Raw genomic sequence first — 115343 nt, 5'->3', positions numbered from 1 at the left:
ATATTACTCGTTACACCATGAACGATTGGTGGTGTGCCCGTTAAAATAGTTTCATATAAAGGTCTCGATAAAGACGGTACTTCAGAACGGACCTCGAAACGCGAAGCTATATTACGTTCTACTAAATGTTGCATAAATCCCATGTGTGTACATGCCGTATCAAATCGAAGTGCATCGATGACAATAAGAGCGACTTTTTTATTTGGCATGAATTAATACCTGCTCTTGATACATTTGTGGAATTTGCTTTGTTGTTTCTTCCCACTGCTTTTGATCATTAACTGGTTGTGCGTTTTTATACATTTCTGCTGGCAGTAATAAATTCTTTACTTCCTGAGAAAGCTTCACATTTTCACGAATTGGTCGTGCGTAACCTTTTGCTAAATTTTCTTGTCCAGCATCCGATAAAATATATTCGCGAGTTAACATGGCAGCATAAGGGTTTTTCGCATACTTATTTATTACTGTGGCATAGCCTGATGTTACAGAGCCTTCTGATGGAATTACTACATCAAAGCGCTGTTCATCAATTTGATGACGATAGCCTAATGCATTAAAGTCCCATAAGATTGCCACATCGATTTCCCCTTTTTCTAAATTAGCGACGGACGGATCTCCCTGTAAACGTCCTTGTTGCGCTAATTCCGTAAAGAAATCAATGCCCGGTTGAATATTCGATTCATCACCACCGAAAGCCATTGCCGCGGCTAATATCGCAAATTGTGCTTGGTTTGCTGTTAAAGCATCCCCTATGCTGACATGATAATCTCCATTTTTAAGATCCGCCCAAGAGGTTGGTGCATTTTTCACATTGTTTGTATCTGTTAAAAATGAAATTGTACCTGTATAGCCAACAATCCAATGGCCTTCATCATCTTTGGCCCAGTCCGGAATATCATCCCAATAAGAGGTTTTGTATGGTAATGTTAGGCCTTTATCCTTGGCAATTGGTCCAAAGGCAATTCCTACATCCCCAATATCAGCAGTAGCATCATCTTTTTCAGCTTCAAATTTCGCTAGTTCCTCTGCACTCGACATATCCGTATCCTGATGCTTGATGGCATATTCAGTATCAAGCTCTTGCCAAGTCTCTACCCAGTTTGCCCATGTATCTGGCATACCGACTGAATTAACCGTTCCTTCTTGTTTCGCTTTTTCAGTAATTTCATCAAGTGATGCATCACTATTGACCCCATTTGAATTAGAAGAACTGTCCGAGCAAGCTGCCAACATTGAAATTGCTAATGCACCGATTAAGCCTTTCTTCCATAACTTTTGAATTGCCATGAGTTGGACCCTCCATTTGTTTATGTTTATTTTTATTTGCTTACAACAGTAATCTTATAAAACAAACATTAAGCAAGTATGGATGGCTTAAAAATATTTCGTAAACATTATTGAGAATTTATAAATATATGTGAAGTTTTTTTAAGTATTAGAGGAATTGTAAAGATGATTGTATTTTTTGAGTTGAAAAGAGGAATCCAGCTGTGTATGCACACGTTTGTTTCGTTTATCAGACGTGCACATACCCCAGATAAATCAAGTTAGTCCTAGAAAATCTGCATATGTATGCGGTTCATTTTCCTTTAAAATCGTTAAAAATGTAAAAGCAAGCTGAACAACCGACCACCATTTCATGTTATAGGCTATTTCAAAACGGCTTGGCTCTAATGAAAAAACGTCCTGAAAGATGTGAAGTGGCTCAATTTGTTCATCTTTTAAAATAGATAAAAAACCTAAAAACAAAGTATGATCTTTCACTTCAATTACTTTACCATCAACAAGAGCATCTATGTTTTCTGGCTGATGGAATTTACATTGAGTCGCAACATACCGTTCTAAATCTAGAGCACGTTGCCGTTCTTCACGTTCCTTTTTTTTCGCAATAAAATCAATGATATTATTCACGAACATCGCCTCTTTTTTTCTTTTATTGTATCATTCTTTCATATAATTTTACCCGCGCACGCCCCCTATTAATCATTGATGAATTTCTACTATTAAAAATTTTGTTACGGATACTTGATGGAACATGCAAGTATCCGTTGATTTCCGTTGCAAGCTTGTCTTTTTTACAAAGCTCCATTTTGGTAATGGTAATGAAGCTACTCCTATAATCTTCAAAAAGACCTTTCATATGAATACACATATGTAGGGCCTTAACTATTTGTATTCTTCAGAAACGCCAAATTTTAATACGAATAAGTAGCAGTAATATCACTTATTAACTCATAACTATAATTTTGATATTGATAACGTCCTTGAGATAAATCATTCAGAGACCATCTATCCGCATTATTCCAACTCCTAATATCGATTTTATGTCCCCAAACAGGATCTTTTCGATTTTCAATCCATACTCCTCCTCCTTTATCTGTTATAGCCCTAATTTGTCCAGACATATCTGAGGCTTGTTGGTGAGCAATAGATAAAGTGGCACCAACATATCTATTAACAACAAAACCCACACCAATTAATATCCAACCTACCGTACTTGGCGCAAGATTGTTTGCAAGTTGGACAGCATCCACATTTGTTAAATAATAATCTTCCACAGGAACTAAGTATCCATTAAAATTTGCAGACCCTTTAACTAAAACTGAATTGTTGTAGTATGCAGCATCTGCATTAGTTGAATATAAACCAGTCATTGCAAAAACTAAGGCAAACATTGAATTGATTGATAAACACTATAGATATATTATTAAAGGAATTAGAGATATCTTATTAAAATATGAAATTTAAAGCTGTAATTGATTAACTTGTTGTATACTCATTATTTTTTATAACTAAATAATTTAATGAGAGGAATGATTATAATTTATGAAGATTTACATATTTATTCTTATGACAATTGCATTATTATTTAGTTGGTTCAAATATAGAAAAGAAGTGAAAATAGCAGAAAGTAATGCAGAAATTAGGCATGCTTTGGTGCGATTCATAGTGATGCTGTTTTTATTTTTAATTTTTATAGCTAGTGTTGTTTTGTAAGGTTTAAAAAACGATATGCTAAATAATTATGTAAGAGGGCAAGAACTTCACCCATCCATGTAACAATATTAATGAATGACGATGTACTAGTGAAATCAACAGCTTAACGGTTGGGGATTGGGGAGAGCAATCCCTGTAGCGGACATAAACGACATAACAAAAAAGTGTTAGATTGACTGCCATCAATCTAACACTTTTTCTCTTTGTCCCAGCTTCTTTTAAGAAGTTTTACTTACATAAATTCCTGCACAAGTGCATTGAATTGATTTTCGCTCATTTGAATATCGATATCTGTTAAAGGTAGCTCAGCGTAACCAGGAACTTTTTCTTGATAAGAAGTAGTTTCTTTATCCTGATAAATAATCCCTGTAACTAAGCCTTCATTCTCCATTACAGTGCGCATTGCCATACCACGGTCAGCATTATCATAGCCTTCAATATCAGCAAGCTTTGTTAAGTTTTCTTTAAACCAATCGTACGTATTTACTTTGTTGTACGTAACACATGGTGAAAATACATTGATAAATGAGAAGCCTTTATGGTTAATGCCTGCTTCAATTAAAGCTGTTAATTCTTTAATATCAGTTGAGAAGCCTTGTGCCACAAATGTAGCACCGCTTGTTAATGCTACTTCCAATGGTTTTAACGATGGCTCAATAGCACCACCTGGCGTAGATTTTGTAATAAATCCAGCAGCCGAACGTGGAGATGTTTGGCCTTTTGTTAAACCGTAAATTTGGTTATCCATTACAACATATGTGATATCGATGTTACGACGAATGGCATGAATCGTATGCCCCATACCAATCGCAAAGCCATCTCCGTCACCACCAGAAGCGATAACATTTAAATCACGGTTAGCCATTTTTAATCCTTGTGCAATCGGTAATGCACGACCATGAATGCCATGGAAACCGTATGAATTAATATAACCTGAAATACGACCTGAACAGCCGATCCCAGAAATAACTGCTAGTTCATTTGGTTCTATGCCTACGTTTGCTGCTGCACGTTGAATCGCAGCCTGTACAGAGAAGTCGCCACAACCTGGGCACCAGTTTGGTTTCACTGTATTACGAAAATCCTTAAACGTTGCCATTAGCGAGTCAACTCCTTCACTCTATTTTCTAATTCACCTGGTAAAAATGGTGTACCGTTATATTTTGTAATCATTTCAATCTTACCGTGACCACCAATATTCATTTTCATGATGTTCGCTAATTGACCAGTGTAGTTGTTTTCTACAACGATTACTTTTTTCGCTTTCTCCACAAGAGGTGCCATATCAGCCGATGGGAATGGGTGAATTAAGCGAATATGCGCATGGTTCACCTTCATGCCTTGAGCATTTAATCGCTCTTGTACTTCTTCAATTGCTCCACGTGTTGAGTTAAAGCCTACTAATAAAACGTCCGCTTCTTCATGTGGCGCATTTTTATAAACAGGTGTATCAAAATTCAATGCTTCTAGCTTACGGAAGCGTTTGTCCATTTGTGTACGACGGTTGCCAGTTGCTTCAGATGGTTTCCCTGTTTCATCATGCTCAACACCTGTCACATGATGGATACCGTTTAAATGACCTGGTAATACGCGTGGCGATATACCGTCTTCTGTATCTTCATAACGTTTGAAGTAAGCTTTATCTGCTGAAGCTTCAATATCGTCTGTAACAATTTTACCACGACGAATTTCAATTTTTTTATAATCGAATGGTTCAACAGTTTGTTTACCAAGAGATAATTGTAAGTCCGTCATTAAAATAACAGGTAACTGTAGTTCCTCTGCAATATTAAACGCTTGGATTGTGTCAAAGAACGCTTCTTCCATAGTTGAAGGTGCGATTACCACTTTCGGAATTTCACCATGCGTACCATAAAGCATCGCCATTAAATCCGATTGTTCTTGTTTCGTTGGTAAACCAGTAGATGGACCGCCACGTTGTGTGTCTACAACAACTAGTGGTTGCTCTGTCATACCTGAAAGCCCGATTGCTTCCATCATTAGAGAAAGACCAGGACCTGCTGACGCTGTAAATGAACGTACACCACCAAAGTTTGCACCGATTGCCATCGTTGCTGCAGCAATCTCGTCTTCTGTTTGAATAACCGCACCACCAAATTTAGGTAATTTTTTAATGAGGTATTCCATAATTTCTGACGCAGGTGTAATCGGGTATGCCGCCATAAAGCGTGTCCCAGCAGCTAGTGCACCAAGTGCTACTGCATCATTCCCAATCATGAACATACGGCGTTTACCATCAGCTGGAGCTAATGCCCACTCCCCAATACGATCGCCTAATTGTTCATTCATCATTTCATGACCGCGTGCAATTGCTTCCATGTTTTTCTGAACAACTTCTTCACCTTTTTTGCCGAAGATGTCATCAACAACATTTTGGAACACAGCGTCTTCTAAGTTTAGAAGAGATGCAGTCGCTCCGATTGCTACCATGTTTTTCATTAACGTTGTACCAAGCTCTGCCGCCACCTCTGTAAAAGGTACAGCAAATAGTGGTGCTTTTGAATCGTCTGGTTTTACAGGATCAAATTTTGCATCGGCTAAAATAATGCCTTTTTCTGTTAGTTCTTTATAATTGACGTCGATTGTTTCTTGATCGAACGCCACTAAAATATCTAAATCATCCGCAATGGAACGTACTTCTGTTGGACGAACTGTAATTTTATTATTAGTGTGGCCACCTTTTATACGAGAAGAGAAGTGACGATAACCGTAAAGGAAATAACCTAAACGATTCATTGCCATCGAGAAAATCTCACCTGTACTCTCAATCCCTTCACCTTGCTGCCCACCGACTTTCCACGAAAGCTGATGTAACATCTCAACAACTCCTTAAATCCAATGTATACTATTATTTTTTTCCTTCATAAGTTTAACACGAAGAAACGGTCTGCACTATTGTTATTCAATGAATTGGGCGAAATTCAGACCTTTGACTGAAAATGTTGTTCAAAAAGTTGTAATTTTCAAATCAATTAAGTATAAAAAATTAACTTGCTGATTTCAAGTGCATGAATGGACATTTATTTTTGGATTTAGGCAATGCTAAATGCATAATAACGGCTTCTTATAACGTAATAATCCACTTCGCTTTCCGCGGGCACGATGTAAGCCGCAACCGTCGCTATCGCGTCGTTTGTTCCGTCTTACCTTGCGTGCGTTCCCGCAGGAGTCTGCGTGGATTTTTACTTAGTTAACACTACTGGCTTTGACATGAAAATTCAAAATTGTTTCGGTGCCTGACACTCATTTAGAAATTTCAGAATTGTTTGGGTGACTGGCACTCATTTAGAAATTTCAGAATTGTTTCGGTGCCTGACACTAAGATTGGACACTAAGATAGGCACAAAGAAGCCCTATCACATTGCCTTCTAGAGGAACGAGCACTAGACGCTCATCCATAAAAGAAGTTTTGTGATAGGGCTTGTACATCTTTATAGTGAAATGAATTTCTCCACTGTTTAACTAATAATCGGTGGGGTCACCCCCCACCGATTAAAGTTCTACTTTAATTATCGAACACGTTTTTCTACTAGCAGCTTTAAGGCTGTACGTTCTTCACCAGCAATTAAAATATCGGCAAACGCCGGTGCGCAAATTAAATCTGTGCCACTTGGCGCTACAAATCCGCGTGCGATGGCCACTGCTTTCACGGCTTGGTTAAGTGCACCTGCCCCAACTGCCTGCATTTCTGCTTGCCCTTTTTCTCTGATTACCGCGACTAATGCACCTGCAACTGAATTTGGATTAGAGCGTGATGATACTTTTAATGAATCCACAATTATTCCTCCCCGTTTCGCGAATAGTGTTTACGCTCAATAACTCATGTCCCCCTTTTTGGACCTCAAGTTATTGTCCGTAGGTCATTTTATGCTCAGTAAAATGAAAATAGACTATTTTCATTTCTGATATATTGTAAACTGATTAATTCCTTGATGTTTTTATTGGTATATATTCATTTTTAATACTAATAAACCTACTATTTACAACGGTTTATCCACCAAAGCAGCAGGTAAAAAAAAAACTACTGTGCATGATTTATGCACAGTAGTTTTCATTAAGCTTGAAACGGATAGTCCTCATTAATATATATTCTTTCACAATTAACAGCTTTCCCTGTCTTATCATCAATATCAACATAAAAGCCACTTAACACATCGCGCCCCTTTTTTGGTACTTCAAAACGTGACGGCATATTAGTTTGGAATTTGTAAATAACACTTTCCTTTGTCATCCCTAAAATTTCATCATATGGTCCTGTCATGCCGACGTCCGTAATATAAGCAGTACCATTAGGATAAATACGCGCATCAGCTGTTTGCACATGCGTATGTGTTCCTACAACTGCCGATGCCTTGCCATCCAAGTGCCAACCAAGCGCAATTTTTTCACTTGTCGCTTCGGCATGGAAATCCACGAATACTAGTGGCGACGTTTTACGCGCTTCTTCGATTAAATTCTCTGCCATTGCAAACGGATCTTCATGCGGTGGCAAAAATACACGACCGTGTAAATTGATAACAGATAACGTAACACCCTTTTTCGAAATTTGCACCATACCCTTACCTGGTGCATCAGTCGAAAAGTTCGCTGGTCGAATTAAATAATCAGCATCATCAATAAAATCAAAAATATCTTTATTATCCCAAGTGTGGTTACCCATTGTAATAACATCTACACCCATTTGTAATAAATCATTATAAATATTACGTGTAATCCCACGACCCGCTGCAGCATTTTCACCATTTGCAATAACTACATCTGGACTATATTTCTTTTTTAATCGTGGTAAATATTTTTCAACCGCATCTCGGCCAATTGAACCGACGATATCTCCAATAAATAGTACTTTCATTTTACAAAACCACTCTTTCTATCAATAACACTCATTAGAGTTTACCATTTTTTCTTCGTCAATCGCAAAAATAAAAGGAAAAATTCGCGTCAGATTTATGTTGCTTGCATCTAAATTTTAAATTTATTCGTTTTCACCAAAAGAGCAATCACATTATTAACGATGATTGACTAATTGCTTTGTCTTACTCGCTCTAATTTTGTTACTAGTTGCTTTTTCCTTAGCATGCACTTGACCTACTAAATAAGGTCCGAACTTCCATTTGTTCAGTAAATATGTAACGCAAATGGAGCATACCGTACTGATGAAAAACGTGCTGACGATAACTGTAGAAGCGCTTAATACATCTATATATTTCGTAAAAAAACTTTTCAGCATGATATTAAAAAGTGGGTGTAGCAAATAAATGCCAAAAGAATACCGACTAATGAAAATAATTAATTTAGGCATGTTTCTTATTTTGCTGGCGATAAAAAACAATAAAAAAGCTACACTCAATGTGTAAAAAATAACATCAATTCTTTTTGAGTGAACTTCAGTAATTAATCCAGACCATTGACTAGCGAGTAAAATACCTAGCATGAGTAAACAAATACTTGGTAATACATAGCGAAAGCGATGGAGCAACGAAATAAACTGCTCATAATTTTTACCACAATAATAGGCCACTACGAAATAGGCGATCCAAGCAGGAAATGGCATCTTATTTAATACAGTCCATTCCACTTCTATATAAGGAAGAAAATATAAATACTTAAATGGGTCAAAAAAATTGAATAAGGCTAGGTAGGCAAAATTAATGATACATGCTGTGATGATGACTTGGTAGGCTGGATATTTTGAAACGATAAATTTCACAAATAATGGATGCAAAAAGTAAAACTGAAAAATGATGATAATGAAATAGCCGTGAAAATCACCTTCGAAAAAATTTAATAAAACCTTTTTTTCAAAATCAATACTATTTATGTTAATGGAATGAAGGGCTGCATCTACAATCCCTATAAAAATAAAAGGTAGAAAAATATAAGAAAAACGTTTTTTATAAAATGTTTTTGGCAATTCATCTGAATAGGAATAGGCAATCACAAATTCCGAAATAAAAATAAAGACAGGTGTCCCGAACATTAATGCTAATTGAAGAGATGTCAGTACAAAAAACACAGTATTTTCTTCTATATCGTATATGTCTAACACTAAAGTGACACTATGCATTAAAACAATTCCCAAACAGGCTACAAACCTTAGTAAAAATATTTCCTTAACAACTGGCTTCATCTTCCCACCTGCCATTTCTAAGCAATTAAACTTATTTTTAATTAGTAATCTAGGTTATCTAACTTACTTAAAAACGTAGGGAAAGCTTTTTAGTCGTTGGAAATGACACGCTTTAAGTGCAGCAAAATGTCTCGCATCGTTGTAGGTTGGAAAATAAAGTTCCCAACAAAAACAACAGTCATTGTCCATACAGAAATGCATATAGCTGCAACAAACCAAGTCATGACACTTACAATATGTAATTCGATAAAAAATAGAAATGGTAATGCTGCGATGAATGCCAAAATACTATTTAGTAAAATTTTTTTAACGGTAACGTAGACTGAAGTGTTTAATATCACTTTAGACGTATAAAGTATTAAATCACATGTACGATATGCATAAGAACAAAGTGCTCCAATCAAAATGCCTTCAACATCTAAAAATTGTACTAAAACAAAGGAGACACAAAAGTTTATGACCGCTTCAATAATGGCACGAATTTTTGTCTCTTTAAAATGCCCAGCCGAATTGACTAATGTATTCGCAGGAATTCGAATAGCATTGGCAATGCCTACAACTACAAAGAGTGCCGCTAACCACGGTCTTATATAGTTTGCATCCTCAATACCCGCTGTATAAATAGTTATAAAAGGCAAAATTAAAATGGCTGTACATGTATAGCCAAAAGCTACGACTGCGAAAAAAATGTATTCGAAATGATGAAAATGTTTTTGAAGTGTATCTCGATCTTCTTTTACAAGTATGTCTCCAAAGGCTGCTAACATCGCACCAGAAAAAGCTGAAATAAACAATGTAACAGCATTAAATACCATATTGTACACCGTAAATACACTAACTTCTGCAAGACCAAGAAAAATAGTAATTAAAATAAACGGCGTATTAAATACAACTAATGAGGCAATTTGATGGATTAAAGCGTCCCACTTTTTTTTAATTGCTGATGTATTTGGCTTTACTTTACTATTGAAATACGGATATTTTTTTTGGACATATACTTTTAAAAAAAGAATATCTAGTAATAACAGCATGCTAGAACTACCAACAACAACAACGATTGAAAAACCAAGTGTTAAAAAAAATAAGGATAAAATGGTACTAGCGATCAATAAACATGTTTGTATTCGAAAAAGAATGTAGCTTTTTTGATCTGCAGTTAGGAGCACTAAATATTTTCCAATTAAAAAATACTCCCATACACCACTAATTCCTAAAATAAGCACCATATAAAAAGCTGTAAGTGGACTCACTTCTTTTGCTACTATTAGCGGATAGAAGATAGCTAATAGGGCTACTAATACAACAAATATAGTACCCGAACGTCTGTAAAAATAATGTGTTGCTGAAAGAATGCCATTTATTTGTTCTTTATCATTTATGGCCAACGGTTTATACAGTGCTGCAATGGATGCACTGCCAACTCCCGCTTCTACAATTTTTAAATAACTTAAAAATTGCTTAATCGACGTAACTAGTCCATTTGTAGCGGAGCCATAAGTCGTCATAAATAAACGAGGCAAAATAAAATTAATAACCGCCGAAACAATTTGCAACATAACATTGGAAAATAAATTTAATATAATTTTCTTTGTTCTCATGAGCCACTTCTACTTCGTTTCATCTCAATCAATGCATATAATAATAAAATTTGTTGTTTCTTCAATAACCAAATGTACATTTTCGTTTTATATGGTAAATCATTTGTACAAATAGCCTGTAACACCTCATTGATATCTTTCTGTTTCATCATTTTTTTGATAAAGGCCCTTTTCTCACGCAAGCTCTTAACATTTTGTCGATTAAATTCATTATTAACCCCTGTAATAATTAAATAGATAAAATAATACTGAAGTTGATTTGTAAAATTAGGTGCTGTTTTTTCATTACTACGTGTAAAATATTTTAAATGCCCATATAAAATGAGGATTTTCTCAAAAAATGTTTGATCATAGCTAGCTGTCATAGAAGTGGAACTTTGGCGATAATGATATAAATATTGTTTGTCTAATATATAAATACTGTCCGCATCAAGTAAGCTAGGATATGTACAGGCTACATCTTCCCCCATGCGGATTGTATCATCAACATTCAATTGAAATTTTTTGATAAGCGTTTTTTTGAAGATTTTATTGGACACAGAAGGAAATAATCCGAACTTATAATATTCACCTGCATATAGCATAATCGGATAGACTTCTTGTTCCAACCTTTCTTTCTTGTACAATCCAGGTGCAACCATTTGTGTTCGTCTTACTTCTTGGGTTGGATAATTTTCTACGATATCGCAAATGACAATATCAACATCATGTACCTTTGCTGCACCACATAATGATTGATACATGTCTGCTTCAATCCAATCATCACTATCTACATAGCCAATATACTTGCCATGAGCGGCAAGTATACCTGCTTTTCGCGCACTGACAAGCCCACCATTTTTTTTGTGAATAACAACAATTCTTGGATCGTGCTCGGCATAGTCATCACATATTTTGGAACTATTATCCGTTGATCCATCATTCACCAATATTAGCTCAAAATCCTCAAATTTTTGATTCAAGATGCTATCTATACATTCTTTTAAATAGTGCCCAACATTATAGATTGGCACAATAATGCTTAAAAATGGCATAGCCTCACCTCCCATCCATACTTATCTCCTGATTTTTCCGAAGCGTTAACGCAAACATAATTAACATAATATGAAAAGGGAAATAATCCATTACGAAAGAATCAAGTACAGCATTAGCAATTAACATAATATAGAGAGGTATAGCGTTGACCGCTAATATTTGAAAGTTTGTTTTTCCGCTGTTACCAATATTTTGACGAAGAACTTTATTTAAGCTTACAATATATAGTAGTGCAAGAACGATGCCCACTAACCCAAGATAATAAGGAGTTGATAAGTACATCGTATGGGCCATTTTTGCATTGGAGAAACTCGTACCAAAACCAGCCCCAATAACGAATATTTTCGTACTTTGTAAAATTTCCGCTGCAAACATATTCCAGCTACTTAATCGCCCAGTTGTAATAGCATCTGTTGATGTTCCTGCTCCAAAAAATCGAATCCAATAAATTTCGAATAACTTCTCGTAAAAAAAAAATAGTAGAACACCACAAATCGCTAGCATAAACGAAGCGAACTGGAATGCTGTTTTTACATTGTTTTTAACGAACATGATGAATGTCAATAAAATGAATGCTATAAAAGTGATGATAAACATTTTGGAATAAGTAAATATTCCGAATATCGCTAATACAATGATGAACACAATCGGCTTAATTTCCATTTTTCTATCGTAATAAAAAAGAACTAATAAACAAGCAATCGCTATAAGAATTTGCAAACTAAAATAATTCGGATCTAAATCTAAACCCGTAAACCTTGTATTAATGGCACTTGTCGTCTTAACTGTATTGACAATTGTCATTGACTCAATAAAGCTGTCAATCGATTGAACAGAAAAACTTATCCAGCGAACGATTGCAGCAATTAGTAAGCCTATTGCATACACATACGTATATCTTCTAAAATAAGTATTTGAATCGATGAACAGAACAGCAAAAAAGATCACACTATAATTTAATACAAAGCCCAACACTTCGATAACATTACCGCTATTAAACACCGTTGCCAGGACAGCAAAACATACAAAAAGAACATAGGTGATGACAAGCTGTGTTGAAATCCCTTTGTTTTGCATAAACAGTGTCATGACACTTAAAACAATATAAACAAAACTAAGTACAACAAACAGTGAATAGCTCGTTAAATCGAACTTAATAACATACACCCATGAAATAAAAAACAGTAAATAATCAATTCGATGTTGTTGTTTATCCAACAACATTGCCGTAATTACTAAACTAATAAAGATAAAAAGAAATAGATTACTACCTGTATACATTTTTAACACGACAAATATACTGGAAATAACACAGATCCAAATACTGAAATTTTTATTTTTTAATTTCATTTTCGATCAAACTCCAATACTAATTGCTCTTGTGCTTTTCGATTTGTATAGCGATTTTCTTCAATATATTTTTTCATCTTCTGGAGACGATCGCCATTGTTGATTACATTGGCAATGACGGCATACAGATCTTCTACCTGTCCATTTGTTATCAAACCGTTGCAACCATCGTGTATTTGCTCACCTGCTGCCGCAAAATTTGTGGTAATAACCGGCGTTGCTAATATTAATGCCTCCCCTACTACCATCGGATACCCTTCATACGCTGAAGTTAATATTAAAACATCGCTCTGTTTAATAAATGGATACGGATTATGACATTCACCGACAAATTCAACTACATCTTCTACCCCTAATTCAAGCGCTAATTGTTTATTAAAAAGTAAATCTGGCCCATCGCCTATAATTCGCCAATGAAATTGATTGTAAGAGGATTCCTTTAAAAGCTTACATATGTGTGGAATGAGATCGAACCTTTTAGTAGCATTATCCATTCGCCCAACAGATAATAAATCCAATGTTCCTTTTTCAAATGGTGGATATTGCTTTGCTAGTTCTTTTATTTCTGCTATTGGGAAAAAATTATAGACTACTTGTATTTTATGTTGATATTGGGGGAGAAAATTAACCAAGTTTTGCTTACATGCTTCAGAAACACATATTAATCTATCGAAATTCTGATAGGTTTTAACACATATTTCGTAATTAAAGTTCGCCCTTAATGGATCTGTATGTATCCACGCAAACTTTTTATCCGCTCTTACAAATTTATCTACAAACAAATTCGTGCCTTGGTTAAAGTAACTATTTGGTGCATCATTAAAATAAGAAATAGCAATATGATATTGTTTTTGATGGCGATGCATTTTAAAAAGTAATGTATAAAAATTGTTTGAACCAATCACGCGTACGATCAACATACATAGTATTCGTAAGAGGATATGCCACAAGTTCTTTCTCTGTTTCACTACATAAAACGGGGTAGCAATTAGCTGTAATAGTAAACCTCCAATATTGACTTGCACATTAGAGGGGATGTCCTTTATGAGTTCGCCTTTACCGAATGTAAACACATCTATTTCATATTGCTTATCGACACACACTTCTTTCAATGTATTAATTAAAGCTTTTTGTATACCGCCCATCTGAAAATTTTGCGCAACAAATAGTATCTTCATCTCTTCCCAAGACCCCCTAGAAACCAATATTACTGTAAAATTTTCAAATAGCTTCTACTGCTATAAATTGCTGTATAATGTAATAATGCGTTTCTCCATCTCATTCCAGCTATACTGTTCCTCATATAACAGCTTCATTTTACGTGAAATTTCTGGCCATTCTTTTTTACGCTCTATTAGCTTTTCAATACCTTTTTGTAGACTTTCTTGATTAAAATCAATTAGCTCACCTAGGTCATTTTCTGCCACTACTTCAGACATGCCTGTGTTTTTTACCATAATTAATGGCTTGCCAAGCATCAGTGCCTCATAAAATTTATTTGGTGCTGCGTAATAATGGTTGGAAACTTCAGGATCATAAATGGCGGTCATAATATCACAACTTTTTTCTAATGCTAATGTTTTTTCATATGGGATTTTTCCGTAAAAAAGTATGTTGTCATATTGCAGTGCCATTTGTGCCAATTCGTCTGCATACTCGCCAAATCCACCAATATGCAATTCGTAGTGTGGATTATTTTTTACGATTTCAACTAGTTCCTTAATGAGCCTTTCATTTGCCAGTATGCCGACATAGACAATTTTTACTTTATCGTGATTCAAATTTAAATCATATTTTAAATCCACATGCAGTGGAGTATTATAAATAACCTCAATTTTTTTCGGTGATGCTTTAGCTATTTGCCCTCTTCGCTTTTCTGTACAAATAATGACAGCATCCACACTATTTAATAGTGCTCTATCAATTTTTTCAACTATTTTCCCTATTATTGCAGGTCCATGGAAAGGGGCAGTAACGGAATCAAACATATCATAAATGACTTTTTTACGGAGTATTTTCGCACATACTGTACCTACAAATGCTGTATCAAAATCACAAGCATGAATAATATCATACGTATTTTTATTTTGAAGTAGCCATTGGAATAGCTTTAGCTGAAAGCGCAATAGTGGAAAGAAATTTTTTTTAAATCCTCCACCAAATGTAGCAGGGATGCCAAACCTTGTAATTTTAATTGTATGAGCTCGCTTCAAAAATTCTACTTTTGCGTTATATTTACTATCTCTATCCCATGCTAAAATTTGAACATGCCAGTCATTTTTTCTAAGGCTGTCCACTTCTTTTTCAACTCTCGGATCTGGAGAAATTGGATTACTTCTCATAAAAACGACTCTCATCCCAAACTGTCCCCTTATATGTTTAATACCTACTATCGTGCCAGCATCTTTACGTACTACTTGCTCTCTTTAGCTTTTATAAGCAGCTCCATTCAAAATAACTTCCACCGTCTTTTTGTGAAGTTATTTTCTGGCTCATTTACGATAAAAGGCTGGTTATTGATGATTCGTATATTATTTTCTAAAAAGGCATCCACCGCATCCAATTCTTTTTGCTTTTCCAAAAATCTCAGACCTTTTTCAAATAAGAATGGGCGAGTTTTTAAATTATGCACATCCGAACCATATGTATGGACAAGGTTCGATCGAACTAATTTCAAAGAAAGCTGTTGAATGGACTTGCCAAACAAACCAGCTAAACTTCCTGCAGTTATTTGTGCAAGTGCACCGTCACGTATGAGGTTTTCTAAGCGAGTTGGATTTTCTGCTATCGCTTTATTTCGTTCTGGATGAGCAATGATTGGCGTTATACCTGCTGTCAACAAGTTGTAAATGATTGTTCGTGTATATGTGGGAATGAAACCCGATGGAAGCTCAAGTAACAAATAATTTGAATGTGCTAATGTGAGAAGCTGATCTTTCTTATAAAGCTCCAAAATATTCCCTGCCAATCTCACCTCATGTCCTGGATAAAGTGTTAGTGGCATGTTACGTCTGTCAATTTCCTGTTGTAATTGTGCAATTTGTTCATGTACTACATGAACATGGACATTATGTTTAGGGTGTAGCGCATGTGAAGTAGAAATAATTGCTGTAATACCTTCCATAATAGCCTGTTCAAATAATCTGAATGTCTCTTCTACTGTTTCGGGACCGTCATCGACATTTACTAAAATATGACTGTGCATATCTATCACTACGTTTCACTTCCCTATCTACGCCCAATCACTATCGGTAATATTGATCATAATATTCGCCGAGAGGTAATTTGTAATTGTTTAAAACTACGCCTAAAATATTCGCCTTTGATGCTTCAAGACTTAATTTCGCTTTAAGTACACTTGCATTTTCCACTACACCACTATTCACAATTAGTAGTGTTCCTTGGCATTTATTAGATAAAACTTGTGCATCGGTTACAGATAACAGTGGTGGTGCATCAAAAATAATGATGTCAAAGTCTCCTATTAGTTGCGTCATAATACTATCCATTGTTTTTGAAGAAAGTAACTCAGCGGGATTAGGTGGAATTGGTCCACTCGTCATAACAAAAAGATTAGGAATATCTGTACTATTTAAAACTTCTGACATTTCATATTGTCTTGTCAGTAAATTTGAAAGACCTCTTATATTTTGTAATCGAAACGTATAATGCATTGTGGGCTTCCGTAAATCAGCATCTACAATTAATATTTTTTTCCCTTCTTGTGCAAATACAACGCCTAAATTGGCTACATTTGTTGATTTCCCTTCACCTGGCGTTGCTGAAGTTACTAAAATTGTTTTGATGTCTTGATCTGGCATTGCGAAGGTAATGTTTGTTCGTATTGTACGAAATTGCTCAGAAACGATGGAATTACTATTGCCGACTGTCACAAGCTTCCTGCCCATTTTTCCTAGTTTTTTTTTATTGGCTCTTTTTTGAAGAAACACAGTTACTCCCTCCTTATGTAACGGGATTCAATCATATGTTTTTATAGCTCGCACTAGTTATTTTACTTATTATCCCAATAATTGGTAACCCAATGGTTTCTTCAATATCTTGCTCTGTCTTAACTGTTGTATCCAAGCACTCTACCAATAACGCAATGCCAGCGCTTATGATAAATCCAATCATTGCAGCCGCCACAATATATAAATTTTTGTTTGGTGCTACAGGCTCAGGTTTGTCATCCAATTTCGCTACGGACAAAATATTAATATTGTCGATTGTCATTAACACTTGAATTTCCTCTTGAAATACGCCTGCTACAGTATTGGCAATATCGACTGCCATTTCGGGCTTTTTATCGCGGACAGCAATATTGACAACTTGAGAATTACTGGCGTTGGATACAGTAATCTGTTCCTTTAATTTTTCAGGTGTACTATTTAAATTAAGTTGGCTAATCACTTTTGATAAAATAGCAGGACTTTGAATAATAACATTGTACGTATTAATTAAGCGTAGATTTGTTTCTACTTGCTGTACCCCTAACAGAGCTTGATCGGTATTTTTTTGATTTACTAAAAGCTGGGTCTGCGCCTCATACGTTGGCTTTATGATAAAGTAACTAAGAAACGCAGTGACTAATGCTAAGAAAAGCGCAAAACTGAAAATATAGAGCAATTGCTTTCGTACTATTTTCAATACATCTTGTAATGTGATAGTTTCTTGCAACGACCTTCACCCCTTGACATAACATATGCTAGCTAATCTATATCCACTAGTTACATTAAAAAGTTTTATTCAAAAAGTTTTATGGCCTATTATATTATTGATATCTCCCTTTTATTCATGGTCGATAAAGAGACATAGATGTTACATAAGCTTATATCTTCTATTATTAATATGAGGCTTTTCAAAAACAAAAAGCGAATCCAATTTTCAGGAAACGCTTCTTACTAAAACCGATATATTCATTTCACATCTGACGATTTGCATAAGGTCACAATCATCTAATCTAAGTGTTTTTCATTCAAATACGTGCTAAATACAATCTTGTATTCCTAACCAAATAAAAAGAGGCTCCTCTTGATCAAAATCAAGAGGAGCCTCTTATTTTATTATTTTGCATACTCCACTGCACGAGTTTCGCGAATAACGGTTACTTTAATATGACCTGGATAATCTAGTTCTTCTTCAATACGCTTACGAATATCACGTGCAAGACGATGAGATGCTAAATCGTCAATTTTTTCTGGTTGAACAATAATTCGGATTTCACGACCTGCTTGGATAGCATATGATTTTTCAACACCATCATAGCTTTCAGAAATCTCTTCTAATTTTTCTAGTCTGCGAATATAGTTTTCCAGTGTCTCACTACGAGCACCTGGACGCGCTGCTGATAATGCGTCTGCTGCAGCTACTAATACTGCAATAACAGATGTCGCTTCTGTATCACCATGGTGAGAAGCAATACTATTAATAACAACAGGATGTTCTTTATATTTCGTAGCTAATTCCACGCCGATTTCAACATGGCTTCCTTCAACTTCATGGTCGATTGCTTTACCTATATCATGCAATAGGCCTGCACGACGAGCTAACGCTACATCTTCACCAAGCTCAGCAGCTAGTAAACCTGCCAAATGTGCAACCTCCACTGAATGTTTTAGGACGTTTTGCCCGTAGCTTGTACGGTATTTCATGCGGCCCAAAATCTTCATTAAGTCTGGATGTAGATTGTGAATGCCGATTTCAAATGTCGTTTGTTCCCCTGTTTCACGAATTTGTTCATCCACCTCTCGACGAGATTTCTCAACCATTTCTTCGATGCGAGCAGGGTGAATACGACCATCCTGTACCAGCTTTTCAAGTGCAAGTCGAGCCGTTTCACGACGAATTGGATCAAACCCAGATAAAATTACTGCTTCTGGAGTATCATCAATAATTAAATCGATTCCTGTTAAAGTTTCGAGTGTACGGATATTACGACCCTCTCTACCAATAATACGACCTTTCATTTCATCATTTGGCAAGTTCACAACAGAGACTGTTGTTTCTGCAACGTGGTCTGCAGCAAAGCGTTGCAGTGCCAATGATAAAATTTCACGTGCCTTTTTATCAGATTCCTCTTTCACACGCATTTCAGATTCCTTCGTCATTACAGCAATATCAGTCGCTAGCTCTTTCTCTACTTCACTTAAGATAATAGTCTTAGCTTCATCTCTTGTTAATGCAGAAATGCGCTCTAGTTCTGTTTTTTGCGCTGCAACAAGCTCGTCCACTTTGCTTTCCATCTGTTCAATATGCTGTTGTCTTTCAGCTAGAGCTTGTTCCTTACGCTCTAAGCTGGCTTCTCTCTTATTCAGAGCATCATCCTTGCGATCAAGATTCTCTTCTCTTTGCAATAAACGGTTCTCTTGTTTTTGAAGTTCTAAACGACGGTCACGAATGTCATTTTCTGCTTCAGTACGAAATTTGTGAGTTTCATCTTTGGCTTCAAGTAGTGCTTCTTTCTTTAATGCCTCCGCCTCTCGTTTTCCTTCTTCAACGATTGTTTCAGCGACATGTTTAGCACCAGTGATTTTTGAGTCATTCACTTTTTTCATGTAGATATAGCTAACAGCGGCACCAACGATGAGTCCAAGCAAAGCGGAGATGATAGTAATTCCATCCATATGAACACCTCCTCTTGCTATTTGGGTAATACAGGTTCAGTCGGCGCATACAAAAAATGTACTGCCTATTTTAAAGTCATAATTCAGAAATTATACATATTTAATTGTATAGCTAGCCTCAGGCTCTGTCAAGGATAGACGGGCATCTGTTCGCCTATCTGCAACAAAAAAAGTAAGTCATATCCATTAGATGGATATATTAACTGTTACTTTTGAGCTAGATAAAATGCCTTCTTCGATGAATAATCTTTTTATTAGGATGATGGTTACAATACAATTATTACCACAATTACCGTCATCTTAATACAATTATTTTAACTTTCTTTGACAAATGAACATATCGTCTCTTTGTCAGCTGTCCAATCAAAAATTTTATACCCTATTGCACTCATAACTATATCTATAATTTACGTTAGCTATCTATCAATTCCAGTATCGCTACATTCTATTAAACTAACAAAAAAATCGTTCTTACTTCTTATGAGTAAGAACGATTTAGAGTGAAGCGAATTGCTATGTTGATTGATTTCCTTTGTAGGCGCACGCTTTCTGCACAGCACTTCTGTAAGCCTCAACCCTCACTAGCGTAGATTGTTCGTCTTACGTACTATGCGTTACAGCAGAAGTCGCCGACGTGTGCTCTAACCAACTTATTAAAATGTACTAGAATGAACTTCTTGATGCATTTTGTCGCATCTTAAGCATTCTCATTCCTTTAGAAGTGAGAACAATATTTATTTTTTTTCATCTTCAAGAAGAAGCATTAGCTCTTCATCCATTTCCTCGTCATCATGTGCAGCAATTGTATACTGTGTTGCGGCAATTCCGTAAGAAGAACGAATTTTATTTGCAATTTCTTCTAAAACAGCAGGATTTTCTTTTAAATATTGTTTTGCGTTTTCACGTCCTTGGCCTAGACGCTCATCGCCATAAGCGTACCAAGATCCACTTTTTTGAACGATGTCTAATTCTACACCTAAATCGACTGTTTCGCCCTCTTTTGAGATCCCTTCACCGTACATAATATCAACCTCAGCTGTACGGAATGGTGGTGCCACTTTGTTTTTTACAATTTTAATTTTCGTACGGTTACCCATAATATCATTACCTTGTTTGATTGCTTCTGCACGACGAACTTCTAAACGTACTGAGCTGTAGAACTTAAGCGCACGACCACCAGGTGTCGTTTCTGGATTACCGAACATAACACCAATTTTTTCACGAATTTGGTTAATGAAAATAGCGATAGTTTTTGATTTATTGATAGCGCCTGAAAGCTTACGTAATGCCTGAGACATTAAACGAGCTTGTAAACCAACGTGAGAGTCACCCATATCGCCTTCAATTTCAGCTTTCGGTACTAGCGCTGCAACAGAGTCAATAACGATAATATCAATAGCGCCACTACGCACTAACGCTTCTGCAATTTCAAGCGCTTGCTCACCAGTATCTGGTTGTGATAATAAAAGTTCATCGATATTTACGCCTAATTTTTGAGCGTAAATCGGATCTAACGCATGCTCAGCGTCAATAAATGCTGCTTGTCCACCCTTTGCTTGTACTTCCGCAATGGCATGTAGTGCAACTGTTGTTTTACCTGATGATTCTGGACCATATACTTCAATAATACGTCCACGTGGGTATCCACCTATACCTAAGGCGGCATCAAGTGCTAGTGAACCACTAGAAGATGTAGCAATTTCTAAATCTGTTTTTTCGCCTAGCTTCATGATAGAGCCTTTACCGAAATTCTTCTCAATTTGTTTTAACGCCTGTTCTAAGGCTGCTTTACGATCACTCATTATTTTTCCTCCTTCAAAACTGTTCACTGTTATTGTCTATCTCTACTATACTTGTTTTTTTGAGAACACGCAAGAAAAAAGCGAACATTTATTCGATTTTAATCCAAAATAAAAATTTGGATAAGTTTTTCCTATCCAAATTCCCATTTTCAACTATTAGCAATTACACTCCAGTCGTAATTGCGCCCAATTTTTTTCGAGCCTATGCATTGCTTCAGCTAGGGTTCTACCCTACTAAACCAATTAGCAAATTAAAATCGTTTCATATATCCTCGTTCTTCTAATTGTTGCATTAAATAATGAAATGTAAATTTAACCGCACGTAAACGATTTGTATTGCGCATACCTGATAAATGCAGTAAATATGTTATTGGCTCTTCGTCGCCTATAGCAATTCCAATCCATACCGTTCCAACTGGCTGATGGTCATGTGCAGTAGGACCAGCCGCTCCCGTTAACCCAATACCAATATTCGTACCAAATTTTTCACGCACTGCACTAGCCATTGCTGCAGCACATTCACTGCTGACGATACCATAAGTATCTAATAATTGTTGGTCAATACCTAGCTGCTTTACCTTGGCATCTTCTGTATAGGTCACTACGCCTCCTATAAGAATATTGCCTACGCCTGGAATCTCTGCTAGCTCTGATTGAAATAAACCTGCTGTTAAGCTTTCTGCTGCAGAAATCGTTAATTTATTATCTTGCAACATTTCTACCGTTTTCGAGGCAAGTGAATCATCATTTATGCCATATTGGAAGTCTCCTACAATAGCACGAATCTCCGCCACTTTGTCAGCAATAAGCTGTTGGGCTTCCTGCTCTGATTGCGCCTTTGCTGTTACACGTAAAGTTACTTCTCCATCAGCAGCTAGTGGTGCAACTGTCGGATTTGTTTGTGTATCTAAAATATCTTGTACACGCACTTCTAACTCAGCTTCTCCAATGCCATAAAAGCGCATTACATGAGACACTATGACTCCGCCATCATTTAGCATTGTACCAAGCTTTGGCTTCGCTTCAAATTGGAACATCGGCTCCAGTTCTTTTGGAGGTCCAGGAAGTAAAATATAGGTACGCTTATCCTTTGTCAAAATCATCCCTGGTGCCATACCATGATGATTAGCTAGCACCTCGCTACCTGCTAATACAAGCGCCTGCTTGCGGTTATTTTCCGTCATTGAGATGCCTCGTTTAGCAAAAAATTGCTCAATGTATGACAATGCAACTTGATCGATTACAAGATCTAGCCCAAGATGACGAGCAATTGTTTCCTTCGTTAAATCATCCTTTGTAGGGCCTAAACCACCTGAAAAAATGATAAGATCAGCGCGCGATTCCGCTATGCTTATTGCTTCCTCTAACCGTTTTGAATTATCGCCAACAACGGTATGATAAAACACATTAATTCCTAACTCAGAAAGCTGATTAGAAATAAACTTTGCATTTGTATTTGAAATCTGTCCAAGTAATAACTCTGAGCCAACTGCAAGGATTTCAGCATTCATGATTCACAAGACCTTTCTTATTTAGACTCAAGTAATACACGTCGATTTAGATAGAAATAATCCCATCCAGACCATAGTGTAAAGAACAATGCTATATATAGCATTATTGTATCAAATGGGATACCGAAAATCACAAAAATTGTATTGTGTAAAAGAGCAGCTGCAATAGCTACAATTTGTGCCCATGTTTTAATCTTACCAAGCTGATTCGCCGCTACGACTTCTCCACCACCTGCAAGAATTAAACGTAAACCAGTTACCGCAAATTCACGGCTAATAATAACAATAATCACCCAAGCCGGTGCCATACCAAGCTCTACCATTAAAATAAACGCTGCAGAGACAAGTAATTTATCCGCTAAAGGATCTAAAAATTTACCAAACGTCGTTACAAGATCATACTTTCTCGCATAGTAACCATCTACCCAATCCGTCGTTGATGCAATAATAAAAATAAGAGCTCCTACAAAATGATGGACTGGCATTTCTGCACTAAATAAGTTCATTGTTCCCCAGCCGAAATCAAACATCATAACAATTACAAAGAACGGAATAAGTAAGATACGTGAAATGGTAATTTTATTTGGAATGTTCATTTTTCTAACACCTTTCATGATGAAAGAAAGTAGTCATCATTAGGATGACTACTGTTCTTTATTGAAATTGACGACAATATTTTGCGTTACGATTTGCTGTGCGTACGTTAAAAGTTCGTCATTAATATAAACCTTAGCTTGAGTTGAATTGCCTAAACGAATACGAGCATAGTTTTGCGCTGTTGCATCAAACTCAACAACTTCACCTGCGTTATAAACACGCGTATCTGCTAGTAATTCTTGTTGCTGTTGGTCGCGAATACCAATAAATGTAGGACCTGATACTTCAATGCGTATTTTAAATGTTTCAGCACCTGTTAACGTGTAAGAAGTTGTAGCGCCATCTGCTTCGATTGTGCCTGCTGAAATCGCTTGCTTAACATCTTCTTCAGTTTTACTTTCATCTGGTGTTTCATCTTTTGTTTCATCTGTCGAATCTTTATCTTTATTAGCTTGAGCCTTTTTATCTTCTTCCGCTTTGTCTTTTTCACTATCAATTGGTTTTGGTTTTTTATCGTACTCCACCACTGGCGTCGTATCATCATATTCATTTGTTCCAGTTTTACTTTTTGATTGTAAAAGAACCCAAATTGCAACAATAATAACGATAATAAATAAAGCAACAATGACTTTTGGCATAGCCTCCATCATTTTATTTGAAGGGCTTTTTGAAACTTTTCTTCTAGTTGAAGTTTGAGTCATCGATTGGCTAACTTGGTCGTTCTTTGTGCCTGGCAATTCGTTTTTATACGTTTCTAAAATTTCCTCTGGATTTAACCCAACAGCCTCAGCATATTGTTTAATGAATGCTCGTACATAAAACGAACCTGGCATAATTGAATAATTGCCTTCTTCAATCCCTACTAAATAACGTTTTTGAATTTTCGTTATTTCTTGTAAATCGTCTAAGCTGTAGCCTTTAGACAGTCTCGCCTCTTTCAGTCGAGTACCTAATTCTGCCACTAATAACACCTACTTTAATATCAAATTAAAAATTAAATCCTCCAAATGAATCGGATTCGGACATCATATGATTTTTTTCCATTATTTCATAAGTAATTTCTTCATCAGGGTGATGACGTAGTTCAATGATATAATCAAAATCCTCAATCTTATATTCAGAATGCTGAACAAACATATCAGGATGCTCTACTACTTTAATAGAAGGCATATTCATCATTTCACGTACTAATTGCAAATGTCGCTCGTCCTCGGAACGCCTTGTAACAATACCGTCCAATATAAAAATATTATTGTCACTGAATTCATCGCCGGCGAGCTTATTACGAATAGTTTGCTTAATCATTGTAGACGATAAGAAAATCCATTTTTTATTGGCACAAACACTTGCCGCAACAATAGATTCTGTTTTACCAACCCGAGGCATCCCACGTATTCCAATGAGCTTATGACCTTCTTTTTTAAAGAGTTCTGCCATAAAGTCCACTAAAATACCTAGTTCATCTCGTACAAAGCGGAAGGTATTTTTTTCGTCTGCATCTCGTGGAATATAATGACCATGCCTGATAGCTAAACGATCACGGAGTTTAGGTTGTCGAAATTTAGTAACGTGGATATGTTCCATTGTCGAAACAATTGTACGAAAACGCTCAATTGCTTCATCATTGTCTGTATGCACTAACATACCACGTCGATCTTCATCGACACCATTAATTGATATAATATTGACTCGAAGCATCCCTAAAAGTGAAGCAATATCTCCTAATAATCCAGGGCGATTCACCTGAATTTCATATTCAAAGTACCAATCGCTCAAACACACTCGTTCCCTTCCTATTAGTTAACGTAAAAAATCTTTTATAAGTTCCATCATAGCTGATTTTTTATGTAATGGAAAGTTAGAATACATGGAATTATAGCGTTATTTTTAATTTCTTACTAATTTTTTTTGGTAGTATTGGAAATAGACTTACATACGTTCCCTTTTCCGCAATATTATCGATTTTTAATAGAAAAAAGAGGAGATTAGCTCTCCTCTTTTTTTATTGCACATGTTTATTTTGCACAAGTTTTACGACACAATTCGCCAATGCATGTTTTTCATCATCAGAGGCAACGCCCCATAAATCCGACAGCACTCGCTCTTGTTCATTTTTAGGATCGACATTAGTCGCTAAATACTCGCCAATTTGGACAGCAGCCTGTTGAATCATTTTCTTTGGCATACCGCTTGATTCAGCTTGCATTACGTTTTGTCCTAAAAAAGATGTCCATTTTTGCCAGTTTTCTAAAATGGTCATATGTTTCCTCCTCCTTTACACAAGTAGTATGTGCAAAAAGAAATATTATATGTACCAGCCACCATTTAATCGAATTATTTGTCCTGTCACATAGTCTGCTTTGCCGGATAAGTAGAAACGAACCATTTCCGCTACATCCGTTGTTTGACCGACCGCTCCTAAAGGAATATCGTCCAAAATATATTGCAATTCCTCTTCACTTAAATGGCTATTCATCGAAGTATTAATAAAGCCTGGCGCAATAGCATTCACACGAATGCGAGACAATGCAGCTTCTTTGGCGTAGGACTTCACAAAAGCATGCTGCGCGCCTTTCACCGTTGCATAAAGTGCCTCACCTGCGGAACCTGCCTCGCCCCAAATAGAGCCGATAAAAAGCACATAGCTCACATCATGGGTACGGAGTTTTGAGGATAATAAAGCCGTTAAATGCATTGGATTTTGCACATGAACACGCCATAATGCATCCATATCTTCTACCGTAGTGTCTTCCAGCAATGAATAATGCGCTTGACCATTAGCAAAAACAATAGCCTGTACACTAAATATTTGGGAAGCTAACGCTTGCGCAGCTGTTATTTTTGTAAAATCACCTTGTACAAGCATAAATTCCTGAGCAGGAAAACGACTTACAAGCGTTTCGCATAATGTTTGAGCCATTTGCTCATTGTTTGAATAATGCACATAGAGAGACCAGCCGTCCTCTGCCAAACTGTGGCAAATAGCACGACCGATCTCACCTGATGCACCTAATATAAGGGCAAACTTTTTCACTAGGCGCCCTTCTCTGTTGGTAAAACTTTAAATACAGTTTGTTGAGACTCTCCTTGAATAGAAGCAAACGCTTGCGTTAAATCTTCAATTGTTAATTCTTCTAAGACAGGCACTACATCAAACAAATTCATATCATTAAACGAGTAACGCGTAAATTGGTTTGCAATAAATTCAATTGAATTTAATGCACGTAAGAAAAAGCCTATTTTTTTACGCTTAATACGCTCTAAATCTTCACTTGCAAATTGCGCGTTTTTTTCGTATTTTTCCAATTCGGCTTTAATCGCTTTTTCTAATGCATCAGGTTCTGTTGAATCCGAACCAATTAACGCAAAGCCAAAACCATTTTCTAAAGTAAAGTCAAATGCGTACGATTCATCAATCAAACCTTCATCATACACACGTTCATAAAAATTAGAAGTTCGACCAAAAATAAGTTCTAAGGCAATTTGTACTGATAGCTCATGTTTTAACATTTCCCGACCAGACAAATTCGTTTCTCGAGCTTTTAAACCAATATAGACCTTAGGCTTTTGAACATCCATGTGTAATGTACGGTCTTTTATGGCAACATCTGTTGGCTCTTCATCAAAGAAGCGTTGTATTGGTGTAGGCTCTGGAAACTCTTTTTTTCCTTGGTTTTCGCGAATGAACGCCATCATTTCTTCTGGCTCGACAGCACCTATAGCAAATAACAACATATTTGACGGATGATAAAACGTATTGTAGCACGTATATAAATGGTCAGCCGTAATGCCGTCAATTGATTCGATTGTTCCCGCAATATCAATTTTCACAGGGTGATTATGATACATATTTTCAATCGTACCAAAGTATAGACGCCAATCTGGTTGGTCATCATACATTGTAATTTCCTGGCCAATAATGCCCTTTTCCTTGTTAACAGTAGCTTCTGTAAAGTAAGGTTCTTGGACAAAATTTAATAATGTTTCTGTGCTTTTATATATATTATCTGTTGATGAAAATAAATATGCAGTTCGAGTGAAGGAAGTAAATGCATTGGCTGAAGCACCATATTCACTAAATTTCTGGAATACATCTCCATCTTCTTTTTCAAACATTTTATGCTCTAAAAAGTGTGCGATTCCATCTGGCACTGTAATACTTTCCGATTCACCAAGCGGTACAAATGTACGATCTACTGAGCCGTACTTCGTTGTGAACGTGACAAAAGTTTTTGAAAAGCCTTTTTTCGGCAAGATATATACATCTAAGCCGTTTTCTAATTTTTCATAGTAAAGTGTTTCATCTAATTGTTTGAATTCAATTGTTTTCATTGTGCAGCTTGCTCCTTTCCTGATAAGAAATAGACCGCTTCTAACTGCACTTGCTTCGCCATTTCAATTACATCTTCTTTCGTTACAGCTCGCCATTTATTTGCCCATGCTTCTACAGAGAACTCCTCAGGCAAATCTTTATATTGGTCAAAAATTTCGATTTGACCACGCGCTGAATCAAGGGATTCTTTTAACTGATTTGTTAACATCGCCTTTGTTTGTTCTAATTCTAAATCAGTGATTTCTCCTGCTTGCATAACCGCAAGTTGCTCTTTAATGAGATTGAGAGCCTTTTCTTCATTTTTCGCCTCAATACCTGACACAACGAATAATAAGCCATAGTGTGATGCATAGGAGCTAGAAGCATAGTAAGCCAGGCTTTCTTTTTCTCGCACATTCATAAATAACTTGGCATGTGGATAACCACCAAAAATACCGTTAAAAATCTGCATTTTTGCAAAATCAGCATCACCAAATCGAACAGGAGTACTAAAACCTATATGCAGCTTACCTTGCTTCATTTCTTGCTGTTCACGGACATAATCATTTTGTGGGTGTTTTTGTGGCGATACAGTTGGAATTTCCTCAGGAATACGGTCCTTAAATGGTAAAGCCTCTTTTAATTTTGCAACAAGCTCATCTTCATTAATATCACCTGCAACATAAATATCAATTTTGTCCGTCGTTAGCATTGATTCGTACGCTGCCAACAGAGATGACGGTGTGATATTTTTAATGTCTTCTACTGTACCATTTGCCGAAATAGAGGCAGGTTCATTTGGACGTAATATTTCTTGCAGACGCATTTGTGCAAAACGAGATTTATCGTCAAAAATGGATTCAATACGTTGGATGACCATTTTCTTTTCACGTTCTACAATTGATTCTTTAAATACACCATTTTCTAAATTCGGCTCAAAAATTGCCGCATGCATTACACCTAACACTTCATTTAAGACACTTGTATTAGCCAAATATTGATCGTTTACGGTTTCCATATTCATCAATACCGTATGTTCGTTACCACGCTTCGATGTATCAAAATACAATACTGTCCCGTATAGGTCATCTAAAAAACTACGAAATGCGGCAGTTGTTGTATATTTTGCATTGCTGTGTTGCAATACATTTGTTAACACCGTACGTTCAGACGCACATTTGGCCGTTAATGCTCTTCTCCATTTAATCGAGAAATTTACTGTTTTAAATTGGGTCGTTTGTCGGATATGCAAATTGACACCTTTTGCAAAAGGTATTGTTTTAAACATATGAAACCCTCCTATCTTTCTTAATATAACAATGTACTACAAATACTATACATGTCTATTGTCTATAATTGCAAAAAGAATCCAAAGTATGTATACGGAAAGTGAAAATAAGCTTGTAAATTATTATTTGTATAAGGCAAAAGACTGGGCTTGATTGCCCAGTCTTTTGTTTACTCGCTTCATTTCTTTCGACTCGGTCTAGTAGTTCAACGAATAAACATGCTGTCTTAGACTTATCGTTTGCCTTTAATATATGGTTGACCACTTGCTTTTGGTGCATTTGCTTTACCAATAAATCCTGCTAACGCAAAAATCGTTAACACGTAAGGTAAGATTTGTAAATACACTGCTGGGATTTCTTGCACATATGGAATTTGGTTCCCTGCAATACTTAATGTTTGCGCTAAACCAAAGAACAATGCTGCTCCAAGTGCACCGATTGGATGCCATTTCCCAAAGATCATTGCTGCAAGTGACATGAAACCTTGACCAGCAATCGTTGCGTGTGAAAAGTCATGTGTAATTGTTTGCGCATAAACCGCACCACCAAGACCACCAAGTGCTCCTGAAATAACTACGGCAATATAACGCATTTTATTAACTTTTACACCCATTGTATCTGCAGCCATTGGATGTTCCCCTACTGCACGTAAGCGTAATCCAAATGGTGTTTTATAAATAATAAACCAAGCACCTATTGCCACTGCAAAGGCTAAAATCGATGTGCTATATACATCATGGAATAATAAACGTCCAAAGAACGGAATATCCTGTAAGTATGGAATAGCAAAACGACGAATTGGTTGGTCAATCATATCTGTTTGACCTTTATCATAAATCAATTTTACTAAGAATACAGTGACCGCTAAACCAAGTAGGTTAATAGCTACCCCTGATACCGTTTGATCGGCACGGAATGTGATAGATGCTACCGCGTGTAGTAAGGAGAAAATCCCCCCTATAATAACAGCTGCAAGCATTGCCACCCAGACTGTTGCGGATCCCAATTGTGTTGCAAACTCTAAATTGACAAAAATACCAACAAATGCGCCGACAATCATTAAACCTTCTAGCCCGATGTTAACAACACCTGAACGCTCAGAGAATACACCACCGATTGCAGTGAAAATTAATGGTGTCGCATATAGGATTGCAGAAGGGATGATGAAATATAACATTTCTAAAAAGGTCATGTTATTGTCCCTCCTTTTTCTTACTTAACTTTTGTAAACCTACTCGAATAACGTAACCTGATGCTACAAAGAAGATAATTAAGGCAATAATGATAGACACGATTTCCTCAGGAATCCCTGCAGCATTTGGCATGTTAAGAGCACCGTATTTTAACGAGCCGAATAACGAAGCCCCGAATACTACGCCAAGTGGTGTATTGGCACCAAGTAAAGCAACAGCAATACCGTCAAAACCAATACCTGTGAAGCCAGCTTTAATCGATGCGTTTTGGAATGTACCAAGCGCCTCCATCGCACCACCAAGACCTGCAAACATACCTGAAATCGTCATTGCTAAAATGACATTTTTATTGACACTCATACCAGCATATTCTGCTGCATTATGATTAAAGCCAACTGCTTTTAGCTCATAACCACGTGTTGTTTTTTCTAAAATGAACCACATTACAACTACCATAAGAAGTGCAATTAGGATCCCATAGTGAAGACTTGAATTGTCTGTAAGCTCTCTTAAAAACGGAGAACGTAATGAAGCCGATTCAAGAACACGTTCTGTTTTAAAGCTACCATCTGACAATTTTTTAATAACAGCGTTCGCAATATAAAGTGCTGTATAGTTTAACATAATTGTCGCAATTACTTCATGGACTTTAAATTTCGCTTTTAAGAAACCTGCAATAAAGGCCCAAAATGCACCAGCTACTGCTGCTGCTAGCAATGCTAACGGTAAGTGAATGATTTTTGGTAGTTCAAAAGCATAACCTACCCATGCTGCTGCAAGCCAACCTAAAATTAACTGACCTTCAACACCGATGTTAAATAAACCTGTACGGAAGGCAAATGCTACCGCTAGACCCGCCAAAATATATGGTGTGATTTGACGAATTGTGTTCCCTATTGAATATGAATCTCCAAAAATACCTGTCCAAAGAGCACTATAACCTTGTATTGGATCATAGCCACTGACTACCATTACGATAGCACCTACAATTAAACCGATAATAATAGAGATGATAGGAACGAGTATATTAATGACACGATTTGACATTAGTCGTTCCCCTCCTTCGCTATATTTGTGCTATTTTTTTTACTTTGCCCCGCCATTAATAGACCAAGCTCTTGCTCTGTTGTTTCTTTTGGATTTAACTCATCCACTATCTGACCATCATAAATAACAGCGATACGGTCCGATACATTCATTACTTCATCTAGTTCAAAAGAAATTAATAATACGGCTTTTCCTTTATCACGTTGCTCTATAAGTCGAGAGTGAATAAATTCAATTGCCCCTACGTCAAGTCCACGTGTCGGTAGTGCCGCAATTAATAAGTCCGGATTTCGGTCAATTTCACGACCAATAATCGCCTTTTGCTGGTTACCACCTGATAAAGCGCGGGCAGGCGTCATTTCGCCATTACCTGTACGTACATCGTATTCTTTAATAATTTGCTTCGCTTTTTCTGATACTTTTTTATAATCCATTACAATGCCTTTTGCAATTGGCGGTTGGTAATATGTTTGGAGTGCAATATTATGACCGATTGGGAAGTCGAGTACTAAACCATGCTTATGACGATCTTGCGGGATATGTCCAACACCCTCCTCAGTAATTTTACGAGGTTTCATGTTCGTAACATCTTTACCGTTAAACTTCACTATTCCGCCTTTTACTTTACGCAAGCCTGTAATTGCCTCGATTAACTCAGATTGTCCATTGCCATCGATACCAGCGATACCAACAATTTCACCCTTACGTACAGTGAGGTTAAGGCCTTTTACTTTATTGATATTACGATAGTCAGTTACGACTAAATTCTCAATTGAAAGTACTTCATCAGTTGGATTTCCATCAATTTTTTCTGTTTTAAACTCTACTTGACGACCAACCATTAATTCAGCTAAATGATTAGGGTTTGTCTCAGTCGTAACAACCGTCCCAATCCCTTCACCTTTACGAATAATTGTTACTCGGTCGGAAACATCCATAATTTCTTTCAGCTTATGCGTAATTAATATAATTGATTTACCTTCAGCGATTAATCGACGCATAATTTGAATCAGTTCAGTGATTTCTTGTGGCGTTAAAGAAGCAGTCGGTTCATCGAAAATTAGTATTTCTGCACCGCGATAAAGTGTTTTTAAAATCTCGACACGTTGCTGCATACCAACTGTAATGTCTTCGATTTTTGCATTAGGATCTACATCTAGACCATATTTCTCAGAAAGCGCTTGCACCTTTTTCGCTGCGTCTTTAATATTGACTACGCCCATCTTAGTAGGTTCAGAACCTAATATAATGTTTTCTGTCACTGTAAAGTTTTCCACCAACATAAAATGTTGATGCACCATGCCAATCCCCAAATCATTGGCAACGTTTGGGTTTGTAATTTTAACAGCTTTCCCACGAACACGAATTTCTCCACCCTCTGGCTGATACAGACCAAAAAGGACGTTCATTAAAGTCGATTTACCAGCACCATTTTCTCCTAGTAGTGCATGGATTTCGCCTTTTTTTAGTTGGAGGGTGATGTTGTTATTCGCTACGAAATCACCAAATTCTTTGCGGATTCCAAGCATTTCAATCACGTATTCCAATATTGTCACTCCCTTATTAGGCAATTTTCTCTAAAATAATTGTACTCTAGTGTATTTCTACCTGCCTCTATTGCAATACAGCCCAGCATAAGGTTTAACTTTATTCAAAAGCGTTGCAATTTCTTTAAATAAAAAAACACCTGTATTGAACCTCACCTAAAGGTAAGGCATTTTCTAACAGAAAAATAAATTAATACAGGAAAGGTCATCGTTAGAAACCTTTCTTCTATTAACTTGGTACCATCATTATCTTAAGTTACGATAATATAATAATCTTATTTCAATATGGAAAAATAATATAAAAATAAAATATATCCAAACAGAGTATTACAAATAGTCAAAATATAACGATAGATTGAAAAATCATCATAAGGGCAGTTGTAAAGCCCTTATGATGATTAAGAGATGAATTATTTTTCCACTTTTTCTGGAACTACGATTTCACCGCTAGAAATTTTTTCTTTATATTCGTCAATAACAGCTTGTACGTCTGCTGGAATTGCACCACGAGAGTCAGCAAGTTTAACGCCGTCTTCAGCTAGACCGTAGACAACTGTTGTACCACCTGGGAATTCACCATTTTTCGCTTTGTTTGAAATATCTACTACTGCTTCGTTAACACCTTTTAACATAGAAGTTAAAGTAATGTTTGTTTTATCATCAACTTTACCTTCATCGTATTGGTCAGCATCTACACCAATTACCCATACGTTCGCGTTAGGATCTTTTGCTTTACGTTCTTTAGCTTCAGAGAATACACCGTTACCAGTTGCACCAGCAGCGTGGAAGATAATATCTACGCCTGAAGAGTACATGCTGTTTGCAGCGATTTTACCAAGATCCGCTTTGTCAAATGCACCAGTATAGTTGCGTTGAATTTCGATATCAGGGTTAACAGCTTTAGCACCTTCAACGAAACCAGCTTCAAAACGATTGATAACTGGAATATCTACGCCACCTACAAATCCGATTTTACCTGATTTAGACATTTTAGCAGCAGCTACACCCGCTAAGAATGCGCCTTCTTGCTCTTTGAAAAGAACATTTACAACGTTATCAGCTTTTACTTCAGCATCGATTAATGCAAAGTGGTTATCTGCATTGTCAGCTGCAACTGCTTCAACAGCATCTGCCATCATGAAACCAATACCGAATACTAAGTTAAAGTCACGACGGATTAAGTTGTTTAAGTTTGTTTCATAGTCAGCGTCAGAAGCTGATTGTAAATAGTCGAAACCACCATCACCTTTTGATAGGCTGTGTTCTTTACCATAAGCTTGAACACCTTCCCATGCAGATTGGTTAAATGATTTGTCGTCAACGCCACCTACGTCAGTAACCATCGCTACTGAGAAAGTTTCCTCAGTGTTTTTGTCTCCTGATGCATTGTCTTTTGCAGGTTTTTCTTCGTCCTTCGCACCACATGCACCTAGAATTGCACTTGCAGCTAAAACTGAAGATAATACTAAACCAAATTTACGTTTTTTCATTTTGTTAACCCCCCGAGGTATTGTAATTAGCAGGAAAATAATTTAGAAATGTTCTACACCCGTTTACGTACTACATGGAAGCTGAATTTATCAGCTCGGAAATAATTTTTTGAATACAGCACTACTTGATCATTATCATCATAATGGAGCTGTTTCAATACTAAAAGAGCAGTTTCACGACCACAATTTAGTATCGGTGATGCTTGTTCATGATACCCTACTGGATCAATATAAGTTACAGCATAGGCAACATGAATTTTACCCGATTGTTCAAGTGCAGAGAAAAGTGAAACTTCTTTTTTGTCAACAAAGTCAGTAGGCAGGAAGCTTGCTGGTAATTTATCTATACAATAAACTACTGGCTCACCGTCCGCTGTTCTGACGCGTTCAATCGTGAGTATTTTATCTTCGCCATCACATTGGAAGCGTTTTAAATCTTCATCAGAAGGGATATTCTCCGTTGCCTTTAAAAAACGAGACCCTGGTTCCATACCTGCTGTTTCGATCATAGAAGAAATACTGGATAAATGCTCGATGCCTGAAGTAAACAACGGCTTAGGATTAACAAAAGTGCCAACCCCATGTCGACGCACAATCACATTTTCCTCTTCCAACAGTCGAAGCGCTTCCCTAAGTGTTGCTCGACTTACCCCTAGTGATTTCGATAATTCAAACTCTGAAGGAAGTTTTTCATTTTCTTTAAAAACGCCCGTCTCAATGTCAGACTTTAAACGATCAATTACTTGAAGATAGAGATGACGATGATCTGCTTTTATAGTCACATAAATCACCACCAAAATCAGAGATCAGACATCTGATGTACAACATTCCTACTAATCGTTCATAAATATAACATTTTTGCAGAATGAAATAAACTATTTTAAGCAAAATCAATTATAGAAATCATTTTTTCCTTCTTTTTGTCGCAAACATTTGGACATAAATACTGAAAAAAATGATTGTTTTTCCTTTTTAAGGAATCAATTATCATACTGATGAATAAGCACTTGTCGAGGCTTACTGCCCTCTGGAGGCCCTACAATACCGCGTTGTTCCATCTGATCGACTATGCGAGCAGCACGAGAATAACCAATACGGAAACGACGTTGTAACATGGACACCGAAGCTGTCTGCATATTAACAACTAATTGGACTGCCTCGTCAAATAATTCATCCGTTTCTTCTAAAACTGTCTCTTCTTCACTCGGAATCATCTCTTCTTGGTACTGTGCTTTTTGTTGTTCTATAACAAAATTCACAACCGCTTCAACTTCCTGATCAGATAAAAAAGCACCTTGTACTCGTTTAGGTTTAGAAGCACCAGCAGGTAAAAATAACATATCGCCACGGCCAAGCAAACGCTCTGCCCCTCCCATATCTAAAATCGTTCTCGAATCAATAGCTGATGATACTGCAAATGCAATTCGTGAAGGGATATTTGCCTTAATAACACCCGTTAAAACGTCTACACTTGGTCTTTGAGTCGCTAATATTAAATGGATACCCGCCGCACGAGCCATCTGCGCCAAACGCGTTATGGAATCCTCGACGTCATTGGAGGCTACCATCATTAAATCTGCTAACTCATCGACAATCACTACAATATACGGCAACTTCGGATGCTTTTCCTCTGTTTGCTCATTTACTTTTTGTACATGACCATTGTAGCCTTCAATATTTCGAGTGCCCGTATGTGAAAATAAATCATAGCGTCGTTCCATTTCCGATACTACCTTTTTAAGTGCTTGTGACGCTTTTCGAGCATCGGTTACAACTGGTGCTAACAGATGAGGAATTCCATTATAGACATTCAATTCCACCATTTTTGGGTCAATCATCATGAGCTTAACTTCATGTGGCTTTGTTCGCATTAGTATGGATACCACAATGCCATTTATACACACACTTTTCCCGCTGCCTGTTGAACCCGCTACAAGTAAGTGCGGCATTTTATTAAGCTCTGCTAACACTGCTTGTCCAGTAATATCACGGCCTAGTGCTACTTGTAACAACGAATCTGGCTTCGCTCCATCTTTTGATTCTAGCACTTCTCGCAATGTCACGATTGCTACCTCACTATTAGGAACTTCAATACCAATTGCCGATTTACCAGGAATCGGTGCCTCCATACGAATATCCTTCGCTGCAAGTGCTAAAGCTAGGTCATCCTGAAGGTTAACAATTTTACTTACTTTTACGCCGATATCTGGCAGTATTTCATATTTCGTAACAGCAGGCCCTAAATGGACTTGCGTCACTTTAGCCTTTACCCCGAAACTTTGCAAAGTTTGCTCTAACTTTTTCGCATTTGCCTGAATTACGGAATATTCACCGCTTTGGTCGTGCTGTGGAGGCATTTGCAAAAGATTGAATGAGGGAAGTTGATAATCTGCATTTTCAACAGCATCTGCACTTCCAATGTGGACGTCATCAATAGGCTCTCCTTCTTCAATTTCTACGTGCTCAGCGATTGGCAGTGGTTCTTCACGTTCATGTGATACATTTTGTGTAAAGGCTGAGATAATTGGCTCATGAGAAACTTCCTCTTCCTCATGTACTTCATGGGCGTGATCAACAGCGGCAACTTCGTCCGCAGTACTTTCTGCTCTTGAACGACGACTTTTTGCTTTCTTAGGCGCATTTTTTTTCTTTTCTCGCTGTTTTTTTTGCCATTTCCCAAAAAGCACAGGCATTTTTTCAGCTAAATACGGAACGAGTGCCTTGCCCGTCACTAAAATTAAACCGATAAAGAAAATAACCCAAGCAACCACTTTCGCACCTGTCGCTTCAAATAATACGTGAAGGCCACTAAATAACAAAGCACCTACCATTCCACCGCCAAGTGCATCACTGCGATGAACCACACCTTCCGAATTAATTAAGATTCGCCACGACTCTCTAAGAACCGATTCAGATAATAAGCCACCTGATTTTGATAATTGCTCAAATAAAATCCCATGACTAAAAATAGTCAAGCTCATCACAATTAAAAGCATTCCTAAAATAAGTCGGTCTTTCATGCTTACTTTTTTCTGCCCAATCATTAATAGCAATGCAACAAATATCAGCATAAATGGCACTGCAAAATGTAAATTTCCTAAAAGAAACATGGCAATTGTTTGTAAAATACGTCCAATCATGCCATATTCAAAAATCATAATGACCGCAATTGCGATTAAGATGAGCCCTAAAATTTCGTACATAAGTGGATGCATTTCTTTTTTGTCAGATGTTGGTTTTGCTTTTGTTGCTTTTGTTGTTTTTCTTCTTTTACTACTTGCCATCTTTTTCACCTTCTTTTGCAATCCATTCTATATATGTAGCGAATAATATCATGTAGAACCCGATTATTTCAAAAAAAGGATTTTCCACCGTTTTTTATCGGCTAGAAAATCCTTTCTTCTTTCGCTACTTTCCCTTACCTTGCTCTAAAATACAACTCTCGCTTATAGGGCAAGTCCATTTTTCAAAGGTTGCTTGCTTAAGCAATGTCGCATTTTTTTATAAGACATTCAGCAAACCTTTTGAAAATTCAATCGGCAACGCTACGTAAATGTCACGTTAGTAGCAACGTGCGTAAAATAGTCGTTTAAAATTTTAATATTCCATAATGATTGGGATAATCATTGGGCGGCGCTTCGTTTTTTGGAATAAATAAGTATTCAATGTATCTCGAATCTCTTGTTTAATGTTTGTCCATTCAAATGTATCTTTTCCAACGTATTTTTCAATGACGGTTTTCGCAATTTCAGATGCTTCCACCATCAGTTGCTCTGATTCACGTACATAGACAAAACCACGCGATAAAATTTCGGGACCTGATGCGATTTTCTTTTGTGCTCGGTTTAATGTGACAACAACAATGAATATACCATCCTGAGATAGTAATTTACGATCACGTAAAACAATGTTTCCAACATCGCCTACACCAATACCGTCAATTAATACATTGCCGGCTTGTACTCGACCGCTCATACGCATTTTACCGTTTTTATATTCTACTATATCACCTTTATCGGCGATGAAAATTTGTGATTTTTGCATACCCAACTGTTGAGCTAGTTTAGAGTGAGCAATAAGCATACGATATTCACCTTGAACAGGGATAAAGTATTTCGGCTGCATTAAATTCAGCATTAGCTTTAAATCCTCTTGGCTGCCGTGCCCTGAAACATGGACATTTTTGCTCGATGTCAAAATTTCAGCTCCTGCTTTTGCAATGGAGTTCATTGTGTTAGCCATTTGTACTTCCATACCTGGAGACGGAGTAAACGTAATGAGTACTGTATCATTTTGTTTAATCTTAATATCTCGGTGATGTTTACGAACGATTTTTTCCAGCGCGTCTAGCGGTTCGCCTCTATTACCTGTTGCGATAATAATAATTTCTTCTTCTTGATATTTTTGCATATCAGAGATAGGAATAATAGTATCTTCTTCAACCGTTAAATAACCTAACTGTACACCTAGATCAACAGCTTTTTCTAGAGGTTTCCCTACAATCGCCACTTTACGGAATGATTTTTGAGCTTGTGTTAATACTTGTTGAATACGAATGAAGTTAGATGCGTATACAGCTACTAAAATACGACCTGGTGCTGAATGGAAAGTTTTTGATAGTTGTTCCTCAATCACAATTTCAGATGTCGTATAGCCTGGTCGCTCTGCTTCACAAGACTCAGAAAGTAAAATAAATACGCCTTCTTCACCTAATTGCGCCATTTTTGCTAAATCTGGCTTGAACTTACCTGTCGCAGACTGATCGAATTTAAACTCCCCTGTATGAACAATCGCCCCTTCAGAAGTATGGAACACAACTCCTAATGAATCGGGAATACTATGTGTTGTATGGAAGAATGTCACATACGTAGAGTTGAAATTCATACGGCTTCGATTTGTTACTTCAAAGAATTTCACCTGATGTGGTGCAGGTAATTCTTTTAAATGTTCTTTTGCGAGCGCAATAGTTAATTTTGATCCGTACACTGGTGCCTTCACTTTTTGTAAAATATAAGCGATTGAACCAATAGCATCCTCGTGACCATGTGTTAAGAAAATCCCCTTAACACGCTCTTTGTTTTCTTCTAAATACGTAATATCAGGAATTACGATGTCAATGCCCAGCATCTCGTCTTCTGGGAACATTAAACCGCTATCTACTACAAATAGCTCTTCGTCAATTTCTACTATGCACATTGCTTTTCCGATTTCGCCCACGCCACCTAGTGGAATGATGCGAATTAGTTCATTTTTCTTTTTTGTCAATTTGTTTCCTCCTAAAAAATATCCCGAACAGCAACCACTTATTTTCATTATACGGTTTGCAAAGCTTTTGCACAAATTAAAAATATAGGTAATGCGATTATTTTAACCCCTATGGCGTAAAAATCCACTCCGCTTTCCGCGGGCACAGTGTAAGCTGCAACCCTCGCGTGCGCGCGGTTTGTTGCGACTTACGTTGTGGGCTAGTCCCGCAGGAGTCTTCGTGGATTTTTACTTAGCTTATCATTAAATTGTTTGAGTGCCTGACACCTCAGCAAATCGCAGAGAAATTGTTTGAGTGCCTGGCACCACAATGTTAAAAAAACTATAGACAAACTCGTATTGCTGAGTTTGTCTATAGTATCATCTATCACTATCTAAAGCTTTTCGCTTTTTCTTGGTATGTTTCCCATACTAAATCAAAGTTTGCTTTCTCTTCATCCGTCATTTCTACCATTGGTAGACGAACATTTAATGTATCAAATCCTAATTTAGTCATTGCGTATTTTACTGGTGAAGGATTCGGTTGGGCAAACAATGCACGTACTAATGGTAATAATGCTCTGTGAATTTTCGCAGCTTGCTTGTGATTTCCTTCTTCAAACATTCGGATCATTAACTGCATATCATTTCCAACGACATGCGACGCAACTGAAATTACTCCCGCGCCCCCTATTGCAAGCAACGGTAATGTTAAGCCGTCATCTCCACTATATACAAAGAAATTATCAACAGCTTCAACGTTTTCAATAATATCGCCCATTTGATCTAAATTCCCGCTCGCCTCTTTAATCCAAGAGATATTAGGAATTTTACTTAAATCAACAGACGTCTCATATGCCACGTTCACACCTGTACGTCCCGGTACATTATAAAGCATTACAGGCAGCCTAGTTTCTTTTGCAATAGTTTCAAAGTGCGCGTAAATACCTCGTTGGTTTGGCTTATTATAATAAGGTGCTACTAACATAATACCATCTGCACCATTTTCTTCAGCCTTTTGCGTCATGGCGATAGAATAAGCCGTTTCGTTATCCCCTGTACCCGCAATAACTGGTACACGGCCTGCCACTTTCTCTACTGTAAATCTTACTACTTCAATTTTTTCTTCTGTGGTCATAGTTGGGTTTTCAGAGGTTGTGCCACATGCAACAATGCAATCAGTGCCATTATCTATTAAGTAATTAATAATACGTTCTAATTCCGGATAATTAATCGTACCATCTTCCTTAAACGGCGTTATCATTGCCGTTCCAATTCGACCTAAATTCATCCTTACACCCCTCTTATAGTAAGTTATCCTCAAGCATTGCTTCTGCAATTTGGATAGAGTTCAATGCAGCGCCTTTTAATAAATTATCTGATACGATCCAGAGATGGAATCCCTTTTTATTGTCTAAGTCTTGACGGATACGTCCTACAAAAGTAGCATCTTCCCCTTCTGCGTAAATTGGCATTGGGTAAGTTTGTGTTGCGATATCATCTTGTAATACAATTCCAGGTGCATGACGTAATACTTCGAAAATCCCCTCAACTGTCGTATCTTTTTCTACTTCTATATAAACAGATTCAGAATGTCCTGAAACGACAGGTACACGTACGCAAGTAGCAGCTACTTTTAGCTCTGGTGCATGCATAATTTTCTTCGTTTCATTAATCATTTTCATTTCTTCGTATGTAAAGCCATTGTCTGTAAATTTATCGATTTGTGGAATGACATTACGAGCAATTGGGAAATGACGTTTGTCGCCACCACTTGGTAAAATATTCGCTTCTACATCTTTACCTGCATCCCAGTTTTCGCTTTGTGCTTTTAATTCTTCAATTGCTGAAATACCTGCACCAGAAACTGCTTGGTATGTTGATACTAATACCTTCGTTAAGCCAAATGTTGCACGGATTGGTTCAAGTGCTGCAACCATTTGAATTGTAGAGCAGTTTGGATTTGCGATAATCCCCTTATGTTTAGCAAGATCGCCGCGATTCACTTCAGGTACAACTAACGGTACCTCTGGATCCATACGGAAATGGCTCGTATTGTCAATAACTACCGCCCCGCGTTTTGCCGCTTCAGGCGCAAGCACTGCCGATACAGAACCACCCGCAGAGAATAAAGCGACATTGACGCCTTCAAAAGCTTCTGGTGTCGCTTCTTCAATTGTATATGTCTTACCATTAAATTCGATTGGTTTTCCTGCAGAACGTGCAGAAGCTAAAAATTTAATATGTCCGATTGGAAATTTTCGTTTAATTAGTTGCTCCATCATTTTTGAACCTACTGCTCCTGTTGCCCCTACAACTGCAACTGTTAACTGCTTAGTCATCTGTCATCTCTCCTTGAATACAAGTTCCATAATGTGTGCTATTGTATCATAAAAATACTGAAAATTGTGTGCAATTAATGATTTATTTGAAATATTGTATCAACAGTGGTTGTAATTGCGTTTTCTGCGTAATTGCTGCATCAACCGTCTCGACCATTTGATTAAAATCAGCAATTAATGAATTCGGTTTTCCGTGGGGTGAATCTTGACCGAATGGAATAAAGTAGATGTTTTTTGAATTGAGCAGTTTCATAATATTCATGCCGTTTAGGCCAAGTGCATCATTTGTGGAAATGCCTAGCACGACAGGTGAACCGTTTCGCAATGTTGCCTTTGCCGCCATCAGCACAGGGCTATCTGTCGCTGCATTGGCAAATTTACTAATACTATTACCGGTCATTGGAGCTATAACCATTGCATCCAATGGATTGGAAGGTCCAAATGGTTCTGCTTCTTTTATAGAAGAAATCACTTTTTGTCCTGTCAATTCCTCTATTTTTGCAATCCATTCTTCTCCTGTACCGAAACGTGTAGCAGCGTGTAATACAGAGTGGGTAATAATCGGGATAACTGTAGCCCCTGCATTAATAAAGTTTTGAATTTTGGGTACAACATCCTCATACGTGCAATGTGAAGCCGTAATGCCTAAACCAATTCGTTTACCCGTCAGCAATTTTCTTCCTCCTCTATTGCCTTGCACAAAATTTCTGCCGCATCATGTGCAAAGTATTTCCCAGGTAATGATGGCAATAGTACATATGTCTGTAACTGGTCAGCATCAATATCTAAACAGCCTGGCTCTGAAGCTAAATCATATAGCACAGCAGGCACATGGTCCTGAAACGATTCTGTAATCCATTTGGCAGGAATCGTATTGATGAAAATACCATCATGTATCGACCATTTTCGATCATCTAAATCAGACGCTTTATAGCCATATGCTTTCGCTTCACTCACTTGTACCACTGAACGCGCAACAATATGCACGTTAGCACCCATCTTTACGAGTAAAGAAGCGAGCATTTTGGCGATGCGTCCAAAGCCTGCGATTGTAAAGTTTTGTCCGTAAATACATTTCTGCTCGAGTCCGTAGAACGTGGCGATAAATCCCTCCGCTGTCAACCTCGCATTTTGCCAAATAAAAGACTCTTGCTGTAAATAGCAATTAGTTTCATTTTTTTCTAGCAACTGCTTCCAATGCATTGTCAATCGCCCAGTATAAAACTTAACTTGTGATATGCCATATAATTGTTCTACTTCTATCTTCAATGGAAGTATAGGTAGAATAATTTTATTGGGCTGGAACTCTAAAACAAGTTTATTTAACTCCTCATTCCAAACTGAAGTTCTTTTATAGAATACTGTACGTGAAGGGCTTCGCAGCATCGTTGCTAATTCTTTTAACCTTGAGTCCTCGCCGATCACCAGCCATTTTTCGTTTTCCAAAAGCTCACCTCACTGTAAAAATTCGGACTGTACCGTCGTTGTTTTGTTAAATAAAATACGATCTTCCCCAATTAATATAATTTCATGCCATGGAATCATTTCACTAACTTTCACTTTCTTCTTTTGGAATGGTAATTTTTCTTTAATAATCTCAAATCCATGTATCTTACCTGTCTGCACATCTAATAGGCATTCTGTGTGTGCCAGTATGCCAAAATGTACACCACCTTCAACCTGAATTAACTCTTTATCCACCATTTCAGATAATAGCATGCCTCATCTCCCTCCTTGAGCCGTTAACCCAATATATGCCGAGTTTTTGCAAATCGTGCCCCATATTGAAAGTACTTCAATGTTGCAACTTTAGGCTGAACTGTGTATAGTGTGCATATACAGTTTATTAAAATGAGAGGTGAAAATTTGTGCATATCCATTTAAGCAATGCGAGTGATAAACCAATTTACGAGCAAATTACTGTACAGCTAAAAGAGGCAATTTTAGCAAATAAATTACAGGCTGGCGATGCACTCCCCTCTATTCGTGCACTCGCAAAGGATCTCAAAATTAGCGTAATGACAACAAAACGAGCTTATACAGATTTAGAGCGAGATGGCTTTATTGAAACCGTAGCTGGCAAGGGTAGCTTTGTCACTGAACGCAACCAAGACTTTCTCCGTGAGGAATTATTGCGTCAAGTAGAGGAGCATCTGCAAAAAGCCGTAAGGACAGCCAAAACTGCAGGTCTTTCAAAAGAGGAATTAGGAGACTTACTTTCGTTAATTGTAGAGGAGGACAACTAAATGAATTCCATAGAAATTCATGATTTACACAAAATCTTTGAAGGCTTTTCATTAAAAGATATTAGTTTTTCAGTACCACAAGGAACTGTTATGGGCTTTGTTGGTGAGAACGGTGCAGGCAAATCAACTACTATTAAATGCATGCTCAATTTATTGAAAAAAGAATATGGCGAAATTTTGCTATTCGGCAAAGATATTGTCGAACATGAGCTTGCGATAAAAAACGACATCGGTGTCGTTTTCGACGAGCTGCATGTACCCGAAACGCTTAATGCGACGCAGCTCGACAAATTTATGAAAAAGGTATTTAAAACATGGGATTCTACCTATTATTTTGAGCGATTGGCACAATTTAAAGTACCTGAGCGAAAAAAGGTAAAAGAATTATCTCGAGGAATGAGGATGAAGCTATCAATTGCATTAGCGTTATCGCACCATCCAAAATTATTGATTTTAGATGAACCGACAAGTGGACTAGATCCAATTATACGTGATGAAATTCTCGACTTGTTTTTAGATTTTATGCAGGATGAGACACATAGCATTTTATTTTCATCACATATAACGAGTGATTTAGAAAAGATAGCTGACTATATTACATTTATTCATAATGGTGAAATTTTATTTAGTGAAAGCAAGGATGTCTTACTGTATGACTACGGTATTTTCAAAGGGAATAAAGAGGAAGTAAGCGATTTACCAGAGCAAGCCATTATCCGCAAACGTAATGGCGCTTTCGGGCTTGAGGTACTTGTTCTAAAGAATGAAATAAGTGAAGCATTTACCGTTGAAAGGCCTACGATTGAAGATATCATGCTATTTTACGTGAAAGGTAGTGTTCAATTATGACTGCTCTTCTAGTAAAAGATTTAATGACCATTCAACGGCAATTAAAGACAAAAGTGCTTTTTCTTTTTCCCATTCTTTTTATATCCATTGAGTTTGAGCAAGGATATTTTATTTTTCCCTTTATTTTATTTATCCTAATTATTCAAGCAGTCACTGCTCTTACTTATGATGAACTATGTGATTTTGATAAATATGCCAATACTTTACCCATTTCAAAGAGCGAAATTGTCCTTAGCAAATACATGCTCAGCCTTTTTCTAATGTTTATCGCATTGATTATTGCGTTACCTATTGTTTTTATAATTAATCACTTCACCAACAATTGGGAAACAGCTAATTATTTCCTTACATTTAACCTTATTATTGCGGTAGCATTATGTATGCTTGCTTTAATATTACCAATCTATATAAAATTCGGCTCTATAAAAGGGAGATTCGTTCTTATTTTCCTATTTTTTATTCCAGGCTTGATTATCGGTTTGTTAGATGAGTACTTTGCGAATATTTGGCTAGTTGTTTCTAAACTACAACATTTGAGCTATCTCGCACCTTTTATCGGACTTTTTATTTTATGGTTATCTTCTCTTATTTCAACAGCAATCTATAAACGTAAGGAATTTTAGGAGGGAGGTTGCATGCACTATGAAAGCTTTATTATGGCATAGATTGTCTATGCAAAAATGGTATATACTTTTGTTACTTATAATTAGTTTGTCCATTACTTTCATAAACTTACATTTTTTCAGTGACTCTTCTATCGTCATATTTGCGTTAATTTTTTCTGTGACGATAGTCGAAAGCATGTATACGCAAGATCATAAAGCGAAGTGGGAACTGTTTGTTAATAGTCTTCCTTTAACGAAAAAGATGCAGTTACAAGCGGATTATCTTTATTGTTACGGCTTAATTGCACTACTGTTTATCACATCTGCTCCTATTTATTTTTCACCGTTTTACGAACATAGTGATAGCTTCGAGCATTTCGCTATTTATTTCGCAAATATTAGCTGTGCTATTATGTTTGTTTGTACGCAATTTTATACACACCATATAGAGGAGACTAAAGGGATGCGTTCCTTTAGAATGATCGTTTATGTATTACTTATTTTTTTAGTTAATTTTCCAATCCATTATTATTTATCAATGGTAGCTGTCAATTTTTCAGTCATTTTAATACCAACAGTAATTAGCGTAATCATCAGTATTTTCGTTTTTCGAAAATGCCATGTGCTGTATAGAGCTAAAGAGATCTATTAATGCTAACAACAATCCGACTGACCAATAATATTCATAAATAGGACAAGCCCCACCGTGAAATAAACCACGGTGGGGCTTGCTTTGTAAAGGTGAAGGCTAATTTCCGTTGCGGGTTGCTCGCTTTCCGCGGGGCGTTGCTTAAGCGCCCAGTCGGAGCGAAAATCAAACGCTCACGTTTATGCTATTTTTTATCAATTACTACATGTTTTAAAGTGTCAGTAGTTACATCAATATCAAACGCTTTACCGAAACCGACAACGTAACGACCTTCTAAAGGTGTTAGCTCAAATAGTGAAAAATCAAGTGTGCGCAATAATTGCATCATTTTCGCATTATGCACTTCATCGAATAATGCAAACACTTCCTCATAGCCTTCATTACCTAATAAAGTTGGTGTACATTGCCAACGTGCACGCTCTGTCGCAAACGGGTTAGCTGTTACTGCCTCGTCTGCTACACATATTAAATCTACAAATTGAGACTGCTCCATTAGTTTAAAATGCTCAGCAATCCGACTAATATAAACATAAAATTTCCCGTTTAGTCGCACAAATGGTGTAGTACTGCTGAACGGCTTACCTTCTGCATCTACAAGACTAAGAACACAACTTTTTTTACCTTGTATAAACGCTTCATAATCCTGTTTAATTTGGTCCATGTTAATTTCTTTTTGCATCCTAATTCCTCCTATGCCTTCACAGTACTTTTTAATTGAATTCGTGGAGCGGAATCCCATGATACATATTGAATTTCCGCTTCCATCCGATAAATTTGCTGAATCATTTCTTCCGTCATCACATCTTCAGGCGTACCAATTTGTGCTCGGTATCCATCCTTTACAACGACAATTTGGTCGCTATAACTAGATGCTTGATTTAGATCATGGAGTACCATAACAACGGTCATCCCCATTTCACGATTAAGCTCTCGTACTAATTCCAGTACTTCATGTTGATGGGCAATATCTAAATAAGTCGTAGGCTCATCCAATAATAAAATTTGTGGTCGTTGTGTCAATGCCATCGCAATCCATGCGCGTTGCGATTCTCCACCAGATAACGCCGCAATTGGTTGATCTCGATAATGCATTAACTGCGTTCTCTCTAATGCCCAATCAATGATTTCTTCATCTTCTGCATTTAAACGTTCAAACCATTTTTTATGTGGATAGCGACCATAAGCGACTAAATTTCGAACTGAAATATCTGCTGGTGCTTGATTTCGCTGACTAAGTATACACATTTTCTGTGCAATTTCTTTAGACGAAAGTCGACGTATATTTTCGCCATCGAAGGTAATTGTCCCACCACTGTAAGGCTGCATACGTGCAATGGCCTTTAGTATAGTAGACTTTCCAGAGCCATTCGGCCCGATAATGGATAGTACCTCTCCTTTGTTGACATCAAATGAAAAATTATGGACAACTTCTTTTTGCTCATAACGGACAGATAGCTGTTCAATTTTTAACAATTAAAACGCCTTCTTTCGCATTAAATATAAGAAATAGGGTCCACCAATAACAGCCATAATAATCCCTGCTGGAATATCTAGTGGCGCAAATAATGTCCGACCACCTGTATCTGCTATAAGTAATACTATAGCGCCCATCGCCATACTCATCGGAAGCATGTACTTATAGTCTGAGCCTACAAGCATGCGCGCCATATGTGGAACGATTAAGCCGACAAAACCAATCATACCAATTGCCGCTACTGAGATAGCCGCTAAAAATACAGCTAAAATTGATAACATAATACGAATACGTGTTACATTTTCGCCGAGGTTCACTGCAACTTGATCTCCTAAGCGGATAATATTCGCCTTTCGGATAGCAAAGATTGATACAATCCAACCGATAATCGCGTACGGATAAATCATATGTAGCGAAGCATTTCCCTTCGCAGCAAGGCTACCATTTAACCATTGCACGGCAGACGGCAGACGATCACTATACATGATGGATAAGAAACCAATGATGCCCCCACCTAATGCATTGACAGCAACACCTGACAAAATAATGGTAATTGGTGAAATACCTGAACGGCGCCAAGCTAATGCGTAAACAATTGTTGCCGCAAGCAAGCCCCCAACAAATGCTGCTATCGGAATGTAGCTTGTGAATTCCGGATTCGCTAACATAATAATTAACACAAAGGCAGCAGCACCACTTGTTACACCTGTCAATCCTGGGTCAGCTAATGGATTTCCCATCACCGCCTGCAATAGCGCACCTGAAATTGCAATATTTGCGCCAATAATCAATGCTAGTAACACACGTGGCAGTCGAATATCCCAAATTATCGTTGTATACACACCTTCATTTGTCCTGCCATTTAATATCGTTGATAGTATTTCTGGAATTGTAATATGGACACTTCCAAGTCCAATGGCAACAATCGCTGCTATTAATGTCAGCACAAAGGTAACGATTACGATTATGCGACTTCTCGTTGTACTAATCATAGTTAAACCTCATTCTTACTTGTAGAAATAATCTGCAATTGTTGTAAGTGCTGTTTCTACATTGGCAATGGAAGTCACACCAAATGTACTATAATCAAGCATATAGATTTTGTCATTTTTATAAGCTGACAATTGCGTCCATGCACTGTTTTTCTCAATTTCTTGCTTAAATTTATCTTCATTCGCTCCATGATCACCTGATGCTAATACGAAAATCATATCAGGATCAGCTACTACAATATCTTCTAAGTTCATTGGTGAATATGTTGATTCTGCTTTTAACACGGATTGTGCAATATTATCTGCACCTAAACGTTCAACTAAACTACCTAAATATGATTTTTCGTTCATAACCATGAATGAATCAGATGTACCAATCACTAGCATTACAGATGGAAGTTCCTTGCCTTTCCCCTGTGTTTCTAGTTCATTTTCCTTCGCTACAATACTTTGTAGCACTTCATTCATTTTATCTTCTTTTCCAAAGTATGTACCAAGTACTTTGAAACTTAATTTTAAATCATCATATGACTCTGTTGGTAAATATGCTGTTGGAATATTCATCCCTGTTAGTGCTTGATCCAACGAGCTTTGAAGAGCTGATGCCCCAATAATTAAACCTGTTTGTAAACTTGAAATGACTTCTAAATCCGGTGCCATCGGTGAGCCAATTTTCGTAATTGCCTCAAAATCTTTAGGAAGTGGATTTGTCGATGTTGGAACTCCCACTGGTGTAATTCCTAATAGGTGAAGCATCTCTGTTAACGGGACAGATGTAGTGACGATCTTGTCAGGCACCTCTGCCGGGAAACTTGCTAAAGCTTTTTGAAATGCTTCTTCATCTACGCCGTCTTCTAATGCTTCTGATGCATCTTCTTTTTCATCTGTTGCTACTTCTTGTTGTTCTGGTTTATCTGCTTCTTTTTCTACACCTTTTTCTTCTTGCTTTGCACATCCTGCTAATGCACATACTATTACTAAAAGACTAACCCAAACCCACTTTTTCATATTTTCTATCTCCCTACTAACTGATAATGATATTCAATGTCATTCATAATATCAGAGTTCATTGATAATAGCAACGTCTAATTGATAATATCTTTTCCAATTGAAAAATATGCATAGCTTATATTGCTTCTTCAAGTTGTAGCATGTGAACCAATAACTAAATAAAAAAGCGAGGCATTTAACGATTGAATCGTTGAATACCTCGCTAGAAACTGGAAACAAAGAATTAAATAAAGGTGATTCGCTCCGAGTAGACGCTTTTCCGCAGAAAGTCTGTCTAGCAAAAAAATTGTTTGGGTGCCTAATTGTTTGGGTGCCTGGCACTCAGCATACTATCGTTTCCTAAATCAGGAAATTCCACTTCGCTTTCCGCTGGCACCGTGTAAGCCCTAACGCCCGCTGTCCCACGGTCTGTTGCGTCTTTTATTGCGTTCGTTCTGAGCAGAAGTCTACGTGGATTTTTTCTTAATAAATCATACAAATTGTTTGAGTGCCTGGCACTAGCAGTAGGCGATACGATACTCCTGCAAAACAGCCCGAGCGGAAATCGACTGCAGTAGTGTAAATCTATAACTTTGTCTACACACTAAAGCGAGGCATCCAACAATCGAACCGTTGGATGCCTCGCAATAAAATATGAAATTTTTGTGACCTCGTTTTAGGCTCTTTTTATGCTTCAGGTCCGATAATTGAAATCGCAGGCTCTGCTTTTAATATTTTAGCAATGAGTCGGTCAACTGATTCCATTGTTACAGCATCAATTGACGCTAATACTTCATCTACTGAACGATGTCTTCGATGAACTAATTCACTTGTACCATTACGATTCATACGTGCACCCGTACTTTCAAGACCAAGTACAAAGCTTCCTTTTAGCTGTTCCTTAGCATTATCTAGCTCTTCCTCCGTTACGCCTCCCGCTACAATATCAAGTAATGTAGCATCGATCGTATGTTGCAATTGCGAAAGTTGCTGGCGACTTGCACTGCCGTAAATCGTAAATGCTCCAACATCTGCATAGCATGATTGATAGGAGAAAATTGAATATGCTAAGCCGCGCTCTTCTCGTACCTCTTGGAATAGACGGGAGCTCATGTTTCCACCAATAATATTATTTAAAGCAATAAAGCTATACATATCTGGATCTTTGACACCGATTGCCGGATAAGAAAGTGCTAAATGCGCCTGTTCCGTATCACGCGTTTTCGTAATTTCTCCTGGATGGAACTGTGGGTTTGTCAGGACAGGTACAACAGCAAGTGGTGAAGCCTCGTAATGTCCGAACAAATTTTCAATCGTTGTTAATAGTGAGGAAGAAATATTTCCTGCCACAGAAATTACAATTGATTCTGGTCCATAATGTTTTGCCATATATTGTCGAATCAAATCTGCAGTAAATGTTTTTAATGTAGCAGCAGTCCCTAAAATTGGACGTCCTAGTGCATCATTTGGATACATTACTTCCCAAAGCTTTTCATGAACATCGTCATCAGGAGCATCTTCACTCATTAATATTTCCTCTAGCACTACTTGACGTTCCTTTTCTAATTCTTCTTCCGAAAATGTCGAATTAAAGAACATATCTGCAAGGATTGTTATGGCAAGCTCTGCATGATGATCCAAAACTTTCGCATAATAGCATGTGTTTTCCTTTGAAGTAAAAGCATTTAGTTCTCCGCCAATTCGGTCGAACTCCTCTGCTATTTGGCGAGCAGTTCGCGTTTTTGTCCCTTTAAAAAGCATATGTTCGATAAAGTGCGTGATTCCATTCTCCTCTGGAAGTTCATAGCGAGAACCAGCATTGACAAAAATGCCAAGAGCAACGGATCTTACATGATCAATTTGCTCAGACACAATACGCACACCGTTTTGACATGTATGTACTTGTACCAAATAATTTCCTCCTTTTACAACCGTTTTATTTGAAAAAGGCTGCGCATCATACGCAGCCTTTTTTTATAAAATTATTTATCTTGTTCTGCGCGTTCTTTTTCCTCTTGAATAACTACTTTACGAGATAAGTTTACACGACCTTGCTTGTCGATTTCAATAACTTTCACAAGTAATTGATCGCCTAGTTTTAACACATCTTCTACTTGCTTTGTACGTTCTTCTTGAATTTCAGAGATGTGTAATAAGCCATCTTTGCCTGGGAAGATCTCACAGAAAGCACCGAATTTTTCGATACGTTTTACAGTTGATAAGTAGTATTCGCCAACTTTTGCTTCACGTACGATATCTTCAATAATTTGTTTTGCACGTGCGTTCATTTCTTCATCTGCTGAAGAGATGTAAATTGTACCGTCTTGCTCTGTATCAATTTTTACGCCTGTTTCTTCAATAATTTTGTTGATTTGTTTACCACCTGGTCCAATTACATCGCGGATTTTATCTGGATTGATACGCACGATAACAATTTTCGGTGCATAAGTAGATAATTTCTCACGTGGCTGTGCAAGTGTTGCAAGCATTGATTCTAAAATATGCATACGGCCAATTTTAGCTTGTGTTAATGCTTCTTCTAAAATATTGCGTGATAAACCGTCAATTTTAATATCCATTTGAAGCGCTGTTACACCTTTAGCTGTACCAGCTACTTTAAAGTCCATATCACCAAGATGATCTTCCATACCTTGGATATCCGTTAAAATTGAGTAATGCTCACCTTTTTTAATAAGTCCCATCGCAATACCAGCAACAGGTGCTTTTAACGGAACACCAGCATCCATCATAGCTAAAGTAGAAGCACAGATTGAAGCTTGTGATGTTGAGCCGTTTGATTCAAGTACTTCTGATACACAACGGATTGTGTATGGGAATACAGATTCATCAGGAATTACTGCTTCGAGTGCACGCTCACCTAAAGCACCGTGACCGATTTCACGACGACCTGGACCACGAATTGGACCAGTTTCACCTACAGAGAATTGAGGGAAATTGTAGTGATGCATAAAGCGTTTTGATTCTTCTACACCTAAGCCGTCGATAATTTGTACATCGCCAAGTGCACCTAAAGTACAAATTGAAAGTGCTTGAGTTTGTCCACGTGTAAATAATGCCGAACCGTGCGTACGTTGTAATAGCCCTGTTTCTGAAGAAAGTGGGCGAATTTCATCAAGTTTACGACCATCTGGACGGATTTTATCTTCTGTAATTTGGCGACGAACTTCGTCTTTCACCATTTTATCTAAAATTGTATGAACTTGTTTCATTGTTGTGTCATCAGCTTCTTGTTCTTCATAAGAAGCGACAATACGGTCCTTCACAGCTTTAATAGCTTCATCACGTGCATGTTTTTCAGCAGTTTGAATCGCATCATGCATTTCCGTTTCACATGCTGCTTTAATATCAGCTTGAATAGCTTCATCAATTTCAAACAATGTTACAGGTAATTTCTCTTTCCCTACTTCAGCAATAATTTGCTCTTGGAAAGCAATTATTTTTTTAATTTCTTCATGACCGAACATAATTGCTTCTAGCATTATCTCTTCAGGTACTTCTAAAGCGCCTGCTTCAACCATGTTAATAGCATCTTTGTTACCAGCGACAGATAAATGTACTGTTGAGATATTTGATTGCTCCACTGTTGGGTTCACGATGAATTCACCGTCAATATAACCAACCTGTACACCAGCAATAGGACCGTCGAATGGAATATCAGAAATTGCTAATGCTAATGATGAACCTACCATTGCTGCCATTTCAGACGTGCAATCAGGATCATTAGACATAACCATTGAAATTACTTGTACTTCATTACGGAAACCATCTGGGAACATTGGACGAATTGGACGGTCAATTAAGCGGCTTGCTAAAATCGCTTTTTCAGATGGACGCCCTTCACGTTTAATAAAGCCTCCAGGAATTTTACCCGCTGCATATAAACGTTCTTCGTAGTTTACTGTTAATGGGAAGAAATCTAGTGGTTTTGGTGATTTTGACATTGTTGCTGTTGCAAGTACAGAAGTATCACCATAGCGTACTAATGCTGCTCCATTTGCTTGTTTAGCTAACTGTCCTACTTCAATTACAAGTGGACGGCCAGCCCATTCGTAGGAATAGACTTTCTTTTCGTTCATTCAATGAACCCCTCTCTATTATAAAAACACTTACTCGTCTGTATGTACTAATAGTAAGTGTACCAAAAATGCTTGTTCTATGCTAAATATTTCATGAAATAATCATACATTTAAATTCAGTTATTGCCAATTTATTTAGGATTTATTTCTTAATTTGGTATTAATGGCGTTTTTACTTGCTTTTGTGCTTATATTTTGATTTTATTTGGCTATTTTTTGCTATTCATGTTTATAGTAGCCTACGTATAAAGATTATTTTGTTAAATTGCACTTAGTCATTCGCTTTCCATTTGCAAGTATCAATCTTGGTAAATACTTAAGAATAGCTAGAAAGTTTTATAAACATAAAGAAAAAGCGGGAATAATCCCGCTTTTCGATTGTCAATTAGCGACGTAAGCCTAAACGATTGATTAGTTCACGGTAACGTTGAACGTCAGTTTCACGAAGATATTTAAGTAAGTGACGACGACGACCTACCATTTTTAGAAGACCACGCTCAGAGTGGAAATCTTTTTTGTGTGTACGTAAGTGAGTGTTTAAAGCGTTGATTTCAGCTGTTAAAACTGCAACTTGTACTTCTGGAGAACCAGTGTCACTTTCGTGAGTACGGTACTCAGCGATAATTTCGTTTTTACGTTCTTTTGTAATAGCCATTTGTATTGACCTCCTAAATAATTGTTTAATCCCCATTAGCACAGTAAACGTTGGAGTCATCGGTATACCGAGCTAAGGTTAAGCACTTTATGCACTTATGAATGTTACCATAAAATAATGGGTCAAGCAAGTAATAACGTTGTTCTGGCAAACGTCCAAGCATTACAGACCTCAAGCAAATAGTGCTGAGTAAGCGAAACAGTACTGTAAGAGGCAGTGATTCTATCCGCTTTAATACCATTTTACTCTGCATGCATTTTGACAACGTCTACTCGATTACGTTAAAAAAGTGAATAGCCTCTTGCTTATCTTTTTCTATTTGTGTTTTTAACGCTTCGATTCCGTCGAATTTACGCTCGCTTCGAATACGTTTATACCAAGCAACATGCACTTCCTCGCCATAGATGTTTTTCTCGAAGTTTAAAATATGAACCTCGATAGACAGTTGCTTGTCATTGGGATCTTTAAATGTTGGTTTATAGCCTACATTACATACGCCATCATACCAATTATTTTGCACAAGTAGACGAACAGCATACACACCACTTGCTGGGATGTATGTGCCCTCTAATGCTTGAACATTGGCAGTAGGGAAGCCTATCGTACGTCCGCGCTTATCGCCATGCACAACAATACCTTTTATGTCAAAAGGTCGCCCTAGAAGCATTCTTGCTGCCTCCATATCCCCCTCCTGCAATAACTTACGAATACGCGTTGAGCTAATTTTCTCAAGCGCATCGGTTTTCTTATCGACAACTGTTACACCATATTCCCCATTACTTAATGCACGCATATCTTCCATTGTGCCTTTACCAAATGCACCAAACGAAAAATCAAAGCCTGCTGTAACGTGTTGAATGTTTAATCCTCGAATAAATGTATCAATAAAAGCAGCAGGTGACAGCTTTGCAAAGTCCGATGTAAAATGAACAACAAATACAGTATCTACACCTTGTTCTTCAAACAGCTGCAATTTCTGCTGTAATAATGTAATATAAAATACTTTTTCATTTCGTCCGCCTAGCACTAAAGATGGATGCGGATCAAATGTCATTACGGCAGTTGAAATTTGTCGCTTGTCCGCCTCTTGCTTAGCAGCAGCAATAACCGCCTGATGTCCAATATGTACACCATCAAAAAAGCCAATTGCCAATGAGTAAGGCTGTATGCTTTCTCGTTGCTGTAATTGGTGTGGGTATTTTAAATGAATGACCTCCATACAAAAAATCCTCCTACTCTATCGTCGGAAACATTTTATGTGGTTTCATGTACCCTTCCTTAGTCGGATGGGCTTGATAAACCGCAAATGCTTTTCCTTTGATTCCAAACACAATTTTATCATGCACCTTTAATAATGCATCTGCTGGAAGCACTTGTCCATTGAAAATTTCTTTTTCATTAGCGGCAGTTATTTCAATATATGGATAGTCTGATAATGCATATTCTACAGGAAGTATGCATGTATTGATTTGTTCATTTTCCATTAATTCTGCAACTTGTGCCAGTGTAAAGCAATTATCTTGCGTAAATGTACCTGATGCAGTTCGCACAAGCTCATGCATATGTGCAGGATATCCAAGTGCTTCGCCTATTTGTACAGCAAGTGTACGAATATACGTACCTTTGCTACATGAGATCCTTACAGGGAATGTAATTTCATGCCCTTCGTAAGTTTCCTTCTCATCAAGTAACTCTAATGCATAAATTGTAACCTGTCTTGTTGGTCTTTCAACAGTCTCACCTTTACGAGCATATTCATATAAACGTTTGCCATTTACTTTTACAGCTGAAAACATCGGTGGCGTTTGATTAATGATACCAGTTAAGGAAGCTAATACATCGAGCAGCTCCGCACGTGTAAACGACTTATTTGTGTTATCTTCTGCTACTGTTTCTCCTTCGGCATCTTCAGTTGTCGTTGTTCGCCCAATTGAAATCACTGCCTCATAAGTCTTACCTGCATCTGTTAAATATTCTGCAATGCGGGTTGCCTGTCCGATACAAATTGGAAGAACACCTTCCACTCCTGGATCTAATGTGCCCGTATGGCCTACTTTTTTTGTACGCAATATTTTTCGTAATTTAAAGACGCAATCATGACTTGTCATGCCACGTTCTTTCCACAGCGGTAAAATACCATTCATAAAAATCCCCCTTAAACAAAATTGCATAAAAAAAGTCTGCCTGCATGAAGATGCATGTGGCAGACTTTTACTGTTGTGCTTATTCTTTGTGTAAACCACGTAGCAATGAATCAATACGGTTCCCATATTCAATCGATGAATCGAATTCAAAGATTAACTCTGGTGTTCGACGTAAACGGATACGAGAACCGATTTCTGAACGGATAAAGCCAGCTGCTTTTACTAAAGCTTTTAGCGTTTCTTCACGTTCCCGTTCATTGCCTAAAGATGTAATATAAATTGTTGCTTGTTGTAAATCACCTGTTACATCTACACCAGTAACAGTAACGAAGCCAACACGCGGATCTTTAATTTTACGGCCAATAATATCACCAAGCTCTTTTTTCATTTGCTCAGCAACACGGTTTGAGCGTAGAGACATAATTAGTCACCTCAATTTCGATGTTCAAATATTTACGCTACAGGCGAATGATGATGGCGCATGTTCACACGCCACATCAGCCTTCCTGCAACTATCGCAAATATCCTTACTACTTATAAATAGTCTCGCCACACATTAAGCTGTTCCCAAGACGGATTTGACTCTAAATAATGTAGAGCATGATTGATTTCACGCTCTGCTGCTTCTTTCGAGGAAGAAACAGCAACAAGCGCTAATTTCGTACGTTGCCATACATCTTGATGGTCAATTTCTGCAATGGATACATTAAACTTCTGTTTTGTGCGAGTAATCATACGCTGTAAAACAGCGCGCTTTTCCTTTAACGAATGGGCAGTTTGAACGATAAATTCTACCTCAACGTATACAATCATTATGCACGTTTAATTTCTTCCATAATGTATGCTTCAATGATGTCGCCTTCTTTAATGTCATTGAAGTTTGTAATCGTTATACCACATTCGTATCCTCTTGCAACTTCTTTTACTTCGTCTTTGAAACGTTTTAATGTATCTAATTCGCCTTCGAAAATCACGACGTTGTCACGGATGACACGTACGCCTGAATCGCGTGTTACTTTACCTTCTGTAACGTATGAACCAGCAATCGTACCTACTTTTGATACTTTAATTGTTTGACGAACTTCCGCTTGACCAATAATTTTTTCTTCAAATTCTGGATCTAGCATACCTTTCATCGCTTGCTCGATTTCTTCGATTACTTTATAAATAACACGGTGTAGACGAATATCTACGCCTTCTTCTTCCGCTGCACGTTTTGCATTAATATCAGGTCGTACGTTGAAACCGATAACGATTGCATTCGATGCTGCTGCAAGAGAAATATCTGATTCTGTAATTGCGCCAGCGCCTGTGTGGATAATTTTCACATTTACGCCTTCGACATCAATCTTCATTAGTGAAGCAGCCATAGCTTCTACAGTACCTTGAACGTCAGCTTTAACGATTAAGTTTAACTCTTTCATTTCGCCTTGGCTCATTTGTTCGAATAAGTTATCAAGCGTTACACGTTGTTTTTCAGAACGTTGTGCTTGAATAGCTGTCATTGCACGAGTTTCCCCAACTTGACGAGCTGTTTTTTCGTCTTCGAATACAACGAAGCGGTCACCAGCTTGTGGCACATCGTTTAATCCTGTAATTTCTACTGGCGTTGATGGGCCTGCTTCTTTCACACGACGACCTTTATCGTTGACCATAGCACGTACACGGCCATAAGCGTGGCCAACTACGATAGGATCTCCGACTTTTAATGTACCGTCTTGTACTAATAGTGTTGCAACAGAACCACGACCTTTATCAAGTTGTGCTTCAATTACAGTACCAAGTGCTAAACGATCTGAATTTGCTTTTAACTCTCCAACTTCGGCAACAAGTAAGACCATTTCTAACAATGTGTCAATACCTTCACCTTTTAATGCTGAAATAGGAACGAAAATCGTTTCGCCACCCCAAGCTTCAGGTACAAGACCATGCTCAGTTAATTCTTGCATCACACGATCAGGGTTTGCTGATGGTTTATCCATTTTGTTAACAGCAACAATAATTGGCACTTCTGCAGCTTTGGCATGGTTAATCGCTTCAACTGTTTGAGGCATTACACCATCGTCTGCCGCTACTACTAAAATTGTTAAGTCTGTTACTTTCGCACCACGCGCACGCATTGTTGTGAATGCCGCGTGTCCAGGTGTATCAAGGAACGTAATTTTTTTGTCGCCTTCAGTTACTTGGTATGCACCAATATGTTGTGTAATACCACCAGCTTCTCCAGCAGTTACTTTAGTATGACGAATTGAGTCTAGTAACGTTGTTTTACCATGGTCAACGTGACCCATAATTGTTACTACAGGAGGTCGTTCTGATAATTCAGCTTCATTAACTTCCTCTGTTTCGAAGTGCGTTTCTAAATCCGTAATATCCACACGGATTTCTTCTTCAACTTCTACACCGTAGTCTGCACAAATTAACTCGATTGCATCCTTATCTAATTCTTGGTTAATTGTAGCCATAACACCAAGCATAAATAATTTTTTAATGATTTCAGATGGCTCACGGTATAATTTTTTAGCTAATTCAGCTACAGAAAGTGATTCAACAAATGTAATTTTTTCTGGTAATTCTTTTTGTTTCATTGGTATTGTTGGTTGATGCGTTTTTGGATGACGGCGTTTACCGCCGTGAATTCCTGGTTTTGGACGTTGGTTGTATCCACCGCCGCCTCTACGATTATTATTATTATTATTGTTATTATTATTATTTTGTGTCATATTTCGATTTTGATTACCTTTAGTATTCTTAGATTTTTCGTTAGACGAATTTGAGTTTTGTTGCGTTTGTTGATTGTAATTATTCGCTTTCGGCTTAGAAGTAGCAGACTGCTGCTTTTGTCCATCTTGCTTTTTCACCGATTGCTGTGGTTTTTGTTGTCCATTCGCTTGAGATCGTTGTGTTACATTTTGAGTAGGCTGTTTTGCGTCTCTTTTATCTGTTGGTGCTTTAAATGATTGGTTTAACTTTACCACTGTGTCGTTCTCCAACATTGACATATGGTTTGTTACACTCACATTTAGTTTACTTAGCGCTTCAATAACCTCTTTACTCGATTTATTCACTTGTTTGGCATATTCATGAACTCTGATTTTGGTCATCTGCTCACCCCCGATTATTTTTCGTTGAGTAGACTAGACAATTTACTTGCAAAACCTTTATCGGTAATAGCTAAAGCCACTCGGGCTTCCTTACCTGTAGCATGTCCTAGATCATAACGATCGCCAATTACATGATACTCAACGTTGTAATAAGTGCATTTATCTTGAATTTTTTTATTAGAGTTTTTAGAAGCATCGTTTGCTAGCAATACAAGCTTAGCATTACCATTGCGGACTTCCTTTACTACTAACTCTTCACCTGAAATAACTTTTCGGGCTCTAGCCGCTATACCAAGCAAATTAAACACTGCTTGATTGGTCATAAAATAGCCTCCCGACGAATGAGCAATAGTAGCTCTTCATAAATCTCTTCAGGAATTTTCGCTTCAAGTTGGTGCCCTAATACATTTTTCTTACGCGCGATGTCAACCGCCTGTTCAGACTTTGAAACATAGGCGCCCCGTCCAGGTTTTTTCCCTGAAACATCAACGCTTACCTCGCCCTCTTTTGAGCGAACAACACGAATCATTTCTTTTTTTGGTAGCATTTCTCCAGTAGCTACACATTTTCGAAGTGGTACTTTTTTATTAATCGCCATAAGAATCACCTTTCCTCTCTGAAGCTTCGTAAGAGGTGGACTAGCCATAACCAATACGGCAAGGTGGAATTTTGTGATTTGAACATTGTGGAGTACAATCACGCCTCTCAAAATTCAGGACCTTTGCCACAGTTTCTGGCTTTATTCAGTCGGCCTGGGAACGCCCACTGAATAAAGCCAGGTGACCAGTCACACGGGCTTTCTTACTTATTCTTCGTCGTCTTGATATAAGTCAACTGCAGCTGCTTCGAAGTCGCTATCTTCAGCAGGTACGAAAGTGCTTGTTGCAGATGGATAAATACCTAACTCGCGTGCATCTGTTTCACTTTTAATATCAATTTTCCAGCCAGTTAATTTCGCAGCTAAACGCGCATTTTGACCACGTTTACCGATTGCTAAAGATAATTGGTAATCTGGAACTACAACCGTTGTTGATTTTTCTTCTTCATTTACTTGCACATCTAATACTTTTGATGGGCTTAGTGCATTTGCTACGAATACAACAGGGTCTTCTGACCATTCAACGATATCAATTTTCTCACCGTTTAATTCATTAACAATTGTTTGTACACGAGCACCTTTTGCACCTACACATGAGCCAACAGGATCAACTTCTTCATTATGTGCATGAACAGAAATTTTAGAACGGTCCCCTGCTTCACGAGCAATTGATTTGATTTCTACAATGCCCTCATAAATTTCAGGCACTTCCATTTCAAACAAACGACGTAATAAACCTGGGTGTGTGCGTGATACGATTACTTGTGGACCACGTGTCGTACGTTCAACTTTTGTAATATAGACTTTAATACGATCATGTGGATTGTATGTTTCGCCTTGGATTTGTTCGTTTTGTGGTAATGCTGCTTCTACTTTCCCAAGACCTACGTAAATGTTACGTGCATCTAAACGCTCAACAACACCAGTTACAATATCATCTTCTCGATCTACGTATTGTTCATAAATTAAACCGCGTTCTGCTTCACGTACACGTTGTGTAACGACTTGCTTCGCTGTTTGTGCAGCAATACGGCCAAAATTACGAGGTGTTACTTCTTGCTCAACAATATCTTCTAATTGATAAGCAGGATTGATAGCCTTTGCATCTTCTATTGCAATTTGTAAACGATCATCGTCAACTTCTTCAACAACATCTTTACGTGAAAACACACGAATTGAGCCTTTGTCTAAATTTAAGTCTACTCGAACATTCTGAGCTTGGTTAAAGTTGCGCTTGTAAGCTGTTACTAATGCAGCCTCAATCGCTTCGATTAACACATCTCTTGAAATTCCTTTTTGTTCTTCCAGCGCCGTTAGCGCATCTAACAAATCACTACTCATTTTATTTTCACTCCTAAATATGCATTATGCTGAAAAATCGATGGCAAGACGTGCCAAGGCGATTTTTTCTTGTTCAATTGTTACTGTAATTTTCCGTGTTTTAACGGGTACTTCCATCACTAATGTATGTTCATCATAAGATGTTAAGTAGCCTTGGAATTCCTTCATGTCCTTAATAGGCTCATAAGTCTTCACATAGATAAACTTGCCAACGGCTTTTTTAAAATCAGTATCTTTTTTTAATGGACGTTCTGCACCTGGTGAAGATACCTCTAAATAATAATTTTGTGTAATAGGATCTTTTTCATCCAACAGTAAACATAGTCGTTCACTAACTTGAGCACATTGGCCAATGTCAATCCCACCCTCGGGTGTATCTACATAAACACGTAAAAACCAGTTACGTCCTTCTTTCACAAACTCAACATCCACCAACTCAAGATTTAACTCTTCGACAATCGGTGTAGCAAGTTCTTCAATTAAAGATGGTACTTTGCTCATTGTTTCCTCCTGCGTTTTTCAATTTCAGGCGTAATAAAACAGAAATTCCACCAGTGATGTTGGTGAAATTTGACGGTCTTACCTGCTGTTAGTCTAAAAAATTTGCTTTGCTTCGGTATAACAACAGAAAAGAGCGGGAATGCCCCACTCTTTTGCTGGAAAACTATCAACAAATTATTACCATAAGAATAGCACAATTTACGCTACAATGCAAACGACCTTATTTTAGGTCTAGCGCTTACTAGAAAAGCGATAACTGATTCGCATCAGGCATGCCTTCCAAACAACCTAATTGATCCATGTACTCAATTAATGTTTTCGACACACGACCTCGTTGCTGTAAATCTTCTTTCGATAAAAATTCACCATTCTCACGTGCAGCTACGATTGTTTTGGCAACGTTCGTTCCGAGTCCTGGAATGGCATCAAAAGGTGGAATTAAGGAATTGCCATCAATTATAAACTCGCTAGCTTGTGAACGATATAAATCAACCTTTTGGAAGCTCATACCACGTTCACACATTTCAAGTGCAAGTTCCATTACAGTTAGTAAGTTTTTCTCTTTTGTAGAAGCATCTAGTCCCTTAATATTGATTTCATCTATTTTTGCACGAATCATTTGAGAACCTTGCGTCATCGAAATTAAATCAAAATCATCTGCTCTTACTGTGAAGTAGGCAGCGTAATATAAGATTGGAAAATGCACTTTAAACCAAGCAATACGTACTGCCATTAAAACGTAGGCAGCAGCATGGGCTTTAGGGAACATATATTTTATCTTTTTACATGATTCGATATACCAACCAGGTACTTTATTTGCTAGCATTTCTGCTTCAAATTCTTCTGATAAGCCTTTCCCTTTACGAACAGACTCCATAATTTTAAAGGCTAAAGACGGTTCAAGTCCTTGGTATATTAAATACACCATAATGTCATCACGACAGCCGATTACTTCTTTTAATACGCATGTACCATTTTGAATAAGTTCCTGCGCATTACCTAGCCATACATCCGTTCCATGTGAAAGTCCTGAAATTTGGACAAGCTCTGAGAATGTAGATGGTTTTGTATCTTCTAGCATTTGACGGACAAATCGTGTACCAAATTCCGGAATACCTAATGTTCCCGTCTTACAACCAATTTGCTTTTCTGTCACGCCTAGAGATTCAGGTGAACTAAAAATTTTCATAACGAACGGATCATCTGTTGGAATTGTTTTCGGATCGATTCCAGATAAATCCTGTAACATCCGAATTACGGTCGGATCATCGTGTCCAAGTATATCGAGCTTCAAAATATTGTCATGAATAGAGTGGAAATCAAAGTGTGTTGTTTTCCATTCGGAATCCTGTGCATCCGCTGGGAACTGCACTGGTGAGAAATCATAAATGTCCATATAATCCGGTACAACAATAATCCCACCTGGATGTTGACCTGTTGTCCGTTTAACGCCTGTACAGCCCTGTACTAAACGGTCTACTTCAGCTCCTCGGAAATGAAGATTGTTGTCGCTCGCATAACCTTTAACGTAACCATATGCTGTTTTTTCCGCAACAGTACCTATTGTTCCAGCACGGAATACATATTCTTCACCAAACAGTACTTTAGTATAGTTGTGGGCCTGCGGTTGATATTCACCTGAGAAGTTCAAATCGATATCAGGTACTTTATCCCCTTTAAAGCCAAGGAACGTTTCAAACGGAATATCTTGTCCATCTTTTTTATATGGTGTGCCACACTCAGTACAATCTTTATTTGGTAAGTCGTAACCTGAGCTAACCGAACCGTCATTGAAAAACTCGGAATGCTTACAATTTGGACAAATATAATGAGGTGGTAATGGGTTTACCTCCGTAATCTCCATAAAGGTTGCAACTAATGAAGAACCTACAGAACCACGAGAACCTACTAAGTAACCGTCAGCAAGTGATTTTTTTACGAGCTTCGCGGAAATTAAGTAAATAACGCCAAATCCATGGCCTAAAATCGACTTTAATTCTTTTTCAATACGCGCTTTTACGATTTCAGGTAATTCTTCACCATATATACGATGTGCCATTTCATACGTTAAATTTGTTACTTCATCATCGGAGCCTTCAATTTTTGGCGTATATAAATCATCTTTAATTGGCTTCACATCGCCAATCATATCAGCGACTTTTTGCGTATTTGTGACAACTATTTCTTTCGCAAGATCAGGACCTAAAAAGTCAAAGTCCTTCAGCATCTCATCAGTCGTTCTAAAATGTACTTCTGGAAGCTTAGATTTATTTAAAATATTGGCGCCTCCTTGGGAACCAATCAATATTTGTCTAAACATTCCATCGTTTGGATCTAAATAATGAACATTGCCAGTAGCGACTACAGGCTTATTCATCTTTTTCCCGAGCTTTACAAGCTTGCGTATAATATCTTCAATTGTCCATTCATCACGGACGACATTACGTTCAATTAAAGGTGCATAAACAGCCTTTGGTTGCACTTCGATATAATCGTAAAATCTTGCAACCTGTTCCGCTTCTTCTGGGGATTTATTCATCATTGTTTCAAACACTTCACCGTTACTACAGCCTGAACCAATTAATAACCCCTCTCTATACTGTTCCAGTGTAGAGCGTGTTACACGAGGCACACGGTAGAACGTTTTTGTGTGAGAATGAGACACAATTTTAAATAAATTTTTCAAACCATCATTATTGACTGCTAGAATCGTACAATGCATCGGTCGCGCTTTTTTATATGCATCTCCACCACCAACATGCTTATTGAAATCATCGTGATATTTAATGCCTAGTTCATCGGCTTCTTTTAACAGATGCAACAATAAATAGCCTGTTGCTTCTGTATCATAAATCGCACGGTGATGCTGCGTTAATTCAATACCGAATTTTTTACAAAGAGTATTTAAACGATGATTTTTCATTGTTGGATGGAGCAAACGGGCAAGTTCTAGTGTATCGATAACTGGATGAATTGTTTCTTCAAGTCCGTATTTTTTATAGCCAGTATATAAGAAGCCCATATCGAAAGATGCATTGTGTGCCACTACGATAGCTTCCCCTATAAAGGCATGGAACTCATGGATAACTTGTTCCACTTCAGGCGCATTGCGAACCATATCATCAGTAATGCCAGTCAGTTCGATAGTCGTAGCTGACAGTGCATGATGTGGATTTGCAAAACTTTCGTATTTATCGATGACATGTCCACCTTTAATTTTCACTGCTGCGAGCTCAATAATTGTATCGTAGGCAGTAGAAAGACCTGTTGTTTCGACGTCAAAGACAACATATGTTGCTTCGTCTAATGCACGATGCTCGGAAGCATAAGCGATAGGTACACCGTCATCCACTAAATTTGCTTCTAAACCGTAAATAACTTTAATGCCATGTTTTTTCCCTGCTCCGTATGCATCCGGGAAAGATTGCACAACAGCATGGTCTGTAATCGCAATGGCTGGATGGCCCCATTTAGCAGCCTGTGCCACTAATCTATCTACTGGCGTTACCGCATCCATTTGACTCATCGGTGTATGCAAATGCAACTCTACTCGTTTTTCACCCTCTGGTGCCTTATCCTGGCGTGTTTCTTTTTTAATTTCATTGATATCATTTGCCATCACAATTAAATCACGAATAAAGGTATCGGTTTGAACTGAGCCACGTACTTTTACCCACATACCTTTTTTCAAATGCTGCATCAGTTCTGCATCGTCATTATCACGCGAGAACATTTTAACAACGATTGAATCTGTATAGTCGGTAATTTTAATTTGTAGAAGTGAGCGTCCACTTTTTAACTCTCTAATTTCTGTATCAAAAACAAAGCCTTCAATAATGACGCGTCGTTCTTCTTCCACTATGCGCTTAATTTCCATAATTTCATCGTCTTTAATTTGCATGCCAAGCTGGAATGGGCGATCGCCAAGCGCTGCCAATGCTGGGTTGTCCTTTTTATCCTGCTCACGTTTTTGGAAGTCTTGCATCGCTTGCTGTGCCATCGCTGCTTCCTCTAAACGTTTTTGCTCGATAAAGGCTTGTTGCGCCTCACGCATCTCATCTGTTTCCTCTTGGAGCATAAAATCAAACGCAATTTGCGGGAAACCAAATTGACTGTAACTCATTGCAAGCTTATCTGCATATTTTGTTTTTAGCATCATTAGTTCCATGTTCTGCACGCAGGACACCGTAATTTTTTGCCCATTCCACATCGGGATTTGCGATACAAGGCAGTTTTTTAACGGTGGCGCCATATCATCGATTTGCTCAATAATCGTTAACCAATACGATTGTATAAGTTCTTCCGTTACATCTTTTTCAACTGTTTCAAAGGTTGTTTCAATTTGCGCAATAACAGCGAATTTTTCAGCTAGATGTGTACGAAATAGTTGATATAACGGAAATGGAAGTATGCCACGTAATTTAATATTAAAATGCCAGAGTCTATTCTTTTTATGCACCGTTAGACGTGATAACTCGCCTTCTTCAAAAAAAGACATGTATACATCATCTGTTAACTCTAGTTGTTGCAAGAGCATTCGAAATCTCTGTCTTGCTTCTTGTTGCTGTTCCAATCGGTCGACACCTACTTTCATTTATAGAGAAGGAGGCAGTCTTAATAGCCTCTTGTTCTATTTTTATCTAGCGAATACTATTCAAATTTGAAGCAAAAAAATTCGCTCCCTTTCCACGGGCAAATCCGCAAACCTCACATTGTTTTTGCACTGTGAGATCTGCTTGGCTTCCCGTAGGAGTGTCGCGAATTCGTTTGCTTAATCCTCATTCTTCATTAAAAGATGCTTTTAGTATGAGCATCTAAATCTATTGAGCTTAATCTTCCCAAAGGATATTAATTTTTACGGAAAAATTCGTTTAAGCGATCAATGACCTCTTCTTTTTTCCACTCAAAAGTTTCGCCAGTTTGACGGAATTTCACTTCGACAACGCCTTCAGTTGCCTTTTTACCAACTGTTACACGAACAGGTAAGCCAATTAAGTCTGCATCTGCAAACTTCACGCCTGCACGTTCAGCACGATCATCTAAAAGTACATCATAGCGATACGATTTTAATAAGCCATATAATTCATTTGCTAACGAAACTTGTGTTTCATCTTTCGTATTAACAGGCACTACATGAATATCATAAGGAGCTAATTGTGTAGGCCAAGTGAAACCATTTTCATCTTGGAAATGTTCAGCTACAGCAGCTAATATACGTGATACGCCAATACCATAGCAACCCATAATAAACGGCTGTGCCTTACCTTGCTCATCTAAAAATGTACCATTCATTTTTTCAGAATACGTTGTACCTAATTTGAAAATATGGCCAACTTCGATACCTTCTGCAAATTTAATGATACCTTGTCCATCAGGAGATGGATCTCCCTCTTGGATAAAGCGGATATCTAAATATTCATTAATGGCGAAATCTCGCTCTGGGTTCACATTAACTAAGTGGAAGCCGTCCTCATTTGCGCCAGCTACACCGTTACGAATTGATTTAATGGCATGGTCAGCAACCACTTTCACGTCTACTGGTAATTTTACAGGTCCGATTGAACCAACACCACAGCCTAATAACTGACGAATCGCCGCTTCATCAGCAAGTTCTACAGAACCAGCATTTAGCGCATTTTTTAATTTAATATCATTTATTTCGTGATCACCACGAGCAAGTACAACAACTAATTCATCATCTATATTAAATACTAATGACTTGATGACATTAGATGGCGCCACTTGTAAAAATGCAGATACTTCTTCAATTGTTTTTTGATCTGGCGTTGCTACTTTTTCAAGATCTTTTAATTCGTCGTTGGCTGGTTGATACTCTACAGTCACTTCTGCCATCTCGATATTTGCAGCATAATCTGAAGTATCAGAGTAAGCGATTGTATCTTCGCCAATTTCAGAAAGCACCATAAATTCATGCGTCCCTTTACCACCGATTGAGCCCGCATCTGCAATAACTGCACGATAGTTTAAGCCTAAACGTGAGAAAATATTAGAGTAAGCACGATACATATCTTCATATGTTTCATCTAAGCTTTCACGTGAAGCGTGGAAAGAATAAGCATCCTTCATAATAAACTCTCTTCCTCGTAATAAGCCAAAACGAGGACGTTTTTCATCACGGAATTTTGTTTGAATTTGATATAGTGTTAATGGCAACTTTTTATATGATTTAATTTCATCACGCACTAATGTAGTAATTACTTCTTCATGTGTTGGTCCTAAGGCAAAGTCACGATTATGACGATCTTTCAATCGCATAAGTTCTGGACCGTATTTTTCCCAACGGCCTGATTCCTGCCACAGCTCAGCAGATTGCAATGCAGGCATTAATAATTCGATTGAGTTGATAGCTTCCATCTCTTCACGAATAATATTTTCAATTTTTGTTAACACACGTTTTGCAAGCGGTAAATACGAATATACCCCACTTGTATTTTGACGAATAAACCCTGCACGTAATAATTGCTTATGTGATTTTACATCTGCATCAGCAGGTACTTCACGTAGCGTTGGGATAAATGTTTTACTTTGCTTCATTCAGTGTTCCACCTTTTTAATAAATAAATTTATACTCTAATTAGCATAAACAAATTTAGCTTTGAACGCAATGTTTCAAAATAATTGCGCTCAAAGCTATTTTACAATTTAATTTCACTTAGGCATAACCTTATCTAAAGTTTACTTTGTATAAGTTTCAGACGTTGGAAATACGATTAAACTTGTTAGAAGAAGAATCGTTGTATATCATTCCACGTAACAACGACCATTAATATCATAAGCAATACGATACCTACGAAGTGAACCATACCTTCTTTTTGACGATCAATCGGTTTACCTCTTACAGCTTCAAAGCCAAAGAACAATAATCGTCCACCATCTAACGCTGGAAGTGGCAATAGGTTCATAATACCAAGGTTGATACTTAGCATAGCAGCAAAATTCATTAATGCGAAAATTCCCCATGCTGCAACTTCCTCAGTTGTTTTATAAATACCTACAGGTCCTGATAGTGCATCAATTGTAAACTTCCCTGTAATAAGCATTCCTAATAATTCAAAGATACGAACCGTCATATTATATGTTTCCTGTGCTCCGTAAACTACAGCCTTTATAGGATTAAAAACACGAGGACTTTCATACTTGACACCTATTTGCCCTAATGTTTCGCCATTACTTTCAACGGCCTTTACTGTCATGTTAAGGTTTTCTACTTGTCCACCACGCTCAACAGTTACATTAATATTTTGATCAGGGCGATTTTGTACTATGGCAGCTAAATCTTGCCACTTTTCAACAGCTTGTCCATCGATAGATGTAACCTTATCCCCTGCAAGCATACCTGCCTGTGCTGCTGGATCGTTTGCAACTACTTCAGTAATAATAGGCTCATATGTTGGTACACCATTTAACAAGCCGATTAACATATAGATGAAAAAGGCTAAAATAAAGTTAAATAATGGTCCTGCAAAAATTGTCATTGCACGTTGACCAACCGTTTTTGCGTTAAATTGACGATCGTATGGCGCAATAACGGTTTCTTTGCCGTTTTCTACAACAACACAATCTCTTGCAACACTATAACGAACTAATTTTTCTTCTTCATCATAGCCTTCAATAAATAAGTCTCGTTCTAAGTCAGCACGTTCCACTTCTAAAAATAATAAATCTGGTAATTGCTTATTATTTTGATTGAAAATGATTTTTTTTACGATATTATCTTCATTGACAATAATCCCTACACGGTAACCTGGCTGTAATTCAACACCATCCATGTCCTCCCCTGCCATACGGACATATCCACCGATTGGCAATAAACGGACTGTATAAATTGTTTCACCATGCATCTTACCATAGATTTTCGGACCCATACCGATTGCGAATTCACGAACCATAATTCCTGCACGTTTCGCAAAAAGGAAGTGACCAAGTTCATGGAAGAACACGAGCAAGCCAAATATTAAAATAAATGCAACGGCTGTTTGCATAATACCCCACCTCTTTAAAAGCGAATAGTTAACGATAGCTTCCTGTCGTTATTTTACCATGTCTAACACTATTTTTCTTGTTTCTCTGTCCACATGTAAAATTGTTTGTAAATCTGGTACTAAAATATTATTGTGCCCCTGCATTACACGTTCAATTGTTTCATCAATTTCAAGGAAAGTTATTTTCCCTTGTAAAAATGCTGCGACTGCTGCTTCATTTGCTGCATTCATTGCAGTTAAAATTGTACCGCCTGTACGCCCTGCCTCAAATGCTAATCGCAATGCTGGATAGCGATCAAAATCCATTTCTTTAAAATGTAGCTGACCTATTTGCGCTAAATTAAGTCGTTGACCATTATGAAGCGGTATACGGTCTGGATAGCTTAAAGCGTACTGGATAGGGACACGCATATCTGGAGTACCAAGCTGGGCAATAACACTAGTATCATGATACTCAACTAGAGAGTGAATAATACTTTCTCTGTGTAAAAGAACATCAATTTTATCATAAGGCATATCAAATAAGACATGTGCTTCTATGACTTCAAGCCCTTTATTCATCATCGTAGCGGAATCTATCGTAATTTTTGCGCCCATCGACCAGTTTGGATGATTGAGTGCATCTGCAACCGTAACATGTTTTAACTCTTCACGTGTTTTGTCGCGGAAACTACCACCAGAAGCTGTAATAATTAAACGCTCAATATTTTTTGGGTTTTCACCATTCATTGATTGGAATATAGCAGAATGCTCACTATCAACCGGTAATATTGGAGCATTGTATTTTTTCGCTTCAGCCATCACTAAGTGCCCAGCTGTTACTAGCGTTTCCTTATTGGCAATAGCAATTGTTTTGCCCATGCGAATTGCAGCTAGGGTGGATTCAAGACCAACGCTACCGAGCACTGCATTTACAAGTACCGTCGAATCAGGATGTGTAGCAACCTCTACAAGCCCCTTAGCACCAAATGTAAAGTGTACTTGCGGGTAGTCTTTTGCAAGCATACGTGCATCTTCCTCAAGCTGAACAGATACAAGTTCAGGCTGTAAGGTTTCAATCATTTCACGTGTTTTTTCTATGTTTTTTCCTGAAGAAAACGCTACAAGATGAAATTCATCACGTTGTTCTTTTAAAATATCATAGGTTTGCCAACCGATAGAACCAGTTGCACCCAATAAACTAATTTTTTTCACGACAAAACGTCCCCTTTTTCTATCTAAGTGAATCAATGGCATCATTCACATATTCATCAATCACATTGAAATCATTTTCATGAAAATAACTCAACCAAATAAACATTTCGCATTCAACTACTAAAAGATAATTTTTTTTGCTTATTTAGCTACCGAAGAGATGTAAAAAATGGAGTAAAGGCACTACGAATAATAAACTATCAAAGCGGTCTAAAATCCCGCCATGACCTGGTAAAATATTGCCCGAATCTTTCACGTCAAAATGGCGCTTTATCGCTGACTCCACTAAATCGCCCATCTGTCCAATGATGGAAGCAAAAATCGTAATAAAGATTAGTGAAACATAACCATTCGCAAATGGATAAATTGCTTGCATAGCGATAGCAAAAATGACTGCAATGACAATCCCACCAATAAAGCCTTCAATCGTTTTCTTCGGTGAAATTTCTGGCCATAGCTTATTTTTACCTATTTTTCTACCTACAAAATATGCGCCAGAATCTGTTGTCCACACAACAAGTAAACAATATACAACAAACTCAAGACCGAAGCTTCTAGTTTCAATTAAATAATGGAAGCCTAATCCTACATAAAACGCACCAAGCAAAATAAAGCCGATTTCGTCAAATGTGATTTTATTTTTCACTAGAACAACATATATAAGCAAGAGCATTACGAGTCCATAAATAACCATTAATACAGATGAGTAGCCAATTGCATGCACTACCTCATTTGCCCAGTTTTTTGGTATTACGAGCATAATAAGGGTTAATAAGCCTACCAACCCTGGTACTGAAAAAATTGAAATACTTTTCATCTTTAGTATTTCATAAAAGCCTACAACAGCCATTGCAAGCACAAATAGTGTAAATGGCACTTTTCCGTAAATGACAAACGGAATAAACAGTGCCGCTGCAATGATTGCTGTAATAATTCGCTGTTTCAAGATGTTTCTTCTCCCTTCAACCCACCGTAACGGCGATTACGTTTTTGATAGTTTTCCACCGCTTCCAGAAAGTTTTCCTCGTTAAAATCTGGCCACAATGTATCTGTAAACCAAAATTCCGTATAGGCGAGTTGCCATAACATAAAGTTACTTAAACGTACTTCACCACTTGTACGAATGAGTAAGTCAGGCTCTGGTAGATGAGCTGTCATTAAATGCGATGTCATACATTCCTCATTTAAGTCTTGTATTGTTAATTGACCGTCCTGCACTTTTTGAAGCATCGCTTTCATGGCGCTAACCATTTCTGAACGACTGCCATAATTCAAAGCAAAATTTAAAATTAACCCTGTATTATGCTTCGTCTCCTCCATTGCATCATACAATGCTTTTTGTGTATGTGCTGGCAAGAGCGTCGGATCCCCAATCATTTCAACACGCACATTGCGCTCCATCATTTCCGGTAAAAAAGAACCCAAAAATTCAACAGGTAAACGCATAAGAAAATCGACTTCTGGTTTTGGTCGTTTCCAATTTTCAGTAGAGAACGCATACACTGTTAATACTTTTATTCCAAGATCAGATGCAAATCTAGTTACCTTCCGTACCGTCTTCATACCTTCATGGTGCCCAGCAACACGTGGCATGGCACGTTTTTTAGCCCAACGTCCATTTCCGTCCATAATAATCGCTACATGGGCAGGAATCGGCTCGCTTTTCGAAAGGGCAACACGTTCCTCCAATGATAGTATATCCATATTTACTTGTTTACCTAATAGCTTCTTAAACATGCTAACTCCCCCACTACAACTAATCGGACGTATACTAACCTATCATAACAAACAAAAGTGCCTTTTGTCTTTTTTTTCCCTCTAATTGACTATGTATGAACTACCTTATTTTAGAACAACATATATCTCAAAGAAATCTTGTCTTTCTACATTCAGCAGCTGCTAGTAAGTCTAAACAAAACCGTAACTAGTTTACTAGTTTTACTTCAGTAAACCTTACTGCTCATACATTACATGTGAGAATTGTAGCATCGATAAGAATGAATACTTTTCAATAAAAGAGAAAAGACGTCCTGTTATATATAGGACGCCTTCATCTCATCAAAAAGTTCCATCTTAGAAATGTAAAGCGCCTGCTTACACTTCTAGAATTTCTTTTTCTTTGTCTTTCGCTACTTGATCTACTTTCACGATGAACTCATCTGTTAATTTTTGGATATCATCACCGTATCCACGTAAATCGTCTTCTGTGATTTCGCCAGCTTTTTCAAGTTTTTTAAGATCATCATTAGCATCGCGACGAACGTTACGTACTGCGATTTTTGCATCTTCAGCTTCTTTTTTCACTTGTTTTACAAGATCTTTACGACGTTCTTCAGTTAATGCAGGAATCATTAAACGAATAACAGAACCATCATTAGTTGGTGTAATACCAATATCCGATTTCATAATTGCTTTTTCGATTTCACCTAAAATTGTTTTATCGTAAGGTGTAATAACTAGCAAACGAGCTTCAGGTACAGCAACACCCGCAAGTTGGTTAATCGGTGTTGGTGCTCCATAATACTCTACAGAAATACGATCTAGTAGAGATGCGTTTGCACGACCTGCTCGGATTGATGCTAATTCACGTGAAAAAGCAGCAATTGATTTATTCATTTTTTCTTTAGCTTGTTCTAAGACTTGTTTAGTCATTATGCATTCCTCCTAACAACTGTTCCAATTTTCTCGCCTAGTACGGCACGTTTAATATTACCCTGCTCCGTAATCGAGAAGACAATTAACGGAATATCGTTATCCATACATAGTGTCGAAGCTGTTGAATCCATTACTTGTAACCCTTGCTGAATAACGTCTAAGTATGTGAGTGTATCATATTTGATGGCAGTAGTATCGACTTTAGGATCTGCAGAATAGACACCATCTACATTATTTTTCGCCATTAAAATAGCATCTGCGTCAATTTCAGCTGCTCTTAATGCAGCTGTTGTATCTGTAGAGAAGAACGGGTTACCTGTACCTGCAGCAAAAATAACTACACGTTTTTTCTCTAAATGACGAACTGCTTTACGACGAATATATGGCTCTGCTACTTGTGTCATCACAATAGAAGATTGCACGCGTGTTTCGATACCTAATTTTTCAAGAGCATCTTGTAATGCTAATGAGTTCATAACCGTTGCTAGCATCCCCATATAGTCAGCTGCCGCACGATCCATTCCCATTTCACTACCAATTTTCCCACGCCATATATTACCGCCACCTACAACAACAGCAACTTCTACATCAAGATCTACTACTTCTTTCACTTCTTCTGCAACAGACTTGATAATTTTTGGTGATAATCCGAAGCCAGCCTCTCCTGCTAACGCTTCACCACTTAGTTTAATAACTACTCGTTTATATTGTGGCACACTCATTGTAAACCTCCGTCAGACATTTATTTAAAACATTTCTATTCCTTTTCCATTATAGTATATCTAACAATAATTGCTAGTTGTGAAAAATGGTAATAGAAAATTCTATCGTTTTTTTCGCTCTTTTCGGAAAAATAGGGAACACGTTATGTTGTGTTCCCCATTTTTGTCTAGAAAATCTAGTTATTATTTGATTAGGATCAAATGTAAGCCAATCCATCAAGTGAACTAGTCTACGAATTAGTTACCTTTAACTTGGTTCATTACTTCTTCTGCGAAGTTATCTTCACGTTTTTCGATACCTTCACCAACAGCATAACGTACGAAGCCAGTTACAGTACCACCAGTTGTAGCAACGAAGTCACGAACTTTTTGGTCTGAGTTTTTAACGAATGATTGGTCAAGTAAGCAAACGTCTTCGAAGTATTTACCAAGACGACCTTCAACCATTTTTGCAACGATGTTTTCTGGTTTACCTTCGTTAAGTGCTTGTTCTGTTAACACTTTACGTTCACGGTCAACTTCTTCTGCAGAAACTTCATCACGAGAAACGTAAGTTGGGTTAATAGCTGCGATATGCATAGCAATATCTTTTGCAGCTGAAGCATCTGTAGAACCTTCTAAAGATACTAATACACCAATACGTCCACCCATGTGTAGGTAAGAACCAAATGAATCTGCATCAGTTTTAGTTTTCACTTCGAAACGACGAAGAGTAATTTTTTCACCGATAGTTGCAACTGCTGTTGAAATTTGGTCAGAAATTTTTACACCTTCTGCATTTTCAAGCTCTAATGCTACTTCTACTGATGCTGGTTTAGCAGTAAGTAATTGCTCAGCTAAAGAAGAAACTAACACTTGGAATTTATCGTTTTTCGCAACGAAGTCAGTTTCAGCGTTTACTTCAAGAATAATTGCTTCGTTACCTTTTTCTAGAATATAAGTAGTACCTTCTGCAGCGATACGGTCAGCTTTTTTAGCAGCTGAAGAAAGACCTTTTTCACGTAGGAAATCGATTGCAGCTTCTAGGTCACCGTCAGTTTGTACTAACGCTTTTTTACAGTCCATCATACCAGCGCCAGTTTTTTCGCGTAATTCTTTTACTAATTGTGCAGTAATGTTTGCCATTTAGTGTTGCCTCCTCAAATTGGTTAAACTATTTTAGTGATAGGTTCTAAAAAAGGTGATAAGGGTTCTGAGCCACTTATCACCTTTTTGTAAACGTGAATTACTCAGCAGCAGCTTCTGTAGCTGGAGCTTCTTCTTCACCTTGTTTTGACTCGATTAAAGCGTCAGCCATTTTAGCAGTTAAAAGTTTAACAGCGCGAATAGCATCGTCATTAGCAGGGATAACATAGTCGATTTCATCTGGGTCACAGTTTGTATCAACAATACCTACTAGAGGGATGTTTAATTTACGAGCTTCTGCAACAGCGATACGTTCTTTGCGTGGGTCAACCACGAACATAACGTCTGGAAGATCGTGCATATCACGGATACCGCCTAAGAATTTAACTAGACGTTCGTGTTCTTTTTTAAGTTGGATTACTTCTTTTTTAGGAAGAACTTCGAAAGTTCCTTCTTCTTCCATTTTTTCGATAGCTTTCATACGTGCAACACGTTTTTGGATTGTACCGAAGTTAGTAAGAGTACCACCTAACCAACGTTGGTTGATGTAGTAGTTGCCTGAACGTTCAGCTTCGTCTTTGATCGCTTCTTGTGCTTGTTTTTTCGTACCAACGAAAAGAACTTTACCACCGTCTTGACCAACTTGACGCATGAAGTCATAAGCTTCCTCTAATTTTTTAACCGTTTTTTGTAAGTCGATGATGTAGATCCCGTTACGCTCAACGAAGATAAATTTCTTCATTTTTGGGTTCCAACGACGAGTTTGGTGACCGAAATGTACACCAGCTTCAAGTAATTGTTTCATAGAAATTACTGACATGTGAATTTCCTCCTAGAATGTTTGGTTTTTTTCCTCCGCATTTATCGTTTGCAACAAGCTACCCTAATCTTAGAGCACCACTTACTGCATCAAAATGCGTGTGTAGTAATAACACCATTTGCAACTATATCACAGCTTCATAGCATTCGCAACTGTTTTAGCTATGAAATTTCAATAAAAGCTCGATTTCTGTCTTCCCTTTTTGAAGTTGTTTCGCAATTTCTTCCGCTGTTTTTCCTTGCTTCGCCATTTGAACAATTTGTTGTTCCACTGTTAACGGTTTTTGTTCTTCCTTTTGTATCGCAATTGGCTTCGAGACAGTAGCTTGCACTGGAGACGCTACTACTTGTTGTTGACGTGAATAAGCATTTGCTACAATATTTTTCGGCATTAAAATACGCGGCTCGCTATCTCGGCTCACATCCTTTTGATCACTTTCAGCCTGTGACAAAGGCTGTCCCTGATCTTTTTGCACGTTAAATTGCTTTGGTTGTTGTCCTATACCAGTTGTCTTTTCAGGCTTTGGTACGACTTGTAACGCTTGAATGAGACGATTATTTTCATCCTTCATTTCAGCTAAATACAGACTGATAGAGTCATCCATTTCCCGCATTAAACGTTCCTGCTTTTTTTCTAAATCTTTGAATTTCGCTAATTTCGTATTTAATATAATAATGAAATAAAATGATAGTAGCTGTAATACAAAGAGAACGGCTATTAGTATGGTTGTCATAGTAAACTCCTATCCACTAAAGTCTACGAAATTACCTTTGAAAGGATGCTGAGCCTGTTTTTCTGGTTTTTCGTTAGGCTGTTTTTTCTTTTTAAGCGTGCCTTTTATATATTCGCCACCCGCTTCTTCCTCTTCACTAATCTCAGCCATACCTTCTGAAGTATTCACAGCTTTTTGCTTGCGCTCTATTTCCTTTTTCAGCGCTTCATTTGCGTGTGCTTGTTGAGCTAAAGTTTGTTGTTGTGCCTGATCTGCCATTTTACCTGCTTCAAACGTTTTTGGAAGAGCTATTTGTAATTCGACACCTTTTAAACTCATAATATTTCCTCCCTCAACAATACTTTCTAGAATACTTACGCATTAATAATTTCACTAGACAATAGCTTGCGTAACTTAAATAATGCCTTTGAGTGAATTTGCGAAATACGAGATGTTGACAATTCGAGCATTTCTCCAATTTCAGTTAAGGTCAATTCCTCTGTATAAAATAAACTCAGTACGAGCTGCTCTTTTTCGTTTAGCTTTTGTATATTTACTGCTAAATCATCAAGTAATTCTGATTTTATTACGACCTGCTCAGGGGTTTTTGTCGTATCGTCACGGATTACAAACGACTTTCCCTCAGCCTCTTCTTGATCTTGTTGCTCATTTATGGATAGTACATTAGAGAAGAAGTGCTCCTGTACAGTTTGATAAATATCCTCTACAGGTAACTCCATCTGTTCTGCAAGCTCCTCAGGTGTCACATGACGCATAAACTGTTGTTCTAATTGTTCAATTTTGGCATCCAACTTTTTTGCCTTTTCTCGCGCAGAGCGTGGTAACCAATCTTCTTTACGCAAGCCATCAATGATTGCGCCCCTTACTCTAAAAGAAGCATATGTATCAAATTTTAAGTCTCGATTTATATCAAATTTATTTAACGCATCAAATAGACCTAACATGCCTAAGCTTGTTAAATCGTCACGAGATACACTCTTAGGTACACCTGCACCGATTCGTTGTACATGATAAGTCACAAGAGATGTATATTTTTTTATTAGTAAATCACCCGCATCTGGATCACGTTCATTAATCCATCGATTCCACAGCTTTTGTTCATCGTTTAGAATTGGTTGTGTCATAAAATCCACCTCTCTTTTAAAAGCTCTTTTGCACCTGTTAGCCTGGACTATTGTAGCCTCTTGAATGCTCCAAGGCGTATTTGTACCAGTCGCTGTAATTAACGCTTTTTAAAAAAACTGCATGTATATAAAAGAATCATACTTATCACATCTTGAGTATCCTGCTTACAATGACTGACAAACTTAGATACAAACCTATACCATTCTTTCCTTTTATTATAACAAGATTCGACTATAATTTCATATGATTCTCTAACACTATTCTATTACTAACAGCTTTTACATTTTGGGCATAAGAAAACTGCCTCCCAATCATTAGTCGATAGCTAACATTAGAGGCAGTTCAAAGTGTTATGGCTTTATGCATTTACTTGTTGTTCATCTTCACGATTCATCATCGTTCGGACTACTTGTGCAATATCTTCCGTGCTTTCATCTTGAAACTCAACCGTCGAGCTCGTAGAAGACGTTTCTTCACTTTCCTCGCCAATGTGAGTAGAACTGTTTTCTTCAAGACCGCTATCAGCAAGTGATTGATCAGCATTTGGCGTAAATAGCACATACGCAATTATAAACCTAACAATATACATAACAAAAAATACGATAATTGCTACTACAAATGAACCGATAATGATACGTAATGGCGTTAATGGCTGTTGCAGCGTCATAAAGAAATAAATAGAAAAGGCAATTAAAGCCCCCCACAGGTTATAAAAAATAGAACCAAACATTATATTTCACTCACTCCTTGGTTTACCGTTCGAATATGTAATATCGACGTAGCAGGATTAAATTCAATAGTTCGACCGCTATTACCGCCTGTATTTTCGGCAATTAAAGGAATTCCATGACGCTTTAATTCAAACTTTACAGCCTCTACATTCCGAGGGCCGATGCGCATTGAATCTTTATCTGATGTAAATTGAAACATCTGCGCACCCCCAGCAATTTTAGCCTTAAGTTTAAATTTTTGAACACCCTCTAGTTTTAATAAATCTATCATAGCTGAAATGCCTGTATCCGCAAATTTCGCTACATTTATTGACTCTGATCTACCAAGACTAGAGTCAGGTAGCATCACATGAATTAAACCAGCTATTTTCTTTGACTCATCGTATAAAATAACGCCGACACAAGAACCAAGCCCTGAAGTTCTAATCGTGTTTGGCAATTTCGCTACATCCATTTGAGCAATTCCAACTTTTATAACTTGACCATTCGTGTTAGTGTTTAGCATAGGCTATGAAACTCCTAATGCTTTAAAAATAGCATCAAAAGAATCAGGATCAGGTAGTAAGAAGAAATGTCCCCTTACTGTTTCATGATCCTCCACACCGTCTTCAAAAATGGATGTATTTATTACGATAACATTATCACTAACATGTGATAATTCAATTAAGCCAATACTGATAATAGCCCCAAACATATCTACACTTAAACCTGGCACAGTGGGATAAATTTTTAAATTTGTAAAGTCTGATAACGCTGATAAATAAGAACCAGATAAAATATTCCCCATTTCCTGCATAGCAGATAAACCTAATTCAGAAACAGGTGGTTTTTTAAAGTCGAATGATTCATCCTGTATTAGACGACGGATAAAGCGATTAGCTTGTTCGATAGGAAGAATGAAGAACATGCTCCCTTCAGCATCACCTTCGATGCGTAAAAAAATCCCAACAACGACATTTTCAGAGCCACCAGCCAGTTCCATCATGTCATTAAATGACACCATTTCAACTTTCGGTACACGCATATCGATTTTTTTACCAAGCAAATTGGAAAGTGCCGTCGCAGCATGTGCGGCACCAATATTTCCAATTTCCTTTAAGACGTCTAAATGTAGTGATGTAATCTTTTGATTAAATGTCATAATCGTATCCCTACTTTAGTGGATTTAATACTTTCTCTAAATGCAATAAAATTAATAATCGTTTATCGATTTTCGCGACGCCAGAAATAAACTCTTCTTCAAGAGACCCTACTACTTCTGGTTGTGGTTCAATTGAGCTTGCTGGAATATCCAACACATCATTAGCTGAATCTACAACAAAGCCCACTTCCATGTCTTCTAATGAAATAATAATAATACGAGTAGTTTCTTCATGTTCAGAAATTGGCAACTCAAAACGTTCCCGTAAATCAATAATCGGTGTTACGACTCCTCGTAAATTAATAACGCCTTTTACATATTTCTCTGTTTTAGGTACCCGTGTAATATGCATGAGTTTCTCGATACCTTGAACATGTGATACAGGAATGGCATATTCCTTATCTGCTAATTGGAAAACAATCACTTTTATATTTTCTTGTTCAACTGCATTTGTCATGGTTAACACCTCTCTTATTCATTCACCTTATTTAATAAGTGCATTGCAATCGACAATTAAGGCTACTTTACCGTTACCTAAAATTGTTGCACCTGAAATTGCAAAGATATTCGTTAAGTAGTTTCCTAATGATTTCAGAACAATTTCTTGTTGGCCAATGAATGAATCTACAACTAAACCAGCAAGTTTCTCGCCTTTACGAACAATTACTACTGAATGGAATTCATCATCTTGTAGCTCTTTACGAGGAACCTCAAAAATTTCCTCTAAGAATACAAGTGGAACCACTTTGCCACGGAAGTCGATTACCTTCTGGTTATGAGCATTCATAATATCTGATGAACGGATAATCGAAGTTTCAATAATTGATGAAAGTGGTATCGCATAAATTTCTTTTTCTATTTCCACAAGCATTACTGAAATAATCGATAATGTTAGCGGCAATTGAATAGAGAAAATAGAGCCTACATCTTGTGTAGATTCAATCGAAATGTTTCCACCTAAAGATTCAATCGTTGTTTTTACAACGTCCAATCCTACACCACGACCAGATACGTCAGAAATAACATCTGCTGTTGAGAAACCAGAGGCTAAAATTAGCTCATTGATTTGATTATCTGTCATTGCAAGTGATTGTTCATGCGTAACGATCCCTTTTGAAATCGCTTTTGACAGCACTTTATCACGATTAATGCCAGCACCGTCATCTTCAATTTCGATAAAGACATAGTTACCGCTATGATAAGCACGTAATACTACTGTGCCTTCTTCTGGTTTCCCTTTCGCACGGCGTGCAGTAGGGTTTTCAATACCGTGATCGACAGAGTTACGGATTAAGTGAACAAGTGGATCGCCGATTTCATCGATTACTGTGCGATCAAGCTCTGTTTCCGCACCAATAATTTCAAGGTTAATTTTCTTATTAAGGTCACGTGATAGCTGACGAATCATTTTAGGGAAGCGATTGAATACCGTTTCAACAGGTACCATGCGCATAGTTAAAATGATTGTTTGTAAATCACCCATTACTCGACTCATTCGTTCTACTGTTTCGTTTAGCTCACCGTGATTGACTTCTGTCGAGATTGATTGTAGGCGTCCACGATCAATTACGAGTTCTTCAAATAAATTCATTAAAATATCCAGACGTTCGATATTTACACGGATTGTTTTGTTTCCTACAGGCGCATGACTTTTATCAGCTTTTGCAGGCGCTGTAGATTTTGCTGGTGTCGGTTTCGCCGTTGTTGTTTCTACCGCTTCAACTGTCGCAATTGCAGTAGCTGCAGCTTCCTGGCTTGCCTCGTATTGTTGTTTTTCACTAAATTGTTTTTGGTTAATTGAAGCAACTTTTACTTCCTCAACCTCAGAAACCTTCATTAACTTCTTCTGCATATCTTCTGCTGATTCTTTCGTTACGAATGCTACGTAAAATTGCTGATCGAATTGTTCATCTTCAAGCTTCTCAACAGATGGTGTTGATTTAATAACATCTCCATCTTTTTCAAGAATCTCAAACACCATGAATACACGCGCTGCTTTTAATAGACAATCTTCACGAAGACTTACTGAAATTTCAAATGCATTAAAGCCTTGTTCAGCAGATTGTGTAATTACCGTTTGCTCAAAGCTATCGTATTCTAACACACTAGATACTTGTGGTTTTTCTTCAGCTGCTACAGTTGCTACAACTTCACGAGCTGCTTCCTCACCAGATTCAATACGCTTTAATTGCGCTACTGTAGAGGACACATCGCGTTTACCATCTCCACCATTCGCAATATCCATCACCATTTCTTCTAAATGATCAACAGATTCAAATACGATATCTAAAATTTCTGGTGAAACATGAATTTTTTCATTTCGAATTGCATCTAGCACATTTTCCATCTTATGTGTTAAATCCGCTAAGTCTTCGAAGCCCATAGTCGCTGACATACCTTTTAATGTATGCGCTGAACGGAAAATTTCTCCAACGATTGCCAAATCATCAGGGTTTTTTTCTAGTTCTAATAAATGCTCACTACATGCTTGTAAATGCTCTTTACTTTCTTCGATAAACATCTCTAAATATTGATTGACTTCCATTAAGAGGACACCCCTTTTAAGGCAAATATTTCATAATTGTTTGTGCAATATCATCTACATCAGCGACTTCATCGACAAGCTGCGTTTCCACCGCAGCTTTCGGCATACCATACACTATGCAAGTTTCAGCTGACTCTGCAATAGCAATCACATTACCGGTATTTTTTAATGCTTTTAGCCCGTTTGAACCATCATAGCCCATACCCGTCATAATGACTGCTACCTTATCAAAATCTTTAAATTGACTTACATCTTCAAACATCACATCTACAGATGGGCGATGGCCAGAACGTGGTGGTTCTTGATTATCTAGAACGATGCCATATGAGATTCCTACTTTTCTTAACCTTAAATGGTATCCTCCAGGTGCAATATATGCCACGCCATTTTGTAAAATATCGCCTTGCTCTGCTTCCTTCACTGTTATCTCGCTCAATTGATCGAGGCGAGAAGCTAATGACTTTGTAAACCCAGCCGGCATATGTTGGACAATTAGAATCGGCGCTTGAATTGATTTTGGAATTTTTGTAATAACTTCTTGTAGCGCACGTGGTCCACCTGTAGATGTACCAATTAACACTATTTTTTTGCTTACTTTACTCCATTCACTATGTGGCTTCGCAACATTTGCTACAGTCGAAGGCACATTGAATGATGGTGACACTTTTCGTTCATTCGTTAATTCTTTTCTTATAGTAGACGGTGATACATTTGGTTCTTGTTGTCTTTTGCTACTCGAATGTTTTTTTAATTTAGTAATAGGTACCAACGAGGCTTGTTCCACTTTATGGACAAGTTCAGATTGGATTTTATGTAAATCAAGTGAAATTGTTCCGCTAGGTTTCGCAACAAAATCAACTGCTCCATACTCGATTGCAGTTAGTGCATTTTCAGCACCTCTTTGGGTTGTACTTGAAAGCATGACGACAGGCACTGGACAAATTGTCATAATTTCATTTAATGCATCGAGTCCATTCATTTCAGGCATTTCAATATCCATTGTCACGACTGTTGGTTTTAATGTTTGGATTTTCTTTATCGCATCTTTTCCGTTTCGTGCTGTTCCAACTACTTCAACCTTCGAGCTACCAACAAAAAAGTCACTAATTAGCTTTCTCATAAAAGCAGAATCATCGACAACTAAAAGCTTGCTTTTATGTAAAAAGTCCAATTAATCACGCCCTTTCGAAAAAATATTTCTAAGTTTAGATAAGAATTTACTTGCTGACTGTTCATGTGCATGCACTTCCTCCATACGTTGTTCCATAAACCGAGCCACTATCAGTTGAAGTGTCTTAGAAATAAGTGCTTCTGGATATGCGATTGAAAAAGGCACTTGCTCGCGCACAGCTTTACGCACAACCGGATCCTCAGGTAATGAGCCCAATACTGTAACCTCTTTGTCTAGAAAACGTTTCATCGTAAGCCTTAAACGTTCAATCGTCTCGACACCTTCTTCTTTAGAAAAAGCACGATTACAAAGTATATAGAATTGCTTATCCATATCTCGTACGTGAATATATTTCATCATCGAATAGGCGTCTGTAATAGAGGTTGGCTCCGCTGTGGTAATTACAATAATTTCATCAATGGATGTTAGTAATTCTAATGACCAATTAGTCGCACCCGCGCCCATATCAAATAAAATATAGTCGAAGTTTTTTTGGAGTTGTTCAAAAGCATGAATTAACCTTTCAAACATCGCTTCCGACCACTCGAGCACGCTCGACATGCCAGAGCCTCCTGAAATACATTGTAAACCATGTGGACCTTCAAAAATTACCTCATCTAGTAATTTTTTTCCTTCTAAGTAATCTTTCAAACTATAAGAAACATTTTTTCCAATTAAAATATTAATATTTCCCATACCAATATCCATATCTACAATTGCTACTTTTTTGTCCTTACTCGCTAAATTAATTGCAAAGTTCATTGAAAAGTTACTTTTACCAACTCCACCCTTACCGCTCACTACAGCAATGGTTTTGCCTAATTCACCTTGCCGCTTAAGCATTTTCAAGCGTAATGTTTCTGCTTGATCCCTCATTTTTCTTCACCTTGGAAAAACAAATTAAGCACTGCTTCTAAATCAGCTTCTTCAATATCTTCTGGTACTTCTTGACCATTCGTATAGTAAGCAAGTCCTTTATTATATTTAATCATTAAATTAATCATTGTGCCAATAGAATTTGTTTCATCGATCTTCGTAAAAATGAATTTTTCAATTGGTACGCCTTTAAATTGGTCAATAATATTAGTCATATCCTTTTCTTTTGCCGTCATAGCAAGCACTAGGAAGGATTCAGCCTGATCATCAAACTTAATAAGACGCTGTAAATCATCTACATATTTTACTTCTTTATAATTTCGTCCAGCTGTATCGATAAAGACTAAATCTAAATGGGACAATCGTTGCACAGCTTGTTCAAAATCTGTCGTGTTATAGGCAATTTCGACAGGTGCTTGCAAAAGTCCAGCATACGTTTTTAACTGCTCAATGGCAGCTATTCTGTAAGTATCTGTTGTAATAAAGCCTATTTTTTTCTTTTTCTCTAAAACCGCTCTTGCTGCCATTTTAGCAATTGTCGTTGTCTTGCCGACACCAGTTGGACCAAGAACATTAATAAATTTACGTTCATACGATAGGCCACCCATCGGCAATCCCTCTAGTTGTTTCCGCAACAAGTTTTTTGTAATTAACTTGCATTGTGAAAAATTAATATCTGAAGCTTCTTTAAAATGCGTAAAAAGCTCATCACCAATCGTTGTGATGAGCTCCTCATTTAGCTCTTGCTGTCTTAAGTATTCAATGAAGGGTAAGAGTTCATCCGGATATTGAGCTTGGCTAGCCTTCTTGTGCATAGATTGCATTATCGATTTTAAATCTGCAATTTCCTTTCGCAGTTCTTCAGACATACCTGTCCCATCTTGGGAAGATGGTTCATACTTAGGCTGAGCATGCTGAATTTTAGCTTGCACAGCATTTGTAATCTCTTGTAAACTAGCATTTTCTTTTTTAACGGGTATTGAAGGCACATTAACAGGTGCGGGAGCCGTATAACTCGGCTCCATTGAGTCAATCCCTGCAACAACCTCAAAATTTTTCTTTTTTACAAGCCCAAAAAGTTTCTTTGTTACTACTACTTTTGAATTCAAAATGACAGCGTCCTCGCCTAAATCAGCACGTACTAGCTTCATTGCCTCTGGTATGGAAGATGCATAATATTTTTTCATTTTCAATCAACATTCACCACCCCAACACTTTGAATTTCTATAGAAGCATCTAGTTCATTATAAGATAGTACTGGAATCTGCGGGAAATAACGTTCTGTCAGCTGACGTAAATACATACGAACTGCTGGAGAGCATAAAATAATAGCAGATTGTTCCATAAAGGATACGCGCTCTACCTCAGATGCAATGGTCTCTAAAACCGTTTGAGAATCTTGTGGATCCATCGCTAAATAATTACCGTGATCCGTTTGCTGAATGCTATCAGCAATCATTTTCTCTACTTTACCCGATACAGTAATGACTTTCAATGACGAGCTGCCACCTACATATTGTGATGTAATTTGACGAGCTAATGATTGACGCACATACTCTGTTAATATATCGGTATCACTTGTTAATTTTGCATAGTCAGCCAATGTTTCGAAAATAATTGGTAAATTACGTACCGAAACATTTTCTCGAAGAAGCTTGCCCAAAACTTTTTGGATTTCGCCTGTAGACAATGGAGCAGGAGTCAACTCTTCGACTAATATTGGATGTGTTTCTCGTAAATGATCGATTAATTGTTTCGTTTCTTGACGTCCTAAAAGCTCATGCGCATTCGCTCGAATAATTTCGGTTAAATGAGTTGATACAACACTCGGTGGATCAACAACCGTATAGCCAGACATTTCAGCGTCCTCTTTTACTTGCTCAGTAATCCATTTTGCAGGTAGACCAAATGATGGTTCAACGGTATCAATACCCTCTATTGAATCATCATCTCCAGGGCTCATTGCTAAATAATGATCGAGTAAAAGCTCTCCCCGAGCCATTTCATTACCTTTAATTTTAATTCGGTATTCATTTGGCTGTAATTGAATATTATCGCGAATACGAACAACCGGAATGACAATCCCTAGTTCCAATGCTAGCTGACGACGAATCATGATGACACGATCCAATAAGTCTCCACCTTGAGCAGCGTCCACTAAAGGAATTAAGCCGTAGCCAAATTCAAATTCAATTGGGTCCACATTTAATAAATTCACAACATTTTCAGGGCTCTTCATGCCGTCTGTTGCCACTTCTTCCTCAATTTCAAGTAACTCTTCCTCATCCTCTGGCTTTTTACGATCCATCATGTATGCACCGACAATTAGTGAAACACCGATCGGTAACGTTACCCAGTTAGGAATAGGCGTGAATAAACCTAGTAAAACAATAGTACCCCCAGCAACATATAGAAGCTTTGCTTGCGCGAATAATTGTCCTGTAATATCTTCTCCTAAACTTCCTTTAGAAGATGCGCGCGTTACAACAATCCCTGTTGCTGTTGAAATAAGAAGTGCAGGGATTTGCGATACAATACCATCACCAACTGTTAGCTTTGAGAAATGGGTTGCTGCTTCGGCAAACGGTAAGCCCATTTGTACAACACCAATAATAATACCAAATAATAAGTTGATGATAACCATCACCATTGAGGCGATTGCATCCCCTTTAACGAATTTCGTAGCACCATCCATCGCTCCATAGAAATCCGCTTCACCCGCAACTTTATCACGTCGTTCACGTGCTTCTCGTTCAGAAATAACACCTGCATTTAAATCCGCATCAATACTCATTTGTTTACCTGGCATCGCATCAAGAGTGAATCGAGCAGCTACCTCTGCAACACGTTCCGCCCCTTTTGTAATAACGATAAACTGAATTAATACAAGAATTAAAAACACGACTAAACCTACGAGAATATTCCCGCCAACTACGAAATCCCCGAAAGTTTCAACAACTGAACCAGCGTCTCCATTTGCTAATATTGCACGCGTTGTGGAAACACTCAATCCAAGTCGAAACAGGGTCAACAGTAAAATAACGGAAGGGAATATAGAGAAATCTAATGCTTCCTTCATACTCATTGCTGTTAAAAGTACTATTAATCCTAACGTAATATTAATGACGATTAAGAAACTTAGCATCCACGGAGGAAGAGGGATGATGAGCATCGCAACGATTAAAATAACCGCACCTAAAACCCCTATATCGCGAACCTTCATTTGTGTCCCTCCTACAAAAAAGCTTTAAATTTTCCGCTTAATACGATATACATAAGCGAGTACTTCTGCTATTGCTTTGAAAAACTCTTCTGGTACTTGATCGCCTATTTCTACCTGATCATACATAGCGCGTGCTAATGGTCTATTTTCTACCATGATGACATCATGTTCTTTAGCGATCAGTTTAATTTTTTGAGCCACAAAGTCAGTTCCCTTTGCCACTATACGTGGGGCTTCCATACTATCCTCATCATACTTCAGAGCGATCGCATAGTGAGTTGGGTTGGTGATAACCACATCTGCGTTCGGAACCTCTGACATCATTCGACGCATCGCCATTTCGCGCTGACGTTGTTTGATTTTTGATTTAATGAGCGGATCACCCTCACTATTTTTATATTCATCTTTTATGTCTTGCTTAGACATTTTAAGATTTTTTTCATACTCATGTTTTTGATACATCCAGTCCAATAAGGATACACATAGTAACACAAGAGAAGCCGCGATACCCATAATGCCAACTAGTTTGCCAACAGTAATTAGGGTCACCCACGGACTTTTAAAAGATAGAGCTAATACTTCATGTAAATTTGACCATACGATAATTGTTGTTACCCCACCGATAAAGGTGATTTTTAATACTGATTTTAAAAGCTCTACAATGGCTTTTACTGAAAAAATTTTCTTTAATCCTTTAATAGGATCCATCTTTTTTAAATCGAATTTCATCGGCTCTAATGTGAATAAAAAGCCAAATTGTAGAAAATTGCCCGCTAATGCTCCTACTAAAGCAATCGCCATTATCGGTACGATAACATAAGCCATTTCTACTAATGTTTCGATAAATAGATGCATTACACTATCTATCGTAAGTGTTTCTACACGTATGTTATGGATAAATGTTTGCCTAAAAAAAGATAAAAGTTCATCTCGCAATGATCCCGCAAAGAAAAAAAGAAAGATAAACACCATGAGCATAACTATCGCACTCGATATGTCCTGACTCTTTACGACCTGCCCTTTTTTTCTTGCATCTTGTCTTTTTTTAGGTGTCGCTTTTTCCGTTTTTTCACCTGCAAAAAACTGTAAATCTAAGTCCAGTAGTAGCAACATGTTATCCACCACCTAAAATTGCCATTAAATCGCGCATACCGTAAATCATAATTGTAATCAACTTTTGTATGACTTGTACCATAACCGCCATCATCGTGAATAGCACTAAAAAACTGACACCAATTTTAATGGGAAAACCGACAACAAAGATATTTAATTGCGGGACAGTTTTTGCCGTGATTCCTAGCGCTAAATCCACTAAAAACAACGTTGCTACAACAGGTGCTGCCATTTGAAAAGCGATGGCGAAGACTGCAGTAAATGTTGTCATAACAAACTGGATATAGTCATCTTTCGCGAAATCTGGAAATCCCTGATCTATAGGTAAAAACTGATAACTATAGTAAATTCCATCTAGAATCATATGATGGCCATCTATTGCTAATAAAAATAGTAACGCCAATGTATTAAAAAATTGACCAATTAGTGGGCTTTGTGCACCAGTTTGTGGATCAATAATATTGGCGATGGCAAATCCCATTTGGAAATCTATAAAGCTTCCGGCAATTTGTATCGCCGACATGATGATATAGCCTACTAGACCTAGTAACAATCCAATAAGGGCTTCTTTCATCACTAAAAGTATGTAATCACCATTAAAAAGAAATGGCTCTACGTCGATTGTATAATACATCATCCAAGCTAAAACGAATGCGAGGGCAATACGTACTTGCTGCGGAATCGTTTTATATGAAAAGAAAGGTACTGTAACAAAAAAAGCCGTTACACGCACAAGCACTAATAAGAATACCGTTATTTGGGGGACTAGTTCATTCATGCACTCACCCTATATAACGCGTTAAATTCTCAAAAATATCTCTCGCATAGCTTGTTACTTGAGATAACATCCATGGACCAAAGAAAACGATGCCCACTAATACTGCGACGATTTTTGGAACGAATGCTAATGTTTGCTCTTGAATTGATGTTGTTGCTTGAAATATACTTACCGCTAAACCTGAGATTAAAGCAATTAATAATAGCGGTCCGCTTGTTAGAAGGATAATCATAATGGCACGCTCTGCAATTGAAATAACCATTTCACCTGTCATACTGTATCATCCCCTAAAAACTTTGTAGTAATGATTTCATTACGAGGTACCAGCCATCGACGAGTACAAATAATAAAATCTTAAACGGTAATGAAATCATAACCGGTGGTAACATCATCATCCCCATCGACATTAATGTACTTGCTACAATCATATCGATTACTAGGAATGGGATAAAAATCATAAAACCAATTTGGAATGCTGTTTTAATTTCGCTTAATGCGAAGGCAGGTACAAGCATAGTTAGAGGTATATCCTCTACCGATGCTGGTTTTTCTGCTTGATTGTATTGTAAAAACAAATCTAAATCTTTTTGCCTCGTTTGTTTACTCATAAATTCTTTAAAAGGCACACTAGCTTTCTCATATGCTTCTTCCAGCCCTATTTCTTCAGCAAATAATGGCTGTAATGCTTCTTTATTGACCTCTTGAAAAGTAGGAGCCATGATAAAAAATGTTAAAAACAAGGCAAGACCAACAATAACCTGATTTGGTGGCATTTGTTGTGTCGCTAAAGCTGTACGTACAAACGAGAGCACAATGACAATTCGCGCAAAGGAAGTCATCAATATTAAAATACTCGGTGCAAGTGACAGTACAGTTAATAATAATAGGAGCTTAACAGAGGTTGAGACATTTGTCGGATCGCTGTTGGAAAAATAATTGACTATATCATTCATTTATCATCATTCTCCTTTTGCTTCCATCTCTCTATTTCTTCACTACGCTCCTGTTTAATTTCAGAAATCTTCTTTTCAAAAAGTTCACCAAACGAATCTTGCTTTTGAAGTGTTGATGAATTTTGGTTATTTTTTCTCTTAAGCTTTGAAAATACTTCTGCTATATAAGGTGATGTTGCCGCATATTCCTGTTTTTCGTTATATAGTGAAAGCAGTGCTTCAACTTCCTGCGGATCGGTAATCTCACGTAAAAGTTGGACATCATCACCGACACCAACTAAATAAAGTGATTTTCCTATTTGCAAAAGTTGAACAGACTTTTGTGCACCTAACGATAAACCGCCTAAATTTTGTACCATTTGATTTCGTTGAAAAGTTAAATTTCTTTTATTTAGAAACTTCATCAACCCATAAAATAAAGCTACAACAAAAATAAGCGCCAAAACCATTTTTATGTATTCCCATGCAGAAACATCTCCAGCTGCTGAAACAACCGTATCTTCCTTCGCAGCTGGATCTGTATTATCCTTACATTCCTCTGGTTTTTTCATACAATACTCAATACTATTTGTATCAGAGTCAGCATAAACAGAAACTGTTGGTGGGTACACAAATAGGAAGGTTAATAGAAATGCGAAAATCATCGTTACACGAAATGATTTTAACATTTGCATGAAATCATCCTAGTGCTTTTTGAATCGCTTCAATTACACGATCTGCTTGGAAAGGCTTAACAATGAAGTCTTTCGCACCAGCTTGAATTGCATCGATTACCATCGCTTGTTGTCCCATTGCTGAACACATGATTACAGTTGCACTCGGATGTGTACTTTTAATAGCTTTAAGAGCTGCAATACCATCCATTTCAGGCATTGTAATATCCATTGTTACTAAATCTGGCTTTAATTCGTTGTATTTTTCAACAGCCTGTAGACCATCGGCAGCTTCCCCTACAACTTCAAATCCGTTTTTCGACAAAATATCCTTGATCATCATGCGCATAAATGCAGCATCGTCTACAATCAAAATTCTTTTAGACATGGTTAACTCCTCCAATTGAAACTATCTTAAATTATTTAAACGCTCTGCTTGACTTAAAACATCTGTAATGCGTACGCCGAAGTTTTCATCAATAACAACAACTTCGCCCTTTGCAATTAAACGACTATTTACTAGAATATCAACCGGTTCCCCTGCTAATTTATCTAATTCAATAATCGATCCACTAGCTAGTTCTAAAATCTCTTTAACAGAACGTTTCGTACGTCCTAACTCTACAGTAACTTGCAATGGAATATCAAGTAGCATATTTAAATTTCTAGCCTCAGATTGAGAGATTACATTTGGATCAAAGCTAGCAAATTGTGCCTGTTGAACATTTACAGGTTGTACTGGTCTTTGTTGCGTATGAATTTGTTGCTGCTCTTGATACATTGGTTGCTGCTCTTGATACATCGGCTGTTGCACTGGCGCTGCTGGTTGTTGATATACAGGTTGCTGTGCTGGTGGCGCTGTATGTTGAACAGGTGGTGGTGCGATAGGCGCTTCTGGAGCAATTGTGGCTGCAACTGGCTCTTCAATCGCCTCTGTTTCACCTAATAATGACTTTACAATGTTTTGACTAAACTTAAGCGGTAATAATTGCATTAAGTTTGAATCGATTAAATTACCAATTCGAAGTCGGAATGAAACTTTTACAAGTAAATCATCTTCAGGAATATTATCTCGACCTTCATTTTGTGAAATATTCATTAAGTCGATTGTTGGTGGCGAAATATCCACTTTTTTGTTGAATACCGTCGACATCGATGTAGCAGCTGAACCCATCATTTGATTCATTGCTTCTTGCACTGCGCTTAGCTGAATTTCACCTAAGTCAGGTTTAGGATTTAAGCCGTCCCCACCTAACATTAAATCTGCAATAATAGCAGCATCTGATTGTTTAATAACAAGTAAGTTCATACCTGTTAAACCGATTGTATATTCAACTTGTACCGCTACATACGGATGAGGAAATTCCTCTTCTAATTTATTGCGGTTAATCATGGAAATACTAGGTGTAGTAATATCTACTTTTTGACCTAATAACGCTGAAAGAGCAGTAGCTGAACTACCAAAAGATATATTTCCTACTTCACCTAGTGCATCTTGAGCAAACGAATCAAGGTAATCCTCTACTCGTATTTCATTTGTTTCTTCTTTTGTAGAAGCTTCGCTGTCGTTTATTCTATCCTCCAACGTTTCGCCCCTTAATAACGCTTCAATTTCTTCTTGGGAGAGCATTTCATCACTCATCTTCGTCTCCTCCTTTCAAAGGGTCGATAATCTGGATTGCTAATTTTTTACCCTGTTTTCCGGGTTGTACTGTGAATTTAGGCAATGTACCTACTTTCAGCAGTAATGGATCATCAATTTTTTGTTCTAATTGAATAACATCACCGATTTGCATCATCAGGAAGTCTTCAATTGTGATATCCGTAACACCTAACTCTACAGAAAGAGGTAATCTAGCTTGTTTAACACGTGTTTCAAGCATTTTTGTTTGCTCAGGTGACATCTCTTTTGTATTTGTTTGCATCCAATAACGTACAGATAGATTCGGTACGATTGGCTCCAATACAACATGCGGGATACAAATATTAATCATACCGCTTGTCTCACCAATAATTGTATTCAATGAAATGACGACTACCGTTTCATTTGGTGAAATCATTTGTAAAAATTGAGGATTTACCTCAAGTTCTACTAGAATCGGGTCGATTTCAGCAACATTTTCCCATGCTTCGCGTAAATTGTCGAATGAACGTTCGAAGAGATTTGTCATAATTTTAGTTTCAATTTCAGTTAAGTTATCAACATTACTATGACTCGCTCCACTACCCCCCATTAAACGATCCAACATCGAATAGGCAATGTTTGGGTTTATTTCCATCAATATATTACCATCAAGTGGTGGCACTTCAAACACATTAATGAGCGTCATATTCGGAATTGATCGAACAAACTCTTCAAAGGGTATTTGGTCTACTGATGCTACTGTAATTTGCACGTAGCTTCTTAACTGTGCAGAAAAGAAGGTAGTTAGTAATCGTGCAAAATTCTCATGTATTCGGGTCAAACTTCGGATTTGATCTTTAGAGAAGCGCAACGCTCGCTTAAAGTCATAAACTTTAACCTTTCGTACCTCGTCCTCTTTTTTCATGTCATCCGCTGACATTTCTCCGGTCGAGATTGCGGAAAGTAGCGCATCTATCTCCGATTGGGATAACACATCTCCTGCCATTTGCCCACCTCCATTTCAAGCAGTTTCTAATTTTTATTGAAAGATGTAGGAGGTAATATATACTTGTTGAATTTCTCCCTCTTGCATCAATTCATTTAACTGTGTTTTTAATGCCTTTTCAAACATTATTTTTCCTGCCTTGCCATCCAAATCTTTTTGCTCCATTTCTGAAAGCTCTTGAATAATTAAATTATTCGTTTGGAAATCACGCTTCTTTAACTCTTCAGCAGCGTCCTTGCTAGAAGTTTGGATTTTTAGCGTCATGCGCACTACCCTTTTATCAGCAAGATTTGTCATAATTTCAGGAACATCAACAGATGCTTCTACAATATCGTCTATTGATGGTTCAAGAGATGCTGCAGGCTTATTGAATTGAGTAAATAATACAAACGCAATAACTCCAATAAGTATAATCGCCACTAGTACGATGATGATCATCGTTAATACTTTATTATTCTTCATCTTCTTCACCTCGTAGATGCGGGTTTGATAGTACTTGTATATTGTTATAAAAGGCTGTTACCTTTTGTCGCACCTCATCTTCACTCTGTAACACAATAATTTTTGTTCCAGTTGTTAAAGTAATAGTCGTATCTGGAAAAGATTCGACAGTTTCTATGTATAAAGCATTCAGTGTAAATGCTTTGCCATTTAGTCTTGTTAGTTCAATCATTGAAATAGGGCCGGTCTAGCATGAGAGCCGGCCCGACCCTCCCTCATATTGAAAATTATGTTTTAGAGCTCAAACGCATCTACAAATAACCCTTTACGGATTCGCTAAAATTACACTAGCATATAGTAGTTTAATATCTTAACGCGTAACCTTATAGATTCTTGCGTTCAAGACTAGAAATAACTAATTACTATCGTTTTAAGTTTACTAATTCTTGTAGAACTTCATCTGATGTAGTGATAATACGTGTATTTGCTTGGAATCCACGCTGTGCTACAATCATCTCTGTAAATTCTTCTGAAAGATCGACATTGGACATTTCAAGCGCCCCTGCCGTAATTGAACCCATACCAGCTACTGTTGCTACTTGGCCATAAGCTTCACCTGAGTTAGCTGTTGCTTGGAAATAGTTACTTCCTACTTTTTCAAGACCACCAGCATTTGGGAACTTAACCATAACAATTTGACCCGCATATTGTCTATATCCATTTGCATCCACATATTCAACCGTTCCGTCTTGACCGATACTTATAGATTTAGCTGTTGTCGGGATTTTGATTGGGTTGTTATCTTCAAAAGTAAATGTATCATTTTCCCCTAATAAATCCTCAGTTTCACCGTTCAGTGGGCTTGCTTCTTTATCTGCCTCGGCATTACTTTCAGTAGAGTCAGTTTCATACAATGTATCATTTGCATGACCAACTAAATATTTCCCTTCAGCATTCACTAAATAACCTGCGTTATCCATGTAGAAATTACCTGCACGTGTATAAACAACATTTGTATAGCCTTCTGCAACGCCATCAGTATTTGAAACGGAGTCAGCTACCATAAAGAAGCCTTCACCTTGAACTGCAAGGTCCAATGGTCGATCTGTCGTTTGGCGTGAGCCAGAACCGTGAACTGTATCAATTGCCGCAAGTGTTGAACCAAGACCTACTTGTAAAGGGTTTGTACCACCACGAGTAGTAGTTGCAGCTGAAGCACCTGCGCTTGTTTGAGATAGGATGTCTTTGAAAATAACGCGTCCTTTTTTAAATCCATACGTGTTAACATTGGCAATATTATTCCCGATAACATCTAGCTTTGTTTGGAAGTTTTTAAGACCTGAAATACCTGAATACATAGAACGTAACATAAGTTGTCGTTCTCCCTTCATTTTTTGAATTGCGTGCCTCTATCAGTCAGCACACATAGGCTTCCTTACATTAAGAAGGTCCAGCCTTAAAGCACGATTGTGCCATCAATATTAGTAAACAGTTGTTGCTTTGCTTCCGTGCGATCCATTGCTGTAATGACAGTAGCATTTTTAGCACTGACAATTAGAGCCGCTTGATCCATCAAGACTAATGGTTGTTTGACACCTTTTGAATGTGCCTCAAATACCTTGTCAGATACAACCCGCCATTCCTGTTCAGTAATCGCAATATTACGCTCTTTAATGCGTTCATTTGCATGCTTACTTACTTTTAGCTCCTGTTGATTCGTTGCCTCTTGTAAATGAGCACTAAACGATTGCTGGGTATTGATAGGTGTAGTTTGCGTTTGACGAATAGTTGGATGCAATGGGACACGATGAATTGAAAATTTATCCATCTTTCTCCACCACCTTTATTCGCTTATTACTGTAAATTCTTTCCCTGCTAGTTTTTTACCATTATCTAATTCGTAATAAATAATACCATCTTTGTTTGATACAGAGACGATACGCCCTTGTACATCTTGTTCTCCGTCATTGTAAGTGACATTTTTGCCAATTAACTTACTCGCTTGTACAAGTGGTGATTCAGTTGATGTATTGCTCTCACCTGTACTTGTATCTTTATTACCTAAAATCGCTGAAATGTTTCCAGGATAGATTTCCTTGCCATCATCTAAAATGAATACTGCTTCTCCATCAACAAATTTTAATGATTGGATAACGCCCGTACCTTCATTTATAACTGGCTTATTATCTTTATCTACTTCTTCTGTAAGTTCATGCCATTTTACTTCTTTTCCAACAAATGATGTATAGTTCATAAGCTGCGTTTGTTGTTGCGACATCAGTAATGACTCCATTGCCTTTGTCATATTTTGCATTTGCTCCAAAGATGAGAACTGCGCCATTTGTGCAATGAAATCACGGTCATCCATAGGGTTTGTTGGATCCTGATGCTGTAATTGTGTAATCAATAGTTTTAAAAATGCATCTTTACCAAGTTCACTATTACCAGTTTGTTTTGTTGGTGCAGTATAGTTGGAATAGTAAAGGTCATTTGTAATTTTATCTGCCACGTTTACACCTCCTCGTTTTCTAAATAATCATTAAAGGACATACCATCTTCGCTGTCCTCTTTTTGCTGCTCTTGTTCTTCTTGCTGCTGTTGCCTAAAGAAGTTATTAAAGAAATTTTGATCACGTTGTTGTCTATCAGCATCCTGCAACGATTGCGCAATATCGAGTCGATCAACTTGGATGTTTTGCTGGACAAAGGCTTGCTTTAATTGATGCGCTTGACTGTCAAGAAGCTCACGCCCATGTGCAGTTGAAGCAAGTAATCGAGCTGTTAAAACACCGTCATTTTGTACAAGTTCGATTCGAATGGTACCTAAATTTTCAGGATACAATTTTAACGTTAAACGCGTAATCCCTTGTGCATTCGAAATTTGAGCCTTATTGATGATTGCTTGCATTTCTTTCAGTAAAGCTTCCGACTGCGCTGGTTTAGCTGCTGGTAAAGTAACTTGGAATGTATCAGCTTTGGTTTGTACTGTATTAGCCGTCACCATTTCATTAGCACTTGTATCAGATTGTTTTGTCACTTGCACTTGTTGAATAACTTGCTGAAAACCTTGCAACGGTAATGTAACGGTTGTTTTTGTTGTAACTTGCTGCGCAGTTTGAATAGTTTCAACTTGTGTTTGTAACGCTGTTAAAAAATTATTAACGTTTGACAGTGCATTTTCTTGAGACATCGTCAAATCCGATTTTTGACCAACTAACTGTGCTAATTTTAATACTTGTAGTAGCTTCGTAGCATCTTCTGAAGGTACTTGCCCTTCACCTTGCAACGCAGATACAATTTGCGTCTGTAACAATGGAGCTTGAGCGTCTACTAAAGCTAAAAGCTCCCATACATCGCTCGCTTGCTGATCTTCATTTAGTAATTGTTGAACCAATTTTTCTATTTGCTCTTTATCAACATTCAATGCAGCCATTAAATTTTCTAAATTTAACATTTCATCCATAGCTACTGCTTTGCCATCTTCCCCAACTTGAAGCATTAACAAGCCTTCATCATGTGGAATTTCTAGTAAATCTAGTAATTCTTCGATAGATTGACTATTTAACACCTTATCTAGCTCCGCTAGCTTATCGTCACCTTGAGTATTATTACTTTGAGATGTTTTATTTTGTTGATTTGTTGAAGCAACAGCTTGTCCAAATACAGAACCAAATTTAGATATTTTATCTTTATCTGCTCCAGCATTTGTTTTCATCTCAGAACTGTTTGTTGACACAGCTTTCGAAGTAGCAGTACTTGGCTTCGTAGTATTTGGAGCACTCATGTTCATCAATGCAATATTCATGTTTTCACCTCCTTTACATAAATACATAAATGTTTTTTATTGTTTAGCCATCATTTCTGTATACTTTGCAGCATCTTGCGGATCCATTTTTTCTAGAATCGCTGCTAACTTATCCGGTTTCAAGCTCGATAAAATACGAAGTGCCTGTGCATCACTCATTTTTATAAGAACAGGTGCTGCCGCTTTAGGAGACATCTTATCAAAAGTAGACAAAATATCATTAAAGTCACGTTTCACATCATCTTGCTCTCTTTTTAATTTTTCAATTTCAAAGAGTAATCGCTCTTGCTCCGTCAGTAACTTTTCTTTTTCATTTGTAGTTGTATCTAATTTACTTTGCAATTGTGCAATTTCTGCTTCTTTTTCTTGTATTTCTGCCTGTAAGCCTACTACCTTGGAATCATCAATAACAAGGGCATCTTTTGCTTGTTGTTCTTCCGATTCAACAAAAGGTAGGTTACTTACTGCCTTTTTTCCTAAATCAAAGACGTTCGTATCCATTAACGTTGCCACAACGAGTAACACCGCTACCACGAACATAACAGGTATTAATATCCAGATGAAAAACTTTTGGAAACCTCCTGATTTACGTGTTGGCTGTTGTACTTCTAATTCAGTTTTAATACGGCTATCTCTTTTTGCCATGAAATCACCTGATTTCTTTCTTGAAATACGTAAGTGAAGATATTTCATCTAAAAATATGCTCTCAATGCGATCTTGTTCTTGTTGAAAAGACTTAAAATCTTTTTCGCGCATTTTTTCAAATTTACGTACTTCCAAGTTTTTTTCTAATAGTTTTTCTTCGTGCCAATTCATTTTTGAACGCGCCTGCACAACTTTTTGTTGCACATCCGCAATTGTCTTTTCAAGGCTATCAATAAAACGAGCATAGTGATGAATTTCCTCTATTGATGACCCTACAACTAAACGTTTCTGCTGAAATTCTATTAAATCCTCTTTCTTTTTCAGCAAGTCATAGAGCTTTGTTGCAACCTCTTCAAAAGAACGAACAGATTCCTTGTAGGCAATTTCAGTCTCGTTTTTTTCTTGCTCTCGAATGGTTAATACTTTTTCAAAACGATACATATAACTGACCATCCTACCTGCCACCACCGTTCGATAATGTAATTAACTCATTCTTACTTTCCTCAAGTGTCACCTTATCTAAATACCCTTGCTTTAAATAAGCTGTAATGAGTGGTTCATAATAAATTGCTTCATCAATTTCTTTTGAAGTCCCGCGTTTATATGCACCGATATTTATTAAATCCTCTGATTTGTCATATGTATAATAGAGTTCCCGTAAACGCTCTGCTGCCTTTTTATGCTCCGGCTCTGCCACATGATTCATCAAACGACTGACACTTTTTAGCACATTAATAGCTGGATATTGACCTTTATTTGCAAGGTTTCGATCAAGTACAATATGACCATCTAAAATACCACGAACAGTATCAGCAATTGGCTCGTTCATATCGTCGCCATCTACTAATACCGTATAAAAGGCTGTAATAGAGCCTTTTTCATTTGTTCCAGTCCGTTCTAATAACTTTGGTAAAATCGCAAATACAGAAGGTGTATAACCCTTCTGAGCAGGTGGTTCTCCGGTCGCAAGTCCGATCTCACGTTGAGCCATTGCAACCCGCGTTACGGAGTCCATCATTAACATCACATTTAAGCCACGATTTCTAAAGTATTCTGCAATCGCTGTCGCTGTAAATGCTCCTTTAATACGCATAAGTGCGGGTTGGTCTGAGGTGGCTGCGACCACTATGGAACGGCTTAAACCTTCAGGTCCTAGATCTCGTTCAATAAATTCACGCACCTCACGACCACGCTCACCAACCAATGCAATAACATTTAAGTCAGCTTGCGTATTACGCGCAATCATACCTAAAAGTGTACTTTTACCGACACCAGAGCCAGCGAAAATACCTACACGTTGTCCATTACCGACAGTTAGCATACCATCAATCGCTTTTACACCCACCTCAAGTCGTTCATTTATTGGTGGACGAGTAAGTGGATTAGGCGGATCTTGCTCAGTAGGTACTGACATTAAACCCTTCGGTAACAATGTACCATCTATCGGATTTCCCATTGAATCTAGTACTTTACCAATTAGCTCTGGTCCAACTTTAATTTCAAGAGGTGCTCCTGTTCCTTCTACTAAGCAACCAATTGATATTTCACGGAGCGAGGTGAAGGGCATTAAAACTACTATTTCATCTTTAAACCCAACGACCTCTGCTAAAATGATTTGATGTCCGTTTTTCGACGTTTCAACATGAATTTTACATACATCACCGATGGAACTATCAGGACCTTGCGACTCAATCATTAAGCCGACAACTCTCGTTACTCTACCAAACTTCTTAAAAGTCGGTATATTAGGAATTTGTTCGATTAATTGAGCCGTTTTCATCTAGATCATTCCTTACTTTCTAATATTTCATGTAGCTTTAATCTTAATTCATTTAATTGCTCGTCAATACTAACAACAATTCGACCGTGATTTGTTTCTATATAACAATCTGTTTCTTTTTCGAAATCTTCATCTACAAAAATCATAAATGGTACATCTGTTGGGAACATTTCTGCCAATTCATCGCGATTCGATGTAATTAAACCATAGTATGTAGGAGAAACGTAGATTTTTATTTCCTTCATCTCTCTCGCTTCTTTAAGCCCTCTTTGAACGATTGATAGAAACAGTTCATCGTTTTGCTCTAACGAAGTCCCAATAATACGTTGCGCAGCAGTTAAGCCTAGTTCCAAAATAATTGCTTCTTGGTCATCGATATATTTTTTTGCATTTTCCCCTGCTTGAGCGATGATTTCATTCGCTGTTTGAAGGGATTGTGCCATTGCTTCAGTGGCTCTATTTGTACCATCCTCATAACCTTGACCATACCCTTCATCATACGCTTCTTGTACGCGATTTGGGCGTTCTTCTTCCCAGCTTTGTTTCATATGCTCAATTTCTTGGAAGTGCATTTGCTTCTCTTGTTCAAAAGCTTCTCGTTCTACTTGAATTTTAGCTCTAGCCTCTTCAAGTAATCGATCACGTTCTGCAAATACATCTTCCATTGTCATATGATAATGGGATGTTTCATCTGTATCCATTTCGGGTAATTCAAACATATCACGAATTTGTATCTTCTTTACATTATCGCCATTGGACTGTGTATATACAGAACGGATGATTCTAGACAATGACGTCATCTCCTCCACCACGTGCAATAATAATCTCACCAGCATCCTCTAAGCGGCGAATAACAGCGACAATTCGTGATTGAGCTTCTTCTACGTCACGCAAGCGAACAGGTCCCATAATTTCCATTTCTTCTTTGAAAGTATCGGCCATACGTTGCGACATATTTCGGAAGATAATATCTTTTACTTCTTCGCTTGAAACTTTCATTGAAAGAAGTAAATCTTCGTTTTCACAATCACGAATAACACGCTGAATTGAACGATTGTCGAGCGTCACGATATCTTCGAATACAAACATGCGTTTCTTGATTTCTTCTGCAAGCTCTGGATCTTGAATTTCGAGTGCATCGAGAATCGTCTTCTCTGTTTGTCTGTCAACACCATTTAATACTTCAACGACTGCATCAATACCACCAGTTTCTGTGTAATCTTGCGTAACAGTGGATGATAGTTTTCGTTCCAATACAGATTCAATTTCACTAATTACTTCTGGTGAAGTTGATTCCATCATTGCAATACGTTTAGCAATATCTGCTTGTACTTCTTGCGGTAATGAAGATAAAATAACACCCGCTTGCCCTGCTTCTAAATAAGATAGAATAAGAGCAATTGTTTGTGGATGTTCATTTTGAATAAAGTTAAATATTTGAGCAGGATCTGCTCGACGTGCAAAGTCGAACGGTCGCACTTGTAAAGAGGAAGTCAAACGATTAATAATCGTTTGTGCTTGCTCCATACCTAATGCTTTTTCTAATACCGTCTTCGCGTAACCAATACCACCTTGTGTAATATAATCTTGCGCAAGGGCTATATTGTGAAATTCTTCAATAATTTCTTCTTTGACATTTGCTTCTACTTTTTTAACACTTGATATTTCTAACGTTAAACGTTCGATTTCTTCCTCAGTTAAATGTTTATAGACAGAAGCTGAAACCTCAGGCCCTAGTGAAATTAACAAGAGTGCGGCCTTTTGTTTTCCGGTTAATTCCTTATCTTTCTTGGACACAGCAGAACCTCCTAGTTAGTCTTCCGCAATCCAACTACGCAGTAACTTTGCAAAATCATCAGGCTTATCTTTCGCCATTTTTTCAAGTTGCTTACGACGCATTGTAGCTTCCGTTTCAATTTCTTCATTAATATCATCAATTATCAATTCTTCTTGTTCTTCTAGGATACTAAGCTCTTCTTCTTCTTTCGCACGTTTACGTGAACGGATGATGAAGAATGCCAGTAATAGAATAACAGCCAGTAAAATGCCTCCAACTACCCAAACCCACCATGGAATAACAGGTGTCTCAGGAGCAGTATCTGCCACTTTACCATTTAAAGGTTGGACTGAAACAGCCACTTTTTCATCTATTTGATCTTGTGTAAGTTCAGCAGCTACATCTTTTGAGATTGTTGTACGAACAATAGTACTTAAAATTTTCTCAATGTCTTGTCGAACACCATCTGGTAGAGATGCTGCGTCAGCAGCTGTTGGTGGCTCAACAATTACTTGGATACCGATATCTTGAATTTTATAAGGTGCCTCTTGAATATCTTTACGAATACGGTTGACGTCATTATTGATTGTTTCTTCCGTACGTTCGTAATCTCCATCTCCCGATGTACCTTCATTGTAAGTAGTGAAATTATCTGTTGTTGTTTCAGCTTCAGGTGTACCTGTTGCTGGGTTGCCAGTACCAGAATACTGCTCTGTAATACGTTGGGCGCTAATCGCAATCCCTTCCATATTCTCTTCATCAACTGGTGTCACTAAATTTTCTTCACGATTTTCCTTTTTAAAGTCAATATCTGTCGTAACAGAAACGATGACCTTATCTTGTCCCATTAAAGTACCTAGCATATTTTGCACTTGACGTTGCAAGTCACGTTCTACCAATTTCTTCATTTGCAATTGGCCTTCAGCTGTAGTTGTAGAAGTGCCATCTGTCGATGTAGCATTCAAATCAAAGTACTCTGAATATTGGTTAGAGATAACAATATTATCCGTATTTAAGTTTGGGATACTTTTTGCTACTAAGTTGTACATAGTGGCAATTTGTTGCTCTGTAAATTTATAGCCAGGATCTGTGTTCAATACAATGGATGCAGTTGCATCTTCTTTTACATCTTTTATGAAGACTCCTTCTTCAGGAAGAGTAATCATAACTTTTGCATCTTTCACGCCTTCTAGATTTTTTATTAGTTTAGCAATTTCTGTTTCAGTCGCAGCTTTTTTCAATAAATTAAATTCGTTGTCTGTCATACCGAAACCAGAGCTATTAGCAAATGAGTAATCGATCGTTCCAGTTTGAGGATAACCATCGGATGCTAGTTGCACCAATAATGAATCGACTTGTTCTTCGGGTACTAATATGGACGTTCCACCTGGAGCAATCTCATATTTTACGCCTTGAGAATCCAAAGCTTCTTTTACTTGGCCGATTTCTCTTGTCGATAAATCTTTATAAAGCGGAACATATGTAGTTTTTGTTGCAAAAAATGTAATGATAGCTGCAAGTAATATTACACCTACTAAAGAACTAATCATTACTATTTTTTGTGTTTTACTCCGACTTGTCCAAAATTGGCTGGTGTCGTTTTTTATTTTCGTCAATCGTTCATTCATTATGAATCCTCCGGTTATAGTGAATAACCTAGCAATCAATAATTCGCGATAATAGTGGAATCCCATGAAAACTAATACTCTAAAAACTTTGTTTCCACGGGAAGCCTAACGAAATGAATTGGTGGCTTACTTCACCAATTCATTCTAATTAGACACTCATTCGCATTATTTCTTGGTAAGCTTCAATCACCTTATTGCGAACTTCAATTGTTGCGTTTAATGTAATGCTCGCCTTTTGAGATGCAATCATTACTTCGTGCAACTCCACATCTCCACCAGTAATTAGCTTTTGTGTAAGATTATCAGAAGTAATTTGCTGATCATTCACTTTCGCTATTGCCTCTTTTAACGAATTCGCAAAGCTTTGCTGGGCTTCGTAAGGTGTTGTATTTAATTTGTTTGTTTGATTTACAACCTGGGTAGGTGTCATTAGTGAAACGGACGAAATTGCCATTATGTATCCATCCTTTCTTTTTTATTATTTACCGATTTCTAACGCTTTTGTTAGCATAGACTTATTTGCATTTAAAACAGTTATGTTCGCCTCATATGAACGAGTAGCAGACATTAAATCTACCATTTCTTTTAATGGGTCAACATTCGGCATGCTGACATAGCCATCTGCATCTGCATCTGGATGTGTCGGATCATACACTAATTTGAAAGGTGTTTCAGTATCTTCTTTAATTTGCGAAACTTTCACACCATTCCCAACACCGCTTTTTGCATTTTTACCAATTGCCACATTTAAAAAATTCGAAAATCGTCCTTCTTGCGCAGAAAAAGTAACAGATTTCCGTCGGTATGGCTCCCACTCCCCGTTTACTTGTTTAGCGCGAGTAGTGTCTACGTTTGCCATATTCGAAGAAATAACATCCATTCGTAAACGCTGTGCCGTTAAGGCAGAGGCAGTAGTATTCATTCCATGAAAAATAGACATTTATTACTTACCTCCTTTAATAACAGTATTAAGCGTATTTAACTTTCCATTTACACGGTCAATCAAAGCATTGTAGTAGATTTGATTTTCCGCTAATTTCGTTTGTTCCGCATCCATATCTACAGCATTACCGTTATTTCGATATCGTAAGTTAGTAACATTATTGACACCTGGTGTCGATTGTTTAATTTCGAAATCATAATGTCTACTATCTGTTCGATATGCCGATATAGAAATTTGCTTCTCATTCTCCAACATATCTTTAAAACTTACATTTTTCGCCTTATAATTTGGTGTATCGACATTCGCAATATTATTTGCGATTGTTTTATGATTCAAAGTTGCATAGGAAAGTCCGTTTTCCAGGCTACTAATAGTTCCTCCAAATAAGTTCAAAACCATTCACCTCATTTAATTTCAATCTATGTACTTCTTAATTTATCCAATAATACAATTGTAATTAAGATGATACGTAGTGTCTATTGTCTTTTGTCATTTTTTAATAGTATATACGCCCTATTTTTTAAGTTTGTTAACCAGGACAAATATGCCCCATCCCTACTGGCACTAGGCCTCAAAGCGTGTCGACTTTTTTCTAGTTATTTTACACTATTTCGACAGTGTTTACTGTATTAGTATCAAATATATCCCTTTTTATTACTACAGAGGGTTGGATTTAAATGACAAAAAGGGATTTTTCGGTAAAAAAAAGTTCCTTTTTACTATTTTAGACGTGACAATATAAAATACTCCTTCTAATTCCGTTGAGAACGTCTATACTTTTCGACAAAAAGGGCTAAAGGTCAGGATATGTCCATATATGGCAGTGATTTTCACTCCAAGTGGACGCTTTTAGGCAGGTTTAGTTTCAATCTTCTCACAACAAATGCCTTTTACCGTTAGCGTTTGCTCATCATGTTAGAGTAATGCGTATTAAACGAGTCTAATAAATGCTTGTCTCGCATCGTTAGCCGCCCTTTTTTAAAGTTAAACGACTACAAGTAATAGGAAGTACTTTTTAAAGATTAATTATGTATCATTTTTGTTACAAAGCAAGCCCTACCACCTAGTATTTTGCAGAAACAATACACCGGATATTCACAAAAATGACACATGTACCATTTATGAACAACCGACGCTCGCTCACACAAAGCAGAGTGGTAGGGCTTGCTTTATTAACTATTTGTATAGCTTACGCAAACAGAAAAAGCTCCCTCAACTGGGGAGCTTTTGTTCATTATTTCATTTTAATTTCAGCTAGTGCGTTTAGGAATTTATCGTTTAATACTTTAATGTAAGTTCCTTTCATCCCTAGTGAACGTGATTCAATTACACCTGCAGATTCAAGTTTACGTAATGCATTTACAATCACTGAACGTGTAATTCCTACGCGGTCTGCAATTTTCGAAGCAACTAATAAACCTTCGTTACCATCTAGCTCTTCAAAGATATGTTCAATCGCTTCTAATTCACTATATGAAAGTGAGTTAATTGCCATTTGTACAACAGCTTTGCTACGTGCTTCTTCTTCAATTTCTTCAGATTTCTCACGTAAAATTTCCATACCAACTACTGTAGCACCATATTCAGCTAAAATTAAATCATCATCTTCAAATTGAGCTGATAAACGAGCTAAAATTAATGTACCTAAACGTTCACCACCACCAACGATTGGTACGATAGTTGTTAGAGCACTTTGGAATAAATCTTTATTTTCAACTGGGAAAGCAGTATGTTCATTGTTAATATCTAAATTTGAAGACGTTTCAGAAATTGTAAACAAGCTATGTGTATATTCTTCTGGGAATTGACGCTCTTCGAACATTTTTTTCATACGCTCGTTTTCAATTTGTTGGTGAATTGAAATACCTAAAAGCTTCCCTTTACGGCTTACAATATATACGTTGCTATCAATAATGTCCCCTAAAGTGTCAGCCATCTCTTTAAAGTTTACTGGTTTACCCGCAGATGCCTGGAGCATTGAGTTAATTTTTCTTGTTTTTTCTAATAAATTCATTATATGTTCCTCCTATAAATTATCCATACCGTATTTAGTTAATATTCTAAAGTTTTTCGCAATTGAATGGTACTAACAAGCCTCGCCTACAATATAAACTGTGACAAATCTTTGTTTTTTACAATACCAGCCAATTTTTGGTCAACATAAGCAGCTGTAATTTCAATTTGAGCTGGAGCAATTTCAGACGCTTCAAACGATAATTCTTCTAGCAAACGCTCTAAAATTGTGTGTAATCGACGTGCCCCGATATTATCTGTTTCTTGATTGACCTCTGTTGCGATTTCTGCAATTCGTTCAATTGCATCTTCTGCAAAATTGATTGCTACACCTTCTGTTTCTAATAACGCTTTATATTGCAAAATAAGCGATTGATCTGGTTCTTTTAAAATACGAACAAAATCTTGCTTCGTTAATTTTTCAAGTTCTACACGAATCGGGAATCGTCCTTGTAATTCTGGAATCAAATCTGACGGTTTAGACATGTGGAAAGCTCCTGCAGCAACAAAAAGCATATAGTCTGTTTTAACCGCACCATATTTCGTAGTGACAGTTGAACCTTCAACAATTGGTAAAATATCGCGCTGGACACCCTCACGTGAAACACTAGCCGAAGAGTTCGTATCTTTGCTTGCGATTTTATCAATTTCATCAATGAAAATAATCCCAGATTGTTCTGCTCTAGTAATAGCCTCTTGCGACACCTCATCTGCGTCAATAAGCTTATTTGCTTCCTCAATTATTAAAATACGACGTGCATCTTTTACTTGCACACGGCGCTTTTTCTGTTTTTTAGGCATTAAGCTCGATAACATATCTTGCATACCGCTATTAGCAGACATATCCATCCCTGTACCTTGTAATGCGTCAAAAATCGAAGGATTTTGTTCAGTAACTTCAACAGTAACCCATTCATTTTCTAATTTGCCATTGCGTAAATCAATAGCGATTTGCGCACGTTTTGAGCGTACTTCCGTTTCATCAGAAGATGTATCATCATGCGTTTGTTGTTCTTTGCCACCAAATAACATTTCAAACGGATTTTGCATAGCTTGTTTTTTACGTAAAGAAGGGACAAGTAATTTTACAATGGCTTCATTTGCTAACTCTTCCGCTTGCTCCTTCACAGACTCCATCATTTCTTCCTTCACGAGACGATGAGAAGCCTCCACAACATCGCGGACCATTGACTCAACATCACGTCCAACATAGCCCACTTCTGTAAATTTCGTTGCTTCAACCTTTACGAACGGCGCATTCGTTAGTTTTGCAATTCTCCTTGCAATTTCAGTTTTCCCAACTCCCGTTGGTCCAATCATTAAAATATTTTTAGGAATAACTTCAGCCTTCATATCATCCGCTAGTAGAGAACGACGATAGCGATTTCGTAGCGCAATAGCTACCGCTCTTTTCGCCTCATTTTGCCCTACGATATAACGATCCAAATGCTCAGTAATTTGTCTTGGGGTTAAGTTTTGTGGTGTCATTAGTTAAGTGCCTCCACGATAATATTATGGTTTGTAAATACACAAATTTCAGCGGCAGTTTCTAATGCTGCCTCAGCAATCTCACGGGCAGTCATTGTCTCACCTGCATATTTTTTTAGAGCACGACCTGCTGATAATGCATAATTCCCACCAGAACCAATCGCTAATATACCGTCATCAGGTTCTATAACTTCTCCCGTACCAGACACAAGGAGTAGTGTACTTTTATCCATCACAAGTAACATCGCCTCTAATTGACGTAGCATTTTATCACCACGCCATTGTTTTGCTACTTCTACAGCAGCTCGCTGTAAATTCCCATTATATTCGTTTAATTTCGCTTCGAACATTTCAAAAAGTGTAAAAGCATCGGCTACAGAGCCTGCAAAGCCAGCTAGCACCTGCCCATTAAACAGACGTCTGACCTTCCTTGCAGTGCCTTTCATAACAACCGCATTCCCAAGTGTCACTTGACCATCGCCAGCCATAGCGCACCCGCCATTATGATGTACCGCAAATATCGTAGTCGCATGGATTTGTCCCATTTGCCTTCCTCCTTAGCCTCTATTATGCCCTTGGATGGGCATTCATATATGTTTGACGAAGATGCTCATTTGTTACATGCGTATAAACCTGTGTTGAAGTTAAATGCGCGTGGCCCAGTAACTCCTGTACAGTCCGTAAATCTGCGCCATGATTCAGTAAGTGTGTAGCAAAAGTATGGCGAAGCATATGTGGGTATATTTTCGTATGGAGTGAGGTCTTATCAATCATTTCATTTAAAATATGACGTACCCCACGTGGCGTAAGTTCCCCTCCGCGCATATTGACAAATAGTTGCTGATGATTTGTTTGTTTCATCAAACGTGGACGAGCCTGCTCTATGTAGTGCTGTATAGCCACACTCGCAAATTGACCAAATGGTATAATGCGTTCTTTTCTTCCTTTACCCATTACTCGAACAATAGAATAACGGAAATCGATATCCGCTACCATAATGGATGTAAGCTCACTCACCCGAATGCCCGTTGCATATAATAACTCTAAAATAGCCATATTACGCAACGATTTCAAATCATCTCCTACATTCGCATCAAAAAGCTTCATCAATTCTTCTTCATAGAAAAAACTTGGTAAACGTGATTCTTTTTTCGGATGATATAGAGATCGAAAAGCACTATCATCCATGCCGTGCTGTTTATTTAGAAAGCGAAAAAAGGAGCGGATTGATGAAATTTTTCTTGATACAGAAGTTCTTGCTTTCTTTTCATCATACAACTTCGTTACATATAGTCGTGCATGTATATACTCAACACTGGCTAAATCATTAACGCCTTCTGCCTGTAAAAACGCTAAAAAATCTAGTAGGTCTGATTCATATTCTCGCACAGTATGAACAGAGAAGTTTTTTTCTACCTGGATGTAAAGCATAAACTGTTCAAGTGCTTCTTGGGACGAAACTAACATGAAAGATTCACCACCAATGAATTATTCGTAACCTTCTCTCATTACTATTACCAACAAATTCAAATGGTAAAACAAACGTTGCCATTTAAATAAATTTGTCGTTAAAGTAATCCTTAAAAAACATACATATTGACACTATACCTATCTTCGTAATATAGCAAGTGAAAATGGTTATATTATGAGAAAATCATTATACAAAATAATAAAATACGTGTAATTAAGCATTTTGTCTACACAAAAGAAAAAGCCTCTAAGAGTATATCAACTTTTAGAGGCTTTTGGCAATTAAATTGTTTGTGAATTCACAAAATTTCGAATTGTGCTCATTGCGCGATTCGCATGCATTTCCGCACGCTCGGGTTTTGAACGACGTCCAGGTGGTAATTCAGGGAATATACCAAAGTTAACGTTCATCGGTTGGAAATTTTTTGATTGTGCTTCTGTTATATAACGCGCCATACTACCTAATGCAGTTTCGAATGGGAAAATAATTGGCTCTTGTCCTAATGCCAAACGTGCCGCATTAATTCCAGCAATTAACCCACTACCTGCAGATTCAACATAGCCTTCTACACCTGTCATTTGACCAGCAAAGAAAACATTTTTTTGTTCACGTAACTGATATGTTTTCTCTAGCACTTTCGGTGAATTAATGAAAGTATTTCGATGCATTACACCATATCGTACGATTTCAACATTTTCTAGGCCAGGTATTAGTTGCAGCACTTCTTTTTGTGGACCCCACTTTAAATGTGTTTGGAAGCCGACAATATTATAAAGTGTACCAGCAGCGTCATCTTGGCGCAGTTGTACAACAGCATAAGGTCGTTTACCTGTTTTCGGATCTTCAAGTCCTACTGGCTTCATCGGTCCAAACAACATCGTTTTTTCACCGCGCGCTGCCATTACTTCAATCGGCATACAGCCTTCGAAATAAATTTCTTTTTCAAATTCTTTTAATGGAACAACTTCTGCCTCGATTAACGCTTGGCGGAAACGATCAAATTCTTCCTTTGTCATAGGACAGTTTAGATAAGCCGCTTCACCTTTGTCATAACGAGATTTTAAATAAACTTTATCCATATCAATGCTATCTTTTTCAATAATTGGTGCTGCTGCATCATAGAAATACAGATAGTCTAGACCCGTTAAACCTTGAATTTTTTCAGCTAATGCTTTTGAAGTTAGTGGACCAGTTGCAATAACCGTAATACCTTCTGGAATTTCAGTTACTTCTTCATGAATTACTTCCACTAACGGATGATTTTTCACCGCTTCTGTTACATAGCCTGCAAACTCATGGCGATCTACTGCAAGTGCTCCACCTGCTGGTACGGAGCATGCATCGGCAGCTTTTAGAATAACAGAATCTAATAAACGCATTTCTTCTTTAATAACACCAACAGCATTTGTTAGCGTATTTGCACGTAGCGAGTTTGAGCAAACAAGCTCTGCAAATTTATCAGTATGGTGGGCAGGTGTTTGCTTTACTGGACGCATTTCATAAAGTTTAACTTTTACACCACGCTTAGCAATTTGCCAAGCCGCCTCACTACCTGCAAGGCCTGCTCCAATTACATTTACAAATTGTTCAGTCATTTTCTTACCATCTTCCTATCATTGAGTTGGTGTCTCTTCATAGTCACATTTCGTACACTGAATTTGCACACCTTTTTTTAATTTTTTCTCTACTAATAATGCACTACATTTCGGACACGGTCTACTAATTGGCTTGTCCCATGAAACAAATTCGCACTCTGGATATTGATTACATCCATAAAATAAGCGCTTTGTTTTACTTTTGCGTTCCACAATTTCGCCAGTTTCGCAAGAAGGACATTTAACCCCAATTGGCTTCATAATAGCTTTTGTGTTACGGCAATCTGGGAAGTTCGAGCAAGCCATAAATTTCCCATAGCGACCAAGCTTAAATACCATTGGTGAACCACACTTCTCGCAATCCTCACCAGCTGGTTCATCTTTAATGACTACTTTCTCCATTTCAGCATCTGCATGCTTTACATGAACCTCGAAGTCTTTATAAAAATCATCGATAACTTCAACCCACTTACGAATACCTTCTTCAACTTCATCGAGATCTTGTTCCATTTTTGCTGTAAATTCGATATTTATTATATCAGGGAAAAATTCCAGCATTTGTTGGTGAACGATTTCACCAAGCTCTGTCGGCATAAATCTCTTTGTATCTAGCACAACATAGCCACGGCGTTGAATTGTATCAAGGGTCGGTGCATATGTCGATGGTCGCCCTATTCCTAGCTCTTCCATTGTTTTCACAAGACGAGCCTCTGAGTAACGTGGTGGTGGTTGTGTAAAATGTTGCTTCGGCTCGATTTCAAGTGATTTCACCTGATCGCCAATTTCCATTTCAGGTAGAAGTTTCGTCGTTTCTTCTGTTTGATCATCCGTACCTTCTATATATAGTTTCATAAATCCAGCAAATTTGACTTGTGAGCCATTTGCTCGGAATAAAACATCACCATGTTGAAGGTCTACAGCAACTGTATCTAATACAGCAGGGGCCATTTGGCTTGCAATAAAGCGCTCCCAAATTAAACGGTATAAGCGTAGTTGATCGCGACTAAGTACTGTTTTTAACTCATCTGGTGTTCTCATCGTACTTGTCGGACGAATTGCTTCGTGGGCATCTTGTGCATTCGACGCCTTTTTAACCTGCTTCGTTTCTGTCGAGATATATTCTTTTCCGTACTTTGTTTCAATATAAGAAACCGCTTCAGTCTTTGCAGTTTCAGATATACGTGTTGAATCTGTACGCATATACGTGATTAAACCGACTGTACCTTCTTTTTTACCAATATCTATACCTTCATACAATTGCTGTGCAAGCATCATCGTTTTCTTCGCACGGAAATTTAGCTTCCGCGCTGCTTCTTGTTGTAAAGAAGATGTAGTAAAAGCAGGTGCAGCATTTCGTTTACGTTCTTTTTTCGTCACATTTACGACTTCAAATGCAGTACCTTTTACATTTTTTAAAATGGACTTTACTTGCTCTTCATTCGTTAATTTTATTTTATCTTTGCCGTTACCATAGTACAGTGCATCAAATGTCTTTTTACCTTTTTCAAAGGAACCTTCAATCGTCCAATACTCTTCCGGCTGGAAGTTTTTAATTTCGTTTTCACGATCAATGATCATACGTAGTGCTACAGATTGCACACGACCTGCTGACAAACCTTTTTTAACCTTTTTCCAAAGAATTGGGCTTATATTATAGCCTACAAGTCGATCTAGCATACGACGTGTTTGCTGTGCATCCACTAAGTCCATATTTATAGCACGAGGATTTTTAAAGGAATCTAAAATTGCATCCTTTGTAATTTCATTGAAAACAACTCGACAGTCTGAGTGAATATCAATATTTAATGCAGTCGCAAGGTGCCAAGCAATCGCTTCTCCCTCGCGGTCTGGATCGGCCGCTAGATAGACTTTCTTCACTTTTTTAGCCGCAGACTTAAGTTCCTGTAAAACAGGTCCTTTACCGCGAATTGTAATATATTTAGGTTCGTAATTATTTTCAGTATCAACGCCCATCTGGCTACGTGGTAAGTCACGCACATGCCCAACCGATGCTTTTACTTTGTATTTTTTTCCTAAATAACGTTCAATTGTTTTTGCTTTTGCTGGTGATTCTACAATCACTAAATAATCCGCCATCTATGTCTCCCCCTTAGCGAGGTCTATTGCTAATTTTTTAAGTTACCTGTTGCAAAATGTATAACAGATTTTAAGATAATGCAACTTTTTTTCAATTTTTGCTAGAAAAGAGCGAAAGTGTTTCAACGATTTGGTGACCATCGCATACGGGAATAGCTCCTTCTAATAGTAATTTATTCGTCCCTTTTGACTGCTCTACATTAATCGGCCCAGGTACAACAAATACATCTTTTCCTTGCTCTAATGCACATTCTGTAGTAATTAATGTCCCGCTCTTTAGTGCCGCTTCCGTTACAACTAAAGCTTGAGACAAACCACTTATTAATCGGTTACGCATAGGAAATTGCCATTTTGCCGGTTTAATATAAGGTGGGTACTCTGTAATAAGTAAATGGTTCTCAGCCATTTTACAAGCGAGCGCTCGGTTTTCTTTTGGGTATAGAAAATTAAAGCCATGTCCAAGCACTGCAATTGTGTGGCCCCCAAACTTAATAGTTGCCTCATGAGCCATTGTATCTGCACCTCGCGCAAGCCCACTCACGACCGTGTATTCGTGTTCAATGAGCGGTGGGACGATTAAGTCTATTGCAACTCTAGTATATGCTGTAGCCTTTCTAGAGCCTATTATAGCTATCCGTTTATCTCTTTCCAGCAGGTCGCGCTGACCTTTCACATACAATACAGTAGGTGGGCTAGGTATTTCAAATAATTGCGCCGGGAAATATGGGTGATTAAAAGGTATGGGGAAAATATTTGCTTGTGCGTAAACCTCTTGAATTGGCAAGTTCATAACGCGCTGGAAATTTTGAGAAATTTGCATAGCTTTTTGCCTCGTTATTTGCAATGTGCTTGCAATCTCATTAGGGTGTGCTTCTTCAAAACAACTTAATACATCCACCGGGGACAATAACTGTTGAAGTTTTTGGAGTGGTAATGGATATACATAATGCATAGCTAGTAGTCTCTGAGTATCTACTGAGAAAATCATTTAAAAACCTCCTTTATAATAGAAGAAATTAAATGACCGCAATTTTCATTTCATCACAAAAAAGTAGAAAACGATGTGTGATACACTCATATACACACTAGAGAGTAC

At 37.6% G+C, this 115343-nt stretch carries 111 protein-coding genes (1 of these 111 cut by a window edge); 4 read left to right on the top strand and 107 right to left on the bottom strand.

Going from position 1 to position 115343, the window contains the following annotated elements; translation table 11 throughout:
* The 39 genes from ACIQXW_RS01365 to ACIQXW_RS01175 all read right to left on the bottom strand — a co-directional run.
* A protein-coding gene (locus tag ACIQXW_RS01365) for an alkaline phosphatase family protein (protein ID WP_402759465.1) crosses the window boundary here: on the bottom strand, positions 1-209 show its 5' portion. Its footprint begins 631 nt before the window's first position; only the first 209 of its 840 coding nucleotides appear in the window; its start codon is at positions 207-209; its stop codon lies beyond the left edge, outside the window.
* On the bottom strand, positions 199-1287 hold the full coding sequence (locus tag ACIQXW_RS01360) for an ABC transporter substrate-binding protein (protein ID WP_402759463.1): 1089 nt from the start codon (positions 1285-1287) through the stop codon (positions 199-201). Before ACIQXW_RS01360 ends, ACIQXW_RS01365 begins: the two co-directional genes overlap by 11 nt.
* 255 nt (positions 1288-1542) lie before the next feature.
* Positions 1543-1917: a 2-oxoglutarate ferredoxin oxidoreductase subunit beta gene (locus ACIQXW_RS01355; RefSeq protein WP_340825738.1), complete on the bottom strand. Its 375-nt coding sequence runs from the start codon at positions 1915-1917 to the stop codon at positions 1543-1545.
* Between the two features lie 278 nt (positions 1918-2195).
* On the bottom strand, positions 2196-2654 hold the full coding sequence (locus ACIQXW_RS01350; protein ID WP_402759462.1) for a hypothetical protein: 459 nt from the start codon (positions 2652-2654) through the stop codon (positions 2196-2198).
* A 575-nt stretch (positions 2655-3229) separates the two neighbouring features.
* Positions 3230-4096: a 2-oxoacid:ferredoxin oxidoreductase subunit beta gene (locus tag ACIQXW_RS01345; RefSeq protein ID WP_402759461.1), complete on the bottom strand. Its 867-nt coding sequence runs from the start codon at positions 4094-4096 to the stop codon at positions 3230-3232.
* Positions 4096-5835, bottom strand: a complete 1740-nt coding sequence (locus tag ACIQXW_RS01340; RefSeq protein WP_401020289.1) for a 2-oxoacid:acceptor oxidoreductase subunit alpha — start codon at positions 5833-5835, stop codon at positions 4096-4098. The genes ACIQXW_RS01345 and ACIQXW_RS01340 overlap by 1 nt, the downstream gene beginning before the upstream one ends.
* Positions 5836-6527: 692 nt before the next feature.
* Positions 6528-6794, bottom strand: a complete 267-nt coding sequence (locus tag ACIQXW_RS01335; protein WP_010858535.1) for a stage V sporulation protein S — start codon at positions 6792-6794, stop codon at positions 6528-6530.
* A gap of 278 nt (positions 6795-7072) precedes the next feature.
* Positions 7073-7870, bottom strand: a complete 798-nt coding sequence (locus tag ACIQXW_RS01330) for a TIGR00282 family metallophosphoesterase (RefSeq protein WP_340825743.1) — start codon at positions 7868-7870, stop codon at positions 7073-7075.
* Between the two features lie 156 nt (positions 7871-8026).
* On the bottom strand, positions 8027-9148 hold the full coding sequence (locus ACIQXW_RS01325) for an acyltransferase family protein (RefSeq protein ID WP_402759459.1): 1122 nt from the start codon (positions 9146-9148) through the stop codon (positions 8027-8029).
* Positions 9149-9237: 89 nt separating this feature from the next.
* Positions 9238-10746, bottom strand: a complete 1509-nt coding sequence (locus tag ACIQXW_RS01320) for a lipopolysaccharide biosynthesis protein (RefSeq protein WP_402759458.1) — start codon at positions 10744-10746, stop codon at positions 9238-9240.
* On the bottom strand, positions 10743-11780 hold the full coding sequence (locus ACIQXW_RS01315; protein ID WP_402759456.1) for a glycosyltransferase family 2 protein: 1038 nt from the start codon (positions 11778-11780) through the stop codon (positions 10743-10745). Before ACIQXW_RS01315 ends, ACIQXW_RS01320 begins: the two co-directional genes overlap by 4 nt.
* Before the next feature lie 4 nt (positions 11781-11784).
* The gene (locus ACIQXW_RS01310) at positions 11785-13131 is read right to left on the bottom strand and encodes a hypothetical protein (RefSeq protein WP_401020299.1); all 1347 of its coding nucleotides are present in this window, start codon (positions 13129-13131) and stop codon (positions 11785-11787) included.
* Positions 13128-14309, bottom strand: a complete 1182-nt coding sequence (locus tag ACIQXW_RS01305; protein ID WP_402759454.1) for a glycosyltransferase — start codon at positions 14307-14309, stop codon at positions 13128-13130. Before ACIQXW_RS01305 ends, ACIQXW_RS01310 begins: the two co-directional genes overlap by 4 nt.
* 60 nt (positions 14310-14369) lie before the next feature.
* Positions 14370-15488, bottom strand: a complete 1119-nt coding sequence (locus ACIQXW_RS01300) for a glycosyltransferase family 4 protein (RefSeq protein WP_401020303.1) — start codon at positions 15486-15488, stop codon at positions 14370-14372.
* Positions 15489-15580: 92 nt separating this feature from the next.
* Positions 15581-16336 carry a tyrosine-protein phosphatase gene (locus ACIQXW_RS01295; RefSeq protein ID WP_402762400.1) on the bottom strand — a complete coding sequence of 252 codons (756 nt, stop codon included), beginning with the start codon at positions 16334-16336 and terminating at the stop codon, positions 15581-15583.
* A gap of 40 nt (positions 16337-16376) precedes the next feature.
* Complete coding sequence (locus tag ACIQXW_RS01290; protein WP_340826521.1) at positions 16377-17039, bottom strand: CpsD/CapB family tyrosine-protein kinase; 663 nt, start codon at positions 17037-17039, stop codon at positions 16377-16379.
* A gap of 73 nt (positions 17040-17112) precedes the next feature.
* Positions 17113-17808 carry a YveK family protein gene (locus tag ACIQXW_RS01285; RefSeq protein ID WP_402759452.1) on the bottom strand — a complete coding sequence of 232 codons (696 nt, stop codon included), beginning with the start codon at positions 17806-17808 and terminating at the stop codon, positions 17113-17115.
* Between the two features lie 386 nt (positions 17809-18194).
* Positions 18195-19754: a ribonuclease Y gene (rny, locus tag ACIQXW_RS01280; protein ID WP_340825755.1), complete on the bottom strand. Its 1560-nt coding sequence runs from the start codon at positions 19752-19754 to the stop codon at positions 18195-18197.
* A 734-nt stretch (positions 19755-20488) separates the two neighbouring features.
* Positions 20489-21556 carry a recombinase RecA gene (gene recA / locus ACIQXW_RS01275; RefSeq protein ID WP_340825757.1) on the bottom strand — a complete coding sequence of 356 codons (1068 nt, stop codon included), beginning with the start codon at positions 21554-21556 and terminating at the stop codon, positions 20489-20491.
* A gap of 251 nt (positions 21557-21807) precedes the next feature.
* Positions 21808-23067 (bottom strand): competence/damage-inducible protein A, encoded by a 1260-nt coding sequence (locus ACIQXW_RS01270; protein ID WP_340825758.1) that lies wholly within the window; start codon positions 23065-23067, stop codon positions 21808-21810.
* Positions 23068-23084: 17 nt separating this feature from the next.
* Positions 23085-23663: a CDP-diacylglycerol--glycerol-3-phosphate 3-phosphatidyltransferase gene (pgsA, locus tag ACIQXW_RS01265; RefSeq protein WP_401020308.1), complete on the bottom strand. Its 579-nt coding sequence runs from the start codon at positions 23661-23663 to the stop codon at positions 23085-23087.
* A gap of 48 nt (positions 23664-23711) precedes the next feature.
* Positions 23712-24635 (bottom strand): helix-turn-helix domain-containing protein, encoded by a 924-nt coding sequence (locus tag ACIQXW_RS01260; RefSeq protein ID WP_340825761.1) that lies wholly within the window; start codon positions 24633-24635, stop codon positions 23712-23714.
* Positions 24636-24651: 16 nt separating this feature from the next.
* A complete protein-coding gene (locus ACIQXW_RS01255; protein WP_173477694.1) occupies positions 24652-25440 on the bottom strand; it encodes a DUF3388 domain-containing protein in 789 nt (262 codons plus the stop codon).
* Positions 25441-25666: 226 nt separating this feature from the next.
* Positions 25667-25924, bottom strand: a complete 258-nt coding sequence (locus ACIQXW_RS01250) for a DUF3243 domain-containing protein (protein ID WP_173477695.1) — start codon at positions 25922-25924, stop codon at positions 25667-25669.
* Between the two features lie 45 nt (positions 25925-25969).
* Positions 25970-26698, bottom strand: a complete 729-nt coding sequence (gene ymfI, locus ACIQXW_RS01245) for an elongation factor P 5-aminopentanone reductase (protein WP_401020312.1) — start codon at positions 26696-26698, stop codon at positions 25970-25972.
* On the bottom strand, positions 26698-27996 hold the full coding sequence (gene yfmH, locus ACIQXW_RS01240; RefSeq protein ID WP_340825764.1) for an EF-P 5-aminopentanol modification-associated protein YfmH: 1299 nt from the start codon (positions 27994-27996) through the stop codon (positions 26698-26700). Before yfmH ends, ymfI begins: the two co-directional genes overlap by 1 nt.
* On the bottom strand, positions 27993-29264 hold the full coding sequence (gene yfmF, locus ACIQXW_RS01235) for an EF-P 5-aminopentanol modification-associated protein YfmF (RefSeq protein ID WP_340825765.1): 1272 nt from the start codon (positions 29262-29264) through the stop codon (positions 27993-27995). Before yfmF ends, yfmH begins: the two co-directional genes overlap by 4 nt.
* Before the next feature lie 233 nt (positions 29265-29497).
* Positions 29498-30457, bottom strand: a complete 960-nt coding sequence (locus tag ACIQXW_RS01230; protein ID WP_340825767.1) for an ABC transporter permease — start codon at positions 30455-30457, stop codon at positions 29498-29500.
* A 1-nt stretch (position 30458) separates the two neighbouring features.
* Positions 30459-31505, bottom strand: coding sequence for an ABC transporter permease (locus tag ACIQXW_RS01225; protein WP_340825769.1), 1047 nt, complete (start codon positions 31503-31505; stop codon positions 30459-30461).
* Entirely contained in the window at positions 31505-33052 is a 1548-nt protein-coding gene (locus ACIQXW_RS01220; protein WP_340825771.1) for an ABC transporter ATP-binding protein, read from the bottom strand. Before ACIQXW_RS01220 ends, ACIQXW_RS01225 begins: the two co-directional genes overlap by 1 nt.
* A gap of 410 nt (positions 33053-33462) precedes the next feature.
* Positions 33463-34542, bottom strand: a complete 1080-nt coding sequence (locus ACIQXW_RS01215) for a BMP family lipoprotein (RefSeq protein WP_340825772.1) — start codon at positions 34540-34542, stop codon at positions 33463-33465.
* A gap of 53 nt (positions 34543-34595) precedes the next feature.
* A complete protein-coding gene (locus ACIQXW_RS01210) occupies positions 34596-35324 on the bottom strand; it encodes a GntR family transcriptional regulator (RefSeq protein WP_139860220.1) in 729 nt (242 codons plus the stop codon).
* Between the two features lie 198 nt (positions 35325-35522).
* Entirely contained in the window at positions 35523-37826 is a 2304-nt protein-coding gene (locus ACIQXW_RS01205; RefSeq protein WP_402759448.1) for an FtsK/SpoIIIE family DNA translocase, read from the bottom strand.
* A 313-nt stretch (positions 37827-38139) separates the two neighbouring features.
* On the bottom strand, positions 38140-39807 hold the full coding sequence (locus tag ACIQXW_RS01200) for a ribonuclease J (RefSeq protein WP_402759446.1): 1668 nt from the start codon (positions 39805-39807) through the stop codon (positions 38140-38142).
* A gap of 370 nt (positions 39808-40177) precedes the next feature.
* Positions 40178-41077 (bottom strand): 4-hydroxy-tetrahydrodipicolinate synthase, encoded by a 900-nt coding sequence (gene dapA / locus ACIQXW_RS01195; RefSeq protein ID WP_402759444.1) that lies wholly within the window; start codon positions 41075-41077, stop codon positions 40178-40180.
* Positions 41078-41090: 13 nt separating this feature from the next.
* Entirely contained in the window at positions 41091-42128 is a 1038-nt protein-coding gene (locus ACIQXW_RS01190) for an aspartate-semialdehyde dehydrogenase (RefSeq protein ID WP_402759442.1), read from the bottom strand.
* An 82-nt stretch (positions 42129-42210) separates the two neighbouring features.
* Positions 42211-42801, bottom strand: a complete 591-nt coding sequence (locus ACIQXW_RS01185) for a dipicolinate synthase subunit B (RefSeq protein WP_340825777.1) — start codon at positions 42799-42801, stop codon at positions 42211-42213.
* Entirely contained in the window at positions 42795-43574 is a 780-nt protein-coding gene (locus ACIQXW_RS01180; protein WP_401009434.1) for a dipicolinate synthase, read from the bottom strand. The genes ACIQXW_RS01185 and ACIQXW_RS01180 overlap by 7 nt, the downstream gene beginning before the upstream one ends.
* Positions 43575-43583: 9 nt before the next feature.
* Positions 43584-43847, bottom strand: coding sequence for a YlmC/YmxH family sporulation protein (locus ACIQXW_RS01175; protein ID WP_173477709.1), 264 nt, complete (start codon positions 43845-43847; stop codon positions 43584-43586).
* 149 nt (positions 43848-43996) lie between these two features.
* Here ACIQXW_RS01175 and ACIQXW_RS01170 point away from each other — a divergent pair, with 149 nt between their 5' ends.
* Genes ACIQXW_RS01170 through ACIQXW_RS01155 form a run of 4 tightly spaced genes read left to right on the top strand, consistent with a single transcriptional unit; the run spans position 43997 to position 46480 of the window.
* Complete coding sequence (locus ACIQXW_RS01170) at positions 43997-44374, top strand: GntR family transcriptional regulator (RefSeq protein WP_402759439.1); 378 nt, start codon at positions 43997-43999, stop codon at positions 44372-44374.
* A complete protein-coding gene (locus tag ACIQXW_RS01165) occupies positions 44375-45223 on the top strand; it encodes an ABC transporter ATP-binding protein (protein WP_340825781.1) in 849 nt (282 codons plus the stop codon).
* Positions 45220-45846 (top strand): ABC-2 transporter permease, encoded by a 627-nt coding sequence (locus ACIQXW_RS01160; protein WP_402759437.1) that lies wholly within the window; start codon positions 45220-45222, stop codon positions 45844-45846. Before ACIQXW_RS01165 ends, ACIQXW_RS01160 begins: the two co-directional genes overlap by 4 nt.
* A 19-nt stretch (positions 45847-45865) precedes the next feature.
* Entirely contained in the window at positions 45866-46480 is a 615-nt protein-coding gene (locus ACIQXW_RS01155; protein ID WP_402759435.1) for an ABC-2 transporter permease, read from the top strand.
* A gap of 181 nt (positions 46481-46661) precedes the next feature.
* Here ACIQXW_RS01155 and ACIQXW_RS01150 read toward each other — a convergent pair whose 3' ends face one another.
* The 68 genes from ACIQXW_RS01150 to dprA form a co-directional block, all read right to left on the bottom strand.
* The gene (locus ACIQXW_RS01150; protein ID WP_340825784.1) at positions 46662-47156 is read right to left on the bottom strand and encodes a HugZ family pyridoxamine 5'-phosphate oxidase; all 495 of its coding nucleotides are present in this window, start codon (positions 47154-47156) and stop codon (positions 46662-46664) included.
* A gap of 11 nt (positions 47157-47167) precedes the next feature.
* A complete protein-coding gene (locus ACIQXW_RS01145; RefSeq protein ID WP_401020336.1) occupies positions 47168-47950 on the bottom strand; it encodes an ABC transporter ATP-binding protein in 783 nt (260 codons plus the stop codon).
* On the bottom strand, positions 47951-48943 hold the full coding sequence (locus tag ACIQXW_RS01140) for a FecCD family ABC transporter permease (protein ID WP_340825787.1): 993 nt from the start codon (positions 48941-48943) through the stop codon (positions 47951-47953). It lies immediately after the preceding gene.
* 15 nt (positions 48944-48958) lie between these two features.
* Positions 48959-49951 carry an ABC transporter substrate-binding protein gene (locus tag ACIQXW_RS01135; protein ID WP_340825788.1) on the bottom strand — a complete coding sequence of 331 codons (993 nt, stop codon included), beginning with the start codon at positions 49949-49951 and terminating at the stop codon, positions 48959-48961.
* 669 nt (positions 49952-50620) lie between these two features.
* The gene (locus tag ACIQXW_RS01130; protein ID WP_402759433.1) at positions 50621-51844 is read right to left on the bottom strand and encodes a M16 family metallopeptidase; all 1224 of its coding nucleotides are present in this window, start codon (positions 51842-51844) and stop codon (positions 50621-50623) included.
* A gap of 71 nt (positions 51845-51915) precedes the next feature.
* Positions 51916-54030 (bottom strand): polyribonucleotide nucleotidyltransferase, encoded by a 2115-nt coding sequence (pnp, locus tag ACIQXW_RS01125; protein ID WP_340825791.1) that lies wholly within the window; start codon positions 54028-54030, stop codon positions 51916-51918.
* A 385-nt stretch (positions 54031-54415) separates the two neighbouring features.
* Positions 54416-54685: a 30S ribosomal protein S15 gene (rpsO, locus tag ACIQXW_RS01120; protein ID WP_008178982.1), complete on the bottom strand. Its 270-nt coding sequence runs from the start codon at positions 54683-54685 to the stop codon at positions 54416-54418.
* 268 nt (positions 54686-54953) lie between these two features.
* A complete protein-coding gene (gene ribF / locus ACIQXW_RS01115; RefSeq protein ID WP_340825793.1) occupies positions 54954-55904 on the bottom strand; it encodes a riboflavin biosynthesis protein RibF in 951 nt (316 codons plus the stop codon).
* A 13-nt stretch (positions 55905-55917) separates the two neighbouring features.
* Complete coding sequence (gene truB, locus ACIQXW_RS01110) at positions 55918-56829, bottom strand: tRNA pseudouridine(55) synthase TruB (protein WP_401020345.1); 912 nt, start codon at positions 56827-56829, stop codon at positions 55918-55920.
* A 79-nt stretch (positions 56830-56908) separates the two neighbouring features.
* Complete coding sequence (gene rbfA / locus ACIQXW_RS01105; protein ID WP_024361990.1) at positions 56909-57250, bottom strand: 30S ribosome-binding factor RbfA; 342 nt, start codon at positions 57248-57250, stop codon at positions 56909-56911.
* A gap of 113 nt (positions 57251-57363) precedes the next feature.
* Positions 57364-57642 carry a DUF503 domain-containing protein gene (locus ACIQXW_RS01100; RefSeq protein ID WP_340825798.1) on the bottom strand — a complete coding sequence of 93 codons (279 nt, stop codon included), beginning with the start codon at positions 57640-57642 and terminating at the stop codon, positions 57364-57366.
* The gene (gene infB, locus ACIQXW_RS01095) at positions 57642-59933 is read right to left on the bottom strand and encodes a translation initiation factor IF-2 (protein ID WP_401020348.1); all 2292 of its coding nucleotides are present in this window, start codon (positions 59931-59933) and stop codon (positions 57642-57644) included. Before infB ends, ACIQXW_RS01100 begins: the two co-directional genes overlap by 1 nt.
* Positions 59934-59947: 14 nt before the next feature.
* Positions 59948-60256 (bottom strand): YlxQ family RNA-binding protein, encoded by a 309-nt coding sequence (locus tag ACIQXW_RS01090; protein WP_173477724.1) that lies wholly within the window; start codon positions 60254-60256, stop codon positions 59948-59950.
* Positions 60253-60531, bottom strand: a complete 279-nt coding sequence (gene rnpM / locus ACIQXW_RS01085) for an RNase P modulator RnpM (RefSeq protein WP_340825801.1) — start codon at positions 60529-60531, stop codon at positions 60253-60255. Before rnpM ends, ACIQXW_RS01090 begins: the two co-directional genes overlap by 4 nt.
* Before the next feature lie 207 nt (positions 60532-60738).
* Positions 60739-61872 carry a transcription termination factor NusA gene (gene nusA / locus ACIQXW_RS01080; RefSeq protein ID WP_340825803.1) on the bottom strand — a complete coding sequence of 378 codons (1134 nt, stop codon included), beginning with the start codon at positions 61870-61872 and terminating at the stop codon, positions 60739-60741.
* Positions 61873-61896: 24 nt separating this feature from the next.
* The gene (rimP, locus tag ACIQXW_RS01075; protein ID WP_340825805.1) at positions 61897-62373 is read right to left on the bottom strand and encodes a ribosome maturation factor RimP; all 477 of its coding nucleotides are present in this window, start codon (positions 62371-62373) and stop codon (positions 61897-61899) included.
* Positions 62374-62614: 241 nt separating this feature from the next.
* Positions 62615-66946, bottom strand: a complete 4332-nt coding sequence (locus ACIQXW_RS01070) for a PolC-type DNA polymerase III (RefSeq protein ID WP_402759428.1) — start codon at positions 66944-66946, stop codon at positions 62615-62617.
* Positions 66947-67221: 275 nt separating this feature from the next.
* Complete coding sequence (locus ACIQXW_RS01065) at positions 67222-68928, bottom strand: proline--tRNA ligase (protein ID WP_402759426.1); 1707 nt, start codon at positions 68926-68928, stop codon at positions 67222-67224.
* 185 nt (positions 68929-69113) lie between these two features.
* Positions 69114-70376: an RIP metalloprotease RseP gene (gene rseP, locus ACIQXW_RS01060; protein ID WP_340825811.1), complete on the bottom strand. Its 1263-nt coding sequence runs from the start codon at positions 70374-70376 to the stop codon at positions 69114-69116.
* A 48-nt stretch (positions 70377-70424) separates the two neighbouring features.
* The gene (gene dxr / locus ACIQXW_RS01055) at positions 70425-71570 is read right to left on the bottom strand and encodes a 1-deoxy-D-xylulose-5-phosphate reductoisomerase (protein ID WP_402759424.1); all 1146 of its coding nucleotides are present in this window, start codon (positions 71568-71570) and stop codon (positions 70425-70427) included.
* A gap of 145 nt (positions 71571-71715) precedes the next feature.
* Positions 71716-72516: a phosphatidate cytidylyltransferase gene (locus ACIQXW_RS01050; RefSeq protein ID WP_402759422.1), complete on the bottom strand. Its 801-nt coding sequence runs from the start codon at positions 72514-72516 to the stop codon at positions 71716-71718.
* Positions 72513-73307 carry an undecaprenyl pyrophosphate synthase gene (locus ACIQXW_RS01045; protein ID WP_340825816.1) on the bottom strand — a complete coding sequence of 265 codons (795 nt, stop codon included), beginning with the start codon at positions 73305-73307 and terminating at the stop codon, positions 72513-72515. Before ACIQXW_RS01045 ends, ACIQXW_RS01050 begins: the two co-directional genes overlap by 4 nt.
* 357 nt (positions 73308-73664) lie before the next feature.
* Positions 73665-74222: a ribosome recycling factor gene (gene frr / locus ACIQXW_RS01040; RefSeq protein ID WP_340825817.1), complete on the bottom strand. Its 558-nt coding sequence runs from the start codon at positions 74220-74222 to the stop codon at positions 73665-73667.
* Positions 74222-74947, bottom strand: coding sequence for a UMP kinase (pyrH, locus tag ACIQXW_RS01035; RefSeq protein WP_340825818.1), 726 nt, complete (start codon positions 74945-74947; stop codon positions 74222-74224). The genes frr and pyrH overlap by 1 nt, the downstream gene beginning before the upstream one ends.
* A gap of 237 nt (positions 74948-75184) precedes the next feature.
* Positions 75185-76072 carry a translation elongation factor Ts gene (gene tsf, locus ACIQXW_RS01030; protein WP_340825819.1) on the bottom strand — a complete coding sequence of 296 codons (888 nt, stop codon included), beginning with the start codon at positions 76070-76072 and terminating at the stop codon, positions 75185-75187.
* A 100-nt stretch (positions 76073-76172) separates the two neighbouring features.
* Positions 76173-76892, bottom strand: coding sequence for a 30S ribosomal protein S2 (gene rpsB, locus ACIQXW_RS01025; RefSeq protein ID WP_024362006.1), 720 nt, complete (start codon positions 76890-76892; stop codon positions 76173-76175).
* Positions 76893-77049: 157 nt separating this feature from the next.
* On the bottom strand, positions 77050-77625 hold the full coding sequence (locus ACIQXW_RS01020; RefSeq protein ID WP_402759419.1) for a hypothetical protein: 576 nt from the start codon (positions 77623-77625) through the stop codon (positions 77050-77052).
* Between the two features lie 9 nt (positions 77626-77634).
* Positions 77635-77943, bottom strand: a complete 309-nt coding sequence (locus ACIQXW_RS01015) for an RNA polymerase subunit sigma (RefSeq protein ID WP_402759417.1) — start codon at positions 77941-77943, stop codon at positions 77635-77637.
* A 35-nt stretch (positions 77944-77978) separates the two neighbouring features.
* Entirely contained in the window at positions 77979-78749 is a 771-nt protein-coding gene (locus ACIQXW_RS01010; RefSeq protein WP_340825823.1) for a FliA/WhiG family RNA polymerase sigma factor, read from the bottom strand.
* 359 nt (positions 78750-79108) lie between these two features.
* Positions 79109-79480, bottom strand: coding sequence for a hypothetical protein (locus tag ACIQXW_RS01005; RefSeq protein ID WP_340825824.1), 372 nt, complete (start codon positions 79478-79480; stop codon positions 79109-79111).
* Positions 79480-79986, bottom strand: a complete 507-nt coding sequence (locus tag ACIQXW_RS01000; RefSeq protein ID WP_340825826.1) for a chemotaxis protein CheD — start codon at positions 79984-79986, stop codon at positions 79480-79482. Before ACIQXW_RS01000 ends, ACIQXW_RS01005 begins: the two co-directional genes overlap by 1 nt.
* A 3-nt stretch (positions 79987-79989) precedes the next feature.
* Positions 79990-80622: a chemotaxis protein CheC gene (locus ACIQXW_RS00995; RefSeq protein ID WP_340825827.1), complete on the bottom strand. Its 633-nt coding sequence runs from the start codon at positions 80620-80622 to the stop codon at positions 79990-79992.
* Positions 80623-80632: 10 nt separating this feature from the next.
* Complete coding sequence (locus tag ACIQXW_RS00990) at positions 80633-81079, bottom strand: chemotaxis protein CheW (protein ID WP_340825828.1); 447 nt, start codon at positions 81077-81079, stop codon at positions 80633-80635.
* Positions 81080-81106: 27 nt separating this feature from the next.
* Positions 81107-83167 carry a chemotaxis protein CheW gene (locus ACIQXW_RS00985; RefSeq protein ID WP_402759414.1) on the bottom strand — a complete coding sequence of 687 codons (2061 nt, stop codon included), beginning with the start codon at positions 83165-83167 and terminating at the stop codon, positions 81107-81109.
* A gap of 16 nt (positions 83168-83183) precedes the next feature.
* Positions 83184-84338 (bottom strand): protein-glutamate methylesterase/protein-glutamine glutaminase, encoded by a 1155-nt coding sequence (locus tag ACIQXW_RS00980; RefSeq protein WP_401020363.1) that lies wholly within the window; start codon positions 84336-84338, stop codon positions 83184-83186.
* The gene (locus ACIQXW_RS00975) at positions 84339-85214 is read right to left on the bottom strand and encodes a MinD/ParA family protein (RefSeq protein ID WP_340825832.1); all 876 of its coding nucleotides are present in this window, start codon (positions 85212-85214) and stop codon (positions 84339-84341) included.
* Entirely contained in the window at positions 85211-86407 is a 1197-nt protein-coding gene (gene flhF, locus ACIQXW_RS00970; protein ID WP_401020365.1) for a flagellar biosynthesis GTPase FlhF, read from the bottom strand. Before flhF ends, ACIQXW_RS00975 begins: the two co-directional genes overlap by 4 nt.
* The gene (flhA, locus tag ACIQXW_RS00965) at positions 86404-88437 is read right to left on the bottom strand and encodes a flagellar biosynthesis protein FlhA (RefSeq protein WP_402759411.1); all 2034 of its coding nucleotides are present in this window, start codon (positions 88435-88437) and stop codon (positions 86404-86406) included. Before flhA ends, flhF begins: the two co-directional genes overlap by 4 nt.
* 24 nt (positions 88438-88461) lie before the next feature.
* Positions 88462-89550, bottom strand: a complete 1089-nt coding sequence (flhB, locus tag ACIQXW_RS00960; RefSeq protein WP_340825835.1) for a flagellar biosynthesis protein FlhB — start codon at positions 89548-89550, stop codon at positions 88462-88464.
* Between the two features lies 1 nt (position 89551).
* Positions 89552-90328: a flagellar biosynthetic protein FliR gene (fliR, locus tag ACIQXW_RS00955; RefSeq protein WP_401009467.1), complete on the bottom strand. Its 777-nt coding sequence runs from the start codon at positions 90326-90328 to the stop codon at positions 89552-89554.
* A 4-nt stretch (positions 90329-90332) separates the two neighbouring features.
* Positions 90333-90602 carry a flagellar biosynthesis protein FliQ gene (fliQ, locus tag ACIQXW_RS00950; RefSeq protein ID WP_173477750.1) on the bottom strand — a complete coding sequence of 90 codons (270 nt, stop codon included), beginning with the start codon at positions 90600-90602 and terminating at the stop codon, positions 90333-90335.
* A 13-nt stretch (positions 90603-90615) separates the two neighbouring features.
* Positions 90616-91281, bottom strand: a complete 666-nt coding sequence (gene fliP / locus ACIQXW_RS00945) for a flagellar type III secretion system pore protein FliP (RefSeq protein WP_340825838.1) — start codon at positions 91279-91281, stop codon at positions 90616-90618.
* Complete coding sequence (locus ACIQXW_RS00940) at positions 91278-91949, bottom strand: flagellar biosynthetic protein FliO (protein WP_340825840.1); 672 nt, start codon at positions 91947-91949, stop codon at positions 91278-91280. The genes fliP and ACIQXW_RS00940 overlap by 4 nt, the downstream gene beginning before the upstream one ends.
* 10 nt (positions 91950-91959) lie before the next feature.
* Positions 91960-92322, bottom strand: a complete 363-nt coding sequence (locus tag ACIQXW_RS00935) for a response regulator (protein WP_340825841.1) — start codon at positions 92320-92322, stop codon at positions 91960-91962.
* Positions 92323-92343: 21 nt separating this feature from the next.
* The gene (gene fliY / locus ACIQXW_RS00930) at positions 92344-93576 is read right to left on the bottom strand and encodes a flagellar motor switch phosphatase FliY (RefSeq protein ID WP_402759408.1); all 1233 of its coding nucleotides are present in this window, start codon (positions 93574-93576) and stop codon (positions 92344-92346) included.
* The gene (fliM, locus tag ACIQXW_RS00925) at positions 93569-94564 is read right to left on the bottom strand and encodes a flagellar motor switch protein FliM (RefSeq protein ID WP_340825843.1); all 996 of its coding nucleotides are present in this window, start codon (positions 94562-94564) and stop codon (positions 93569-93571) included. The genes fliY and fliM overlap by 8 nt, the downstream gene beginning before the upstream one ends.
* Positions 94565-94597: 33 nt before the next feature.
* Complete coding sequence (gene fliL, locus ACIQXW_RS00920) at positions 94598-95026, bottom strand: flagellar basal body-associated protein FliL (protein WP_340825845.1); 429 nt, start codon at positions 95024-95026, stop codon at positions 94598-94600.
* On the bottom strand, positions 95016-95237 hold the full coding sequence (locus tag ACIQXW_RS00915) for a flagellar FlbD family protein (RefSeq protein ID WP_173477756.1): 222 nt from the start codon (positions 95235-95237) through the stop codon (positions 95016-95018). Before ACIQXW_RS00915 ends, fliL begins: the two co-directional genes overlap by 11 nt.
* 190 nt (positions 95238-95427) lie before the next feature.
* On the bottom strand, positions 95428-96375 hold the full coding sequence (flgG, locus tag ACIQXW_RS00910) for a flagellar basal body rod protein FlgG (RefSeq protein WP_340825847.1): 948 nt from the start codon (positions 96373-96375) through the stop codon (positions 95428-95430).
* Positions 96376-96461: 86 nt separating this feature from the next.
* Positions 96462-96833, bottom strand: a complete 372-nt coding sequence (locus ACIQXW_RS00905; RefSeq protein ID WP_340825848.1) for a TIGR02530 family flagellar biosynthesis protein — start codon at positions 96831-96833, stop codon at positions 96462-96464.
* Positions 96834-96848: 15 nt separating this feature from the next.
* Entirely contained in the window at positions 96849-97514 is a 666-nt protein-coding gene (gene flgD / locus ACIQXW_RS00900) for a flagellar hook assembly protein FlgD (protein ID WP_340825849.1), read from the bottom strand.
* A gap of 2 nt (positions 97515-97516) precedes the next feature.
* Positions 97517-98809 (bottom strand): flagellar hook-length control protein FliK, encoded by a 1293-nt coding sequence (locus ACIQXW_RS00895; RefSeq protein ID WP_402759405.1) that lies wholly within the window; start codon positions 98807-98809, stop codon positions 97517-97519.
* Between the two features lie 36 nt (positions 98810-98845).
* On the bottom strand, positions 98846-99454 hold the full coding sequence (locus ACIQXW_RS00890; protein WP_340826523.1) for a MotE family protein: 609 nt from the start codon (positions 99452-99454) through the stop codon (positions 98846-98848).
* A gap of 4 nt (positions 99455-99458) precedes the next feature.
* Entirely contained in the window at positions 99459-99908 is a 450-nt protein-coding gene (gene fliJ, locus ACIQXW_RS00885; protein WP_340825852.1) for a flagellar export protein FliJ, read from the bottom strand.
* Between the two features lies 1 nt (position 99909).
* Positions 99910-101235 carry a flagellar protein export ATPase FliI gene (gene fliI, locus ACIQXW_RS00880; RefSeq protein ID WP_340825853.1) on the bottom strand — a complete coding sequence of 442 codons (1326 nt, stop codon included), beginning with the start codon at positions 101233-101235 and terminating at the stop codon, positions 99910-99912.
* Positions 101236-101240: 5 nt separating this feature from the next.
* Positions 101241-102026: a flagellar assembly protein FliH gene (gene fliH / locus ACIQXW_RS00875; RefSeq protein ID WP_401020381.1), complete on the bottom strand. Its 786-nt coding sequence runs from the start codon at positions 102024-102026 to the stop codon at positions 101241-101243.
* A complete protein-coding gene (gene fliG, locus ACIQXW_RS00870) occupies positions 102019-103032 on the bottom strand; it encodes a flagellar motor switch protein FliG (RefSeq protein WP_173477764.1) in 1014 nt (337 codons plus the stop codon). The genes fliH and fliG overlap by 8 nt, the downstream gene beginning before the upstream one ends.
* A 15-nt stretch (positions 103033-103047) precedes the next feature.
* Positions 103048-104640, bottom strand: coding sequence for a flagellar basal-body MS-ring/collar protein FliF (gene fliF / locus ACIQXW_RS00865; RefSeq protein WP_340825855.1), 1593 nt, complete (start codon positions 104638-104640; stop codon positions 103048-103050).
* Positions 104641-104788: 148 nt separating this feature from the next.
* The gene (gene fliE, locus ACIQXW_RS00860) at positions 104789-105094 is read right to left on the bottom strand and encodes a flagellar hook-basal body complex protein FliE (protein ID WP_340825856.1); all 306 of its coding nucleotides are present in this window, start codon (positions 105092-105094) and stop codon (positions 104789-104791) included.
* 24 nt (positions 105095-105118) lie between these two features.
* Complete coding sequence (gene flgC / locus ACIQXW_RS00855) at positions 105119-105580, bottom strand: flagellar basal body rod protein FlgC (protein WP_340825857.1); 462 nt, start codon at positions 105578-105580, stop codon at positions 105119-105121.
* Positions 105581-105583: 3 nt separating this feature from the next.
* Positions 105584-105976, bottom strand: coding sequence for a flagellar basal body rod protein FlgB (gene flgB / locus ACIQXW_RS00850; RefSeq protein ID WP_401020385.1), 393 nt, complete (start codon positions 105974-105976; stop codon positions 105584-105586).
* Between the two features lie 841 nt (positions 105977-106817).
* Positions 106818-107597, bottom strand: a complete 780-nt coding sequence (gene codY / locus ACIQXW_RS00845; protein ID WP_024362040.1) for a GTP-sensing pleiotropic transcriptional regulator CodY — start codon at positions 107595-107597, stop codon at positions 106818-106820.
* A gap of 86 nt (positions 107598-107683) precedes the next feature.
* Positions 107684-109084, bottom strand: a complete 1401-nt coding sequence (gene hslU, locus ACIQXW_RS00840) for an ATP-dependent protease ATPase subunit HslU (protein WP_340825859.1) — start codon at positions 109082-109084, stop codon at positions 107684-107686.
* A complete protein-coding gene (gene hslV / locus ACIQXW_RS00835) occupies positions 109084-109629 on the bottom strand; it encodes an ATP-dependent protease subunit HslV (protein WP_024362042.1) in 546 nt (181 codons plus the stop codon). Before hslV ends, hslU begins: the two co-directional genes overlap by 1 nt.
* 22 nt (positions 109630-109651) lie before the next feature.
* Positions 109652-110551, bottom strand: coding sequence for a tyrosine recombinase XerC (gene xerC / locus ACIQXW_RS00830; protein WP_340825860.1), 900 nt, complete (start codon positions 110549-110551; stop codon positions 109652-109654).
* A gap of 285 nt (positions 110552-110836) precedes the next feature.
* Complete coding sequence (gene trmFO, locus ACIQXW_RS00825) at positions 110837-112150, bottom strand: FADH(2)-oxidizing methylenetetrahydrofolate--tRNA-(uracil(54)-C(5))-methyltransferase TrmFO (RefSeq protein WP_402759402.1); 1314 nt, start codon at positions 112148-112150, stop codon at positions 110837-110839.
* An 18-nt stretch (positions 112151-112168) separates the two neighbouring features.
* Positions 112169-114247 (bottom strand): type I DNA topoisomerase, encoded by a 2079-nt coding sequence (gene topA / locus ACIQXW_RS00820; RefSeq protein ID WP_340825862.1) that lies wholly within the window; start codon positions 114245-114247, stop codon positions 112169-112171.
* Between the two features lie 91 nt (positions 114248-114338).
* Complete coding sequence (dprA, locus tag ACIQXW_RS00815; RefSeq protein WP_340825863.1) at positions 114339-115235, bottom strand: DNA-processing protein DprA; 897 nt, start codon at positions 115233-115235, stop codon at positions 114339-114341.
* Between the last annotated feature and the right edge of the window lie 108 nt (positions 115236-115343).

It is taken from the genome of Lysinibacillus sp. NPDC097162, assembly GCF_044762185.1.
Lineage (GTDB): Bacteria > Bacillota > Bacilli > Bacillales_A > Planococcaceae > Lysinibacillus.
Note: the sequence above shows the minus strand (reverse complement) of the source record. Positions and strands in the feature narration are given on the sequence as shown.

Bases quoted from the DNA above. Each gene is read 5' to 3' on its own strand.
- yfmF (WP_340825765.1), bottom strand. From the start codon at position 29,264: ATGTTTAAAACAATACCTTTTGCAAAAGGTGTCAATTTGCATATCCGA.
- flgC (WP_340825857.1), bottom strand. From the start codon at position 105,580: ATGTCTATTTTTCATGGAATGAATACTACTGCCTCTGCCTTAACGGCA.
- fliE (WP_340825856.1), bottom strand. From the start codon at position 105,094: ATGGCAATTTCGTCCGTTTCACTAATGACACCTACCCAGGTTGTAAAT.
- fliM (WP_340825843.1), bottom strand. From the start codon at position 94,564: ATGGCAGGAGATGTGTTATCCCAATCGGAGATAGATGCGCTACTTTCC.
- ACIQXW_RS01320 (WP_402759458.1), bottom strand. From the start codon at position 10,746: ATGAGAACAAAGAAAATTATATTAAATTTATTTTCCAATGTTATGTTG.
- pnp (WP_340825791.1), bottom strand. From the start codon at position 54,030: ATGAACGAAAAGAAAGTCTATTCCTACGAATGGGCTGGCCGTCCACTT.
- fliL (WP_340825845.1), bottom strand. From the start codon at position 95,026: ATGAAGAATAATAAAGTATTAACGATGATCATCATCGTACTAGTGGCG.
- ACIQXW_RS01135 (WP_340825788.1), bottom strand. From the start codon at position 49,951: ATGAAAAAGTGGGTTTGGGTTAGTCTTTTAGTAATAGTATGTGCATTA.
- ACIQXW_RS00895 (WP_402759405.1), bottom strand. From the start codon at position 98,809: ATGAATATTGCATTGATGAACATGAGTGCTCCAAATACTACGAAGCCA.
- ACIQXW_RS01015 (WP_402759417.1), bottom strand. From the start codon at position 77,943: ATGAGTTTAAAAGGTGTCGAATTACAAATAGCTCTTCCAAAAACGTTT.
- ACIQXW_RS01205 (WP_402759448.1), bottom strand. From the start codon at position 37,826: ATGGCAAGTAGTAAAAGAAGAAAAACAACAAAAGCAACAAAAGCAAAA.
- rpsB (WP_024362006.1), bottom strand. From the start codon at position 76,892: ATGTCAGTAATTTCTATGAAACAATTACTTGAAGCTGGTGTACATTTC.
- ACIQXW_RS00915 (WP_173477756.1), bottom strand. From the start codon at position 95,237: ATGATTGAACTAACAAGACTAAATGGCAAAGCATTTACACTGAATGCT.
- ACIQXW_RS01160 (WP_402759437.1), top strand. From the start codon at position 45,220: ATGACTGCTCTTCTAGTAAAAGATTTAATGACCATTCAACGGCAATTA.
- pyrH (WP_340825818.1), bottom strand. From the start codon at position 74,947: ATGAGTGTGCCACAATATAAACGAGTAGTTATTAAACTAAGTGGTGAA.
- ACIQXW_RS01340 (WP_401020289.1), bottom strand. From the start codon at position 5,835: ATGTTACATCAGCTTTCGTGGAAAGTCGGTGGGCAGCAAGGTGAAGGG.
- fliJ (WP_340825852.1), bottom strand. From the start codon at position 99,908: ATGGTCAGTTATATGTATCGTTTTGAAAAAGTATTAACCATTCGAGAG.
- ACIQXW_RS01290 (WP_340826521.1), bottom strand. From the start codon at position 17,039: ATGGGCAGGAAGCTTGTGACAGTCGGCAATAGTAATTCCATCGTTTCT.
- ACIQXW_RS01155 (WP_402759435.1), top strand. From the start codon at position 45,866: ATGAAAGCTTTATTATGGCATAGATTGTCTATGCAAAAATGGTATATA.
- ACIQXW_RS01150 (WP_340825784.1), bottom strand. From the start codon at position 47,156: ATGCAAAAAGAAATTAACATGGACCAAATTAAACAGGATTATGAAGCG.
- ACIQXW_RS00975 (WP_340825832.1), bottom strand. From the start codon at position 85,214: ATGAGGGATCAAGCAGAAACATTACGCTTGAAAATGCTTAAGCGGCAA.
- ACIQXW_RS01250 (WP_173477695.1), bottom strand. From the start codon at position 25,924: ATGACCATTTTAGAAAACTGGCAAAAATGGACATCTTTTTTAGGACAA.
- recA (WP_340825757.1), bottom strand. From the start codon at position 21,556: ATGAGTGATCGTAAAGCAGCCTTAGAACAGGCGTTAAAACAAATTGAG.
- nusA (WP_340825803.1), bottom strand. From the start codon at position 61,872: ATGAGTAGTGATTTGTTAGATGCGCTAACGGCGCTGGAAGAACAAAAA.
- ACIQXW_RS01315 (WP_402759456.1), bottom strand. From the start codon at position 11,780: ATGCCATTTTTAAGCATTATTGTGCCAATCTATAATGTTGGGCACTAT.
- ACIQXW_RS00890 (WP_340826523.1), bottom strand. From the start codon at position 99,454: ATGGCAAAAAGAGATAGCCGTATTAAAACTGAATTAGAAGTACAACAG.
- rnpM (WP_340825801.1), bottom strand. From the start codon at position 60,531: ATGGCGATTAATAAAAAAGTACCACTTCGAAAATGTGTAGCTACTGGA.
- xerC (WP_340825860.1), bottom strand. From the start codon at position 110,551: ATGTTAGTTTCGTCCCAAGAAGCACTTGAACAGTTTATGCTTTACATC.
- ACIQXW_RS01325 (WP_402759459.1), bottom strand. From the start codon at position 9,148: ATGAAGCCAGTTGTTAAGGAAATATTTTTACTAAGGTTTGTAGCCTGT.
- dapA (WP_402759444.1), bottom strand. From the start codon at position 41,077: ATGAATTTAGGTCGAATTGGAACGGCAATGATAACGCCGTTTAAGGAA.
- ACIQXW_RS01305 (WP_402759454.1), bottom strand. From the start codon at position 14,309: ATGAAGATACTATTTGTTGCGCAAAATTTTCAGATGGGCGGTATACAA.
- ACIQXW_RS01300 (WP_401020303.1), bottom strand. From the start codon at position 15,488: ATGAGAGTCGTTTTTATGAGAAGTAATCCAATTTCTCCAGATCCGAGA.
- fliR (WP_401009467.1), bottom strand. From the start codon at position 90,328: ATGAATGAACTAGTCCCCCAAATAACGGTATTCTTATTAGTGCTTGTG.
- fliY (WP_402759408.1), bottom strand. From the start codon at position 93,576: ATGAGTGATGAAATGCTCTCCCAAGAAGAAATTGAAGCGTTATTAAGG.
- ACIQXW_RS01225 (WP_340825769.1), bottom strand. From the start codon at position 31,505: ATGTCAAATCGTGTCATTAATATACTCGTTCCTATCATCTCTATTATT.
- topA (WP_340825862.1), bottom strand. From the start codon at position 114,247: ATGGCGGATTATTTAGTGATTGTAGAATCACCAGCAAAAGCAAAAACA.
- ACIQXW_RS01310 (WP_401020299.1), bottom strand. From the start codon at position 13,131: ATGAAATTAAAAAATAAAAATTTCAGTATTTGGATCTGTGTTATTTCC.
- ACIQXW_RS01065 (WP_402759426.1), bottom strand. From the start codon at position 68,928: ATGAAGCAAAGTAAAACATTTATCCCAACGCTACGTGAAGTACCTGCT.
- ACIQXW_RS01010 (WP_340825823.1), bottom strand. From the start codon at position 78,749: ATGACACAACCAATTCTAAACGATGAACAAAAGCTGTGGAATCGATGG.
- dprA (WP_340825863.1), bottom strand. From the start codon at position 115,235: ATGATTTTCTCAGTAGATACTCAGAGACTACTAGCTATGCATTATGTA.
- tsf (WP_340825819.1), bottom strand. From the start codon at position 76,072: ATGGCAAACATTACTGCACAATTAGTAAAAGAATTACGCGAAAAAACT.
- rimP (WP_340825805.1), bottom strand. From the start codon at position 62,373: ATGAGCAAAGTACCATCTTTAATTGAAGAACTTGCTACACCGATTGTC.
- pgsA (WP_401020308.1), bottom strand. From the start codon at position 23,663: ATGAACATTCCAAATAAAATTACCATTTCACGTATCTTACTTATTCCG.
- ACIQXW_RS01165 (WP_340825781.1), top strand. From the start codon at position 44,375: ATGAATTCCATAGAAATTCATGATTTACACAAAATCTTTGAAGGCTTT.
- ACIQXW_RS01175 (WP_173477709.1), bottom strand. From the start codon at position 43,847: ATGCTATTATCTGAAATGGTGGATAAAGAGTTAATTCAGGTTGAAGGT.
- ACIQXW_RS01355 (WP_340825738.1), bottom strand. From the start codon at position 1,917: ATGTTCGTGAATAATATCATTGATTTTATTGCGAAAAAAAAGGAACGT.
- ACIQXW_RS00990 (WP_340825828.1), bottom strand. From the start codon at position 81,079: ATGACAAATGCAGTTGAACAAGAAAATATAAAAGTGATTGTTTTCCAA.
- ACIQXW_RS01100 (WP_340825798.1), bottom strand. From the start codon at position 57,642: ATGATTGTATACGTTGAGGTAGAATTTATCGTTCAAACTGCCCATTCG.
- hslU (WP_340825859.1), bottom strand. From the start codon at position 109,084: ATGACACCACAAAACTTAACCCCAAGACAAATTACTGAGCATTTGGAT.
- ACIQXW_RS01360 (WP_402759463.1), bottom strand. From the start codon at position 1,287: ATGGCAATTCAAAAGTTATGGAAGAAAGGCTTAATCGGTGCATTAGCA.
- ACIQXW_RS01045 (WP_340825816.1), bottom strand. From the start codon at position 73,307: ATGTTTAAGAAGCTATTAGGTAAACAAGTAAATATGGATATACTATCA.
- infB (WP_401020348.1), bottom strand. From the start codon at position 59,933: ATGACCAAAATCAGAGTTCATGAATATGCCAAACAAGTGAATAAATCG.
- fliP (WP_340825838.1), bottom strand. From the start codon at position 91,281: ATGAATGATATAGTCAATTATTTTTCCAACAGCGATCCGACAAATGTC.
- flgG (WP_340825847.1), bottom strand. From the start codon at position 96,375: ATGTTACGTTCTATGTATTCAGGTATTTCAGGTCTTAAAAACTTCCAA.
- ACIQXW_RS01000 (WP_340825826.1), bottom strand. From the start codon at position 79,986: ATGCTAAACACTAACACGAATGGTCAAGTTATAAAAGTTGGAATTGCT.
- ACIQXW_RS01005 (WP_340825824.1), bottom strand. From the start codon at position 79,480: ATGTTTGGTTCTATTTTTTATAACCTGTGGGGGGCTTTAATTGCCTTT.
- hslV (WP_024362042.1), bottom strand. From the start codon at position 109,629: ATGGGACAAATCCATGCGACTACGATATTTGCGGTACATCATAATGGC.
- ribF (WP_340825793.1), bottom strand. From the start codon at position 55,904: ATGGAGGTCATTCATTTAAAATACCCACACCAATTACAGCAACGAGAA.
- flhA (WP_402759411.1), bottom strand. From the start codon at position 88,437: ATGAAGGTTCGCGATATAGGGGTTTTAGGTGCGGTTATTTTAATCGTT.
- flhB (WP_340825835.1), bottom strand. From the start codon at position 89,550: ATGTTGCTACTACTGGACTTAGATTTACAGTTTTTTGCAGGTGAAAAA.
- rny (WP_340825755.1), bottom strand. From the start codon at position 19,754: ATGGATGGAATTACTATCATCTCCGCTTTGCTTGGACTCATCGTTGGT.
- rbfA (WP_024361990.1), bottom strand. From the start codon at position 57,250: ATGTCTCTACGCTCAAACCGTGTTGCTGAGCAAATGAAAAAAGAGCTT.
- ACIQXW_RS01190 (WP_402759442.1), bottom strand. From the start codon at position 42,128: ATGACTAAGCAGTTAACAGTTGCAGTTGTAGGGGCAACAGGAGCAGTA.
- ACIQXW_RS00995 (WP_340825827.1), bottom strand. From the start codon at position 80,622: ATGACATTTAATCAAAAGATTACATCACTACATTTAGACGTCTTAAAG.
- fliQ (WP_173477750.1), bottom strand. From the start codon at position 90,602: ATGACAGGTGAAATGGTTATTTCAATTGCAGAGCGTGCCATTATGATT.
- ACIQXW_RS01350 (WP_402759462.1), bottom strand. From the start codon at position 2,654: ATGACTGGTTTATATTCAACTAATGCAGATGCTGCATACTACAACAAT.
- truB (WP_401020345.1), bottom strand. From the start codon at position 56,829: ATGAATGGTATTTTACCGCTGTGGAAAGAACGTGGCATGACAAGTCAT.
- ACIQXW_RS01020 (WP_402759419.1), bottom strand. From the start codon at position 77,625: ATGACAACCATACTAATAGCCGTTCTCTTTGTATTACAGCTACTATCA.
- ACIQXW_RS00905 (WP_340825848.1), bottom strand. From the start codon at position 96,833: ATGGATAAATTTTCAATTCATCGTGTCCCATTGCATCCAACTATTCGT.
- fliF (WP_340825855.1), bottom strand. From the start codon at position 104,640: ATGAATGAACGATTGACGAAAATAAAAAACGACACCAGCCAATTTTGG.
- codY (WP_024362040.1), bottom strand. From the start codon at position 107,597: ATGAATTTATTAGAAAAAACAAGAAAAATTAACTCAATGCTCCAGGCA.
- rseP (WP_340825811.1), bottom strand. From the start codon at position 70,376: ATGCAAACAGCCGTTGCATTTATTTTAATATTTGGCTTGCTCGTGTTC.
- ACIQXW_RS01140 (WP_340825787.1), bottom strand. From the start codon at position 48,943: ATGATTAGTACAACGAGAAGTCGCATAATCGTAATCGTTACCTTTGTG.
- ACIQXW_RS01330 (WP_340825743.1), bottom strand. From the start codon at position 7,870: ATGAAAGTACTATTTATTGGAGATATCGTCGGTTCAATTGGCCGAGAT.
- ACIQXW_RS00985 (WP_402759414.1), bottom strand. From the start codon at position 83,167: ATGGAAGTCAATCAATATTTAGAGATGTTTATCGAAGAAAGTAAAGAG.
- ACIQXW_RS01270 (WP_340825758.1), bottom strand. From the start codon at position 23,067: ATGAATGCTGAAATCCTTGCAGTTGGCTCAGAGTTATTACTTGGACAG.
- ACIQXW_RS01295 (WP_402762400.1), bottom strand. From the start codon at position 16,336: ATGCACAGTCATATTTTAGTAAATGTCGATGACGGTCCCGAAACAGTA.
- ACIQXW_RS01215 (WP_340825772.1), bottom strand. From the start codon at position 34,542: ATGAAAAAACGTAAATTTGGTTTAGTATTATCTTCAGTTTTAGCTGCA.
- fliI (WP_340825853.1), bottom strand. From the start codon at position 101,235: ATGAAAACGGCTCAATTAATCGAACAAATTCCTAATATACCGACTTTT.
- ACIQXW_RS00935 (WP_340825841.1), bottom strand. From the start codon at position 92,322: ATGTCTAAAAGAATTTTGATTGTAGACGATGCTGCATTTATGCGCATG.
- frr (WP_340825817.1), bottom strand. From the start codon at position 74,222: ATGACTAAACAAGTCTTAGAACAAGCTAAAGAAAAAATGAATAAATCA.
- rpsO (WP_008178982.1), bottom strand. From the start codon at position 54,685: ATGGCTATTACAAAAGAACGTAAAAACGAAATTATCGCTGAGTACCGT.
- ACIQXW_RS01345 (WP_402759461.1), bottom strand. From the start codon at position 4,096: ATGGCAACGTTTAAGGATTTTCGTAATACAGTGAAACCAAACTGGTGC.
- trmFO (WP_402759402.1), bottom strand. From the start codon at position 112,150: ATGACTGAACAATTTGTAAATGTAATTGGAGCAGGCCTTGCAGGTAGT.
- yfmH (WP_340825764.1), bottom strand. From the start codon at position 27,996: ATGAAAACAATTGAATTCAAACAATTAGATGAAACACTTTACTATGAA.
- ACIQXW_RS01090 (WP_173477724.1), bottom strand. From the start codon at position 60,256: ATGACCAATCAAGCAGTGTTTAATTTGCTTGGTATAGCGGCTAGAGCC.
- ACIQXW_RS01230 (WP_340825767.1), bottom strand. From the start codon at position 30,457: ATGACCTTTTTAGAAATGTTATATTTCATCATCCCTTCTGCAATCCTA.
- ACIQXW_RS00940 (WP_340825840.1), bottom strand. From the start codon at position 91,949: ATGTTAAAATCATTTCGTGTAACGATGATTTTCGCATTTCTATTAACC.